The sequence below is a fragment of the Dactylosporangium sp. NPDC048998 genome, from assembly GCF_043197855.1.
GTDB lineage: Bacteria > Actinomycetota > Actinomycetes > Mycobacteriales > Micromonosporaceae > Dactylosporangium.
In genome coordinates this window covers 26,346-139,731 of record NZ_JBICTV010000018.1, presented here as the reverse complement: position 1 = coordinate 139,731, position 113,386 = coordinate 26,346, and the positions used below count along the sequence as shown (strand labels likewise).

The window sequence follows — 113,386 nt, the reverse complement described above, 5'->3', positions numbered from 1 at the left end:
GGGCGGGCTTCGCCCCAGCGGTCTTGGCCGCGGTGGTCTTCGGTTCTGCGGTCTTGGCCATTGTGGCTCCCTCGGCCGCACGGGCGGCGGTTGACGTGGTCGGCGCTTTCCTGGTGCTGATGGTGCTGTTGTTCGCGGTGGTACGGCCGGAAGTCCGCCCGGTCGCCGCCGCCCGCTTGGTGGCCTTTCTGGCCGATGTGGCGTTCGTGACGTTGCCGCTCTTGGTCCGGGACGACGTCCCGGTGGTGGTCCCGGCTTGCCGAGCGGCGGGTTTCTGTGCTCTTGTCACAGTGGTCACTCCCGTCACATCGGTGGCACTGCCCCGCCCGGCACCGCTCGCTGACCGGCCTTTCGGCACGGCATCAGCCCGCTCGGCCATGGCTCCCCCAGATGCAAAATGGGCGCGCGACGCGTGTCGCGCACTCCAGTGGCTGGCAAGAATACGGAATGTACACGCGTCCGACAAACGCGCCACACGCATTCCGGCCAATTGGATCAGTTATTGGCGCCGATCCTCGCCATGTTCGGCAAACCAACGAGCAAGTCTTCCACGCCTGCTCACGGCGCGCAGCCGTTGCTCCGCGGCGTCGCGCACCTGCTCGGTCGTGACGATCAGGAGGCTGTCGCGGGTCTTCAGGCGAGTCTCGGGCGCCGGCACGAACGCACCGCCGTCGCGCAGCACCAGCGTCACGACCGCACCGACAGGCAATCGTAACTCGTCCACGTGCACCCCGTTGAGCTTCGAGCCCGCAGGCACCTCGACCTGCAGCAGATCGGCTCGCATGCGCTCCAGCGGGGCCGCCTCGACCTGCAGGTCCGTCGGTTCGGCGGGCGCGGTGACGCCCAGCCGGCGCGCCACCGGGGGCAGCGTCACGCCTTGTGCCGCCGTGTAGATCACCACCAGCACGAACACCACGTTGAACAGGTTCTGCGCGCCGGGCAGGCCGGCCGAGAGCGGAATCGTGGCGAGCACGACCGGCACGGCCCCGCGCAGGCCGGCCCAGGACAGGAAGGCCTGGTCGCGCCAGCCGAGGCCGGAGCGGCTGAAGGCGAACGGGGCGGCGCTCAGCAGTACCGACAGGGGGCGGGCCAGCAGCACCAGCACCAGGCCGACGACGAGCGCGGTGATCACCGCGCCGCCCAGCTGGCGCGGTGAGGCGAGCAGGCCCAGCAGCACGAACAGCCCGATCTGGGCCAGCCAGGCCAGCCCGTCGGCGAAGCCGAGCATGGCCCGCCGGTGCGGCAGGCGGGCGTTGCCGAGCACGACGCCGGTGACGTACACGGCGAGGAACCCCGAGGCGTGCGCGACCGCCCCGGCGGCGTACGCGAGCACGGTCAGGCCGATCGCGGCCAGCGGGTACAGGCCCGCCGAGGGCAGCGCCGCGCGGCGCAGCGCCCAGGCGCCGCCGAACCCGGCCAGCAGCCCGATCGCGGCGCCGGCCACCAGCTCGTAGCCGACCAGGGCGAGCTCCTCGTACCAGGGCCCCTGGCTGCCCAGCGGCGCAGACAGCAGCACGACGAGGATGACCACCGGCGCGTCGTTGATCCCGGACTCCGCCTCCAGCAGCGCGGCCAGGCGCGGGCGCACCGGCACCCGGCGCAGCGTGGAGAACACCGCCGCGGCGTCGGTCGAGGAAAGCACCGCGCCGTAGAGCAGCGCCTGCTGCCAGCCCACGCCCAGCGCCGCGTGCACGACCGCGCCGACCACCGCGACGCTGACGACCACGCCGAGGGTGGAGAGCACCACCGCCGGCCCGAGCACCGGCCGCAGCGTCGACCAGCGGGCCGTCAGCCCGCCCTCGGCGATGATCACGACGAGCGCGCAGATGCCGAGCGTGCGGGTCAGCTCGGCGTCGGTGAACCGGATGCCGAAGCCGGCATCGCCGATCACGAGACCGAGCAGCAGGTACATCAGGAGGCTGGGCAGCCCCAGCCGGACCGACAGCCGCACCGCACCGACGCACACCAGCAGGACGGCCGCGCTGACGAGCAGCGCGATGTTGAGCTCGTGACTCAACGGCGTCCGGCCAGCAGCTCGGCGACCCGCTCCGGCAGGTCGTCGGGCGGATCTGCGAGCTCGACCAGCTTGTCACGGCTCGCGGCGCCGGCCTTGAGCCGCAGCGCGGACGGGCGCACCCCGATCGCGCCGGCCAGGGCCCGCAGCGCCGCCTCGGTCGCCTGCCCCTCCACGGGGCGGGCGCCCACCGCGACGATCACCGCCGGGCCGTAGGGCCCCGGGTGGCTACCGCCGACCGCGGTGCGCGACGCACCCGGCCTGACGCGGATCGCGATGGTGACCATGCCTCATTGTGAAGGTTCACTCGAACGAGGTCGACCCTCCGCCCGGCGGGAATACTCCGGCCGGACCGGTCAGCGGCGGGCGGCGAGCAGGACGTCGTTGGGGGCGCAGGTGCTGCACGGGGTGAAGCCCAGCTCGACCGCCTCGTGCGCCGGCAGCGGCTCGTGCTCGCGGCCCAGCAGGTGCGGGCAGGTCGACACGTGGTAGCGCGGGCGGCCGTCGATCACCAGGACCTCGGCGTCCAGCGTGGCGACCCGGGCCAGGTCCGCGGCCGAGGAGTGCTGGATCGACGGCTCGTCCGCCGGGTCCTCGTCGTCGAACTCGTCATCGTCGTCATCGTCGTCGTACGCGAGGGCCCCGTGGGCGCGCTCGTAGCCGGACGGGTACTCCTCGTAGCGGCCCTGCTCGCCGTCGCCCGGCGGCGCGACGGCGGGCTCCGGCTCGTCGCGCACCGGCGCCATCATCGCCGTCTCGTCCGCGGCGGCCGGCCGGCCGCCGACGGGGGCGCCGTAGGTGGTCCCCGTGCGCGCGCCCGCGCCGACCGCCTGCCGCTCGGCGCGCCGGGCGTACTCGCTGGAGCCCGACAGGTCGAGATCCTCGACGCCCAGGTGGGAGGCGAGCGGGTCGTAGCGCTCCACGGGCACCTGCCGCCCGGTGCGGGTGGTGCGGGCCGAGCGCGCCGCCGCGGCCTGGCGGCCGCCGACGATCAGCGCCACCGCGGCCAGCAGGCTCGCGCCGATCGATGCCACCAGCAGGGCGTCCGAGCCCTGCACCAGGCCGAGCACGAGCAGGCCGACGGCCACCACGATCAGCAGCAGGCTTCCGACGATCACGGCCCTGTCCCTCCGCAAAGGCGATCCCGGCGCGAGTGCAGAGCCTCCCCGGGCGAGTGTCTCTCAGCCGGTACAACGACCGAGCCTGCCGGAAGTCTCCCAAAGCTCCCTGCGCCCGGTCTGGCCCGCTAGAGCTTCACGAAGGCGGCGCCCCAGTCGAAATTCGACTGGGGCGCCGCGTGTCGCATTGACCGGCCGCGCGTGACATGCCTGCCGGCCGTCTGCTCTGTGCCGTTGAGTTCACTCGTGCGGGTGCCGTGTCGTGTCGTGTCGCCTCGGGACCTGGCTCGAGGCGGTCAGCGACCGGCGCCCTCGTAGCCGCCGGCAAGGCCGGCCGTGGCCAGGCCGCCGCCGACGGCCGGACGCGCCGCGCCCTCGTTGCGCGCGGCCATCTCGGCCTCGAGGCTCTGCTCGCGGCCGGTGAGGTCGCGCAGCTGGCTCTCCAGGTAGGCCTTGAGGCGGGTGCGGTACTCGCGCTCGAACTGCTTGAGCTCCTCGATGTGCTTCTGCAGCGCGGTGCGCTTCGCGTCGAGGCCGCCCATGGCCTCCTGGTGGCGCTGGCGGGCGTCGCGCTCGAGCGCGTCAGCCTTCGCCCGCGCGTCGCGGGTGACCTCCTCGGCCTTGGTGCGGGCGTCGGAGAGGAGCTTGTCGGCCTCGCGGCGGGCGTCGGACACGTGGTCGTCCGCGGTGCGCTGGGCCATCATGAGGACGCGCAGCGCCTGCTGCTCGCCGTCGGCGCCGCTGGCGCCGACGGCGCCACCCTGCGCACGGATCTGGTCGAGCTCCTGCTGCATGCCGCGGGCGGCCGCCTCGGCGGACGACTTCTCCCGCTGGACGCGCTCGAACTGCGTCTTGAGATCGGCGAGCTCCCCAGCGAGGCGGGGGTCGCCACCGCCGCCGGACGCGCCACGCGCCGGGCCGCCACCGCGCTCGAGCTGCGCGCGCAGCTCGTTGTTCTCTTCGATCAGCCGGGCGAGCTCACGCTCGACCTCGTCGAGGAAGGCGTCGACCTCCTCCTCGTCGTAGCCCCGTTTGCCGATCGGGGGCTTCTTGAAGGCGACGTTGTGAACGTCGGCCGGGGTCAGCGGCATCGAAACTCCTCGGGTCAGTTGCGGCCGCGTGGCCGCCGAGCGGTGCGTGTCACGAGAACGCCGCGATCAGCCGCCCTAACACGACGTACATCAGCACGAACAGGATAACCAGCAGCACAAGCGAAGACAGGTCCACGGCCACGGTACCAATACGCAGCGGACGAATCACCCGTCTCAACGCTTTGAGCGGCGGATCGGTGACGCTCCACACCACTTCCAGCGCCGCCGCGGCACCCCGGCCGGGCTGCCAGCGGCGTCCGAACTGCATGACGTAGCCCATCACGAAGCGTGCGAGGAGCACCACCAGGAAGAGGTAGAGCAGCAGATGCACGATCTGCAAGGTGATGGACACCACGGCGTTTGAAGTCCTCGCATCAGCTCTGGTTGAAGAACCCGCCCTCGGCGATCTTAGCTTTGTCCTCCGCAGTGACCTGGACATTTGCCGGAGAGAGCAGGAAGACTCGGTTGGTCACCCGCTCGAAGTTACCACGCAGCCCGAATACCAGCCCTGCCGCAAAGTCGACCAAACGTTTGGCGTCCGCCTCGTCCATCTCGGTGAGGTTCATGATCACCGGAACGCCGTCCCGGAAGTGCTCGCCGATCGTGCGTGCCTCGTTGTACGTCGTGGGGTGCAGCGTGGTGATCGCGTAACGGCGATCGTCGTTGTCTTCCTCCATCACGGGACGCTCCCGGAGCGAGCTGGACGGGGCGAGCACGAGATTGTCGCGGGTCGGGTAGCTGACCGACGCGCTCGGGCGCGTGATCGACCGCACGGTGCTCGTCCGGCTCGCGGCCTCGAGCCGCTCGGCCGCCGAGAGGCGCTCGGACGCGCTCAGCCGCTCGGAGGCCGACAGGCGCTCGGACGCGCTCAGGCGCTCGGAGGCCGACAGCCGCTCCGAGGCGGCGAGCCGCTCCGACGCCGTCCGGGCGCGCGGCGCCGGCACCTCGTCGACGTCATCGTCGTCGTCGAGGAGGTCGTCGCCGTATCGGTAGTGACGATCGTCGTAGCCACGATCGTCCTCGTCCTCGACCAGGCCGAGCCAGACGCCCGCCCTGCGCAGAGCACCCATACGCGCTCCTCCGTCCACCGCCATGCGGCACTTCCCCCCGTTGTCGGTGCCACCGACCACGTTGTGCGACACCGCCCCGCCGGCGCAGAACCACACCCGTGTAGTTTTTCCGTTACCGCGGCCAGGCTACCCCAGCGGAGTGCGTTTTCCGAGCAATGCGCTGCCGACACGAACATGTGTCGAGCCGTGCAGAATCGCCGATTCAAGGTCGTTGCTCATGCCCGCGGAAATCCAGTCCGGCACGCCGTCGGGCCCGGAAAGGCGCTGGCGAATCCGGGCGGAGATCGCGGCGAGGCGCGCGAATGCCTCGTCGGGCTCCCAGTCCAGCGGCGCCACCGCCATGACCCCGAGCAGTCGCAGCGCCGGGCTGGCCGCGATCGCCTCGGCCACCTTCTCCACCGCGCCGGTGACCGCGCCGCCACGCCGCTCGTCGTCGTCCAGGCTGACCTGCACCAGCGCGCCGAGCGGGGTCTCCCGCCCGGCCCGCACGGCGGCGTCGGCCAGCGCGTCGGCCAGGCGCAGGCTGTCGACGGAGTGCACGACGTCGGCGTATCCCACCACCGACCGCGCCTTGTTGCGCTGCAGCTGCCCGACGAAGTGCCAGCGCACCCCGGGCACGGCCGCCGCCTTCGGGGCGGCCTCCTGGTCGCGGTTCTCGCCCACGTCGAGCACGCCCAGGCCGGCCAGGCGCGCCACGTCCTCGGCGGGATAGGTCTTCGTGATCGCCACAAGCGTGACCGAGTCCGGCTCACGGCCGGCGGCCCGGCAGGCGGCCGCGATCCGCTCCCGCACCGCCGCGAGATTGGCCGCGATCTCCGACGTGCGCGCGTCCACGGGAAACCCTCCGAATATGCCGATTGGGTAGGCCGCCGGGGGGGGCGGCCTACCCAATTCAAGCAGAGATCACTCAGGCGCCGTTCTTGAGGAAGTCCGGCACGTCGACGTCGTCGAAGAGCACCCGCCGGGGCGGCGGCGGGGCCTGGCGCTCCGGCGCCGGAGGCTCCTTGGGCTGGCTGTGCTGGCCGCCGTGCGCCGTGCGCGGCGCGCGCACCTCGATCGGCCGGTACGCCGGGGCGCCCCCGTCGAACCCTGCCGCGATGACCGTGACGCGCACCTCGTCGCCGAGCGCGTCGTCGATCACCGCGCCGAAGATGATGTTCGCGTCCGGGTGCGCGGCGTCGGTGACCAGCTGCGCCGCGTCGTTGATCTCGAACAGGCCCAGGTCGGACCCGCCGGCGATGGACAGCAGCACGCCGCGCGCGCCGTCCATGCTCTGCTCCAGCAGCGGGCTGGAGATCGCCGACTCGGCGGCCTCGACCGCGCGGTTGTCCCCGCGGGCGCTGCCGATGCCCATGAGCGCGCTCCCGGCGCCGCTCATGACGCTCTTCACGTCGGCGAAGTCGAGGTTGATCAGGCCCGGCGTGGTGATCAGGTCGGTGATGCCCTGAACACCGGAGAGCAGGACCTGGTCGGCCTGGCGGAAGGCGTCCATCATGCTGATGCCGCGGTCCCCGAGCGCCAGGAGCCGGTCGTTGGGGATCACGATGAGCGTGTCGCACTGGTTGCGCAGCTCCTCGATGCCCGCCTCGGCCTGCACCTGCCGGCGCTTGCCCTCGAACGAGAACGGCCGGGTGACCACGCCGATCGTCAGCGCGCCGAGCTTCCGCGCGATGTTGGCCACGACGGGCGCGCCGCCGGTGCCCGTGCCGCCACCCTCGCCGCAGGTGACGAAGACCATGTCGGCGCCCTTGAGCACCTCTTCGATCTCGTCCCGGTGGTCTTCGGCCGCATTCTTGCCGACATCGGGATTGGCGCCCGCACCCAGCCCGCGGGTCAGTTCCCGGCCGACGTCGAGCTTGACGTCAGCGTCGCTCATCAGCAGGGCCTGGGCGTCGGTATTGATCGCGATGAACTCGACGCCCTTCAGGCCAACCTCGATCATGCGATTGACGGCGTTGACCCCGCCGCCGCCGATGCCGACGACCTTGATGACCGCGAGATAGTTGTGCGGATGTGTCATCGGACCACCTTTCCTTTCGAGGTTGGCGAGCGCCGATCCTGTCCGGAGTCGTCGAACTGGAAACCCGGTCCGGCCCCACGGTGGGACCTGTCCCGAGCCCGACCCCGCGACGGGCGGCGTCCGCCAAATGCGAACGCACCGGATGGGGGTCCCGCAAACCCTCACCCTTTACTAGAGGCTTATAGTTATGTCAACTAATGCCTTATCGCAAGGTAAGGGCCTGACTGTCGTGATCCAAGGACCGTGCCCCGGCGTGTCGGCTAATCGCCCACGACGCCTTCGACGATTTCCCTAACGGTGTCGAGGTGCCCGTTGTAACGGGCGGTCTCCTCGATCATGTGCAGAAGTACCCACCGGACCGACACGACGTGGCCGTGCCCGATGCCCCGAGCACGGGGCGTCGGGGCTCACTTCTCCAGCACCACGCCGGGCGCGCTCACGTCGAGGGTGCGGCCCGGCTCGATCTTCGTGAGCCCCAGCACGCGTACCTTCGCCGCGTTCTGCGTCGCGTCGCCCCACAGGACCAGCCGGTTGTCGGTCAGCTCCAGCCGGATCCGGGTCGGCGACTCGGCGACGAGCGCGACCATCTGCGCGCGCACCGCCGGCGGCAGCGCGGCGAGCACGGTCAGCGCGCCCGCCGTGGTGGCGTCGCCGGGCTCCGGCTGGGCGACGCGGATCACCGGCAGCCCGGGCGGCGCCGCGTCGAGCGGCAGGAACGCCACCCCCTCGGCGTCGAGCAGCGTATACCCGCCGACCTGGGGCACCACCGCCACCGCGGTGCGCTCCTGCACCACGATGGCGAGCGTGTTCGGGTAGCGGGCCGCGACGGTCGCCGTGCGCACCGGCTTGAGCTGCCGGACCCGCCGCACCACGGCGCCCAGGTCGAGCCGGACGAGCGGGGTCCCGCCGGGGACGGCCGCCGCCCGGCGTACGGCATCGGGGTCGAGGACGGACACGCCGGAGACCTCGATCCGCTCGACGCCGAGCGCCGGGGTGAGGTAGACGATCGCCGCCGCCCCGCCGAGCAGCGCGGCCACGCCCAGCGCCACCAGCCAGGGCAGCGCCGCGCGGATGCGGTGCTGCCTGGCCCGCTTGGCGAAGCGCCGCACGGACTGCGGGGCGTCGCGAGGGGCCAGGACGAGCCGCCATCCGCGAGTCTGGGTCACGGTATCAGTCCTCAGTCGTCGGCCCGGGAGTGCCGGCCCACGTACCCCTCGGGTTCGGCCTCACCCTTGAGCGCGGCGAGCAGCTCCTCGCCCATGAGCGAGATCGGCGGCGCGCCCATCGTGACGACCACGTCGCCCTCGCGGACCCGGGCGACGACCTCGCCGGGCACGTCCTCCCAGGAGGGCACGAAGACCTTGCGGTGCTCGGGCAGGTCGACGGCGGCGGTGAGCGCAACCCCGCCCTCCCCCGGCTCGCGGACCTCGCCGGGGCCGAAGACCTCCATGATCACGGCCTCGTCGGCGAGCGACAGGCCCGCGGCGATCTCGGCCTGGAAGTCGCGGGTGCGGTACACCCGGTAGGGCTGGAAGACCACGACGAGCCGCCCCTCGCCGGCCACCTCACGCAGCGTGCGCAGCGCCGCCGCGATCGGCACCGGGTGGTACGCGTACTCGTCGTAGACCCGCACCCCCGCCTCGGCGCCCTTGAACTCGAACCGGCGGCGCACGCCCGGGAAGGTCGCGAGCGTCTCGATCGCGGTCTCCGCGGGCACGCCCAGCCGCAGCGCGGTGAGGATCGCGCCGGCCGAGTTGAGCCCGAGGTGGGCGCCCGGCACCGGCAGGAACACCTCGCCGAGCGGCACGCCGTCGTAATGTGCCACGTAGCGCACGCCGTTGGCCGAGGAGCGGACCTCGCTGATGCGCAGGTCGGCGTCGGGCGCGGTGCCGTAGGTGATCACGTCCGCGCCGGCCGCCCGCGCACGCACCGCCATCCGCATCGCCCCGGCATCGTCGGCGCAGGTCACCACGAATCCGCCCGGCTCGACCCGGCCGCAGAACTCGACGAACGCATCCTCGAGGCCCTGCAGGTCGCCGTAGGTGTTGAGGTGGTCGGCGTCGATGTTCGTGACGACCGCGACGTGCGGGTCGTACAGCAGGAACGACCGGTCGCTCTCGTCGGCCTCGGCCACGAAGAGCTCGCCGCTGCCGTGGTGGGCGTTGGAGCCGACCTCGGAGATCTCCCCGCCGATGACGAACGACGGGTCCATCCCCGCGTGCTGGAGGATCAGCGTGATCATGGACGTGGTGGTGGTCTTGCCGTGCGTGCCGGCCACGGCGACGCTGCGCCGGCCGTTCATCGTCGCGGCGAGCGCCTCCGAGCGGTGCATCAGCCGCAGGCCCCGCTCCCGGGCGGTGACCAGCTCGATGTGGTCCTTGGGGATGGCCGTCGAATACACCACGGTGTCCACGCCGTCGAGGTTGGACGGCTCGTGGGTGCGGTAGATCGTGCCGCCGAGCGCTTTGAGGGCGGCCAACTGGGGCCACTCCTTGAGCTCGCTGCCCGACAGCGGGATGCCGCGGGTCAGCAGCAGCCGGGCCAGACCGCTCATGCCGACCCCGCCCACCCCCACAAGGTGAACCTTGCCCAGTTCCTCAGCAGTGAGCTTGCTCATGCCCCTCCGACCACCTTCAGCACGTACCGACGAAGGGCCTCGTCGCCGTCGCGGCGGCCGTAACCGGCGGCCGCGTGGCTCATCGCGGCGAGCCGGGCGCCGTCGCGCACCAGCGGCACCACGGTCTCCGAGATGAACTCGGGCGACAGGTCGCCGTCCTCGACGATCAGGCCGCCCCCGGCCTCGACCACCGGCAACGCATTACGCCGCTGCTCGCCGTTGCCCCACGGCAGCGGTACGTAAACCGCCGGCATGCCGATCGCCGCGGTCTCCGCGCAGGTCATCGCGCCACCCCGGCACAGCGCCAGGTCGCCGGCGGCGTAGCCGAGCTCCATCTCGGAGAGGAACTTGATCCGGACGTACGGCGCGGCGAGGCCGGCCGGCACCTCGAAGTCCTCGTTGCGCGCGCCGATGATGTGCAGCACCTGTACCCCGGCCGACGTGATCGCCTTCGCCGCGCCGGCCACCGCCTGGTTGATCGAGCGGGCGCCGGAGGAGGCGCCGAACACGAACAGCGTCGGCAGGTTGGGGTCGAGCCCGAAGCGGGCCCGGGCCTCGGCGCGCCGGGCGGCCCGGTCCAGCATGGTGATGCTCTGCCGCAGCGGCACGCCGACGACCTCCGCGTGCGCCACCGCCGGCATCTGCTGCCGCTGGTGCGGGAAGCCGAGCACGATGTGCTTGGTGAAGCGCATGCCCATCTTGTTGGCCACGCCGATGGGCACGTTGACCTCGTGGATCACGCTCGGCGTCTTGCGCCGCCAGGCCGCCAGGTAGGCCGGAACCGACACGTAACCGCCGAAGCCGACCACGACGTCGGCGTTGACCTCGTCGAGGATCGCGCGGGTGGCCCGCGCCGCCTTCCACATCCGGTCCGGGGTGCGGACCAGGTTCATGTTGACCGAGCGGGGCAGTTGGTACGCCGGAACGTGACGCAGGTCGTAGCCGCGCTGCGGGATGAGGTCGTTCTCCATCCCGCTGGGCGACCCGATGCAGGTGATGCGGACGCCGGGGTCGTGCCTGCGCAGGCAGTCGGCGAAGGCGAGCAGCGGGTAGATGTGCCCGCCTGTGCCTCCGCCGGCCAGCACCACCGAGCGCAGCGCTGCCATCAGGTGCTCCTTCCGCGGGGCGACCCGGTGAGCGAGTGGCTCGCCGAAGGCCGGCCCGTCGTGCGTGTCGAGGGGTCCACGCCGTCGCCGTCCTCGCGGGCGCGCGGAAGCGGCGGCAACGGCGCCCAGAGTAGTCGTACCCATTTCCGGGGTGGACGGGCGTGCATGGCTCGCGCGCAGTCCGGCTCGGCCCGGGCGGCGGAGGTGAGGATGCCGGCCGCGCCGAGCGCGACCACGAGGGCGCTGCCGCCGTAGGAGATGAACGGTAGCGGCAGGCCGGTGATCGGCATCAGCCCGACGATGCCGCCGATGTTGATGATCGCCTGGCCGACGAACCAGATCGTGATCGACGCGGCGACGAGCCGGCGGAACGGGTCGTCGACCCGCCGGGCGATGCGCAGCCCGGTGTACGTCAGCATGCCGAACAGCAGCAGCACGACCATGCAGCCGACCACGCCGAGCTCCTCGGCGACGATGGCGAAGATGTAGTCGTTGTGCGCGTTGGGCAGCCGGCCCCACTTGAGGTGCCCCTGGCCGAGCCCGACGCCGAACCAGCCGCCGTCGGCGACCGCCCACAGGCCGCGCAGGTACTGGTACCGTCCGTTCTGCGCCTTCGGGTCGATGCTCGGGTCGAAGAAGACCTTGATCCGGTCGAGCCGGTAGTCCTTGTTCGCCGGCAGCAGGATGAGGGCCACCACGCCGGCGGTGAAGAAGCCGCCGAGCCAGCCGAAGACCGGCAGCCTGGCGCCGGCCGCCCAGAGCAGGCCGGTGAAGAGCACGACCATGCAGATCATCGAGCCGAGGTCGTTGTAGCCGACGAGCAGCAGCAGGGCGACCGTGACCGGGAACAGCGGCATCAGCAGTTCGCGCCAGGACAGGATGGTGCGGCCCTTGCGCACCAGCAGGTCGGCGCCCCAGACCACCAGCGCGATCTTGGCCAGCTCGACCGGCTGCAACTGCAGGCTGCCGACGCCCAGCCAGAGGTCGTCGACCCAGATCGGCCCGAGATGGATCGCCGACACGCTGGCGGCGTCCGGCGCACGCCGCGCGGCGAGCCACCCCATCAGGTCCACGAAGGACATGAGCACGAACGACGCGAGCATCAGCGGGATCGCCAGGGCGCGGAAGGTGCGCACCGGCAGCCGCTGGCAGACCCAGAACGCGAGCAGCCCGACCACCGCGGAGAGTGCCTGCGTGGCGATCGACGTGAACGGGCTGCCCGTCTTCGCGTAGTTGCCGACGCTGGTCACCGAGAAGACCATGACCAGGCCGATGAACACGAGCAGCCCGACGCTGGACAGCAGCAGGTAGTACGACGCCAGCGGGCGGTCGAGCAGGCCGCGCAGCGTGCCGACGAAGTTGCCGGCCCACCCGCTGTTCGGAACTTCCTCCCCGTCGCTCCTCATGACGCCCATCATTCCGCCCGCGGCACGCCCGGGCGTGGTACGACGCGCTGTTTCCGGCCCGGCTGTCGCTTTCCGGGCCTTACGATGCTCCGCTCATGACCCTCAGGAAGTCCGCGGCGAAGAGGCCCAGGGCGGCCGCCACGCCGAGGCCGGCGATGATCCAGAACCGGACGACGATGTTGACCTCGCTCCAGCCGGCCAGCTCGAAGTGGTGTTGCAGCGGGACCATCCGGAAGATGCGCTTGCCCGTCGTGCGGTACGAGCCGATCTGCATCACCCAGGTCACCACGATGATGACGAAGAGCAGGCCGAGCAGGGGCAGCAGCAGGATCGTCTTGGTCGCGACGGCCAGGCCGGCGATGAGCGAGCCGAGCGCCATGGAGCCCGTGTCGCCCATGAAGATCCGGGCCGGGGAGGTGTTCCACCACAGGAAGCCGACCAGCGCGCCGACGGCGGCGCCGGCGATCAGCGCCATCTCCAGCGGGTCGCGCACGTCGTAGCAGTAGTCGGCCTTGTACGACGGGTCGGCGCACCAGTGGCGGTACTGCCAGAACGCGATCGCCATGTAGCTGATGATCACCAGGATCGAGGTGCCCGTCGCCAGGCCGTCGAGGCCGTCGGTCAGGTTGACCGCGTTGGACATCGACATGACGACGAAGACGAAGAAGATGACCGCGGCGATCTTGCCGATGTTCAGCCAGTCGACGTCGTGCACCCACGACAGTTTTGGGCTGGCCACCGTCGTGATGACCTGGCGGCCGGTCTCGGTGGCCGGCACGTAGAGCGCGATCGCGCCGAAGATGGCGCCGATGAGCGCCTGGCCGATGAGCTTGCCGCGCTTGTTGAGCCCGTCGCTGTTGCGCTTGGCGACCTTGAGGTAGTCGTCGAGGAAGCCCAGCAGGCCGGTGAAGACGAACAGGCCGAGCAGCACCACGGCGGTGGCGGTCGGGCCGGTCGGGCGCAGCTGCTTGTCGGGCAGCGTGGTGAGCGCGACGTGACCGCCCGTGTAGGCGACCAGCGTGGCGAAGATGAACACCACGCCGCCCATCGTGGGCGTGCCCTTCTTGCCGAGGTGCGTCTTCGGGCCCTCGGTGCGGATGGGCTGGTCGGCCTTCAGCCGGGTGAAGTACTTGATCGCGATCGGCGTGCCGAACAGCGAGATGAGAAATGCCACGAAGGCCGCGACGAAGACGGCCCTCACTTCCGGACGCCTTCCGAACGGAGGGCGTCGGCGACGTCCCAGGTCCGGTACCGCGATCCCTTGACCAGGACCACGTCGCGAGGAAGCAGCTCGGCGCGCAGCAGCGCCACGGCGGCCTCCTGATCGGTCACGAGCACCGAGTCTCCTCCCCAACTCGCCACGGCGGCCGCCCCGTCCAGGATCGGCGCGGCCTGCTCGCTGACGGCCACGAGACGGTCCACGCCGAGCTCCGCGGCGAGGCGCCCGACCTCCTCGTGGCCGGCTCGCTCGTACTCGCCGAGCTCCGCCATGAAGCCGAGCACCGCGATCTTGCGCCGCCCGTCGGCCACCGCGACGAGCACGCGCAGCGCGGCCGCCATGGACGCCGGATTGGCGTTGAACGAGTCGTCGATGACCGTGACACCGTCGGCACGGTCGAAGACATCCATCCTTCGGGTCGACAAACCCTCGAGATCGCCGAGTCCCGCGGCGATCGCGGCCGGCTCGAGGCCGGCGTGCGAGGCGACCGCGGCGGCGAGCAGCGCGTTGCCGACGGAGTGGCGCCCCGCCACGTCGAGGCGCACCGGCACCGCCTCGGCGCCGGGTATGTGCAGGGTGAAACCGAACCGGCCGCGGTCCAGCGCGACGACCTCGGTGGCCCGCACCTCCGCGTCGCTCCCTTCGCCGGTCAGCACGACGCGGGCGCTCGTGCGGGCGGCCATTGCCCGCACCCGCTCGTCGTCGGCGTTGAGCACGGCCACGCCGTCCGGCCCGAGGGCCTCGACCAGCTCGCCCTTGGCCTGCGCGATGCCCTCGACGGAGCCGAACTCGGCGATGTGGGCGACGCCGACGTTGAGCACGACGGCGACGTCCGGAGGGGCGATCTCGCAGAGGTACCGCAGATGCCCGGCCCCCCGCGCGCCCATCTCGAGCACCAGGAAGCGGGTCCGGGCGTCGGCCTTGAGCACCGTGTACGGCGTGCCGAGCTCGTTGTTCTCCGACCCGAACGTGGCCACCGTCGGCCCGTGCACCGCGAGCAGCCGGGCGACGAGGTCCTTCGTGCTGGTCTTGCCCGACGAGCCGGTGAGCGCGATGACGGTCAGCCCGGGCAGCCGGTCGATGACCTCGCGGGCCAGCAGCCCCATCGCGTGCCGCGGGTCCTCGACCACGATCGTGGGCACGCCCGGGACGGGGCGGCTGCCGAGCACCCCGGTGGCGCCGTCGGCCATCGCCTTGGCCGCGAACTCGTGCGCGTCGACCTTGGCACCCGCGAAGGCGACGAAGAGGCCGCCGGGCCCGACCTTGCGCGAGTCGTACTCCACCGGGCCGTCGACGAGCGCGTCCGCGTCGCCGTCGTGCAGCTCGCCGCCGACGATCCGGGCGATCTCCCCCAGAGACATCGAGATCATGCCGCCGCCTCCCGCAGTGCCGCAGCCAGTTCGACCCGGTCGTCGAACGGCAGCACCTCGCCGTTGATCTCCTGGCCGCGCTCGTGGCCCTTGCCCAGCAGCGCGATCACGTCGCCGGGCTTGGCGTGCTCCACCGCGTAGCCGATCGCCGCCCGGCGCCCGTCGACCTCGACCACGCTCGCCGGCCCGCCCGCGGTGCCGGCGAGGACCTCGGCGCGGATCGCGGCCGGGTCCTCGGTGCGCGGATTGTCGTCGGTGACGATCACCAGGTCGGCGCCCTGCGCGGCGGCCCGGCCCATGAGCGGGCGCTTGCCGCGGTCGCGGTCGCCGCCGGCCCCGACCAGGCAGATCACCCGGCCGCCGCGGGAGGCCGCGAGCACCCGCAGCGCCTTGAGCACCTCGACCATGGCGTCGGGCTTGTGCGCGTAGTCCACGACCCCGACCACGTCGCCGGGAGCGTCGACGCGCTCCATGCGCCCGGGCGAGCCGGGCGCGGCGGCCACAGCCTCGGCCGCGACGTCGAGGTCGACGCCGACCGCGACCAGGGAAGCGATGGCCAGCAGGGCGTTGGCGACGTTGTGCCGCCCGGGCAGCTGTACGCCGGAGCGGACGGTCCGGCCGCGCCAGTGCACGTCGAACGCCTGCCCGTAGCCGGCGACGGTCACGTTCGACACGCCGAAGTCGGCGGGGGCGTCCGAGGATTCACCGGTTACGGAATAGGTCCACGAGCCCGGCTTGCGCAGTCGCATTACCGACACGTCGTCGAGATTGAGGATCTCGATCGCGGCGCGGCCGTCGAACAGGCGGGCCTTGGCCGCGAAGTACGCCTCTACCGACGGGTGAAAGTCCAGGTGGTCCATGCCGAAGTTGGTGTAGCCGGCCGCGGCGAAGCGCACCCCGCCCACCCGGCCGACCTCCAGCGCGTGGCTGGACACCTCCATCGCCACCGACTGCACCCCGCGCTCGAGCGCCGCGGCGAACAGGGCGTGCAGGTCGGTCGCCTCGGGCGTGGTGCGGATGCTCTGCACGGTCAGGTCGCCCAGCCGGGTCTCGACGGTGCCGATCAGCCCGGTGACCTGGCCGGCGGCGCGCAGGCCGGCCTCGATGAGGTACGTCGTGGAGGTCTTGCCGGCGGTGCCGGTGATCCCGATCGTGGTCAGCCTGCGGGTGGGCTCGCCGTACACCTTGGAGGCGACGTCGCCGAGCACGTCCCGCGGCCGCTCCACCACGATGAACGGCACGCCGGCGTCCACGCGCACCCCGGCGTCGAACCCGGCACTGTCGGTGAGCACGGCGACCGCGCCGCGCCGCAGCGCCTCGGGGATGAAATCGGCCCCGTGCACCCGGGATCCGGGCAGCGCCGCATAGAGATCACCCGGAAGCACCGATGAACTACTGTGCGTCACCCCGGTGACGGCAACGTCTCCAGCGCCGCCCAGCTCAGCGATGAGCACGGGTCGGACATTCCGCGGACGGGGATAGCCGGGCACGGGGTCAGACCCTACCCGCACGGCCACGGGGCCCCGGAGCCGGTGTCACGGGTAGATCGTGAGCTTCGGCGGTTCGGTGCCGGTCGGCAGGACACCGAAACTGGACAGCGTCAGCGCCATCATCTCCTTGAACGCCGGCGCCGCCACCGAGCCGCCCGCCCCGCCGGGCACGTGCGCGATCACGGCGACCACGTAGCGGGGCGCCTCGGCCGGCGCCATGCCGATGAACGACACCACGTCGCCGTCAGCGTACCCGCCGTTCTGCGGCAGCTTCGACGTTCCGGTCTTTCCCGCGATCCGGTACCCCGGGATCGCCGCCTGGTGCCCGGTGGCGTCGTCCAGCGTGGTCACGCCCTCGAGCATGGTCCGCAGCTCCTGGGCCACCTGCGGGTCGAGCACCCGCCGGGTCTGCTGGGCCGGCGGCTTCGACACGGTGCCGTCCGGCGCGATGATCTTGCGGACCAGCGTCGGCTGCACCCACAGGCCGTCGTTGGCGATGGCGCCGTACACCGCCGCCATCTGCATCGCCGTGGTCGCCACGCCGTTGCCGATCGGGATCGAGCCCGGGCTGGAGCCGGTCCACTTGTCCGGCGGCAGCAGCTGCCCGGGCGACTCGTTGGGCAGCCCGACGCCGGTGCGCTCGCCCAGGCCGAACTTCTTCTGGTACTCGTACAGCTTGTCCTTGCCCAGCCGGTCGGCGACCGCGATGGTGCCGACGTTGGACGACAGCGCCAGGATGCCCGGGATGGTCATCTGGGTGCCGTCCTTCTGCGGCGGGTGGTCGGTGTAGGTGGTGTCGCCCTTCTTCACCTTCGAGTTCACCGTGATCGTGCTGCTCGGGGTGATGATGCCCTCCTGCAGCGCGGCACCCATGACGATCGCCTTGTGGATCGAGCCGGGGTCGAACACGGTCGCCGTGCACTGGTCCTTCCACTGCTCCTGGGGCGTGCGGCCGAGGTCGGCGGGGGCGAACGAGGGGTAGCTCGCCATCGCCATGACCTCCATCGTGTGCGCGTCGAGCACGATGGCGCTGGCGAAGTAGGCGTTGAGCGCCCCCATCCGCTCGCCGAGGGTGCTCTGCACGGAGTACTGCAGGTCGGCGTTGATGGTCAGCTCGACGGAGCTGCCCGGGCGGGCCGGCTTGAGCTCCTCGTAGCCGTCCGGCAGCGGCTTGTCGAGGTCGCCCTCGCCGTGCTCGTAGACGTGCAGCCCGTCGACGCCGCGCAGCACCGAGTCGTACTGCTTCTCGATGCCGAGCTGCCCGGACAGATCCGTGCGGGAGGTGAACCCGATGATGTTGGACGCCAGGTCGTAGCCGGGGATCTCGCGGCGCTCGTCGCGGGCCACCTTGAGCGCGCCGACGCGCAGCGCCGCGATGCGCTGGCCGTCGGCCACGTCGATCTGGTGCGCGAGATACTCGAAGCGCACGTCGGTCTTGCCGTTGGCGGTCTTGTGCGGCGTCAGCTTGCGGACCAGGTCGGAGCGCGGCACGCCGTACTTGTCCAGGATCGCGAACAGCTTGTCGGCCAGGGCCTCGGGGTCCTTCACGGCCATCGGGTCCGCGGCGACGTACCGGGTCTCGACCGAGTGCACGAGGATCTTGCCGTTGCGGTCGAGGATAGCGCCGCGGGAGGCGGGCAGCACGGCCCGCACCAGGCGGTCCTTGAGCCCCTCGGCGGCATACGCGCTGGCGTCGGTGAGCTGCAGCTGCACCAGCCGGACCCCGATGGCGGCGAACATGACCAGCGCCAGGACCGTGGCCAGCCGCAGCCGGCGGCGGGGCTCGGCGAGCTTGGGCGTGCGCGGGCGGTGCGCGAGCCGCGGCACCCTGACCCGGCTCTGCCGCCGCGGCTTGCGGACGGGCGTCGCGGCTCTCGCGCCCGCGCCTCGCACCCCCGCGCCGCGCGCGCCACCCTTCGGCGGAAGCCCGGCCCGGCTCCTGCCGCCTGTCCGGATCGGAACCGTTCGTTCGGCACCACCCGCGCGGCCGCCGGTGCCACGGACCGTAGCGCTCCGTTGCGTATCGCTACCACGATCGACACCGGCTGGGGCGTCGTCCGCGCGGAGTGGAGCGGTCCGTTGCGTACCGTTGCCGCGAGCGCCGCCGGAGCGCTTGGGATCGGTGCGGCGCGGCTGCTCGCTACGGCCGCCCTGGATCACCTCCAGGGCCGGGCGGAACGGGTCCTTGCGCCCGCCCGCCTCGACCGAGGCGTCGCGGACCGAGCGCCCGCGCGGGGTGTACCGCCTGGCCTCGGACATGGTGCCGCGCAGCACCGGCTCCGCGGTACCGTTGCCGCGCTCTTCGGCTTTTCCGCCCCCCGTGCGGGAACGGGCGGAGGCACCGGCACCCCCCGCGCCGGCGCGACCGCCCGTCCGCTGCCGGCCGGCGTCACCCCCGCGACCGGCGGCATCCCTGCGCTCGGCGCCCCCGCGCCGCTCGGCTCCGCCCCGCCGATCAGAAGTGTCGCCAGCCATCGTCCCGACTTCCGTTCGTCCGTCCACTATGGACTTGGGTGGTTCCCTGCGTTACTTCCTCGGGCCGGGCATCTCCAGCCTGGTGCCGTCGGGCAGCACCAGGAAGGCCGGCGTGCTCGACGGCACGAGGCCCAGCTGCTTCGCCCGCGACGCGAGCGTCACCGGCGACTCCTTGTTGGCCAGGTCGCTGCGCAGCCGCTCCTCGTCGTGGTCGAGGTTGTTCTGCTTGGTCTTCAACGCGTCGAGCTTGAAGGCGTTCTCGGCGATCCGCGTGTTGAGCACGAGGATGCCGACGACGCCGGCGAGCACCAGCACGAGTACGAGTGCCACGAAGGGCGCCCGCGGCGCACTGACCGGTGCCGGCGGTGCCACCCGCAGCCGCGGGGACGTCTGCTTCGTCTCGGGCGCGTGCCGTTGCGGTACGGCGCCCGGCCTCGTGGTCTCGTGCTCCGGCTGCAGTGCCGTCGCACCGTCGATCGGGTTGTCCCGTCGCTGCTGCTCGATCTCCTCAGCGGCGCGCGCCGTGGTCCGGCCCCCCGACCGCGGTGCACCCTGCTGAGCCCTGCCCTGCCGGTTGACCGGCAGTGTCGTCACGTTCATCACACCTCCCCCAATGTGTTTGTCCGGTCTCCTGTTGGATTCGGACGTTTCTTGCGTTCCACCGCGCGGAGTCGCACGGACGCCGCGCGCGGGTTGGCCGCTGTTTCGGCCGCGCCGGAGAGCTCGGCCCCCCGGGTGAGCGCCCGCAGCTCCGGTTCGCTGCCGGGCGGCTCGAACGGCAGCTCGACCGGCGCGGTCGAGCGGGTCCGCTCCGCGATCGCCTGCTTGACCAGGCGATCCTCGAGCGATTGGTACGACAGCACGACCAGCCGGCCCCCGGGCCGCAGCGCGTCGAGCGCCGCGGGGATCGCCCGCTCGAGGACCGCGAGCTCGCGGTTGACCTCGATGCGCAGCGCCTGGAAGGTCCGCTTGGCCGGGTGCCCGCCGGTGCGCCGGGCCGGTGCCGGGATCGCCTCGCGGACCAGTTCGGCAAGGCGGGCCGAACTGTTCAGCGGCGACTTCTCCCGCTCCCGGACGATCGACGCGGCGATGCGGGAGGCGAACTTCTCCTCCCCGTACACGCGCAGGATCCGGGCGAGCTCGCCGTGGCTGTAGGTGTTGAGCACCTCGGCCGCGGTCATGCCGCGCGTCTGGTCCATGCGCATGTCCAGCGGTGCGTCCTGGGCGTAGGCGAACCCGCGCTCCACGTCGTCGAGCTGCATCGACGACACGCCCAGGTCGAACAGTCCGGCGTCGATCCGCTCGCCGGCGAGCACCTCGGGCAGCTCGTCGTAGACGGCGTGCACGAGGCGGATCCGGTCGGCGAACGGCGCCAGCCGCCGGCCCGCCAGGTCCAGGGCCTGCGGGTCGCGGTCCAGGCCCAGCAGCCGGGCCTGCGGGTGGGCGCGCAGCACCGCCTCGGCGTGCCCGCCGAGGCCGAGCGTGGCGTCCACGTACAGCGCTCCGGGGCGGGCCAAGGCGGGGGCGAGCAGCTCGAGGCAGCGCTCGAGCAGCACGGGCACGTGAACGTCCCGCTCCCCCATCGTCGACCCCCTGCCGGCGGCGGGTTCGCGGCCCGCCGTGGTGCTGAACCTGCCCAGTGCGCAAGCGCCGTACCGCCAGCTCCCCATCCGCTCCTCCGCCCTGGCGCCGGGGAAGTGACGTCAGGACTTCGAGAAACTCTGAGCGGCTGGAGAGCTGCCGGTACGGCGGCCTCAAAGTCGGTTACTGCAGTTGGACCTCACAGCCCTCCCGGCAGCACTCCCTCCTCGATGCCCGCGAAGTCCTCCTCGCTCTCGGCGAGGTAGCTGTCCCAGGCCTGGCGATCCCAGATCTCCACCCGGGTGCTCGCCCCGATCACGACGAGTTCGCGGTCCAGCCCGGCATACTCGCGAAGATGCTGCGGGATGGTGACCCGGCCCTGCCGGTCAGGAACCTCGTCGTGTGCGCTGGCGAAGAACACCCGGCTGTAGGCGCGGGCCGCCTTGTTCGTCATCGGCGTGGCGCGAAGCTGTTCGGCGATCCGGGCGAATTCGGCGCCGGGAAACACGTAGAGACAGCGCTCCTGTCCCTTGGTGATCACGACACCTCCCGCCAGTTCGTCCCGAAACTTGGCCGGCAGGATCAACCGGCCCTTTTCGTCCAGGCGAGGAGTGTGGGTGCCCAAAAACATGCGGCATCCACCCCTTCCCACCGCGAACGGTTCCCCCCGGGGCCGGCCGAGCCCCCCGGCTCCGCCATCGCGCTCCACTGTACTCCACTTCCCTCCACCGTCAACGGAAAACCGCCCGATCCGGCGCGGGCGCTGGTGAAGAATTCCCACGTCAGAAGGGGTGAGGACGGGTGGAGGACCCCGGGCGTGCCCGATCGGTGGAGGGTGTTCCCGAGGGCCCGAAATTCGGGCGAAAGGCTCAGCGAGGCAGTCTTCTCCGCGCGGGGCGGCGTTTCCGGGGCCGCGGTGGAGGGAAGTGGGGGGTCACGGAGAGCCCGTAGTCCCGTTGGGAGCGTCGCGCCGTCCGGGTAGGGTCAGCGCATCGCCGAACACCGTGGAAGCGAGATGACGGACAACAAGCTGCCGATGCGGGCGAAGCTCGCCACCTCACTGTCGCGCGGTGCCGCCGCGCTGTCACGCGCCACCGGCCGTGGCGACGGCTCGGTCATCGGCGGCCGGATCGGCCTGATGATCGACCCGAACCTGCTCGCGGAGCTCGCCGCGGGCCGGCAGATCGCCCTGGTATCCGGCACCAACGGCAAGACGACCACCACCCGGCTGACCGCGGCGGCGATGGGCGTGCTCGGCCCGGTCGCCACCAACAGCCTCGGCGCCAACATGCCGACCGGGCACACCTCGGCCCTGGCGAAGGCCGGCACCACGCCGTATGCGGTGCTCGAGGTCGACGAGCACTACCTCAAGCAGGTGCTCGACCAGACCCGGCCGAAGGTCGTCGCGCTGCTCAACCTGAGCCGCGACCAGCTCGACCGGGCCAAGGAGGTCGCCATGATGGCGGCCATGTGGCGCGACGCGCTGCCCGGCCGCGGCCTGCACCTCGTCGCCAACGCCGACGACCCGATGGTGGTCTGGGCGGCGGGCAAGGCGATCGCCGACGGCACCGGGGTCACCTGGGTCGCCGCCGGCCAGCGCTTCCACGACGACTCCTGGGTGTGCCCGGAGTGCGGCGGCTCGATCGAGCGCAACGGCGAGCGGTGGGCGTGCGCGGAGGGCGACCTGAGCCGCCCGGTGCCGCACTGGACGATCAGCGGCGACGGCGTGGTCGACGACACCGGCACGTACCACCACATCGTCCTGCAGCTGCCCGGCCGGGTGAACCGCGCGAACGCGGCGACCGCGCTCGCCGTGGCGGCGCAGTTCGGCGTACCGCCGGCGAAGGCGGTGCCGGAGCTGGCGAAGGTCGCCTCGGTCGCCGGCCGCTATGCGGTCGTGGCCCGCGACGGGCGCAGCATCCGGCTGCTGCTGGCCAAGAACCCGGCCGGCTGGCTGGAGTCCTTCGACATGGCCGAGGACGTGCCGACGCTGCTGTCCATCAACGCCCGGGACCCCGACGGCCTCGACACGTCGTGGCTCTACGACGTCGACTTCTCCCCGCTGCGCGGCCGCCGCGTGCTGATCACCGGCGACCGGGCCATGGACCTGGCCGTGCGCCTCGAGGTCAACGAGGTGCGCTTCGAGCACGTGCGCTCGTTCGGCCAGGCCCTTTCCCTGGTACCGCCGGGCCGGCTCGAGGTCATCGCCAACTACACCGCATTCCAGGACATCCGAGCGGAGCTGGACCGTGTCAACTGAGTCCCATCTGCGCCTGATCTGGCTGTACCCGGACCTGCTCTCCACATATGGCGACCGCGGCAACCTGCTCATCCTGGCCCGCCGCGCCGACCTGCGCGGCCTGCCGGTCGAGTGCGCCGAGGTGCGCGCCGACCAGCCGGTCCCGACCGACGGCGACGTGTACCTGCTCGGCGGCGGTGAGGACGGCCCGCAGGCCCTGGCGGCGCAGCGCCTGGCCAACGACGGCGGCCTGCACCGGGCGGTCGAGCGCGGCGCGACGGTCTTCGCCGTGTGCGCGGGCTACCAGCTGCTCGGCCACTCGTTCTTCGCGAAGGGCGCGAAGTACCCGGGCCTGGGCCTGCTCGACATCGACTCGGACCGCGGCGAGACCCGGGCGGTCGGCGAGCTGGCCGGCGAGATGCACCCGGCGCTGGGCCTGCCGATGCTGACGGGCTTCGAGAACCACGGCGGCCGCACCCACCTCGGCCAGGGCGTGAAGCCCCTGGCGCGGGTGACGACGGGCATCGGCAACGACGGCCAGTCGGAGGGCGCCTGGAACGGCCGGATCCTGGGCACGTATTCGCACGGCCCGGCGCTGGCCCGCAACCCCGCGATCGCCGACCTGCTGCTGCGCTGGTCGACCGGCCAGACGATGGAGCCGATCGACGACCGCTGGCCCACGGCGCTGCGCAACGAGCGCCTGTCCGCGGTCTCGAAGTAGCCCCCGAGCCCGAAGAAAAGGCCGGTCCGAAGCGATACGGACCGGCCTTCTCGCCAGGCGTGTCAGACCACGACCGAGACCATGCGGCCCGCGACCACGATGACCTTCTTCGGGGTCTTGCCGGCCAACTGCTCCGCGACCGCGTCCAGCGCCGCCGCGCGGACCGCGTCCTCGTCCGCGTCGGCGGCGATCTCGATCTTGCCGCGGACCTTGCCGTTGACCTGGACCGGGTACGTCACGGACTCGGCGACCAGGTAGGCGGGGTCGGCGACCGGGAAGCCGGCGTAGGCGATCGAGGACTCGTTGCCCAGCCGCTGCCACAGCTCCTCACCCAGGTGCGGCGCGAACGGCGCGATCATGCGGACCAGCGGGTCGGCCACCTCGCGCGGCGTGCCGGCCGCGGAGACCTGCGTGACCCGGTTGGTCAGCTCGATCATCTTGGCGATGGCGGTGTTGAAGCGCATCTCCTCGATGTCGACCCGCACGCCGTCGACGACGCGGTGCAGCAGGCGGCGGGTCTCGTCGTCCAGCGCGTCGTCGGTCACCCGCAGCGCGTCGGTCTGCTCGTCGACGATCAGCCGCCAGACCCGCTGTAGGAACCGCTGCGCGCCGACGACCGCGCGGGTCTCCCACGGGCGGGAGACGTCCAGCGGGCCCATCGACATCTCGTAGACGCGGAAGGTGTCCGCACCGTACCGCTCGCACATCTCGTCGGGCGTCACAACGTTCTTCAGCGACTTGCCCATCTTGCCGTACTCGCGCTGGACGGGGGCGTTGCCGAAGTAGTACTTGCCGGCCTCGCGCTCCTCCACCTTCTCGGCCTCGACGTACACGCCGCGGGCGTCCTTGTACGCGTACGCCTGGATGTAGCCCTGGTTGAACAGCTTGCGGAACGGCTCCTCCGACGAGACGAAGCCGCGGTCGAACAGCACCTTGTGCCAGAAGCGCGCGTACAGCAGGTGCAGCACCGCGTGCTCGACGCCGCCCACGTACAGGTCCACGCCGCCGACGTCGCCGGGGCGCTGCGGGCCCATCCAGTAGCGCTCGTTGGCCGGGTCGACCAGCTTCGAGCCGTTGGACGGGTCCAGGTAGCGCAGCTCGTACCACGACGAGCCGGCCCACTGCGGCATCACGTTCGTCTCGCGGGTGTACGTCTTCGGCCCGTCGCCCAGGTCCAGCGTGACCTCGACCCACTCCTTGGCGCGCGACAGCGGCGTCTCCGGCATGCTGTCGGCGTCGTCGACGTCGAACGTGCGCGGCGAGAAGTCGTCCACCTCGGGCAGCACGACCGGCAGCATCGACTCGGGCAGCGCGATCGGCAGGCCGGTCTGGTCGTAGACGATCGGGAACGGCTCGCCCCAGTACCGCTGCCGGCTGAACAGCCAGTCCCGCAGCCGGTAGGTGATGGCCCCGACGCCGTGACCGTTCGCCTCCAGCCACTCGATGATCTTCGCCTTGGCCTCGGCGACGCCCAGCCCGTCCAAGAAGCCCGAGTTGATCGCCGGCCCGTCGCCCAGGTAGGCCTTGCCGTCGAAGCCCGCGCTCGGCTGCACCGTGCGGATGATCGGCAGGTGGTAGACCTCGGCGAACTCCCAGTCGCGCTCGTCCTGGCCGGGCACCGCCATGATCGCGCCGGTGCCGTAGCCGGCCAGCACGTAGTCGGCGATGAAGACCGGGATCTTGCGGCCGTCGACCGGGTTGGTCGCATACGCACCGGTGAAGACGCCGGTCTTCTCCTTGGCGTCGGCCTGCCGCTCGACGTCGGTCTTGCTCGCGGCGAAGGCGCGGTAGGCCGCGACCGCCTCGGCGGGGGTGGCGTGCCCGCCCGTCCACTTCTCCGCGTCGGTACCGGCGGGCCAGGCCGCCGGCACGATCTCGTCGACCAGCTCGTGCTCCGGGGCCAGCACCATGTAGGTCGCGCCGAACACGGTGTCGGGGCGGGTGGTGAAGACCCGGATCGGCGTGCCGGACTCGGTCGGGAAGTCGATGTGCGCGCCGCGGGACCGCCCGATCCAGTTGCGCTGCATCGACTTGACCTTCTCCGGCCAGTCCAGCCGGTCCAGGTCGTCCAGCAGCCGGTCGCCGTACGCGGTGATCCGCATCATCCACTGGCGCAGGTTGCGCTTGAAGACCGGGAAGTTGCCCCGCTCGCTTCGCCCGTCCGGGGTGACCTCCTCGTTGGCCAGCACCGTGCCCAGGCCCGGGCACCAGTTCACCGGCGCCTCGGAGATATACGCCAGCCGGTGGTCGTCGACCAGCCGGCGGCGCTCGACCGCGGACAGCTCCTCCCACGCGCGGCCGTCCGGCGTCGGGCGCTCGCCGCTGTTGAACTCCTCGATCAGCTCCTCGATCGGGCGCGCCTGCTGCTGCCCGGCGTCGAACCAGGAGTTGAAGATCTGCAGGAAGATCCACTGGGTCCAGTGGTAGAAGTCGGTGTCCGTCGTGGCGACGCTGCGCCGGTCGTCGTAGGCCAGGCCCAGGCGGCGCAGCTGCGTGCGGTACCGCTCGACGTTGGCCTCGGTCGTGGTGCGCGGGTGGGTGCCGGTCTGCACCGCGTACTGCTCCGCTGGCAGGCCGAACGCGTCGAAGCCCATCGGGTGCAGCACGTTGTACCCGGCCATGCGGAAGTACCGGGTGTAGCAGTCCGTGCCGATGTACCCCAGCGGGTGCCCGACGTGCAGGCCGGCGCCCGACGGGTAGGGGAACATGTCCATCACGTACAGCTTGGGCGCGCCCGCGCGGGGGTGGCCGGGGTCGCTGAGCGGGCCGGTCGGGTTGGGCGCGTGGAAGGTGCCGTTCTCGGACCAGTAGTCCTGCCAGCACGCCTCGATCTCCGCCGCCATCGCCGCGGTGTACCGGTACGGCGGGATGTCGACCGCCCCGTCGGTCACTGCCTCGCTCATGACTGTCCCCACCTCAGGTCTCGGGTTTCCTAGAATTGTCCGGGCATGAAAAAACCCCTCGCGCAGGAGGGGTCGCCGTGCCGTCGCAGCTGGTGCGTCAGCACGGCTCGCTAAGAAGCCGGACTACCCGGGTCATATGCGCAGTGTACCGCAGGCAGCGAGGCGTTTTCCCGCCCGTCTATCCCGCCGGTCACACAGCGCTACGCCACCATGACGATCGGCGCCCCTCCCGAGCAGGCCACCACGTAGCGCAGCCGCTGCCCGCTCCGGTTGAACTCGACGCGCGCCTTGGTGTGCCGCCCGAGGTCGGCCGAGACGAGCGCGGTGCCTTCGGCCGGCACGACCTGCTGCACGCTGACCTTGCCCCCGCTCCCGCCGCACGCCGCGACGATCAACCCGCCCTCGGTCGGCAGGTTCGCGCCCGGCGCCGGGTTGCCCTGGTGGTTCTGGTCGCCCTGGTCGTTCCGGCCGGCCTGGTCGTCCGGCCGGCCGCCGCCCTGCCCTCCCGCGCCCGGCGTCGCGGTCGTCGCGACGCCGGTGGGCGACACGGCCGGTGACGGCCCGGTCTCGTCGCCGGAGGCCGGTGCGGGGCCCGCCGCCTGCGGTTCGGTGGGCGCGCCACCGGCCTCCAGCCGCGGTTCGTCGCCCGAGCGGCTCAGCGTGAACGCCACCAGCAATGCCGCGACCGCGACCAGCGCGCCGACGCCGACCAGCACCCGCCGGCGCTCCCTCCGGGGCCCGTCCGGCTCGGCGCCCGGGTCGGGGCCGACCGGCTCGGCGTCGCCGGCGGACGTCCCCATCGGCGCGGACACCGGCGGGAGCGACGCCCCGGATGACGGCGCCAGCAGCTCGGTCGAGTGGTCGAGCGGGACGGGGGTGCCGGGCGCCGGCTCCTGCAGTACCACCGAGAAACGCGGAACGATGCCCGCGGCCTGGGCCAGGCGGGCGGCGACCACGACGGCGGCCGGGCGGTCCGCCGGGTCCTTGGCGAGGCAGCTCATGCACAGCTCGCGCACCTCGGGCGCCACCCCGGGCAGGTCGGGCAGCGGCTCGGGCGGGACCGACAGGTGGGCCGACACCATCTGCGTGTTGGACTCCGCGTCCCAGGGCAGCCGGCCGGTGAGGCAGCGGTAGAGCAGGAGCCCGAACGCATAGACGTCGCTGGCGGGCATGACCTCGTCCGAGACCAGGCGCTCGGGCGCCAGGTAGGCGGCGGTGCCGAAGACCCGCACCGAGTCGCTCGGCGGGTCGGGAATCCCGACGAACCCGACGATCCCGAAATCGAGGACCTTCGCCGCGTCCGGAGTGAGTACGACATTGGCGGGCTTCACGTCGCGGTGTACGAGATCCTCGGCGTGCGCGGCGGCCAGGCCGGCGGCGACCTCGGCGCAGATGCGCACCGCGGCGGAGGGCGGCAGCGGGCCGCCGCGGAGGCGCTCGGCGAGCGTCGGGCCACGCAGCAGCTCCATGACGACGAACGGGATGTCGTCCGCCGTCTCGCCGTAGTCGTAGACGTTGGTGATGTTCGGATGCGAAAGACGCGCGGCCGCGCGAGCCTCCAGCCGGATGCGCCGCCGCCAGTCCGCGTCGGCGGCGAGCCGGGAGGCGAGCACCTTGACCGCGACCTCGCGGCCCAGCACCCGGTCGTGCGCGCGCCACACCACCGACATGCCGCCCTCGCCCAGCCGTTCGGCGAGCAGGTATCGGCCGTTGAGCAATTGCCCGGCTTCCACGCGCCCAGTCTGCCCCAATCGACGCCGGCCGACATCCCCCATGGACCGTTTAGCAGTGATTTGGTCGGGTACGACCTGGCGTTCGTAAAAGTCGCCACGACAAGCCGGGCGGGATGTCCGCAATGACGGAATCCCGTCCGGCGCCGTGTCAATTCCCCCGCTAGCCTGAGGGGAAACGACGGCCCGGTTGCCATCCGATGACAACGTTTTCGCGCAACCGAGCGGTTCACCTGTGGGTCTTACACCTAACGGTGGCCACGGCACGACCATGAGGAGGCCAGTTGACCAGGCACCGCACGTTCGAGGAACTCGGGGCCCCGCTCCCCGCTCCCGAGTTCCGCGTCGCGACCGATGCGATCGTCGCCAACATCGAACAGGTCATCGAGGGCAAGACCGCCACGGTGCGGCTGGCCCTGGCCGTCCTGCTCGCCGAGGGGCACCTCCTCATCGAAGACGTTCCCGGCGTGGGCAAGACCAAACTCGCCAAGGCCCTGGCGCGGTCGATCGACTGTTCGGTGCGGCGCATCCAGTTCACGCCCGACCTGCTGCCCAGCGACGTCACCGGCGTCAGCGTCTACAACCAGGAGACGCGCGACTTCGAGTTCAAGCCGGGCGCGGTGTTCGCCAACATCGTCGTCGGCGACGAGATCAACCGGGCCTCGCCGAAGACCCAGTCGGCGCTGCTGGAGAGCATGGAGGAGCGGCAGGTCACCGTCGACGGTGCGACCTACCCGCTCCAGGTGCCGTTCATGGTCATCGCGACGCAGAACCCGATCGAGATGGAGGGCACCTACCCGCTGCCCGAGGCGCAGCGCGACCGGTTCACCGCCCGGATCGCGATGGGCTACCCGGACATGGGTGCGGAGCTCGCGATGCTCGACGTGCACGGCCGTCACGACGCCCTGGACGACCTCGCCCCGGTCTCCGACGCGATCACGATCCGCCGGATGATCGCCACGGTCCGCGACGTGCACGTCGCCGACGCGGTGAAGCAGTATGCGGTCAACATCGTCACCGCCACGCGCGAGTCCGGCGAGCTGCGCCTCGGCGCCTCGCCCCGCGCCACACTGCAGCTGCTTCGCACCGCCCGCGCCGTCGCCGCCATCGAGGGCCGCGAGTTCGTGCTCCCCGACGACCTGCAGGCGCTCGCCGTGCCGGTACTCGCGCACCGGGTCATCCCCACGGCCGAGGCGCAGCTGTCCCGCCGGACCACCGACGCGATCATCGCCGAGCTCGTGCACCGCCTGCCGCTGCCGTCCGACCGCCAGCAGCGCTCGCCCTACGACACTCGGCCGCAGCGGCCGCAGCAGTACGGGGGCCGCTGAACATGCGAGAGGCGCTGCGGGGGCTCACCACCCGGGGTCGTAGCTTCCTGGCCGCCGCCGCAGCGGCCCTCATCGCCGCCCTGATCCTCGGCGAGCGTGACCTGCTCCGCGTGGCGATCCTGCTCGCCGCGCTGCCGTTGCTGTCCGCGGCGTACGTCGGGCGGACCCGCTACCGCCTGTCGTGCAGCCGCACCCTCGACCCGCACCGCGTCCAGGTCGGCGCGAGCGCGCGGGTCATCCTGCGCCTGCAGAACCTGTCCCGGCTGCCCACCGGCACGATGCTGCTGGAGGACCGGCTGCCCTACGCGCTGGGCAGCCGGCCCCGCCTGGTGCTGGAGAAGCTGGGCGCCCACCAGGCCAGCTCGGTCGCCTACACGGTGCGCGCCGACGTGCGCGGCCGCTACGAGGTCGGCCCGCTGGTCGTGCGGCTGACCGACCCGTTCGGCCTGTGCGAGCTGACCCGGGCTTTCCCGTCGGTCGACCGGCTCACCGTGATCCCGCAGGTCGTGCCGCTGCCGTCGGTGCGCCTGGCCGGCGAGTTCGCCGGGTCGGGCGAGAGCCGCGCCCGGTCGGTGGCCGTGCACGGCGAGGACGACGCCGCCACCCGGGAGTACCGCTACGGCGACGACCTGCGCCGGGTGCACTGGCGCTCCACCGCCCGCACCGGCGAGCTGATGGTCCGCCGCGAGGAGCAGCCCTGGGAGAGCAAGGCCACGGTCGTGCTCGACACCCGCGCCGCCGCCCACCGCGGCGAGGGCCCCACGGCGAGCTTCGAGTGGGCCGTCTCCGCGGCCGCGAGCATCGCGGTGCACCTGCGCCACGCCGGGTACAAGATGCGCCTGGTGACCGACGGCGGCGTGGACGTCGACGCGACCGAGATCGACGGCGACGGCCCGCTGCTCGACCAGCTCGCCGACGTGCGGCTGGCCCAGCGCGGCGACATCGGCACGCTCATCGAGCGGGTCCGCCGGCGCAGCGACGGCGGCCTGATCATCGGCATCTTCGGCCTGCTGTCCTCGGCCGAGGCGGAGCTGCTCGCCTCGTTCCGCTCCAACAACGCGACCTGCGTCGCGCTGTTCATCGACTCCTCGACCTGGCTCAACCTGCCGACGACCGCGCGCGAGGAGGCCGACCGGGCACACGGCGTCGCCTCGCTCGCGCTGCTGCGCAGCGGGTGGCGGGTCGTGGAGGTGCCGCACGGGGCCAAGCTGTCCGCGCTGTGGCCGCAGACCGGGCGGGGTTCGCAGGGCTTCGCCTGGCGGGCCGCGTCCGCGGAGAGCGTCGCTGGAGGAGTCCGGTGAACCAACGCAAGCACCTGACGCTGATCGCGGCCGGTTCGGCATTCCTGGCGTCGCTGCCGCTGATCAACGTCTTCGAGCACTACACGTGGGCGATCCGGGCGTTCCTCATCGTCGCCGTCATGTCCGGCGTCGGGCTGCTGGTGCGCAGCCTCCGGGCGCCGGCGTGGGCGCCGACCGCGGCGATGGCCGCGTCCGGGCTGCTCGCCCTGACCTGGTTGTACCGCAGCCACGAGGAGTATCTCGGCATCCTGCCCTCGCCGGGCACGCTGGCGCACTTCGGGCAGCTGCTGCGCACGGCGTCGGAGGAGATGAGCGAGTACGCCACCCCGGTCGGCGACCGGGAAGGCTTCCTCTTCCTGGCCACGCTCGGCGTCGGCGCGGTCGCCCTGGTGGTCGACCTGTTCGCCGTCGTCGTGCGCCGGCCCGCGCTGGCCGGCCTGCCGATGCTGGCCATCTACTCGGTGCCGGTGACCGTCGACACCGAAAGCACGAGCTGGCTGCCGTTCGCGCTCGGCGCCATCGGCTTCCTGTGGCTGCTCGTCACCGACAACGTCGACCGGGTGCGTCGCTTCGGCCGCCGCTTCACCGGCGACGGGCGCGACGTCGACCTGTGGGAGCCGTCCCCGCTCGCCGCGGCCGGCCAGCGGCTCGGCGCGCTGAGCGTCCTCGCCGCGGTGCTCGTGCCGCTGGTGCCGTTCGCGATGCCGAGCGGGATCCTCGACAGCCTCGGCGCGGGCGCGGGCGCCGGCGGGGGCGCCGGGATCGGCAACGGCCGCAACGGCAAGTCGGTGAGCATGTTCGCGCTGCTGTCCGGGCAGCTCAACCGCACCAAGGCCTTCGAGATGGTCAAGGTCACCAACATCGACGACGACCACCCGTTCTACCTGCGCTTCAACGTGCTCGAGGAGCTCTCCGCCAAGGGCTTCAGCGCCAAGCCGATCGCCGGCGGGGCGCCCGTGGGCAACGGCTTCGGCCGGCCCGAGTGGGGCCCGTCGCTGAAGGCCTCCACGCACCAGGCCCGCATCGAGGTCAGCAACGAGCTCGCGATCAACTTCCTGCCGATCTACACCTGGCCCGCGAAGGTCGACAAGGTCAGCAACAGCTGGGCGTTCGACCCCAGGACCGCCGTCGTGTACTCCAACAAGGAGACGACGGCCAAGAAGTCCTACAACGTCACCTACCTCCGGCCCGACATCACCCCCGACCAGCTGCGCGCCGCCGACCCGATCAACGCCAACGACCCACAGCTCAAGGACCTCGCCACCGCGCCGCCCAACGCCGTGGTCAAGTCGAAGGTCGAGGAGCTCATCAAGGGCAAGACGAACGAGTACGACCGGGTCAAGGCGATCTACGACTTCTTCTCGCCGGACAACGGGTTCACCTACGACACGACCACCGGCGCCGACACCAGCGGCACGAAGATCGCCGACTTCCTGCAGAACAAGAAGGGGTACTGCGCGCAGTACGCCGCCGCCTTCGGCTGGCTGCTGCGGGAGGCGAAGATCCCGGCGCGGGTCGCGTTCGGTTTCGCCCGGGGCGGCACCACGTCGGGCAAGACGATGACGTTGACCAACTTCAACCTGCACGCGTGGACCGAGGTGTACTTCCCCGGCTTCGGCTGGCTGCCGTTCGACGCGACCCCGTCGACGGCGATCGGCGGCTCGGTACAGACGTCGTACCTGCCGACGGCGGACACCGTGACCGGCAACGATGACCCCAACCGGCCCGGCAACAACCCGCACGCGCCCTCGTCGGAGTCGGCGGCCCCGACGGCCCCCGACACGCACAACAACCCGGGCGACACCAGCGGACAGCCCCTGGGCGGGGACCTCACCCTCGTGGCGCGCGCGCTCAACGCCGTGACCAGCACCGTGGGCGTCACTCTGCTCAGCATCGCCCTGCTGGCCCTGGTCCTGGCCACGCCGGCCCTCGCCCGCGCGCGCACTCGCCGGCGCCGGTTGACATCCGCCACGGACGGCACGGTCGTCGGCACGCCCGTGCCGGGCGACGGCCCAACGATGGTCGTCGTGCCGAACGACGACCGCTCGATCGTCGCCGCCCGCGCGGACGCCCACCGCGCCTGGGACGAGCTCATCGACACGATGATCGACTACCGCGTCCCGATCGACGACGCCGAGACCCCGCGCGCCACGGTCGACCGCCTCGTCAAGAAGCAGCGCCTGCGCGACCAGGCCGAGGCCGGCGCGCGACTGCTCAGCACCGTCGAGGAGCACGCCCGGTACGCCCGCGCGCCGCTCACGGGCCGCGAGCTGCGCTCGGCGCTCTCCGCGGTCGAGTCGTCGTTCGCCGCGGGCGCGACCCGCAAGATCCAGCTGATGGCCAGGCTCCTGCCGCCGTCGGTACTGCGCCGCTGGCGCACGACTTTCAGCGCGCGCTCGAACGCCCTGACACTGGCCCTGGGCCACGGCTGGGACTCGCTGATGCGCACCGTGAGCGTGCGCCGCCTCGTGGCCCGCCGCGCCGGCCGCTGATCCGCTCCGCCAACGCAGAGGGGACGCTCCTGACGGAGCGTCCCCTCTTTTTTTACCACCACCCAGCGCCCGCGGTGCACGCGGTTCTCCACGATCACGGAGCGAACGTGCTGCTCCTTGTACGTTTCCACTCCGTGATCATGACGAACACGACGGCCTGTCGGCGCAGATCGCAGCCGAAGCCGGACGGGATTGCCGACCACCGATGATCACGGCCAGCCGCGAAAGATTCACGGCCGGCCGCGCCATATGGCGCCCGAGACCCACTGCGGCCGCCCGGACCTCGATCGCTCCGGATCAACGTGCCTCGGGTCGAGCGTGCTCTGGGCGATGCGCCGCATGCCAGGCGCGCTCCACATCGGCCGCGTTCTGAATCCGGCTCCGTCGGTCGGCCATGCGGCAGGACCAGGCCCGTGGTCGGATCAGGGACGCCGCAGGTGGACAGGCACGGCAGACCCAGCGACGCGGCAATACGAGACATGCGGCAGAGCGAGGCACATGGCCGAGCACGGACGCCACAAGACGAGGGCGTGGCAGGACCAGCGACGCGGCCGGGGCGAGGCCGCAGCGGGGCCAGCGACGCGGCCGGACCAGCGACGCGGCCGGACCAGCGACGCGGCCGGGGCGAGGCCGCAGCGGGGCCAGCGACGCGGCCGAGGCGAGGCCGCTGCGGGGCCAGGGGCGGCGCGGCGCGCTGTGCGCTGCGGGGTGGGCGTCGCGGTCAGGGTTGAACGGTGCGGTGCGGTGCGGGGCGGGGTCCGGGGGTTCGCGGGCAGGGTGCAGCGACTGGCCGGCCACCCTGCGCCGGGTGGCCGACCGGGTCGGGGCGCTAGAGGTCGCCCTCCGGGCGGCGGCGCCAGCGTTCCTCGAGGCGGTCCACCAGACCGCCACGGCGCTGGCGGGTGCGGCGCGAGGCCGTGCCGCCGACAGCGTGCAGGTCGGTGGTCTGGCCGCGGCGGTATGCCTGGACGCCGAACGCCAAGGCGCACAGCATGACCAGGAAGCCGCCCACGCCCAGGAGTGGGATGCGAATTGCCACGCCGTAGACGAGCAGCGCCATGCCGGCCAGCAGCAGGATCCCTGCGGCGATCATCCGGCGCTTGGCATGGAACCGCGGGTCGGTGGCGCGCACCGCCGAAGCGAACTTGGGATCCTCGGCTAGCGACCGCTCGATTTGCTCGAACAGCCGCTGCTCGTGCTCCGAGAGCGGCACGGCACTCCTCCCCGGTCGCGAAGGCCGGCCCTGGAGGGACCGGCGGTCCGGCACAGCCGGACGGCTGCGTACTGGCAAGTTTACGAGGGGGTCAACCAGTCGGAAAGCGGGACGTTGGTCCGGCCGTGCCGATTTTCCGACGAGTATCACTCCCATGCCCTTCCATTGTGTCGCTTCGGAGACTCTCCTGCCCCCTCCCCCACCGGCGCGGCTCCGTTTCCGTCGGTGCGCATTCCGTCACCGCGGAGCAGGCTGGCGGGCTTGACGAGGCCGGTGCCGAACCTCGCGGCGACGGCGTCGGCGGCCCGCTCGGCGTCGCGCCAGCCATGATCACGCTCACCCAGCGTCATCTGCCGGGGCGTGCCGTCGGCATGGATGAGGCCCTCGACGCGCACGCCGATCAGCCGGATGCGCTCGCCGGGGCGCGCCGCCTGGAACAGCGCCCAGCTGATCTCGAAGATCTCGCGACTGACGTCGGTGGGCACGCTCACGGTGCGTGACCGGCTGAGCGTCTGGAAGTCGGCCAGTCTGATCTTCACCGAGACGGTGCGCCCGGCCTGGCCGGCCCCGCGGAGGCGCCGGGCGACCTTGCCCGACAGGGCAAGCATCGTCCGTCGGATGGTGGACAGGTCGCTGACGTCGACGTCGAACGTCGTCTCGGCGCCGATCGACTTCTCGACCTGGTCGGGAATCACCCGTCTGGGGTCGCGCGCCCAGGACAACTCGTGCAGATGATGGGCGGCTGCGTCGCCCACCGCGGCGCGCAGCATGCCCACCGGCGCGGCCGACAGGTCGCCGATAGTCCTGAGCCCGAGCCGCTGGAGGGTCTCGGCGGTGCGCTCGCCGACGCCCCACAGCGCCTCGACGGGCAGCGGGTGCAGATATTCCAGCTCGCGCTCGCGCGGGATCACCACCATCCCGTCGGGCTTGGCCCGGGTCGAGCCGAGCTTCGCCAGGAACTTCGTCGCGGCCACCCCGACCGAGCAGGTGAGCCGCTGCTCCTGGGCGACCCGCCGGCGGATCAGCGCGGCGATCCCGGACGGCCGCCCGAGCAGCCGGCGCGCGCCGGCCACGTCGAGGAACGCCTCGTCGAGCGAGAGCGGCTCGACCAGCGGCGTCACGTCCCGGAAGATCGACATCACGGCGCGGGACGCCTCCGTATAGGCGGCGAAGTCCGGCGGCAGGAACACCGCGTGCGGGCACAGCCGCTGCGCCCGCGTGCCCGGCATCGCACTGCGCACGCCATACTTACGCGCCTCGTAGCTGGCCGCCGACACCACGCCGCGCGGGCCGGCCCCGCCGACGATGACCGGCTTGCCGCGCAGCTCGGGCCGGCGCCGGATCTCGACCGACGCGTAGAACGCGTCCATGTCGACGTGCAGCACGGTGCAGCCGGTGTCGTCGGCGTCGGGCCCGAACTCCCCGGCGCCTCCGCGCGGTACAACCTGACTTCGCCCCACACCGCGAACCTTAGCGGCCCCCTCTGACAATATTGACGAAAACTTAGGTTTGCCTTACCTTTCGGACATGGCCAATGTCGCGATGACCTCGCCCCTGGCGCCGGTCGTCGCGGCCGTCGAGGGCCTGCGCCGCCGTCACCCGGCCCTGACCTGCCGCGTCGTCCCCGGCGTGGTGATCACCTCGACGGATGGATGGTCAAAAGCCATGAACCCCGAGGCCGCGGCGGTACTCCTGGTCGCCGGCTGGACCCGGGCGCGCCGCGTCCCGCTGCTGATCCCGGGCGAGACGTTCATGGATCGCGCGGGGCGGCTGGGCGTGCGGCTCGCCCGGGTGGCGGTGCTGGCCGACGACCCGGCGGCCGGCGCCGCGGGCGTCCTGGTCGCGAACGATCGCGCCGAGCTGCTCGACCTGGTGGCGGAGCACGCCGGGGCGGAGATGCCGGCGTGGGAGCTCGCCCGCCACGTGCGCCGCCTCACCACCCTCCTGGCCGCCGCTCCCCTCCCCGCGACGCCGCGCCGCCTCCGGCCGCTCGCGGTCGCGCCACGCTGACCCGCGCGCGTCACCACGAGCCGGCCGGTCGCCGCAGATCGCGGGCCCGGCCTCAGCGGCGGACGACGAGCAGGGGGATCTCCATCTCCGCGGCGGTGGCCGAACCGTGGAACGCGATCATGTCGTTCAGGCGGGGCGGCTCATGCGCGCTCGCCAGCACCACCCACCGCTCCCGGCACGCCACGACCACGTCGCCGATGCGGGAGAGGTGGGACTCCGGGACCGGGCCGAACCAGCCCGTGGCCACCGCCTCGTCGCGGGTCGCCACCCACGCGCCGTCGCCCAGGATCGCGCGCCACGTCGACAGGACGTCCTGCTGCGCGCCGGGGACGGTGTGCAGGTAGCGCACGCGCGGCTCGCCGGCGACGATCGCCACGCCGTCGGTGAGGCGCGGGTCGCGGTCCAGGTCGATGCGGCGGTCGGCGGGGATGTCCAGCTGGCCGTGGTCGGCGGTGACGATGAGGGCCGCGTCCGGCGGCAGGCCGTCGATCAGGCGGGCCAGCAGGCGGTCCGCGTCGGCGGCGGCCGCGTGCCATTCCGCGGTACCGATGCCGAAATCGTGGCCGGCGCGGTCCACGTCCGGCAGATAGCCGTAGACCAGGCGCGAGTCCGGCAGGGCGGCCAGCATCTCCCCGGCGACGGCGTCGGCGGCCACGCCGGGGCCGAACCGCGCGCCGCGGTAGGCGGAGCGGGTCAGGCCGCTGCCGTTGAAGGCCGGGTTGGTGACCACGATCGGGGCGAGGCCCGCCTCCTGGGCACGGGTGAACGCGGTCGGCAGCGGCTGCCAGTCGGCCGGGTCGGGCTCGTCGGTCCAGTAGAGGTGGTTGACGACCTGGTCGGTGCCGGGCCGGTTGAGCGTGAAGCCGACGATCCCGTGACGACCCGGAGCGGCGCCGGTACCGAGGGTGACCAGGCTGACCGGGGTGGTCGACGGGAAGCCGGCGGTGATCGCCCGGGCGGTGCCGAGGTGGCCGCCGGCGATGTCGGCGATCGTCGGGGCGTGCGGCGCGGCCGTGGCCAGCTGGTGCCAGCCCAGGCCGTCGAGCAGGACGACGGCGACCCGGCGCACGCCGTCGAGGAGCGGGGCAAGGCCGAGCGGGTCGGGCTCGCCGGGCGCGCCGAGCGCGTGCAGCGCGCTGGGCATGACGTCGGCGAGGCTCCCGCGGCCGTACCGCGGCTCGACGGTCGACAGCGGGTCCATCAGCGGCGGCCCGTCACGAGCGGCGGGCGAGCAGGTGCAGCTGGGTGGCGATGTCGCGATAGGGCGGCGTGCTCGCCAGGACCAGCTCGAACGCGGCCAGTGCCTCCGGCTCGCTCTCGGCCACGGTGCCGGGGACCAGGTCGGCGACGACGCGCACGCCGTGGATCTGCTCGACCGCCAGCCCGCACTCGTCGAGCAGCGCGGTGGCGGTCTCGGCGCTGTACCGCCGGCGCAGCCGGTCACGGGCGTCGCCCCGGCCGTCGGGGCTGTCCACCAGCAGCGCGGCGGCCGCGATGTGGCCGTTGATCGCCCGGGCGAGCACGGCCGCGGCCCGGCTGGCCACGACCACGCTCGCCGCGCCGCCGGGGCGCAGGGTCCCGGCGAGCGCGGCGACGACCTTGTGCGGGTCGTCCACGACCTCGAGCAGGCTGTGGCAGAGCACCAGGTCGACGCTCTCCGGCGCAACCAGGTCGGCCAGCCCGTCGGCGTCGCCCTGCACGGCCCGCACCCGCTCGCCCACGCCGGCCTCGGCGGCCCGCCGGATCAGCGCGGCGAGCGCGTCGGGGCTCGCGTCCACGACCGTCACGGTGTGGCCGGCCTGCGCCAGCGGCACGGCGAACCCGCCCGTGCCGCCGCCGACGTCGAGGATGTTCAACGGCCGGTCGGCCCGGGCAAGCTCGCGGCGCAGCACCTGCCAGATCACCGCGGTGCGGGGCGCAGAAGACTCCACGAACTAGACCTTAGACTCCGCCCGGGACTCCGCCGACTCGGCCGTCGCGGCCAGCGGCAGGTACACCTGGCCACCCGCCGCCGTGAACTCCTCCGACTTGTGGCGCATGCCCAGCTCCGCGTAGTCGCGCAGGTCCTGGCTGATCCGCATGGAGCAGAACTTGGGGCCGCACATCGAGCAGAAGTGCGCGGTCTTGGCCGGGGCGGCCGGCAGCGTCTCGTCGTGGTAGGCCCGCGCCGTGTCGGGGTCCATGGCGAGGTTGAACTGGTCCTCCCAGCGGAACTCGAAGCGGGCCTTGGACAGCGCGTCGTCCCACGCCTGCGCGCCCGGGTGGCCCTTGGCGAGGTCGGCCGCGTGCGCCGCGATCTTGTACGCGATGACGCCGGCCTTCACGTCGTCGCGGTCGGGCAGGCCGAGGTGCTCCTTCGGGGTGACGTAGCACAGCATCGCGGTGCCGTGCATGGCGATCATCGCCGCGCCGATCGCGGACGTGATGTGGTCGTAGGCGGGCGCGACGTCGGTGGTCAGCGGGCCGAGCGTGTAGAAGGGTGCCTCGTGGCACCACTCCTTCTGCAGGTCCACGTTCTCCTTGATCTTGTGCATGGGCACGTGGCCGGGGCCCTCGATCATGACCTGGACGTCATGCTCCCAGGCGATCTTCGTCAGCTCGCCGAGGGTGCGCAGCTCGGCCAGCTGGGCTTCGTCGTTGGCATCGGCGATGGAGCCGGGGCGCAGGCCGTCGCCGAGGGAGAAGGCCACGTCGTAGCGGGCGAGGATCTCGCAGAGCTCGGCGAAGTTGGTGTACAGGAAGTTCTCCTCGTGGTGCGCTAGGCACCAGGCGGCCATGATCGATCCGCCGCGCGACACGATGCCGGTGACCCGCCTGACGGTCATCGGCACATACCGCAGCAGCACGCCGGCGTGCACCGTCATGTAGTCGACGCCCTGCTCGGCCTGCTCGACGATCGTGTCGCGGTAGGCCTCCCAGGTCAGCCGCACCGGGTCGCCGCCGACCTTCTCCAGCGCCTGGTAGATCGGCACGGTGCCGATCGGGACCGGGGAGTTGCGGATGATCGCCTCGCGGGTGGCGTGGATGTGCTTGCCGGTCGAGAGGTCCATGACGGTGTCGGCGCCCCAGCGGGTCGCCCAGGTGAGCTTGGCGACCTCCTCCGCCACGCTGGAGGACACGGCGCTGGTACCGATGTTGGCGTTGACCTTCACCAGGAACCGCGACCCGATGATCATCGGCTCGGTCTCCGGGTGGTTGACGTTGTTGGGCAGGATGGCCCGGCCGGCCGCGATCTCGTCGCGCACCAGCTCCGGCTCGACGCCCTCGCGGATCGCCACGAACTCCATCTCCGGGGTGACGACGCCCCGGCGGGCGTAGTACAGCTGGGTCCGCTCGGTGGGCCCGCGCTCGGCGATCCACGGCGCGCGCAGCGCCGGCAGCCCGACCGGCGGGTCGTTGAGCGGGCCCGACGTGTCGTAGAGGCGGACCGGCGGGTTGTCGCCGGTCAGCTCGACCTCGGCGAACGGCACGCGCAGGTCGGGGCGGGAGCCGGCGACGTAGACCTTGCGTTTCATGGGCGCTCCTCCTGAAAAAGGGCACGGCGGGGCGGACCCCTGGGACACAGGGGCTCGAAATGTTCGGAATTTAGGAAAATTGGCCCCACGCGAGCGGGCCGTGACCCGCCCCGAGGGACCAGCCCGCGGAGCGGACCAGCGCGTCGTGGACGTAGGACTTGGCGCCGGCGAGCGCGTCGGCGAGCGAGTCGCCGCGGGCGAGCCGGGCGGCGGTGGCGGCGGCGAAGGTGCAGCCGGTGCCGTGGTTGTTCGCGGTGGAGATCCAGGGCGCGGTCAGCAGCGACGCCTGGCCGTCGAGCCACACCGCGTCGACGGCCTCCGCACTGCCGCGCAGGTGGCCGCCCTTGACCACGACACAGCGCGGCCCGTAGGCGGCAAGGTCGGCGGCCGCCTTGACGGCGTCGTCGGCGTCGAGCACGTCCCGGCCGAGCAGTACCGACGCCTCGCGCAGATTGGGCGTGACGACGGCGGCGTGCGGGAAGAGCAGCTCGAGGTACGCGCGCTCGGCGTCGGCGGTGAACAGCCGGTCGCCCGAGGACGCGACCAGGACCGGGTCGACGACCAGGGCGGGCAGGCGCGGGGCGTACCGCGCGACGAGGGCGACCGTCTCCGGCGTGGCGAGCATGCCGGTCTTGACCGCCGCCACGGGCAGGTCGTCGAGCACGGCCTCCAGCTGCGCGGCGACGAAGCCGGGCTCCACCGCGGAGATGCCCCGCACGCCGGCGGTGTTCTGCGCGGTCAGCGCGGTGATCACGCTGGTGCCGAACACCCCGTGCGCGGCGAACGTCTTGAGGTCGGCCTGGATGCCGGCCCCGCCGCCCGAGTCCGAGCCGGCGATGGTCAAGGCCACGGGCGGGTTCATGCGTTCAAGAGCTCCTTCACGAGCCGGGCCGGGTCCTCGGCGCGCATGACCGCGCCCATCACCGCGACGCCCGCCGCGCCCTCGTCGAGGCAGTCGCGCACTCGCGCCGGGGTGTCCACGCCGCCCAGCGCGTACACCGGGACGTTCACGACGAGGGCCATGCGCGCGAGGGCGGCCAGGCCCAGCGGCGGGCCGTACCCGGGCTTGGAGCGGGTCGGGAAGATCGGCGAGAGCGTCGCGTAGGCGACGGCGTCGTCCGCGGCGGCGGCGCAGAGCGAGTCGAGGTCGTGGCACTTGCGCAGGGCCGGGTCCTCCTCCAGCAGCAGCCGGCCGCCGACCGCGTCGAGCGCGACGCGCAGCTCGGCGGCAAGCTTGAGGCGCCGCCGCGGCGGGAGGTCGTGCTCGCGCAGGACCACCACCCGCGCCCCGCCGTCGATGGCCAGCGCGACCACCTCCGGCAGCGGGCGCCCGGCCTGCCGGCGGTCGGTGAAGACGATGAGGCCGTGCTCTATGGGCGCTACCACGGCATACCTCCGGTCGGGCTGGATGCGGTCGCGTGCAGGCGGCGGGGGATCCGGCCGGCGAGGTGCGCCAGCCGCCCGGCCCGCACCGCCAGGCGCATCGCCTCGGCCATGCGCGCCGGGTGCTCGGCCCGGGTGACCGCGGAGGCGAGCAGCACGCCGTCGCAGCCGAGCTCCATCGCCAGCGCGGCGTCGGAGGCGGTACCGATGCCGGCGTCGAGGATGACCGGGACGGTGACCTTCTGCCGGATCAGCGCGATGTTGTGCGGGTTGCGGATGCCCATCCCGGAGCCGATCGGCGCGCCGAGGGGCATGACCGCGGCGCACCCGGCGTCGGCCAGGCGCTGGGCCAGGATCGGGTCGTCCGAGGTGTACGGCAGGACGACGAACCCGTCGCCGACCAGCTGCGCGGCCGCGGCGAGCAGCTCGACCCCGTCCGGCAGCAGGGTGTCCTCGTCGCCGATCACCTCGAGCTTCACCCACGCGGTGCCGAACGCCTCCCGCGCCAGGTGGGCGAGCTTCACCGCCTCGGTCGCCGTGTAGCACCCGGCGGTGTTGGGCAGCACCCGCACGCCGCAGCGCTCGATGACGCCGAGCAGCGACGGCGCGGCCGGGTCGAGCCGGCGCAGGGCGACGGTGACCAGCGCGGTGCCGCTGGCGCGGATCGCGGCCTCGAGCGCGGCGTGGCTGGTCGCTCCCCCGGTGCCGAGGATCAGCCGCGAGGGCAGCTCGACGCCGTCGAAGACCAGGAGGTCGAGGTCGTCAGCCACCCTGCACCGCCGTCAGCACCTCGACGTGGTCGCCGTCGGCGGGGCGGGTGTCCGCCCAGCGCGACCTCGGCACCACGTCACCGTTGAGGGCGACGGCGATCCCGCGCGGATCGTCTCCGGCGAGCGTGCGCACGACGTCGGCGACGGTGGTGTCGTCGTCGACGGTCGATGCGACGGCATTGACAACGAGGTGCATAAGGCTCACTCCTGCCTCCCTGCGCCGGCATGATCCGGATCAGGTTCGACGGTCGGGGGCTCACAGCCCCCCTCTCAGCCCGGTCACACCGGACTCCCGTGGGGTACGCCTCGACCATAACGCCGCCGCCGGGCTCAGGTAAAGCGCCGCGCCCCGAACGCGTCGATATCAACGCTGGTAGCGCCGTCGACGACCAGGTCGGCGATCACCGCGGCGGTGACCGGGGCCAGGAGCACGCCGTGGCGGTAGTGCCCGGTGGCCACCAGGGTCCGCGCGCCGGGCGGGCCGCCGGGGAGCGGGCCGAGCACCGGGGCGTTGTCCGGCGTGCCGGGGCGCAGGCCGGCCAGGGTCTCGGCCAGGGCCAGCTCGGCCACGCCGGGCAGCAGGTCGGCGGCCGGGCGGAGCAGGTCGAGCACGCCGCCGGCGGTGACCGTGGTGTCCGCGCCGCGCTCCTCCTCGGTCGCACCGACGACCAGTTCGCCGTCGGCGCGCGGCACGAGGTACACGTGCCGGCCCGCCGCCACGCCGCGGATCACGTGCCGGACCAGGGGCTCCGCGCCGCGCAGCCGCAGCAGCTGGCCCTTCACCGGGCGCACGGGCAGGCCGGTCAGCGGCGCCGACCCGACGCCGTTCGCGACGATGATCACATCATCCCGCAGTGTGGAAAGCTCATCGACCTTCTGCGATGTGAACCGCAGCGGCAGGCCCCGCAGGGCGCTCAGCAGCAGCCGCGGGTCGGCCTGGTGGTCGCCGGGGGCGAACGCGCCGCCGCGCACCCGTGGGGACAGCAGCGGCTCCCGCTCGCGCAGCTGGCGGCCGGTGAGCGGCTCGATCGGCGTCCCGGCGCGCCGGTAGTAGCCGACGAGCCGGTCGATCTCGGCCTGGTCGTCGGCGGTGAGCGCGACCAGCAGCGTGCCCTCGGTGCGGTAGCCGATCGGCCGTCCGGTGCGCTCCCGCAGGCGGGCGGCGAAGCCGGGCCAGCGGCGCATCGACTCGAGCATCAGCGCCTGCAGGGCCTCCTCACCGAAGACCGCCTCGGCGGTGGGGGCGAGCATGCCGGCCGCGACCAGCCCGGCGCCGCGCGTGGGGTCGGGGTCGTAGACGGTGACGTCGCGCTCGCCCCGCTCGAGCAGCTCGAACGCGACGGCGAGCCCGATCACCCCGCCCCCGACGATGCCGACGGTCATGCCGTCACCTCCGCCCAGCCCGGCTCATGCCGCGAACTCCGCGGCGGCGGCGTACGGGTCCGCCGCGCCGCTGACCGCGCCCACCACGGCGACCGCGTGCGCGCCCGCCGCGAACAGCTCGGCGGCCCGCGCCGCGGTGACCCCGCCGATCGCGACGACCGGCACGTCGACCGCCTCGGCGACCGCGCGCACCCCGGCCGGGCCGATCGCCGCCGGCAGCCCGGACTTCGTCGTGGTCGCGAACGCCGGCCCGACGCCGAGGTAAGAGGCCCCGTCGGCGACCGCGCGCCGGGCCGTCTGCGGGTCGCGGGCGGTCGCGCCGAGGATCGCGGCCGGGCCGAGGATCCGCCGGGCCGCGGCCACGGGCAGGTCGTCGGCGCCGACGTGCCCGCCGTCGGCGCCCGCGGCGAGCGCGATGTGCAGCCGGTCGTTGACCAGGCAGGTGCGGCCCAGCTCGCGGCACATGGCCAGCACGCGCACGGTCAGCTCGTAGGCCTCCCGGTCGGTGACGGCGTCCTCGGGGCGCACCTGCACGACGTCGAAGCCCGCCCGCAGCGCCGCGGCGACCACGTCCAGGGTGTCGCGGCCGGGCCGGGTGTCGGTGACGAGATGCAGTCGTCCAAGGCTGTGCACCGCGATAGTTTTTCAGAATGCAGCAGGTACGACTCGGCCGGTCCGGCCTCCAGGTCTCCGAAATCTGTCTCGGCATGATGAGCTACGGCTCGTCCGCCTGGCGCGACTGGGTGCTCGACGAGGACGCGGCCGACCCGTTCGTGCGGCGCGCGGTCGAGGCCGGGATCACGTTCTTCGACACCGCCGACGTGTACTCGCTCGGCGAGAGCGAGCGGGTCACCGGGCGGCTGCTGGCGCGGTACTTCGCCCGCCGCGACGACTACGTGCTGGCCACGAAGGTGCACGGCCGGATGAGCGCCGCGCCCAACGACGGCGGCCTGTCCCGCAAGCACATCCTCGCCGGCATCGACGAGTCGCTGCGCCGGCTGGGCACCGACCACGTGGACCTCTACCAGATCCACCGCTGGGACCCGCACACCCCGATCGAGGAGACGATGGAGGCCCTGCACGACGTCGTCCGGGCGGGCAAGGCCCGGTACATCGGGGCGTCGAGCATGTACGCCTGGCAGTTCTCGAAGGCGCAATACGTGGCCCGCGAGCACGGCTGGACCACGTTCTCGTCGATGCAGAACCACTACAACCTGGTCTACCGCGAGGAGGAGCGCGAGATGCTCCCGCTGTGCGAGGACCAGGGCGTCGGCGTCATCCCGTGGAGCCCCCTGGCCCGCGGCCTGCTGGCCGGTAACCGCGGCCGCGGCGGCGAGCGGCGCACCACCCGCGCCAGCAACGACCCGTTCAGCGACATGTACACCGACGACGACTTCGCGGTCGTGGACGTCAACGCCGAGGTGGCCGCCGAGCGCGGCGTCTCCCCGGCCCAGGTCGCGCTGGCCTGGCTGCTGTCCCGCCCGGCGGTGACCGCCCCGATCATCGGCGCGACGAAGCTCCCCCACCTGGAGGACGCGATCGCCGCCACGGAGCTCACCCTGGACGAGAAGGAGATCGAGCGCCTCGAGGCCCCGTACGTCCCCCACCGCGTCCTGGGCCACTGACACCCCGCGGGCATGCGAAAGGGCCCGGCCAATTGGCCGGGCCCTCTGTGCTTCGCGCGGGGTGTCAGTTGGAGGCGACGCCGAGGTGGCCCTCGCCGCCGTGGAACTGGGTGCCCTCGGCGAAGGCGGCGTCGAAGCGGTGCTGCAGGGCGTCGAGCTCGCCGAAGTCGGCCTGGTGGGCGTGCTCGCTGCCCTCGGCGGCGAAGACGTGGTCGTCGACCTCGGCGTTGTGGCTGTAGTTGGTGAAGTCGTCCGACTCGTAGTGCACGGCGGCCGGCGCGTCGTACTCGACGTGGTGACCCTGCGAGAAGGCCGTGGACTCGGCGGCGTGGTGGTCCTGCTCGTACTGCCCGAACTGGCTGCCGTAGTCGGCCTCGTGACCGTGGGCCTGGTGCAGCTGGTCGAGGGCGTCGTGCTCCTGACCCGCCTCGTAGTGGCCGTAGTCGACGTCGTGGCCGCTGTCGCCGGCGTCGAAGTCGCTCATGTCTTCCCCTTGGTCGTCGTTGCGTTGCGATGAACGGTAAGGCCACCGTCGCGCGGAAGAATCCCGGAATCGTGCCAGTGGCAGGTAGCCGACAGAAAGTGAACCACGCTCACGGCGGCGGCCGCGTCACCTGGGTAGCCACGACGAACGGCCCGGGCCGGCCGGATACGCTGTCGGCCGTGATCGGGCCGCTGGCAGTCGCCATCCACGTGCTGTCGCTCGCGCTCGCCGCCTGGGCGTTCGCCGAGTTCTTCCGGCGGCGGGAGCCGACCCGGCCGCTCTTCGCCGGCCTCGGCGTGGTCGAACTGCTCGTGCTCGTCCAGGTCGTCGTCCTCGTGGTCCGCCTCGCCGGCGGCCAGGGCCCGTCGGCCGGTGGCGACCAGGTCACGCTGGTCGGGTACCTGCTCACCGCGGCCCTGCTCCCGCCGGCCGGCGCGGTGCTCGCCCGCATGGAGCCCACGCGGTGGGGCTCGCTGCTCATCGGCGCGGCCGCGGTCATCGTGCCGGTGCTCATCCTGCGACTCGGACAGATCTGGAATGGCTGAATCGACCCCGAAAGACCGGGAAGACCCGAAAGACCGGGAAACCTCGGAGGCACGGCCCCTCAACAAGGGCCCCGGGCGCCTCCTGGTGGCCGTCTACGGGGTCTTCGCCCTCTCCGCCGGCGCCCGCGCGAGCGTGCAGATCGCCACGAAGTTCCACGAGGCGCCACTGGCGTACACCCTGTCCGCCCTGGCCGCGGTCGTGTACATCGTGGCGACCGTCGCGCTGGCCAGCTCCAGCGCGCGCTCCCGGCGCATCGCCGTGGCGGCGGTCGGGTTCGAGCTCGTCGGCGTGCTCGCCGTGGGCACGGCCAGCCTGCTGGACAAGCAGGCGTTCCCGGACGCCACCGTCTGGTCGGGCTTCGGCCAGGGCTACGGGTACGTGCCGCTGGTCCTGCCCTTCGTCGGGCTGTTCTGGCTTTGGCGAACCTCCCGACGCGAACCCGTCGCCGAGGCGACTGCGCCGAGGGATTGACCTGCCCCACCATTCGCGGCATGACCACTTCCCGCGGCCCGGCCATCGTGATGTTCCTCGTGGCCGCCGTCGAGTTCATGCTCGGCGCCGGCTTCCTCATCGCGGGGACCGCCGGCCTCGTACCCGAGGCGAGCACGACGTTCGTCTCCGTGGGTGCGGCGCTGATGCTCGGCAGCTTCCTGCTGTTCTGGCTCGGCATGAAGTTCAACTTCCGGGCCGCGCAGGCCCGTGCCCTGCGCGACCGCGGCGTGGTCGGCACCGCGCAGGTGCTCGGCGCCCGGCAGACCGGCGTGACCCTCAACGACCAGCCGCAGGTGGCGCTGGACCTGCGGGTCACCGCGCCCGGCCACGGCACGTACGACGCGAGTGTCAAGGACTTCGTGCCGTTCATCGCCCTGGGCATGCTGGGCAGCGGCCGGCCCCTGACGGTGCGGGTCGACCCGCACGACCGGCAGCGGATCCTGGTCGACTGGGAGTTCACGCCGTCGGCTGGCGCGGCCGAGATCCAGCGGGCGGTCGCCGTGCCGGTCCCGGTGGACCCCGCCGAGGCGGCGCGGATCAAGGCGCACATCCTGGCCACGGGCGTGCCGGGCACGGTCCGGGTGCTGTCCGCCGAGTTCGCCGGCAGCCTCGACGAGCAGGGCCGCCCGGTGTACTCCGCGCAGCTGCACATCCAGGTGGAGGGGCGCGAGCCGGTCGCCGGCCCGGCCGTGTTCGCGGTGCCGCTGGAACGCGTCTCGGTCATGCAGCCCGGCGGCGTGATCCCGATCAAGGCCGACCCGTACGACCCACGGAAGTTCGCCGCCGACTGGGACCGGCTGCCGACCTCGTAACGGCGGCGTCTAACGGAAGTCCCGGGAGGGGGAGCGGATCGGCAGGGTCAGCGCCGCCAGGTGGTCGGCCCGCAGGTTGAGCACCCCCTCCGCCTTCTCCAGCACCCCGCGCACGATCATGGCGTTCGCCGTCCGGGCGACCCGGCGGTACCGCTGCCAGAGCCCCGGCGTGCAGGTCACGTTGAGCATGCCGGTCTCGTCCTCCAGGTTGATGAACGTCACCCCGCCGGCCGTCGCCGGGCGCTGCCGGTGGGTCACGATCCCGCCGACCGACACCCGCCGGCCGTGCCCGGCCCCGTGCAGGGCCTCGATCGACAGGGCGCCGATCGTGTCCAGGTAGGGCCGGGCGAACTGCACCGGGTGCGCGTCCGGCGCCAGGCCGGTCGCCCACACGTCGGCGACCATGCGCTCGACGGCGTCCATCCCGGGCAGCATCGGCGCCTGGGTGCCGCCGGTCGTGCCGGGCAGCCGCCCCGCCGTCTCCTGCGCCGCCGCGCCGGCCGCCCACAGCGCCTCGCGGCGGGCCAGCCCGAGGCAGGCGAACGCGTCGGCGGTCGCGAGCGCCTCCAGGTGCGTCGCGGTCAGCCCGGCGCGACGGGCGAGGTCGCTCATCGAGGTGTACGGTCCGCCCTCGCGCCGGACCTCCTCGATGCGCTTGGCGACGGCCTCGCCGAGCGAGCGCACCGATCGCAGCCCGAGCCGGACCGCCGGACCGCCGCGCCCCCAGTCGCTCGGCCTGTCCGACGTACCGGATATTGCTGATGCTTCGGGTTCCTCCAGCGTCGCCGCGGCGGCGCTCGCGTTGACGTCCGGGCGGCGGACCGTCACCCCGTGCCGGCGGGCGTCGTCGACCAGGGTCTGCGGCGAGTAGAAGCCCATCGGCTGCGCGTTGAGCAGCGCGGCGCAGAACGCGGCCGGGTGGTAGCGCTTGAGCCAGGCGCTGGCGTAGACGAGGTAGGCGAAGCTCATCGCGTGGCTCTCCGGGAAGCCGTAGTTGGCGAACGCGGCCAGCTTGTCGAACAGCTCCTCGGCCAGCGCCCCGGTGATGCCGTTGCGCGCCATGCCGGCGAAGAGCCGGTTGCGGATCGCGGCCATCCGCTCCATCGAGCGCTTCGAGCCCATGGCCCGGCGCAGCTCGTCGGACTCGGCCGGGGTGAACCCGGCGACGTCGATGGCCATCTGCATGAGCTGCTCCTGGAACAGCGGCACGCCCAGGGTCTTCTCCAGCGACGGCTTCAGCAGCGGATGCGGGTAGGTGACCTCCTCCAGCCCGTTCTTGCGCCGGATGTACGGGTGGACCGAGCCGCCCTGGATCGGGCCCGGCCGGATCAGCGCCACCTCCACCACGAGGTCGTAGAACTCGCGCGGCTTGAGCCGCGGCAGGGTGGCCATCTGGGCCCGGCTCTCCACCTGGAACACCCCGACCGAGTCGGCGCGGCACAGCATGTCGTACACCTCGGGGTCGTCCAGCGGCATGTGCGCGATGTCCAGCTCGGAGTCGATCATCTCGAACGCGTACCGCAGCGCCGAGAGCATGCCGAGTCCGAGCAGGTCGAACTTCACCAGCCCGACCGAGGCGCAGTCGTCCTTGTCCCACTGCAGCACGGTGCGGTTCTCCATCCGGGCGTGCTCGACCGGGCACACCTCGATCACCGGCCGGTCGCAGATGACCATGCCGCCGGAGTGGATGCCCAGGTGCCGCGGGAACGTGAGCAGCTCGTTGGCGAAGTCGATCACCAGCGCCGGGATCTCGTCGAGCTCCGCGGTCGCCATGGCCCCCCAGCGCTCGACCTGCTTGCTCCACGCGTCCTGCTGCCCCGGCGAGTGCCCGAACGCCTTGGCCATGTCGCGGACCGCGGACTTCGGGCGGTACGAGATGACGTTGGCCACCTGGGCGGTGAACGTGCGCCCGTACTTGCCGTAGACGTGCTGGATGACCTCCTCGCGCCGGTCCGACTCGATGTCGATGTCGATGTCCGGCGGCCCGTCGCGCTCCGGGGACAGGAACCGCTCGAACAGCAGCCCCCAGCGCACCGCGTCGACATTGGTGATCTTCAGCGCGTAGCACACCGCGGAGTTGGCCGCCGAGCCGCGCCCCTGGCAGTAGATACCGTTGCGCTCACAGAACGTGACGATGTCGTGCACCACCAGGAAGTACCCCGGAAAATCCAGCTCCTCGATCAGCGCCAGCTCGTGTTCGAGCTGCTCATGGGCCTTCTGGTTGCCGCGGTACCGCTCGGCGGCGCCTCGCATCGTCAGGTGCCGCAGCCACTGCATCTCCGACACGCCCGCGACGGGCACCGGGTACGCCGGCAGGTTCGGCGCCACCAGCTTGAGGTCGAAGGACAGCTCCTCGCCGAGGGCGGCGGCCCGGGGTACCGCATCCGGGAAGGCCGCGAACCGGGCGGCCATCTCCGCGCCGCTGCGCAGGTGCGCGGTGCCGGCCGCGGGCAGCCAGCCGTCGATCTCGTCGAGGCTGCGCCGGGCCCGCACGGCGGCGAGCGCGGTGGCCAGCCGGCGGCGCCCCGGCGCGGCGTAGTGCACGTTGTTCGTCGCGACGACCGGCAGCCGCCGCTGCAGCGCGAGGTCGGCGAGCGCGTCGTTGCGCTCGTCGTCGAGCGGGTCGCCGTGCGAGGTCAGCTCGACGGCCACCGAGTCCGGCCCGAACAGCGCGACCAGCCGGTCCAGCTCCGTGCGCGCCGCGTCCGGGCCGGCCGACAGCAGCGCCGCCGGCACGTGCCCCTTGCGGCACCCGGTCAGCAGCATGACGTGGTCGCGCAGCGCCGCCGCGGCCTCCTCCAGGTCGTACACCGGGCGGCCCTTCTCCCCGCCGCGCAGGTGCGCCTCGCTGATCGTGCGGGACAGCCGGGCGTACCCCTCGGGCCCCCGGGCGAGCAGCAGCAGGTGCCGCCCGAGCGGGTCCGGCTCGCCGTTTTGCGGCCCCGGCAGCCCGAGCGACAGCTCCGCGCCGAACACGGTGCGCATCTCCAGGGCCCGCGCCGCCTCGGCGAAGCGCACCACGCCGTAGAAGCCGTCGTGGTCGGTGATCGCGATCGCGGACAGCCCCGTCCGGGCCGCCGCCTCGGCCAGCTCCTCGGGGTGGCTCGCCCCGTCGAGGAAGCTGAAGTTGCTGTGGCAGTGCAGCTCCGCGTACGGGACCGCGGCGGCGGGCCGGGCGAGCGGCGGCGCCTCGTACTCGGCGCGCTTGCGCGTCCAGGCCGGCGAGTCACCGCCGTCGCCGTGGTCGGCGGAGAGGACGTCGGGGTGGTACCCGGGCCCGGGCGGCTCCCAGCTCTTGGCGTCCTTTTTTCTTCCGGACAGCCGCCGTTCCAGCTCCGACCACGGCACGTCGGGGTTGTTGAATCCCATCAGTCGTACAGCGCTTCCATGAACCAGGCTCCGTTCTGCAGTACCGCGAGAAACGCCCGGTCGTCGGCCAGCCGCAGCTGGAACCGCGCCGCGCGCCGCGACTCGCCCTCCGCCCACCAGCGCTCGTCCACGGGCCAGGGCCCGGCCCACCCGACGATCCCGACGGCGTGCTCCTCCGCGCCGATACGGGCCTGCGCCGGTACCCCGCTGAGCTCCAGCCGCCCGCCGACGCGCACCGGCCGCCCGTCCGCGTCGAGCACCTCGGCGGGGATCGGCTCGACGTACACGGTGGCGGGGCTCGGCCCCGGCAGCCGCCCGGGCCAGGGCGCCTCGGCCCCCTGCGCGATCCGCTCGTCCCCCCAGGCCACAAGCCGGATGCGGCTGCGGTCGGCCCGCCCGCCGTCGAGCACCGCGGTCAGCACGGCGTCGGGCCCGAGCAGCCCCTGGACGCGGGTCAGCGCGCGGTGCGCCCGGTCGCGCTCCTCGCCGGCCTCGCCCCACAGCCCCGGCTGCAGCCCGAGGTGCTCGACCACACCCTCGGGGATCAGCCGCAGCCGCACGATCCCCTTCGCGCGGTCGCCTTGACCGCGGAGCCAGCCGTCCAGCTGCCATCGCAGGCGGTCGGCGATGGCGTTCACGCTCAGCAGGCCGTCGTGGCGCCAGGTGCGCACCAATTCCTGGCCGCTCTCGGTGACCGCCTCGATCGCCAGGCGGGTGCAGGCCAGGCCGTGCGACCCGAGCCGGTCGTGCAGCCGCTCGGCCAGCGCCCGGGCCGCGAACGCCGCCGCGTCGACGCGGTCGACCGGCTCGTCGAACGTCTCGGCAACGTCGAGGTCGGCCGGCGGCCGGCGCGGCGCCAGCGGCCGCTCGTCGCGCCCCCCGGCGAGCCGGTGCGCGAGCGCCGCGTCGAACCCGAACCGGTCGAGCACGTCGGCCCCCGGCAGCGCCGCGAACTCCCCGAGCGTGTGGATCCCGAGCCGCCGCAGCAGGTCGACCAGCCCCGGCCGCCCGAGCGCCGCGATGCTCAGCCCGGACAGGAACTCCGCGGTCTCCCCGTCCGGCACGATGACCCCGGCCCGCGCCGCCAGCCCCGCCGCGAACGTCCCCTCGGCGATGCCGGCCTGTGCCTCGACGTCGCACTGCTGGGCGATCTGCTCGACGATGCGCTCGGCCGCCGCCGCCTCGCCGCCGTGGTACCGGGCCGGGCCGCGCGCTGCCAGCGCACAGGCCCCCGGCCGCAGCGTCTCCACCCCGGCCGCGATCGCCTCGACGGCCGCGAGCACCGGCTCGAACGCCCGCATGTCCCGCCCCGGGTCGTGCTCCAGCACGATGAGCTGCGGGCACCGCCCCTGCGCCTCCCGCTTGCGCAACCCCCGCCGCACCCCCTCCGCCCGCGCCGCCGGCGACGCGACCAGCACCCGGTTGGCGTGCATGACCGCCACCGCCTCGTGCGCCGGGTACCCGTCGACGATCTCGGCCGCGATCACCGGCCAGTCCGGGCACCACACCACGATCATCCGCACCGCCGCCTCACCCCACCCTGCGCAGCCGACCGGCCGTTTGTTCATTGACATCCGGCACCGCTCGGATCGCGGGCCGCGAATCGGGGGCGGCGGCCGGCAGAGCGCGAGTGACCGGCGGGAGGACGCCCTCCAGGGCGGGCAGCCACAGCGTCACCTCGCGCGGCGCGGCGGCCGCCCCTCGGCCGCGGGCCTGGATGGTCATCTCCCGGCAGCGCAGCCGCCCCCGCCCGGCGCCGAGGCCACCCCAGGCCCCGCGCACCGGCGCGACGGTCAGGTCGGCCCCCGTCCAGGCCCCCGCCGGCATGAGCACGCTCCCCCGTTGCCGCGCCCGGGCCGCCAGCCGCCCGGCCACCACCGGCGCGACCGGCCCGGGCGGCGCAGCCACGACGATGTCGACCCCGTCGAGCAGCGCGGCCACGATGGTGGTCCACTCGGTGCCCGGATTCGGTACCAGCGCCAGCCGCTCCAGCGCGATCCCCATCTCGGCCGCGGCGATCGGGCTGAGCGCCGGCAGCCCCACGACCGCACACCACGACCCGGCCCGCGACGCCGCCGCCAGCAGCGCGAGCAGGACCGACGAGGTGTGTACCGCGATCGTCGCCCCGCGCCGCAGCCCACCCCCCGGCAGCAGCGCCCGCAGCCCCGAGAGCACCGGCAGCGTCCGGGCGCTCCCCGTCTCCCCGGCACCGTGCCCGCTGGCCGTCCGCACCACACCGCTCAGCCCTGCGGCCCGCACCACCTGCAGCCCCGCGCCCCCACCCGCCGAGGAGCGCGCCGACCCGACCGCCGCACCGGCCCCCAGACCGCGCAGCGACCCGGCCTCCGCACGGACCCCCGACCCGCGCAGCGAGCCGAGCGCCGGACCGAGCGACGGGCCGAGCGGAGAGGGACGCGGCGGTTCGGTTCCGGGGCGACCGGGCAGGTCGCCGGAGGGGTGGGCGCCCGCGCCCCCCGGATCGGCTTCCGTCAGCCGCTCAAGCCGTCGAGGCGCGGCCCGCCCTCCGACGACGGCGACCGACGCCCAGTCGTCGTCCTCGGGACGCACATCGTCGTACGTCTCGTCGTAGAACTCGGCGGCCGCCGAAGCCGACATGCCAGCCACGCACCTGCTCCCCCACTGTCGTGCTCCTCGTTCTCCCGGCCCAACTCCCCGAGAGATAAATCCAGATAAACATGGGCAAATCACCCAAATGCAGAACGCCTGCTGTCACTCTTCGCCGCCAGCGGCCGCTTCCCACCCCAACCTCAGCGGCGGCGCCGCCACCCAGAGGCCAGGTCACCCACGAGCCGAGCCGGGACCAGCACAGCGATCAACCCGGACCGCCCGGCGACCCGGCGGTGTTCGGGGGTTTCCATGATCGCGGAGTGAAAGTGCTGCTCCTTGTACATGTCCACTCCGTGATCACGGCGAACCCCGCACGCCGGTCGGCGCAGATCGCAGGCGCGGCCAGTGCATGCCGCCCGAACTTGGCTTCTCGGGATGCCAACGGCCAATTGGCGGTCGCCCCAAGCAGGCTGCGACCGGAAGCTCGGTGGACGGCATATGGCCAGCTGCCTGGCGAGCCGACTGGTTGGCTGGCTGGCCGGCCGACTGGGTGGCTGGCCGGCCGACTGGCTGGCTGGCCGGCGAGCCGACTGGCCGGCGAGCCGACTGCCCGGTGGGCCGGCGGCCCAGCGGCAGCGCATGCCCGGACGGTGGGCGGCTCGGGCCCACGGCGGCCAGCTCGGCCCCAGCGGCGGCGCGTGCTCGGACAATGAACGGCTCGTGGCCCGCGCCGAACCGGCTCGGACCCACGGCGGGCAGCTCGGGCCTGGCGGGTGGTTGGCACCGGTGCGCAGGGGGACGCGGCGTCAGCTGGCCAGGCCCTCGAGCCTCGGCTGGTACGAGTAGCCGAGGGCGACCTCGACGACGGCGATGAACTGCTCGGCGGCGCGCATCAGGTCGTCGGCCTCGCGGGCGCTGACCACGCGGGGGATGCCGGCCTCGGCGGCCGAGCGCTTGCTGGCGCCCGCCGCGAAGAACGACGCCCACTCGGACAGCTCCGGGGCGACGAGCACGAGCAGCGACCAGACGCTGGTCACGCGGCTGCGCCGGCCGGGTCCGGCGGGCACCGCGCGGGCGGCGAGCACCGCGGCGGCCGCGCGCAGGGCCGCCAGGTGGGCGGTGGCGTAGCGCATGCCGTCGGTGCGGATCTCCGCCGCCTCGTCAAGACCGTGGCGGGCCAGGGTCAGCAGCTCCCGCGGGGTGCGATGGGGAAGCGCGTGTGCGGGAACCGGAAGCTGTTGCCGGGACGCACCGCCACCCGGCACGGCGGCCGGGAATCGACTAACGTTGGACGAGCTGGTCGAACGGTTCGTCGGCATCGGTGCTCTCCCTCAGTGGTGCGTCGGCAGGTCTTTGCCTGTGGTGCGCATGGACGCGCGTGCCGTGCCGCCGTGGGGGGAGTCACAGCGCCACGCGGATCGAACGGGTGCCGTTGCCCGCGATGGGCGACGGCGCGCCGGCCGGGCGTGGAGCTTCCCCACACCACACCCGGCCGGCTGGGTCGCCGCCCGCCGCCCGGGGGTCGTGGGCGGCGAGCGGCGGCCCCGCCTGAGGCCAGACCCGCGAAAATCCGGCCTCCGCGGTGTCGCGGACCGCGCTCGGGATCGGCGCCGCGAATCGCCTTCCCCGAAGCAGTTCGAACACTCGTTCGATGGCTTAAGACTACACCGGGGAGGGCGGTGGGTGGCAATGGTTGGGGGAGAATTTTCGAACACCCGTTCGCATGATTCACTCCCAGGCCGTCGTCAGGGGCTCGCCGAGGAAGCGGGCCACGTCCGCCGCCTCGGCCTCCAGCGCGTCGCGGGTCGCGGCGGGCAGCGCGCCCGGGCCGTCGAAGGGCTGCAGCGTCAGCCTCCGCCCGGTGCGCCGCCAGAGGCCGACCACCTCCCCGCCCACCAGCAGCGTCGCCGCGACCATGCCGCCGCCCGCGTTGACGCGCTTGGCATGCTCGGCCCGCAGCACGAAATCCCGGTCGCGATGGCCGAGCAGCACCGTGTCGAACTGCCCGAGCAGCCGCGGCGGCAGCGACATCGACGCCCCCGACTCCGAGGCGACATCGGGAAGTTCCGGGTCGGAGCCGAGCAGCGCCAGCGCCCGCCGGGCGGTGGCCGCGGGCAGGCCGGACCAGGCCGCGAGGTCGGCCGCGTCCGCCGGGCCGTAGCCCAGTAAATAGCGCCGGGCGAGCTCGCGCAGGGCCGCGTCGCCCTCGAAGTCGCCCTCGAAGTCGCCCCGGCGGGGGCCGCCGGCCGCCGCAGCGGCGACGCGGACCTCCTCGGCGAGGATCACCGACGGGCGGCCGCCGGCCAGGTCGGGGCCGCGGCAGAGCACCCCGGCGGCCGCCGCGTAGGCCACCAGGTGCGCCGGGGCCTGGCCGGTCGGCTCGATGCGCACGCCGCGGCCGGCCAGCCGGGCGACCAGCTCGGCGCGGTCCATCGGGCCCGCGCCGGCGAGGATGCCGGGGATCTCGGCCAGGGCGCGCTCGGCGGTGTCGTCGTCGACCCCGAGCTCCTCGCGCCGGCGGCGCCCGGCGGCACGGTTGAGCGGGCCGAACAGCCCGGTCAGCCAGCCGAGGTCGGCGGCGGAGACCAGGTGCAGGGTGCCGCGCATCAGCCACGTGCGGGCCAGCTCGCCGCTCGCCAGCGCCCGGTCGACGTCGGCGGCGCGCAGCCCACGGGTGCGCGCCCGCACCGCCAGCCGGGCCGCGGGCCAGGACTGCGCCTGCACCCCGACGACCCGCTCGACGGCGTCCAGCACGCCGCGGGCGGGCGGGCCGGCCAGCAGCTGGGCCCGCATCCGCCGCGCCCCGAGCGAGGCTGTCGTCATACCGGCACCCTAGCCAGTGGGTATGACAAAAAACCGCGGCCGTAAGGAGCGGAAAACCCAGTACACCTGACCGCTACGCTCATCGGGTGAATCACCAGCCCCGCCCCGCCGTCGGCGTCGCGATGGTGCTCGCCGGCAGCGTCCTGTTCGCCGTCAACGGGACCGTCTCGAAGCTGGCCTCCGCCACCGGCATCGACGCGCCGCAGCTGACCACCCTGCGCGCCAGCGGGGCCGCGCTCGGGCTGTTCGCGCTGGCGCTGGCGATACGCCCGAGCCGGCTGCGGGTCACCCGGCGCGAGCTGCCGATGCTCGTCGCGTACGGCCTGGCGGGCTTCTTCGCAGTCCCGATGCTCTACTTCGTCGCGATCAACCGCATGCCCGTCGGCATCGGCCTGCTGTTCGAGTTCACCGCGCCGGTCCTGGTCGCGCTCTGGGCCCGGTTCGTGCAGGGCCACGCCGTGCGGCCGCGCCTCTGGGTGGGCCTGGCCGCCTGCCTGGCCGGCCTCGCCTGCGTCGCCGAGATCTGGGGCCGGCTGCGCCTGGACGCGCTCGGCCTGCTCGCCGCGCTGTCCTCCGCCGTGCTGCTCGCCGCCTACTACCTGCTCAGCGCCCGCGGCGTGGTGAGCCGGGACACGCTGTCGCTGACCGCGTACGCGTTCGGGGTCTCCGCGCTGGCCGGCGCCGCGGTCCGCCCGTGGTGGCGCTTCGACCCGTCCGCGCTCACCGCCACCAGCCAGACCGGGCACCTGCCGGTATGGCTGCTGCTGACGTACATCGTGATCGCCGGCTCCATCGCCCCCTACCTGCTGGTCGCCGGGGCCATGCGGCACCTGCCCCCGACCAGCGTCGGCATCATCGGCATGGCGGAGCCGGTGGTCGCCACCGCGGTCGCCTGGCTGGTGCTGCACGAGCACCTCGACCCGGCGCAGATCGCCGGCGGCACACTGATCCTCGCCGGCGTCGCGCTGGCCGAGACCGCCCGGGTCAAGGCCGAGCCGTCGGACCCGAGCCACGTCCCGCCGAACTGACCCTCCGAGCGAAAGGCAAGATGGACACATGCAGCCCCATCCCAATGTCCAGGCCATCCAGGACGCGCTGGACGCCGCCGGCGCGCGCGACGCGTCCGGCGGGCCGTGCCGGGTCAAGGTGCTCACCGAGGCCGTGCACACCGCCGCCGCGGCCGCCGCGGCGATCGGCATCGAGGTCGGCCAGATCGCCAATTCACTGATCTTCAACGCCGACGGGGAGCCACTGCTCGTGCTCACCTCGGGCGCGCACCGGGTCGACACGGCCAAGGTCGCCGCGCTGCTCGGCCTGGCGAAGGTCAAGCGCGCCGACGCCGACTTCGTGCGCGAGCACACCGGGCAGGTCATCGGCGGCGTCTCCCCGCTCGGGCACCCCAAGCCGGTGCGGACCCTGGTCGACGTGGACCTCGCGCGGTTCGACGAGGTGTGGGCGGCCGGCGGGATCCCGCAGGCGGTCTTCCCGATCACGTACGCCGAGCTGGTGCGCATCACCAGCGGTACCGCCGCCGAAGTGGCGTGATCGCGCGCCTTCACGTCTGGCGGGTGCCGTCGCGCGCGGTGCCCGCGATGTTCTGGTCCATGGCGGTAGACAGGCGAAAAATCCGGAAAAAGTCGTACTTCGCCAAGCTCCTCGGCACCGCCCGGGGCAGCGAGTTCGGGGTGGGCGCCGCCGACCTGACGCGGTGGGCGGCGCTCGTCGTCTCGGACGAGGACGCCCGCCCGCCGATGCGGGGCGCGCTGAGCAGCTGCACCGTCACGCTGGAGCCGATCGCCAGCCGCGGCACCTGGTCGGGCCGGTCGCCCTTCACGCCGGAGGCGGCGGCGCAGCGTGACGGGCCGATCGCGGTCCTGACGCGGGCGCGGCTGCGGCCGTTGCGGGCGGCGGCGTTCTGGCGGGCCATCGATCCTGTCGCGCGCAGCCTGCGCACGGCCGAGGGGCTGCACTGCGCCTTCGGCATCGGCGAGGCCCCCGTAGGATTCCAGGGCACGGTGAGCCTCTGGCGCTCCGCGGCGGACGTCGTGCGGTTCGCGTACCGTCGGCCCGAGCACGCCGCGGTCGTGGAGCGCACGGCTCGCCAGGGCTGGTATGCGGAGGAGTTGTTCGCCCGGTTCCGCGTGCTCGGCATCGACGGCGACCGAGAGGTGATCGGGTGGAGGGACGGCCAGTGAGGCTGGTGCGGTGGCGCGGTGAGGACCTGCTCGAACGCCTCGACGACGTCATCGCCGTGTACGGCGAGGCCATGGGCTACTCCGTGCAGCTGCTGCAGACCCGCCGCGGCTATGTCGCCGGGCACACCCGCCGCGAGTCGTTCCAGGCGGTCGCCACCCTCGACGACGACGAAAACCTGCTCGGGTTCGGGTACGGCTACCGCGGTACCTCCGGCCAATGGTGGCACGACCAGGTCCGCAGCGCGCTCAAGCGCGACGCTCGCAAGTACTGGCTGACCGACTGCTTCGAGCTGGTCGAGCTGCACGTCCGCCCGCTCGCGCAGGGGCACGGCATCGGCGCGCGCCAGCTGCACGAGCTGCTCACCAACGCCGCGCACCAGACGGTGCTGCTGTCCACGCCCGAGGCGCCCGAGGCGACGTCGAGGGCCTGGCGGCTGTACCGCCGGTTCGGCTTCGTCGATGTCCTGCGCCACTTCAACTTCCCGGGCGACGACCGCCCGTTCGCCGTGCTGGGCCGGGCCCTCCCCCTGTGAGGCCCTGGTTCGGCCTCGGCGCGCTGGTGCTCGCCGAGATCGGGTACCCGCTCACCGACGGCCGCGCCCGCGCGGTCCTGGTCGTCGCGACCGTCTGCCTCGGCTACGCGCTGTCGGTCTGGCACGCGTACTCCACCCGGGGCGCGCGGGCGGCCGGCGCGCTGGTGCTGGTCACGACCGCCGGCGGCCTCCTGGTCGAGGCGGTCGGGCGCTCGACCGGCCACCCGTTCGGCGCCTACGACTACACCGGCGCGCTCGGCCCGCGGCTGCTCGGCGTGCCGGTGGTGATCCCGCTCGCCTGGACCTGGATGGCCTGGCCGGCGTGGGTGGCGGCGGGGCGCCTGACCGCGCGGCCGCTCGCCCGCGTCGGGGTGGCCGGGCTCGGGCTCGCCGCGTGGGACCTGTTCCTCGATCCGCAGATGGTTTCGCAGCAGTACTGGCTGTGGCACACGACCACCCCCGCGCTCCCCGGCGTGCCGGGCATCCCGCTGACCAACTATCTGGGCTGGCTCGGGGTGGCCATCGCGCTGATGGCCCTGCTGCGCCTCGCGCTCGGGGACGACCCGGCGCGACCGGGGGCCGATGCGCCGATGCATGCGATGTACCTCTGGACGTACACCTCGAGCATCGTGGCCCACGGGCTCTTCCTGGGCCTGCCCGCCTCAGCCGCCTGGGGTGCGGTGGGCATGGGCCTCGTCGCGGTCCCGCTGGCGGTGCGGCTATGGCGCTCCTGATCGGCTGCGCGGCGCTGCTCGCGCTGCTGGTGCACACGCTGGCCAACGCGCGCCTGCTGCGCCGCCCGCCGATCATCGGGTCGGCGGGCGGGGTCGCGTCCGCGCCGCCCCGACAGGTCGCGGTCCTGCTGCCGCTGCGCGACGAGGCCACCCGCGTCGAGCCGTGCCTGCGCGCGCTGCTGGAACTGCCGCCCGCGGTACGCGTGCTGGTGCTCGACGACGGATCCACCGACGGCACCGCGGAGCTGGTGCGGCGCGTCGCCGGCGACCGGGTCACGCTGCTGACCGGCCGGCCGCTGCCCGCGGGCTGGCTGGGCAAGCCGCACGCCTGCCAGCAGCTCGCCGACGCGGCCGGCGACGCCGAGGTGCTCGTGTTCCTCGACGCGGACGTGGTGCTCGCCCCGGATGCGGTCGAGCGCGCCACCGTCCTGCTGCGACGGTCCGGAGTGGACCTGCTCAGCCCATACCCCCGGATCGAGGCGGTGGGCCCCGGCGAGCGGCTCGTCCAGCCCCTGCTGCAGTGGTCGTGGCTGACGTTCCTGCCGCTGCGGGCGATGGAGCGCTCGGCGCGCCCGTCGCTGGCGGCGGCGGGCGGGCAGTTCCTGGTCGTGCGCCGGGACGCGTACGAGCGAGCCGGCGGGCACGCGGCGGTGCGGGACCGGGTGCTCGAGGACATCGAGCTGGCCCGGGCGGTGAAGCGCTCGGGCGGGCGGATCGGGCTCGCGGACGGCTCGGCGCTGGCACGCTGCCGGATGTACGCCTCGTGGCGCGAGCTCTCCGACGGGTACGCCAAGTCGCTGTGGGCGTCCTTCGGCTCGCCGCTGGGCGCCGTGGCCGTGCTCGCCATGCTGCTGGCGCTCTACGTCGTACTCCCCGCCGCCGTCCTGTTCGGACAGTGGGCGGGGCTGCTCGCCTACGCCCTCGGGGTCGCCGGCCGGGCCGTCTCCGCCCGCGCGACCGGCGGCCGGGCCTTCCCCGACGCGCTGGCGCACCCGGTCTCCGTGCTGCTGTTCGCCTGGCTGGTCGCCCGCTCGTACGCCCGGCGCGGCCGCACCACCTGGAAGGGGCGCCCGACATGGCGACCGTGACCGTCGTCGGCGCTGGCGTGGGCGGGCTGGCGGCCGCCGCCCGGCTCGCCGCGGCCGGGCACCGGGTGACCGTGTTCGAGCAGGCGGCCACCGTCGGCGGCAAGCTCGGCCGGCACGAGCGGGAGACCGCGGCCGGCACGTTCCGGTTCGACACCGGCCCGAGCCTGTTCACGCTGCCGCAGGTCGCCGCGGAGCTGTTCGCGTCCACCGGCGGAGGCGGGCTGGACCTCGTGCCGCTCGACCCGATCGTGCGCCACCGCTTCCCCGACGGCTCCACCCTGGACTCGACCGGCGGCGACGCGTTCGCCGAGCGGATCGCGGCGACCTTCGGCGCGGACGCGGCCGCGGACTGGCGCCGGCTGTGGCGGCGGGCCGGGCGGGTCTGGGCGGCATCCTGGCGGCACGTGCTGACGTCGCCGGTGGACGGCCCGCTGCGAATGGCCGGGCTCGCGTGGCGGCTGGGCGACCTGGCCGCCATCGCGCCGGGGCGAACGCTGCGCGGCCTGGGCCGCACGCACCTGCGCGACCCGCGGCTGCGCATGCTGCTGGAGCGCTACGCCACCTACACCGGCGCCGACCCGCGCCGCGCGCCGGCCGCACTGCTGGCGATCCCGTACGCGGAGCTGGCCTTCGGCGGCTGGTACCTGCGCGGGGGCCTCGGCACGCTCGCCGACGCGCTGCTGGCGCGCTGCGAGTCGCTGGGCGTGCGCGTGCACACCGGCACCGCGGTGCGCTCGATCGCCGTGGCCGGCTCGCGCGCCGCCGGCGTGGTGCTCGACGACGGCGCCGAGGTCGCCGCCGACGTCGTGGTGGCCAACGCCGACGCCCTGCACGTGTACCGCGACCTGCTGCCGTCCCCGCGAGTGGCCCGCCGGCTCGCGGCGCGCAGCCTGGGCGGGTTTGTGCTGCTGCTCGGCGTGCGCGGGCGCACTGCGGGGCTCGCGCACCACACGGTCTTCTTCCCGCGCGACTACGACGCCGAGTTCGATGCCGTCTTCGGTACGGCGTCCGGTACCGGGCCCTCGCCCGTCGCCGACCCCGCCGTGTTCGTCACCGTCGCCGACGATCCGCTGGTCCGCCCGGACGGGTACGAGGCCTGGTTCGTCCTGGTGAACGCGGCCCCGCAGGGCCCCGTCGACTGGCGCTCTGCCGGCCCCGGCCACGCCGACCGGGTGCTGGAGGTGCTCGCCGAGCGGGGCTTCGACGTCCGCGACCGCCTGCTCTTCCGCGAGGTGCTGACCCCGGCCGACCTGGAAGCCGCGACCCGCTCCCCCGGCGGCGCCATCTACGGCACCGCCGGCCACGGCCTCGCCGGCATGCTCCGCCCGCCCAACCGCGCCCCGGTGCCCGGCCTGTTCCTGGTCGGCGGCTCCGTGCACCCCGGCGGCGGCCTGCCCCTCGTAATGCTCTCCGCGAAGATCGTCGCGGATCTCATCGGAGCTGGTTGAGCAGCGGTCGAACCCCGCGCGTTACCGCAGGGCCTTACGCACCGCCGTGGACAGCTGCGCGAAGCCGACGACCGACACCGCCAGCGCGATCGCGAGGGTCGCGGTCGCGGCGCGCGGATCGAACAGCGCCGCCAACAGGCCGAAGATCGTGATCAGGATCCGGGTCGGGCGCTCCGCGATCGTGACAGTACCGATGTCGCTCATGCCGGCCACTGCGGCGCGGGCCCGGACGTACTCGTGCAGCCACATCACCGCGCCGCACGTGGCGGCCAGCCACGCGGGGGCGCCCAGCAGCGCGAACGCGATCAGCCAGGCGGCCTCGGCGAGGCGATCGGCGACCGCGTCGTACACCTGGCCCAGGCACGTGGCGCCGGCCGCGACCACGGCGAGGACGCCGTCGACGGTGTCCGCGAACGCCGAGAGCAGGACCAGGATCGCGGCCACCAGCGGGCCGGCGGGGACGGTGACGGCGGCCAAGGGTACCGCCGCGGAGGAGAGCAGCCCGATCGACGTGATCGCGTTCGGGCTGCGCACGCCGAGGCGGACCAGGCCGGCGCCCAGCCGGTGGCAGAGGCGCAGCCAGCCCCGGACCGGGGCCGGGGCCTCCCGCGGGTCGTAGCCGCCGTGGGTTTCGGACCAGCGCTCGCAGTATCCGTCCCAGCCCAGCGGCTCAGGTCCGCGCACCGACGCCGAGCTGCTGCCACACCTCGCGGGTCGCGGTGGACCGGTTGAAGGTGATGAAGTGGATGCCGGGCACGCCCTCGCCGAGCAGGCGCTGGCACATCTCGGTGGCGTGGTCGATGCCGAGGCGCCGCACCGCCTGCGGGTCGTCCGCGATCCGCTCGAAGCGCGCGGCCAGCTCCGACGGGAACGGGGCACCGGACAGCTGCTGCGAGCGGGCGATGGTGCCGATGGCGGTGACCGGCATGATGCCCGCGACGATCGGCGTGTCGCAGCCGGCCTCGACGACCCGGTCGCGCAGCCGCAGGTAGTCATCGACGTCGAAGAACATCTGCGTGATCGCGAAGTCGGCGCCGGCCCGGCATTTGCGGACGAAGTTGGCGGTGTCGGACTCCACGTCGGGCGAGCGCGGGTGCTTGTACGGAAACGCCGCGACCCCGATGCTGAAGTCACCGGCCTCGTGGACAAGGCGGACGAGATCCTCCGCGTAGAGCACGCCGTCGGGGTGGGGGACCCAGTCCCCGGTCGGGTCGCCCGGCGGGTCGCCGCGCACGAGCAGGAAGTTGCGGATGCCGGCCCCGGCGAGCTGCCCGATCACGTTGCGCAGCTCCGCGGTCGAGTGGTTGACGGCGGTCAGGTGCGCCATCGGCAGCAGCGTGGTTTCCGTCGCGACCCGCTCGGTCACCGCCACGGTCGTGTCGCGGGTGCTGCCGCCGGCACCGTACGTGATCGACACGAACGACGGCTGTAACGACTCGAGCTCCCGGATCGCCTGCCACAGCTGCCGCTCCGCCTCGGGCGTCTTCGGCGGGGAGAACTCGAACGAGAACGTGGGCCCGTGGTGCGCGATCAGGTCGCCGATCGACGCCGGTCCACCGGCCATGACAGAGGGAAGTCCGAGAGCCACGCCCTGCACTTTAGTGCCGAACGACCGCTGATAGGCACTCCAGAACGGCGCGGGATCCTGTCGTACCTCTGGGGTAGAAAGGGGGTGGACATTGCTTCGGCTGGGGCCGCCCGCGACGGCCGCAGGTCGGGGCCTGTGTCCCTGGTGCCGCGAGCGAACGGGGGTCGCTGGTTCCAGGAGGTGAGGAATGTCTGGCAGACCGGGCGAGATCGCGGCCACCGCCGAAACGTTCGGCGCCCTGCTCACACGCCTGCGCCTGGCACGGGGCCGGTCGCAGCTGCGCTTGGCCGAGATGCTGTGCGCGGCCGCCGACGTGCCCTCGATCACACGGCACGAGGTGTCGCGGTGGGAGCGCGGCGAGCGGATTCCGGGCGCGCCGTGGCTGGCGTGGCTGGCGTTCGTACTGCAGGCGCCGCTGGACGACCTCGAACGCGCGGCCGCGTGCTCGCGCCGCCTCCGCGCCCCGGACGGGCCGCGCCGCGCGACGGCCGGGGCACCGCGCGACGGGACGGACGTGCCGCCCGCGCCGCCAGCCACGGCGCCGCCGGTTTCGCCGGCCCTGTCGCCGGCCCAGTCGACGGTTCTGTCATCGGCCACTTCGCCAGCCGCGGCGCCGGCCGGGGCACCTCCCGTTGCGCCGGCCATTTCACCGCCCGCCTCCCCAGCCGCGGCGCAAGCCACTTCGCCGCCCGCTTCGCGGGCCGCGGCGCAGGCCGGGGCACGGCCTGTTGCGCCGGCCGTTTCGCCAGCCGTAGCCGTGGCGCCGGCCGGGTCGCCGGTCGAGGCCGGGCCGGGGCGCACCGGGGCCGCAACGCCGCGGGCTCCGGCCAGGGCGGCGCGGGCCATCGCACCGGCGACGCCGGCCGCGACACGGACGGCACCGGCCGCCGCGCACACGGGCGTAGGGACGGGTCGCGCGGCGGAAACGGACGGAGGGCTCGCCATGGACGCCGAACGACGGGTCGCTGAGCTGCGGCGGATGGACGACCTCGTCTCCGGGCCGGAGCTGGTGCGCCGCGTCCGCGACGAGTTCGCGGCAGCGGTGCGGGGCGGCGGGGATCGGGCCGGCGCGGCGGCGCTGGGGCAGATCGCGCAGCTGGCGCAGCTCGCGGTCTGGGCGGGCGTGGACGCCGGCGCGCCGGTCGGCGGGCGCACGGTCGCCGGGCTCGCTCGGCGCGGGGTGCGGGCCGCGATCGACGGCGGGCACCGGGCGCTCGCCGGGCACCTGCTCGGCTGCCTCGCGCAACTGCGTGCGGAGGACGGCGACGGGGCGGCGGCGCTGCGACTGGCGCGTGCGGCCCGGCGGGTGGCGGCGCCCGCCGACGCCGGCACGCTCGCGCTGCTCTGGCTGCGGGAGGCGGCCGCCGCGGCGGCGTGCGGCGAGCGGAGCTACTGCGACGCGGCGCTGGCCGCGGCGGAGCGGGCGCACCGGCTGCGGACCGAGGAGCACGATCCGCCCTGGCTGTACTGGCTCGACGACGCCCATCTCGCCGCCGTGGCCGGGCGTTGCCAGGCGGGCCTGGGGCGGCACCGGCTCGCGCTGCCGCTGCTGGCCGCCGCCCTGGCCCCGGCGCCGGCCGCGACCGCCGGACCGGCACGGCGCACGTCCATGAACACCACCGAGCCGCACCGGCGCGCCACGTCCACGAACGCCTCCGGGCCATCCGGGGCCGGGACGAGCGCGAACAGCGCCGGGCCACCCCGAGCCCCCCGAGCCGGCACCACCGAGCCGCACCGGCGCGCAACGTCCACGAACGCCTCCGGGCCGCCCCGGGCGAGGACGAGCGCGAACAGCGCCGGGCCACCCCGAGCCGGCGCGGCCGCTGACGCCACCGGGCCGCGCCGGGCCGGCGGGGCCGCGAGCGGCCACGCGCCGAGCGGATCGACGGGGCGGCGGGGCATGCCGGGCGGGTCGGACGGTCCGCGAACGGCGGAAGCGCCGCCCCGGCTTGCGGGCGTGCGGTTTCGCGCGGCCGGGCTTGTGCAGGTCGCCCGGGCTCGGGCGCTCGTCGCGGCCGGGGAGCTGGACGAGGCCTGTGTCGCGGCCTCCGCGGCGTTGGTGGTGTGCGTCTCCAGTGGCTCGGTCCGGGTGCTCCGGGAGCTCGAACGGGTCCGGCCCGGGTTGCGACGCGGCGCGTCTTATCGCGATTTTTCCGAAATGTACGAATCGGCATGGCGGCTGCTACCCGGTGTGACGAGCACCGCCGAGCCGGCGGGTCGGGCTTCGAGCTAGCGTCTCTGCCGTGACGCACCCCTTCCTCGACCGGTCCGAGCTTCGCGTACGGGTCCGGCGGGCCCTCGACGGGTTCCTGCGCCTGCGGCGCGACCGGCTCGTCGAGATCGAGCCCGAGGCGCTACAGCCCGTGGCCGACGCCATCGACGCGCTGGTGCTGGGGGGCGGCAAGCGGCTGCGGCCGGCGTTCGCGTACTGGGGGTATCGCGGGGCCGGGGGCGCCGACGCCGACGAGATCGTCGCGGCCGTGGCGGCGCTGGAGCTGGTGCAGGCCAGCGCGCTCATCCACGACGACGTGATGGACGGGTCGGAGACGCGGCGCGGGGAGCCGGCGGTGCACCGGCGGTTCGCGAACCTGCACCGGGCGAGCGGCTGGCGCGGGGACGGCGACGGGTTCGGCACGGCGGCGGCGATCCTGCTCGGGGACCTGTGCCTGGTCTGGTCGGACGAGATGCTGCACGCCAGCGGGGTCGACCCGGTGACCCTCGCCCGGGCACGGCCGGTGTTCGACGACATGCGCAGCGAGGTGACGATCGGGCAGTACCTCGACGTGCAGACGCAGGCCACGGGCGACACGTCGACGGCGCGGGCGAGCCTGGTGGCGCGGTTCAAGTCGGCGAAGTACACGATCGAGCAGCCGCTGGTGTTCGGCGCGGCGCTGGCCGGGGACGCGCCGCAGCTGGCCCGGGCGTATTCGGCGTTCGGGCTGCCGCTCGGCGAGGCGTTCCAGCTGCGCGACGACGTGCTCGGCGTGTTCGGCGACCCGGCGGTGACCGGCAAGCCGGCCGGGGACGACCTGCGCGAGGGCAAGCGCACCTACCTGATCGCGGCCGCCATCGAGAGCGCCGGGCACGGCGTGTTCGACGACCGCCTGGGCGACCCGGACCTGGACGAGCAGGGGGTGGCGCTGCTGCGCAGGACGATCGTGGACAGCGGGGCGCTGCACCGCACCGAGGAGCGGATCGCACAGCTGACCGAGGCGGCGCTGCGGGCGCTGAACGCCGCGGAGATCACGGACGAGGCCCGGGAGGTCCTGACGGGTCTGGCCCAGGCGGCGACCCAGCGCGCGGTCTGAGGTACGTCCACAGCGACAGCGTGCTGAGCACCAGGGCGAACCCGAAGGCGAGGTCCTCGACCGGGGCGTGCGCCAGGCGCACCCCGAGGATGGCCGACGGGCTGTAGAGCACGACGCCGCGGCCGGTGAGGATCCCGTTGGACAGCAGCTGAAAGGCGAACACGATCGGGTACGCGAGCCAGAACACGCGGCCGAGCACCAGGCGCGTGCGCAGCAGCGCCACATCGAGTACCACCGCCGAAACGACCCCGATGGCGGCGGCCGCCGTGTAGGTCATCGGCGGGACCAGCGCTGCAGCGTCTGCCGGGTCGCCTCGAAGCCCAGGATCGCGCACACCGGCACGACCAGGAAGAACAGCAGCTCCTCCAGAGGCAGGCCGCCGGGCAGGACGATCCCGGCGATCTGCCGCGGGTCGAAGGTCCAGTGCCCGGCGCGGATCGCCAGCAGGTCCCAGGCCACGAACACGGCCGCGACCGGCGCGACGGTCAGCACGAGCCGCCGCGCCTGCCGCAGTACACCCACCTTGAGCAGCGGCTCGAGCCAGAGCGCGCCGGCCAGGCAGCCGGCGAGCACCAGCAGGTAGGTCCAGCGCACCGTCAGAAGCCCAGCGCCTGGGCGCGCCGCTTGACCTCGGTGGCCCGGTTGCCGCGCAGCGCCTCGGCGGGGGTGCCGGGCAGCGACTCGTCGGCGGTGTAGAGCCACCGGAGGGCCTCGTCGTCGTTGTACCCAGCGTCGTACAACAACCTCAGCACGCCCGGAAGGTGCTTGAGCACGCTCGCTTCGGTGATGAAGTCCGCGGGGACGCGCAGCACGCCGCTCTCCCGGACGGCGATCAGGGAACGGTCGCGGACCAGCTGGTGCACCCGGTTGACCGGGATGCCCAGGCGCTCCGCCACATCGGGCATGGTCAGCCACTCGGCCGGGCCGACAGGTTGTTCGTTCACACCTGCAGATTAGTGCGCGGTACGTCATGAGGAAGGAACGGGCAGTGGGGCTCTGGCTCAGGGTCAACCGCGAGGTCTCCGGTGCCTGGCGCTCCCCGCGCGCTACGACATCTGCCGGCACGCGAACCGGCGGCGGGCCGCAGGTGCGCCGGTCCACTCCCCCGCATCCCCCGCAGCTCGTAGCGCTGCCGGAGGTGCCGGCGCCGCTGGAGCTGCCGGCGCAGCAGGCGACGGATCCGGAGAGCACCCCGACCCCGTCGCCGAGCGCGAGCCCCAGCGAGACCGCCAGCCCGTCACCCTCCGTGTCGAGCCCATCGCCATCGCCGTCGTGGGCAAAGCACCCGAAACGGGGACAAAACACCGATGACAACGCCGCGTCGGGGCAATCCGGCGACGGGCGCTGAGCTTTTGGTCGCACCAGCCGTACACTCGCAGCCAATGGATACCACGGTCGCCGATCCACTGCTCGGTGCGCTTGTCGACGGGCGCTACCGCGTTCGCTCGCGTGTCGCCAAGGGCGGCATGGCGACGGTCTACACCGCGCTCGACGAGCGGCTTGAGCGCACCGTCGCGCTGAAGATCATTCATCCGGCGCAGTCGCGTGACCCACAGTTCGTGGACCGGTTCACCGACGAGGCCAAGACCATCGCCCGGCTGACCCACCCCAACGTCGTCGCCGTGTACGACCAGGGCACATACCACGGCCTGCCGTATCTGGTGATGGAGTACGTGCGCGGCCGGACCCTGCGCGAGGTGCTCGCCGAGCGGCGCCGCCTGCAGCCGCAGGAGGCCCTCGCGATCATGGAGCAGATGCTCGCCGCGATCGCCGCCGCGCACCGGGCGGGCCTCGTGCACCGCGACGTCAAGCCGGAAAACGTGCTGGTCGCCGAGTCGCCGGGCGAGACGCACAACATCATCGACGGCGTCGTCAAGGTCGCCGACTTCGGCTTGGCCCGCGCAGTCGAGGCGAGCGCCGACGAGACCGGCTCGCAATTGATGGCCACCGTCGCCTACGTGGCCCCCGAGCTGGTCACCGACGGGCACGCGGACCCGCGCACCGACGTCTATTCGGCCGGCATCGTGCTGTTCGAGATGCTCACCGGCCGGGTGCCCTACGAGGCCGACCGCCCCGTCGAGGTGGCCTGGCAGCACGTGGACCGCGACGTGCCGTTCCCGTCGCGATACGTGCCCGGCCTGCCGCCGCAGGTCGACGACCTGGTGGCCCGCGCGACCCGCCGCGACCCGGGCGGCCGCCCGACCGACGCGGGCGCGATGCTCGCCGAGGTGCAGTCGGTCCGCGAGGACATCGGCACGGCGCTGGCCACCCGGGCCCGCCCGGTCGCGCCGCCGACCGTGGTGGTGCCACGGGTCGAGTCGGTGCCGCAGAGGTCGGTGCCGCAGACGTATCAGGCCACCCGGCGCCCCTCGTGGGCCCGGCTGCCCGCCTCCGCTCCCGCGCCGGCGGTCAACCGCCGGCACCGCACCGAACCGGGCCCCGGCGGCGGCCTGCAGGGGCTGCTCGAGCAGGTCAACGCCAACCCGCGCACCCGGCTGGCCGTGATCGCGGCGATGCTGACGTTCGGCCTGCTCGTCGCGGTCGGCGGCTACTGGTTCGGCGTGGGGCGGTACACCGAAGCCCCAGACCTGACCACGAAGACCAAGGAGCAGGCTGCCCATCTGGCCACCGTCGCCGGCTTCAAGGTGAAGTTCGCCGACCCGCAGTACGACACGAAGATCCCCAGGGATCAGGTCCTCTCCCAGGATCCGCCGCCCCGCGGGCGCATCCTCGACGGCGGCATGATCACGCTGACGCTGTCGCTGGGCCCCGAGGTATACAAGGTGCCCGACATCGCCGGCAAGGAGTGGGACCTCGCGCAGGTCGACCTGCAGGCGATGAAGCTGGTCGGCAACCGCGCGGAGCGGTTCGACGACGCCGTGCCGGTCGGCTACGTCGTCGACACCGACCCGAAGATCGGGACCCAGGTCCAGCCCGGGCAGACGATCACGGTGTACGTCAGCAAGGGCCCCAACCCGGTCAAGGTGCCCCTCGTGGTGGGCAAGCAGCTGGAGCAGGCCAAGTCGGACCTCGCCAAGGTGAAGATCACCCTCGGCAAGGTCGAGGAGGTCGACAGCGACAAGCCCAAGGGCGAGGTCGTCTCGCAGAGCATCGGCGACGGCAACAGCGTCGCCGACGGCATGGTCATGGACCTGCAGGTCTCCAAGGGCCCCGCGCAGATCCCGATGCCCGAGGTGCGCAACATGCCGCTCGACCAGGCGCGCGCCCAGCTCGAGGGCCTCGGCCTGGTCGTCGACTCGCAGGGCTTCGGCACCGTCCGCCAGCAAAACCCGCAGCCCAATACGCCGGTCGTCCCCGGCCAGCACGTATCGCTGTTCGCGTTCTTCTGATGCCTGACACCAGCATCGCCCCGGTCGGCGGGCACGCGCCCGCCGCCGGGGGCCTGGCCAAGGCCGCGCTGCGCTACGTCGGGCAGACGGAGGCGACGGCGGTCCAGGTGTACGTCTCCAATCCTCGCGGCTGGGCGCTGACCCCGGGCGACGCGAAGCAGGACGACGCGTTCCTCAAGGGCTGCGCGGACCACGGCGTGACGGCGTACATCCACGCGGCGCTGCTGGTCAACCTGGGCTCGCCGACCGAGGCGACCGTGGAGCGCTCGCTGGCCACGCTCGAACACGCGCTGCGCCGGGGCCGTGACATCGGGGCCCGGGGCGTGGTGTTCCACGCCGGCTCCGCGGTGGACGCCGAGCATGCCGAAAAAGCCTTCGCGACGGTACGCCGGGTGCTGCGCCCGCTCCTCGACCGCGCCGAACGGGAGGGCTGGCCGCCGCTGCTGGTCGAGCCAAGCGCGGGCGGCGGACGGTCGCTGGCCTCGCGGGTGGAGCACCTCGCCGAGTACCTGGCGGCCGTCGACCACCACCCCCTCCTCGGCGTCTGCTTCGACACCTGCCACGCCTGGGCCGCGGGCCACGACCTGGCCACGCCGGGCGGCATGACCGAAACGCTCGACGCCCTGGTCACCGCCGTCGGCCCGGACCGGCTGCGACTCATCCACGCCAACGACTCGAAGGACGCGTGCGGCTCGACCCGCGACCGCCACGAGTCGCTGGACAAGGGCACGATCGGCGCGGCCGCGTTCGCGGAGCTGCTCAGGCACCCGGCGGTCCGGGGCGTGCCGCTGATCGTGGAGACCCCGAGCGGCACGGACGCCGCGGACCATGCGGCGGACATCGCGCTACTCCGCGCCGCGGCGCAACAGGACTGACAACCCAGACCGCGCGAGCGCCTCAGGCGGCAGCGGATACATCAAGACGCTCCGCGTCCTGATGTATCCGATATTTCGTCATTCATCCCTATCCCGCTTGACATCGGCGTCCGTGACCAGAAGTCTTGCGCCGTGAATCTGCGCCGGCGCCCACCCACGCCGGGTGCGGCTCTCGTCCCCATTGCCCCCGAGGTGTCCGTGTGATGCGCCGCGACCTCGCGATCCTCGGCGCCGGCCTCGCGGTGTCGACCGCCGGTGACGCGGCCGCGCTCGTCGCGCTGCTGCTGCGGCTGGAGCCGCACGGCAGCGGCTGGGTGGCCGGGCTGCTGGCGGCGGAGCTGGTGCCGTACATCGTGCTGGCCCCGATCACCGGACGGATCGTGGACCGGTTCGAGACCCGGTCGGTGCTGCTCGTCGCGCTGGCCGGGCAGGCGCTGCTGTGCGTGCCGCTCGCGTTCGCCACGCAGCTGTGGGCGATCATCGCGCTGTTCGCCGGCGTCACCGCACTGTCCGCCTTCGTGCGCCCGGCCACGTCTGCGCTGGTGCCGGCCATCACGGGCGAGGAGGGGGCCGCCCGCGGGTACTCCATCCTGGCCACCGGCACCGGGCTGGGCTGGATCGCCGGGCCGGCCGCCGGCGGCCTGCTCTCGGGGGCGTTCGGCCCGACGGCCGCCGTACTGGTGGACGCCGCCACCTTCGCCGTGCTCACGCTGGCGTGCTCCACCCTCGCCGCCCGCCGCCGCCCGGCCGGCGCGACCGCTGCGAGCGCCTCGACGGTCGAGACGCCCGCACCGGTCGACGCGGACGTCGCGGACGCGCCGGGCAACTCGGGCAACTCGGACACCACAAGCGCGCCGCGGGCAGCGCCGGTGGCCGAGGGTGGGCTTCGGCTCATCTTCGCCGACCGGATCCTCCGCACGGCGCTGGTCGGCAGCGCGATCGCCATCGGCAGCGGGGTGATCGACAACGTGGCCGCGCCGTTCCGGTTCGTGGGGCAGTTGGGGACGAGCGACTCGGGCTACGGCCTATACCTCACGCTGTGGGGCGTCGGCGCGCTCCTCGGGGCCCAGATCCTGCCCCGCATCCGGATGAGCGACCACGCTGGCCTCGCGCTGGGCAACCTGCTGACCGGGGCCGGGATCGCGGGCATCGGGCTGGCCCCGAACCTGACGCTCGCGTTCGTCGCGTCCACGCTCGGCGGGCTGGGCAACGGCCTGGCGAACGTCTCGCAGAGCGCGCTGATCAGCGGGCGTACCCCGGCGGCCCAGCACGGGCGGGCCTTCGCGGCGGCCGGGGCCGTGATCCAGACCGCGATCGGCGTCGGTACCGCGGCGGCATCGCCCCTCGTCGCCCTCCTGCACGCCGACGGCGCGATGATCGCCGCGGGCGTGCTGACCTGCGCCACCTCCGCCATAGCGCTGACCATTTCCGGCACTATCACGAAAAATCCGGGCACGTCGTGACATCGAAGAAGTCGTGACATGCCCGGAAACAGCCGCCGAAATCGGAAACCCGGCCGCAGGGGCCGGGCTCCGGAGGACGGCCGGGCTCAGCGGGACAGCAGCGTCGGCAGGACCTTCACCGCGTGGTCGATGGCGTCCTCGGTCTGGTCCAGGTGCGTGACCAGGCGGACCAGGCGCCGGCCCAGCACCGACACCAGGATGCCGTGCTCGCGCGCCGCCGTGGCGAACGCCGGGCCGTCCATCGAGGCGCCGGTCAGGTCGAGCGGGACGATGTTGGTGCGGATGCGGGCCGGGTCGACGACGCCGGCCGGGGCCAGGGCCTCGGCGAGGCGGCGGGCGCGGTCGTGGTCCTCGGCCAGCCGCGCGATGTTGTTGCGCAGCGCGTAGAGCCCCGCCGCGGCCAGGATGCCCGCCTGGCGCATGCCGCCGCCCATCCGCTTGCGCAGCTTGCGCGCGGCGGCGATGCGCTCGGCCGAGCCGACGATCAGCGAGCCGACCGGCGCGCCCAGGCCCTTGGAGAGACAGACGGAGAGCGAGTCGAAGAGGCGGCCGTAGGTGGCCAGGGGCACGCCGTCGGCCACGTGGGCGTGCCAGATGCGGGCGCCGTCGCAGTGCAGGTGTACGCCCGTGTCGTCGGCGATCGCGCGGAGAGCCTGGAGGGTCGCCAGCGGCAGCACGGCGCCGCCCTGGCGGTTGTGGGTCTGCTCGACGGCGATCGCGCGGGTCGGGACGGCGACGAAGCCGTCGGGGCGGATCATGTCGGCAACGACGGCCGGGTCGAGGTCGGCGCCGGCGGACGGCCAGGTGCGCGTCGACACGCCGCCAATCGCCGCGGCCGCGCCGATCTCGTCGGTGACCACGTGCGCGGCCGCGTCGCAGAGCAGCTCCTCGCCGCGCGGCACGGCGAGCTGCAGCGCGATCTGGTTGGCCATCGTGCCGCTGGGCGCGAACAGGGCGGCCTCGTGGCCGAAGAGCCCGGCGACGTACTCCTGCAGCTCGTGCAGCGTCGGGTCCTCGTCGAACACGTCGTCGCCGACCTCGGCCGCGGCCATCGCCTCGCGCATGGCGGGCGACGGCCGGGTGAGGGTGTCGGACCTGAAGTCGATGACGACGTCAGCCACGCAGCATCTCCGCGACGAGGAACGCGAGCTCCAGCGACTGCTGGGTGTTGAGGCGCGGGTCGCAGGCGGTCTCGTAGCGGTCCGGCAGGTCCTCGTCGACGATGGCCTGCGCGCCGCCGAGGCACTCGGTGACATCCTCGCCGGTCAGCTCCACGTGCAGGCCGCCCGGGTGGGTCTCCAGCTCGCGGTGGACCTCGAAGTAGCCGAGGACCTCATCGACGATGCGGTCGAAGTGGCGGGTCTTGTACCCGTTGGACGACTCGTGCGTGTTGCCGTGCATCGGGTCGCACTGCCAGACGACCCGGCAGCCGGCGGCGGTGACCTTCTCCACGATGGGCGGCAGCGCGTCGCGGACCTTGGTGCTGCCCATCCGGGACACGAACGTGAGGCGGCCGGGGACGTTTTGCGGGTTGAGCCGCTCGAACAATTCCAGCGCCTGCTCCGGCGAGGTGGTCGGGCCGAGCTTGACGCCGATCGGGTTGGCGATGCGCGACATGAAGTCGACGTGCGCGCCGTCGAGCTGCCGGGTGCGCTCGCCGATCCACAGGAAGTGCCCGGAGAGCCCGTACGGCCGGCCGCCCGCGATGCGCACCAGCGGCCGCTCGTACTCCAGCGCGAGGGCCTCGTGCGAGCAGTACAGCGTGACGGTGCGCAGCGCCTCGTCGTCGGTGACGCCGCAGGCCTGCATGAAACGCAGCGCCCGGTCGATCTCGCGGGCGATCGCCTCGTAGCGCTGCCCGGCCGGCGAGGTCACCACGAACCCCTTGTTCCAGTCGTGCACGGCGTGCAGGTCGGCCATGCCGCCGCCGAGGTAGGCGCGCAGCATGTTCATCGCGCTGGAGGAGTTGGCGTAGGCCCGGACCATGCGCTGCGGATCGGCGACGCGCGCCTCCGGGTCCTGGTCGAGCGAGTTGATCATGTCGCCGCGGTAGGCGGGCAGGCCCAGCGAGTCGAGCGCGGACGAGCGCGGCTTGGTGAACTGGCCGGCGACCCGCCCGATCTTCACGACCGGCAGCGAGGCGCCATAGGTCAGCACGATCGCCATCTGCAGCAGCGTGCGGGCGTTGCCCAGGACGTGGGCCTCGGTGTTGTCGGCGAAGGTCTCGGCGCAGTCGCCACCCTGCAGCATGAACGCCTTGCCGTCGGCGACGAGGGCGAGGCGCTCGCGCAGCTGGTCGACCTCGTAGGGGGCGACGATCGGCGGTACGGAGGTCAGCAGCTGCCCGACCTCGTCGACGGCGGCCTGGTCGGGCCACGGCGGGGTCTGGGCCCGGGGCAGCGTGCGCCACCGGTCGAGGCCGAACTCGTCGTCATCCTGGTTGCCCGGGACGGCGACGCGGGAGATCTCCGGACCGGGGTAAGTGAAGTGGTGCCACTCCTGCCGCATGAGGCAAAGCGTACCGATCGGGATCGGCGGGCGGGCGATCGCCGTCCCGCCGATCCCGCGTGCTGGACTACATGTTGATCATGTGTCCGGCCAGCCCGTGGACGGCCTCCTTGACCGCCTCGCCCAGGGTCGGGTGGGCGTGAACGTTTCGCGCCACCTCGTGGACGGTGAGATCCCATTGCTGCGCCAGCGTGAGTTCGGGCAGCAGCTCGGTGACCTCGGGCCCGATGAGGTGGCCGCCCAGCAGCTCGCCGTACTTCGCGTCGCTGATCAGCTTCACGAACCCGGTCGGGTCGCCGAGGCCGTGCGCCTTGCCGTTGGCGGTGAACGGGAACTTCGCGACCTTGACGTCGAAGCCCTTCGCGCGGGCCTGCTCCTCGGTCCAGCCGAAGCTCGCGATCTGCGGCTGGCAGTACGTCGCCCGGGGGATCATGACGTAGTCGAGCTCCATCGTCTCGGCCCCGGCGATCGTCTCGGCGGCGACGATCCCCATCGACTCCGCCGCGTGCGCGAGCATGAGCTTGGCGGTGACGTCGCCGATCGCGTAGATGTGCGGGACGTTGGTGCGCAGCCGCCCGTCGACGTCGATCGCGCCGCGGTCGGTCAGCTTGACGCCGGTCTTCTCGAGGCCGTAGCCGTCCACCCGCGGCGCGAAGCCGATGGCCTGCAGGAGCTTGTCCGCCTCGAGCGTCTGCGACTGGCCATTCGAGGACACCGTCACGCGCACGCCCTGCCCGGTCTCCTCGACCGACTCGACGCGGGTCGAGGTCAAGACCGAAATGCCCAGCCTCTTGTACCGCTTGAGCAGCTCCGCCGACACCTCGGCGTCCTCCAGCGGCACCATCCGGTCCAGGAACTCGACGACGGTGACCTTGACCCCGTAGTTGTGCAGCACGTAGGCGAACTCCACGCCGATGGCGCCCGCCCCGGCGATGATGATCGAGGACGGCAGCTCCTCGGTGAGGATCTGCTCCTCGTACGTCACGACGCGCTCCGACAGCGTGGTGCCGGGCAGCAGCCGGGTCGTCGCCCCGGTGGCGATGATGCAGTTGGCGAAGGTGATGGTCTCGTCGCCGACCTGCAGCGTGTGGTCGTCGAGGAACGTGCCCTTGGTGTGGTACTGCCGGATCTCGTTCTTCTTCATCAGGTAGTGCACGCCCTTGACCCGCCCGTCGGCGACCTTCCGGCTGCGCTGGAAGGCGGCGGAGTAGTCGAACGTGACCTCGCCCTGGATGCCGAACGTCTTGGCCTCGGCGGTGAAGATGTGCGCCAGTTCGGCGTTGCGCAGCAGCGCCTTCGAGGGGATGCAGCCGACGTTGAGGCAGACGCCACCCCAGTACTTGTCCTCGACGATGGCGGTACGCAGGCCGAGCTGCGCCGATCGCACGGCGGCGGTGTAGCCACCCGGGCCGGCGCCCAGGACGACGACGTCGAAGTGTTCAGTCATAGCCAATCCTTGCGTTTGAAGGTGACGTACAGCCCCACTGACAGAAGCACGATGAGCACCGCCGAGACCAGGAACCCCCACTGCTTCTCATAACCCGGAAACGGCAGATTCTGCCCGTAGTAACCGGTAACAGCCGTCGGTACCGCGATGATGGCGGCCCAGCTGGTGACCTTCTTCATGATGCTGTTCTGCCGGTTGCCCTGCACCGCCAGGTTGGACTCCAGGATCGTGGCGGTGAAGTCGCGCAGGGACTCGGTGAACTCCGCCACACGCAGGACGTGGTCGTAGAGGTCGTGGTAGTACGGCAGCATCTCGTCGTCCACGAGGTGCTCGCGGGAGCGCATGAGGCCGTTGACCAGCTCGCGCATCGGCAGGACCACCTTGCGCAGCCGGTTGAGGCTCTTGCGCAGCCGGAAGCTGCGCCGCTGCACCTGCCGGATCGCCCGCGGCGTCTCCTCGAACAGGTGCTCCTCCAGCGCCTCCAGGGCCTCGTCGAGCTGCCGCACCGCGTCGAACTGCCCGTCGACGACGACGTCGAGCAGCCCGTGCGCCAGGTAGCCGACCCCGTGCCCGGCCAGGTCCTCGGTGGCGTCCCAGCGCTCGACCACGGCGTCCATGTCGAAGTCGGCGGCGTGCACGGTGATCAGGGCCCGCTCGGTGACGAACGCCGACACCTCGTGGACGTCCAGGTCGCCGCCCGACCGGTCGAAGCCGATGGCGTAGGCGTTGAAGAACACGTGCGCCGCGTAGTGGCTGAGCTTGGGCCGCTCGTGCGGCGAGGACGCGTCCTCGATCGCCAGGCGGTGCAGCCCGAACTCCTCCTGGACCCGCTCGTAGTCTTTCCGGTCCGGGTCCGTCAGGTCCAGCCACACCACCGTGTCCGGGTCCTTGAGGTGCTCCGATATGTCGTCGAGCGGAAAGTCCTCGGCTTCCAGCCGCCCGTCCCGGTAGAGCCGCGTTCGCGCCATACCGCCCATCAAAGCAGAACCAGGCCCCGCCGGCCGGTTTCGCGCAGCCGGATCCACAGTGGACCGTCGGCGGCGGCTCCTCGCACCCCGAGCGACCGCGTCGCGCCTGAGGGAAATGGCGGGCCGCCGGGGTAAGACTGGCCACATGGAACCGCTCATCATCGTCGACGGCGCGAACGTGGTCGGCTCGGTGCCGGACGGCTGGTGGCGCGACCGCGCGGGGGCGGCGGCCCGGCTGCGCGACGCCCTGGCCGACCGCGACCGATCCGCCCTCCCCGGAGACGTCACCCTGGTGGTGGAGGGCGCCGCCCGCGGGGTGCCGCCGGTCGACGGCGTGCCCGTCGAGGCGGCGCCGCAATCCGGCGACGATCACATTGTCGCGCTCGTGCGCGACAATGTGGGTCACCGGCCCGTCATCGTGGTGACATCCGACCGACTCCTGCGGCAGCGGGTGACGCAGCTGGGGGCGAGTATTGTCAGCCCGGGAGAGCTTCGCGCCGCCATCCCATATGGTGGGAGACGCGACTCTATCTAGCAGATAGGATTTACGGGCGATGTCTGCGCTGCATGCGCGGGTAGTGATGTAACAACATGAGGCGATCTTCCACAATGTGGGAAGCGATTGACCGCAACGACAAGCTCACCGAAAGTTATCTGGGGACCGGTCCCGTGAATTGCCGGTGAATACCACCCCAAAACGTCTGACCAATTAGTGTCGATCTATTCTGTGCGGCACGTAACACGACTTCGCTTCATGTGACATTCCTGGTAAGGTCGATGCCATGTGCCCTGAGGTGCTGCTAGATCCAATGTGGATATCCCGCCGAGAGCACCATTTCGACGGCCTTTGTCGAGTGACCCCCGGTTGAAATCGGCGTTCATTCAGAAGGTTTTCGAGAGGATTAGAAATGGCCGTTTCGGTCGCCGGCGCGCCAGACGTCGCAAGCTCCGTGGTCACCATCACCGTCCAAATCACGCTCAACGGCGAGGAGCTCCCACCGGAGGCATCCCGCCTGCTCAGCGACCTTGAGGCCCTCGCCGCCAGCCAGGCCACCCAGCAGATCCAGCGCAACGCACCGCTTCCGCGCACCGGCTCCGCACCGGCGACCCAAGTCCGCGCCCTGCGCCTCGTGGAGGCCGCGCCGGGCACCTCCGCAGCCGCGGAGACGACGCCCGAGGCGCCCGCCCCGGCCGACGCGAAGGCCAGGCGCATCGGCCGCGCCGCGCCCGACGCGCCCTCGCTCTACCTGTGCACCGGGTCCCGCCTGGTCCTGCAGGACGGCGCGCCGGTGCAGCTGACCCGCCGGGAGTACGACCTCTTCCTCTTCCTGTGCGAGCACCCGCGCCGCGTGTTCAGCCGGGCGCAGCTGCTGCGCCAGGTGTGGGGCTACGACATGGTCGGCACCGAGCGCACGGTCGACGTCCACGTCCGCCGCCTGCGGGTGAAGCTGGGCGACGCCGCACGCATCATCGCCACCGTGCGCGGCGTCGGCTACCGTCTCGACGACGACGCCGCCGTCCAGGTCGTGGTCCGCGAGGACTGACCTCGCGAGCACGATCTCGACCGGGGCCGGCATCCTGCTGCTGGTCGATCTCCTGGGGTCTGGCTCCCGTCGATCATCACCATCTTCGAGCACGGCGGCCAGCCGCAGCTGTACACCGCGCCCCCGAAAAGGAAGCGGGGCGCTGCTGCGTCACAGGGCGGCGAGGTGCGCGAGCATCGCCTGGTTGGCCTCCCAGCCGTCGGGGAAGCGCACCGGCACGTTGAGATGGACCGGCTCGGCGGACGGGTGCGTGTCCAGCAGCTCCGCGATCCCGGCCCGGGCCACGACCACGCACGCGTGGCGGTGCCGCGACGCGAGCACGCACAGGCGGCCGGCCTCCAGGTGGAACGCGCTCGCGTCGCGGCGGCCGGAGAGCGGGTGCAGGATCACCGTCACGTCGTACTCGCGGCCCTGCAGGCGGTTCGCGGTGTCGACGGTGACGTCGGCGGCGACGGTGTCGGCCAGGGCCTGGCGGATCGCGGCGACCTGGTCACGGTGCGCCGCGCCCACCGCGACCCGGTCGGCGGTCACCGGGCGGCCGTCGGGGGCGTGCTCGGAGTACGCGATCGGGCCGCGCCGCAGCAGGCTCACCACGATCTCGGCGATCGCGGCCACGGCCTCCCGGTCGGTGCGCACGGTGTGCCGGGCCGGCAGCTCGTGCAGGGCCCAGCCGGTGCGCCGGGCGGTCTCCAGCGTGGCCGCGACGTGCGGGTCGCCGCCGATGGCGCGCACGGAGTACTCGAGGCTGCGGTCGGCCGGCCGGGTCCCGGCCTCGAACGGGGTGAACGGGTAGAAGGCGGCGGAGACCACGGACGCGGCCGAGGGCGGCAGCCGCCAGGACACCGGCAGGCGGTGCACGGGCAGGTCGGGGTTGTGCCGCAGCAGTACCGCCACGGCGCTCTGCATCGGGTCCCAGGACAGGCCGGCCCAGCGCTCGACGGCGACGACGGAGAACGGGTCGAGCTGCCCGGGGTCGCCGACGAACAGGCCGCGGGAGAAGCGGCCGGCCACGCGCAGGAGCATGTCGGAGCGCATCTGGTACGCCTCGTCGACGATCGCCCGCTCCCACGTGCCGTCGGTGACGGTCGCCCACTTCGCGGCGGTGCCGATGACGACGGCGCTGTTCTGCACGTCCGAGACGGCGCCGCTGACGGTGACCGAGCCGTGCTTGATGACGCGCTGCGCCGGCACGTACGTCGAGGCCGACAGGCGCCCGATCTCCAGGCCGGGCGCGGCGCCGGCGAGGCGGTCGATGAGGTCGTCCACCTGCTCGTTGGTCTGCGCGACCACCATGAGCCGCTCGCCGGCCTCGGCCATGGTGCGGGCGGCGCGCACCACGAGGGTCGACTTGCCGGCGCCGGGCGGCGAGTCGACCACCACCCCGCGGCCGGCGGAGGACCCGAAGTCGTCGAGGATCTCCTCAATCACGGTCATGCCGGAACCTCCGCTTCGCTCCGGCTGCGGCACGACTTGGACCTGAGCCCATGATGACCGGCCCCTACGCTTCGCTCCGGACCGGTCATGACCAGTCCTCCGCGGCGTCGGAGTCGGTCGGCTGGTAGTCCGGCGGCGGGCCGCCGTGGGTCCAGGGCGTGTCCTCGCGGCTCGGGAACCGGCCCGGCGGCTGGTAGGCGTCGCTGACCGGGCCGTACGTCACCAGCTCCCCCACCTCCGGCACCGAGCCCGGCGCCGGCTGCTTCGTCGAGCGGCCCATACCCTTGCTGAGCTCGAGGACGACGTCGACGGACGAGACCGAGACCACCATCGCCTGCTGGGCCAGCCGGGCCGGCGAGACGAGCAGCGCGCCCGGCTCCAGGCGCACCGGGTCGTCGGTCTGCACGGTGATGTGCGGGCGCAGCGCGGCCTTCTTGCCCGACGTGTCGACCCGGTTCGGCGAGGCCGCCACGACGGTACCGGTGAATGCCTCCCCGGAGAGCCGGAACTCGGCCATGATCAGCGGGTCGTCGAGGGCTCGCTGCGCCTCGTAGCGGGCCTGCTCGCGCTCGAGCCGGTCGAGGCGCCCGGCCGCGGCGACGGCGCTGTCGCGCCGCGGCTGGGGCAGCGCGGTGCCTTCGGCCAGCGACATGTGGTACACCGTGAACACATCGCGATCGACCGCCCACCGCCCCTCGACGGAGGCGCCCGGCGGGCGGGCCCGCAGCAGGTCCACGGCCCGCCACATGAGTCGCCACGTCGGCTCCACCTGCTCCTGCAGGGCGGCGGTGAGCGCGGACAGGGCGCGACTCTGCGCCTGCGGGTCGGCGGCGCGCGCGCAGGCGGCCAGGGCCGGGGCCAGCACCTCGTTGTCGAACGTCGGGTCGGTGCTCGGCCCGGCCGGCGGCCAGCGCAGCGGGTCCTCGGCCAGCGCCGCAGCGGCCGCGCCGTCGAGGCCGGCGGGCGGGTCGATCCAGCCGAGCAGCGCGGCGAGGTTGGCGTCCTCCAGGCCGCTCTGCCCGGTCGCCCAGTGCTCGCCGAGCACCTCGGTCACCGCCAGCAGCATGGCCGAGCCGGGGTGGTCGGCGCGCTCGCGCAGGAACGTGAGCCACTGGCCGAGCAGCGGGACGGTGCGGTGCACCGGGTGCGGGCCGTACGGGCGGCGGAAGCGCGTCGAGCGGCCGAGCAGCCGGACGAAGTCGATCCCGCCGCGGTTGGGCACCAGCACCTGCGGGGCGTCGGCGTAGCGGACCTTCGAGGTGTGGCCGGCGTCCAGCGAGCGGGAGAAGCCGTCGAGGTACGTCAGGACGACCCGCGCCAGCTGCGCCACGAACTCGAAGCGCTGGGTGCGGTCGCGCGGGTTGGCCACCACGAGCACGCGGCCGGCATCGGGGCCGGTGCCGACCATGGCGGCCAGCGGCGCGGCGGCCTCGCCGGCCAGCGCCAGGGGTACCAGCACCAGGGGCGTCTGCGCGATGTGCGTGTGCCGCACCGTGGTCAGCGGCTGCGCGCGCCCCGACTCGACGGCCTCCGCCCGCGCCAGCGCGGTGAGGATGCTCACGCAGAACGCCCGGTCTGGCTCGGTGTGAGCTCCGCGGAAAGGCACTCGGTGCGCAGCCGGTGCGCCAAGCGCAGCAGGCCGGCGATCTCCTCCTGGCCCGCGCCGGGGGTGAGCGTGCCGCGGGCCAGGCCGAGCACGGTGGAGACACCCTCGACGCCGCCGAGGTCGTCGCGGATGGAGCGGCCCAGCGCCGAGGTGGAGCCGGCCGCCTCGCCGCGGCAGAAGAACGCCATCTCGCAGGAGCCGAGGCAATCCGGGGTGTACCGCGCGTCGATGGCGCTGACGGCCTTGTGCAGCTCGTCCGGCGGGCGGGTGGCCACATGTTCGGCGTCGTAGGCAAGGTCGAAGGAGAGCCCGGTGGGCAGCGCGTCGAGGATCTTGTCGAGCCGGGTGAGCCGGGACAGCTGGCGCTGCAGCACGGTCAGCTGCTTGCGCACGTCGACCAGGGTGGCGGTGGGCCGGTTGGCGAAGTTCTCCGGGCAGACGAGCACCACGTTGTGCGACACGCTTTCCGGCGGGTACCCGAGCTCGCCGAGCAGCTCGCGCATCGCCAGCACGTAGACGGCCGACTGCTTGGCCGCCGCGGCCGCCTTGCCCGGGTCGGCCTGCTCGTCGATCACGGCGAACGACTTGATCTCGACCACGTGGAAGCGGCCGCCGACCCGGAACGCGATGAGGTCGGGCTCCAGGTACGCGTAGTAGCCGGCGATGTCCAGCCGCAGCATCGGGTGGTCGAACAGCGTGCCGGCGTCGTCGCGCTCCGCGGCGGCGCGCGCGAGCAGGCTGCGGGTGCGGGCGTAGCGCACCTCGCGGCTGGCGTTGCCGCCGACGTTGGACAGGTCGTCGTACGCCACCTCGGGGATCGCCAGGCCGAGCCGCTCGCGCAGCAGCTGCAGCAGCTCCGCCGCGCCGTCGGCCTTGACCTGCGCCTCGAACGCGTTGCCGCGCGCGATCGCGAACCGGGACTGGCCGAAGGCGGCGGGGAAGCCCAGCTGCCCCGCGACGGCGCCCTTGTTCACCCCGGCCGCGTCCATCAGCCCCCGCCGGCCGCAGCCGGGGTTGTTGGTGAGCGCGGCGATGGTACGGGCGTTGTGGTTGCGCGGCGCCACGGTGCCGCGGATGCGGTCCAGCCGGTCTACCAGTGCGTCCATAGGGTTCGCCATCTCTGGGAAATCATTTCGGGGAAGTGGTGGTTCTAGCTCGCGGTTCTGCGCAGTCGCTGCAGCCGGGCGCCGAACAGCGCCTCGGCGCCGTCGAGCCGTTCGTGCGCGCGGGAGGCCGCCGCGGCGCGGTCCGCGGCATCGGCCTCGAGGTGCACGTCGAGCTCGGCCCGGGCCCGGCCGGCCACGGTCTCGGGGTCGGCCCCGGCGCCGCCGGCCGACGCGCCCGGGATGCCGGCGGCGAACCGCCACAGCAGCCGGCGGGCATCGTGCGCGTCGCCGGGCAGCTGCGCCACCCGCTCGGCCACCTTGATCGCGCCGACGAGGAAGTCGACCCGGGCGCTGAGCGGCCCCACCACGCGGGTCTCCAGTGGCCAGGTGGAGATCGCCAGGAGCCCGCGCGCCGGGGCGAGCAGGTCGGCGGTGAGCGCCGGGCACAGGTAGTACGGCCGGCCGTACGGGGCGACCTTGAAGGAGCGCTCCTCGTCGCGGCGCAGGCTGGTCAGCCGGGCGGCGACGAGCTCGCCCGGGAAGAAGGCGTCGTGTACGGCGATGATGAGCTTCGGCGCCGCCGGCACGGTCAGCAGCGTCAGCGCGTGGTGCACCTGCTCGCGGATGGAGAGCATCGGCGGCGCGGGATTCTGCCGCGGCACCACCGGCGCCCGCTCCTCCAGCTCGGCGAGCGCGGCGTCCCACGCGTGCTCGGCCCGGCGCAGCTCCGCGCGCAGCGTCCTGGCCTGTGCCCGATCCCCCGTGGTGGCCGCGCGGCGCAGGTCGCCGCGCAGCCGGTCGATCCGCCGCTCGAGCAGCTCGATCTGCTCGTTAGGGGCCGAGATCGATTCGGACACGAACGGCACGGTAGCCGGTTCCAGCAAGTTCCAGCAAAGACCAGTGTCGGCGTGTCGCGCTTGCTTTTTCCGACCTTTCGACGGTCATGCGGGCACGGGCTCGGGCTGCTCCTCCAGCCGCGACGGCGCCGGGGCCCGCGCGGGCACGGGTACCAGCTGTGGCCTGCGCCGCGCCGCGAGGTCCTCGACCCAGCCGAGGCCGAGCACCACCAGCGCGACCAGGGCGGCGACCAGGGCGAGCTGGACGAAGTCGTGATACCCGCCGACGAGGGTGATGCCGAACCAGACGCCGACCATGCGCACGAACGTGATGGCCGCCTCGTGCCAGAGGTAGATCGTCAGCGCCCGCCGGTTGACCGCCTCGACCAAGGGCTGGGCCGCGCCGAGCGACATCGCCGCGGGCGCCAAGTTCAGCATGATCAGCAGGAAGGCGGTCGACCACAGCGTGTCGGCGACCGGGGCGTCGTTCATGTCGTACCCGCGCGGCCCGGGCTCGTGGAGCAGCATGGCGAGCCCGATGCCGCCCATCACCAGGCACAGTGGCCAGAGGACCTTCTTGGAGATGCGCTGCAGGGTGCCGTCGTGGTGGGCGAAGCCGAGCATCCAGGCGGGGACGTACATGAAGAAGTCCCGGACGGTACCGCCGGTGCCGTGACCGGTCTCCCAGAGCACGACGAGCACGGTGAACGGCACCAGCAGGCTGGGGATCGGCCAGCGGCGGAACAGCCACAGCAGGGCCGGCGAGGCGATGATGAACCACAGGTACGACCGGATGTACCAGATCTGGCTGAACCAGAACCCGCCGCGCTCGGAGGTCGGCGGGTCGTCGAGCGGGAGGAACCACAGCAGTGTCCGCCAGCCATGTTGCATACCGCCCCACAGCGACATGAGCACCACGGCAAAGGCCCCGAGGACCCAGAACGGTATGACGATGCGGCGCATCCGCCGGCCTATCGCCTTGACGCCCGAGCGGTCGAGCGAGGCGGCCATCAGAGAGCCGCCGAGCGCGAACATCAGCCCCATGGCAGGGAAGGCAATGGTCAGCCACGCGAATCCGAGGGTGTGGTAAGTGACCACGCGGATGATCGCGACGGCTCGCAGGAGGTCTACGTACCGGTTCCGCATCCCCTACAGATTGCCCTGTAACCCTTAGGGGGAACCTTCGTTCACCTCAAAATTCGCTGTGTTTATTCTCAAAGATCATAGGGTGGCAGGCCCGTCACCGAGTGGGAAATCGAAATGGTTCACCTATTTCTCACCCTCTGTCAGCGCCTCGTAGCGCAACAGCCAGGGCCTCGAAGCCGAACCCTCCCTCGTGCGGGACCCCGTTGATGAAGAACGCCGGGGTGCCCGCGACCCCGCTGGCCCGCCCGCTGTCCATATCGCGCTCCACCCGCTCGTGGTGCGCGCGGGTCCCGCCCGCGCCGGGCAGGCCGAACTGTTCGGCGTACCGCGCCAGATCGACGTCCTCGAGGCTGTCCTGGTGGGTAAGCAGCAGCGCGTGCATGCCCCAGAACGCTCCGGCGTCGGCGGCGGCCTCGGCCAGCAGCGCGGCCGACATCGCCCGGGGGTAGACGTCCACCAGCGGGAAGTGCCGGAACGCGAAGCGCAAGGTGTCGCCGAAGTGCAGCTGGATGCGCTCCACCACGCCGAACGCCCGGCCGGTGTCCGGGCAGGCGTAGTCGCCGTACTCCACGAGGGTGAGCGGCGCGCCGGACGGCCCTTGGACATGGTCGTCGCCGGTGAGCTGTCGGCTGAGATGCGCGCTCATGCCGTCACCTCCGCTTCGCTCCGGCAGCGGCATGAGCTACACCTGCGTCCCCGGTGAGCGGCCACTCCGCTCCGCTCCGTACCGCCCACGCCGTCACCTCCGCTCCGCTCCGGCAGCGGCATGAGCTACACCTGCGCCCCTGGTGAGCGGCCACTCCGCTCCGCTCCGTACCGCTCATGCGGGCATGGTGCCCATTCCGCACCGGATGACGCATGCGGCCCATGTGACCCCTCGGGCCCGGATGGCGCATGCGGCCCTCAGGGTTTCCCCTAAGGGCCGCACGGCTTTCCGACAGGTCAGTCCAGCAGCTCCGTCACCGTGCCGGCGCCGACGGTACGGCCGCCCTCACGGATCGCGAAGCCGAGCCCGACGTCCATCGCGATCGGCTTGCCGAGCTCGACGGTCAGGTCGACCGTGTCGCCGGGCATCACCATCGTGACGTCGCCGAGGTCCACCGACCCCATCACGTCCGTGGTACGGAAGTAGAACTGCGGCCGGTAGTTGGCGAAGAACGGCGTGTGCCGGCCGCCCTCCTTCGTCGTCAGCGCGTACACGTGGGCCTTGAACCGCCGGTGCGGTGCGACCGAGCCGGGCAGCGCGACCACCTGACCCCGCTGCACCTCGCCCCGGCGGATGCCGCGCAGCAGCAGGGCCGCGTTGTCGCCCGCCTGGGCGGTGTCGAGCTGCTTGCCGAACATCTCCATCCCGGTGACCACGCTGGACTGGGTGGGACCCAGCCCGATCACCTCGACGGGTGTGTTGAGCACGAGCGTGCCGCGCTCGACCGACCCGGTGACGACGGTCCCGCGCCCGGTGATCGTGAGCACGCTCTCGATCGGCATCAGGAACGGCTCGCCGGTCACCCGCTCGGGCAGCGGCACATACTCGTCGACGGCGTCGAGCAGGTCGGCGATCGACTGCACCCAGGCCGGCTCGCCGGCGAGGGCCTTGAGCGCGGAGACCCGCACGACGGGAATCTCGTCACCGGGGAACCCGTACTCGCTCAGCAGCTCCCGCACCTCGAGCTCGACCAGGTCCAGCAGCTCGGCGTCGTCGACCGCGTCGGCCTTGTTCATGGCCACGACGAGGTACGGGACCCCGATCCGCCGCGCCAGCAGCACGTGCTCGCGCGTCTGCGGCATGACCCCGTCCACGGCGCTGACGACGAGGATCGCCCCGTCCACCTGCGCCGCCCCGGTGATCATGTTCTTGACGTAGTCCGCGTGCCCGGGCATGTCGACGTGCGCGTAGTGCCGCGCCGCCGTCTCGTACTCGACATGCGCGATGTTGATGGTGATGCCCCGGGTGATCTCCTCCGGCGCCCGGTCGATCCCCTCGAACGAGGTGTACCGGTTGACCGTCGGGTACCGCTCCGCGAGCACCTTGGTGATGGCGGCGGTCAGGGTCGTCTTGCCGTGGTCGACGTGACCCATCGTGCCGATGTTGAGATGAGGCTTGTTCCTCGTGAACGCCTGCTTGGACATCTGACACTCCACAGTGGATTTGTGGCTGGATGCGCAGAACCCTCTGGCGAGCCGGGCCCCGGTCGTGGTGTGCACGGGCGGGCGTCCGGCTCGGCCGGCTCACCCTCCTCCGTCGGTTCCGCAGGATGCTGCGGGAGGAGGGTCAGCGTCGCAGGCCGGCCTCTAGCGCCGCGTCTAGCGCTGAAGGCGCCCAGGCGACCGCCGAGCCGGCCAGGTGGCCGTGCTCCAGAAGGGCGGTCGTCGCGATCACGATCGGAAAGGTAGCGCGCCCCCGGAGTCACCCGCAACGCATTTATGAGTGACGTTGCTAACATACCCCCCCGGGGTATACAGTGCGGGCGTTTTACCCGGATAATTACGGCGCTGGCGCGCTGCATTTATCCGACATTTCGTATTTGTCCGGGTCCTGCGCTGCACTGGTCGTTCGACATGATCACGGAGTGAACATGTCCACGGAGCAGCACTTCCACTCCGCGATCACGGAAAAAGACGGCGATCAGCGAGGCGGCGGAAGGCGCAGCGCGATCGTGGGGGCGTCGGCCATCACCGAGTTCGGGGCGCCGCCCGTGGGGGCGTCCGAGGGCGGCCGGTCGGCGCGGCCCACCGTGATCTCCGGGTAGATCTCGACCTCGTCCCACTCGCCCATCGCCTTGGGCTCGCCGCGGTTGAGCTCGATCTCCCGTGGCGCGACCGTCGGGCCGGTGCGGGCCAGCACCGCGGCGCCGTTCGTGCTCACGTCGGTGACCAGCAGCATGCCGTCGCGCAGTTCGAAGCGGAGATGGTTGCGGCTCACCCGGCGGCTCGACTCGTCGTCCAGCCAGTTGCCGATCGTCACGCCGTTGGGGTCCTCGGGGGCGCGGCCCAGCACGACCGGGCGCACGCCGGTCACCGGGAACCGGGTACGCACCGTGCCGTTGATGCGCACCACGAGCATCGTGGCCGGCGGGCGCGGGCCGGTGTCGAGCAGGCGGTCGCCGTGCCGCGGGCAGATCGGGGCGCCGCTGGGCAGCGCGGGCGGGGCCTGGCCGGCGCCGGCGGCCGGTGGGCGGCCGAGCACCGGGCAGTCGGCCGCGGGGCAGCGCCAGTACCGCGAGAGCACCGGATGCGGCCGCGGCGTCGCGCCGGTCGCGGGGGCCAGCACGAGCTCCATGCCGCCCGGGGCGCCGGTCGTGAGGTACACCGGGCCGGGGTGCCCAGGCAGCGGCGAGCGGGTGACCACCGGGACGCCGGTGAGATGCGCGACCTCGCGGACCCGGGCGTTGACGCGGGCGCCCGGGGGCAGCATCTCGATCAGCCCGTCGTCGGACCAGCGGCGCAGGACCATGCGCTCGTTGGACGTGAAGTCGGTGTCGGACATCGCGCCACGCTCGGCGATCGCGTAGAGGCCCACGTTGCCGTCGCCGAGCCGGCGGCTCAGCGCGTCGATGAACTGCCCGAGGCGCAGCAGCGCGGCCGGGCGGCCGCCGTCGAGGTCGACGCTGCGCGCCGCCTCCACCAGGTCGATGACGCCGCCCACGGCGAGCGGGTCGACGGTCAGTCGCCGTTCGATCGCGTCCAGTGCTCGGCTCGTTTCGAATCGCACCGGAACATTCTGCATCAGTTCCGGCCGTGTGCCGCAAAGCCGCCGCCGACCACCTCTACGGTCGGCGGCGGGCCTTACGCCGCGGCCCCGGCGAACCTCGGGGGGAGGCTGGGGAAGCCACCGGGTGCGGTACACACGACGGGGGGCACGGGGGGTTGCCGAATGCGTCGTGCGTATCCATCAGCTGACTGTTGGTAATGAATGTAGATCACTGCCCGGAGAGCTCAACAGCGATGAATGCCTGAATGAACACGGCTTCACCCGCCGCACAGCTTGGCGACCTCCGCGAGGCGATGCGCGTCAATGCCGTCGCGCTGTTCGACGGCGAGGGGGTGGTCGGTCGGCTCCAGCTCGACAAGTGGCCGACGGCCCGGTTCCCGAGTATGCACCCGGGTCTTGAGCTGGAGCGTGTCGGGGTACCCGGGGATGTTGTTGGACAGCCAGCCGAAGTAGGGCTTCTCCTCCACGCGCGCCGGGTCGTCCCACAACTGGACCGCGCGCTCGAAGTTCGCCGGGCTCAGGCTGACCCAGATGTTGTACGTCAGATACTCGTCGCTACCGCGCACCGGGATGTCGACGAGTCCCCTGATGAAGAAGTGCAGCTCCTCCAGCTCCGGAGCGTCGATGCAGCACAGCTCCTCTTCGAGGAACGATTCGCCGCCCGACTCCGGCGCACCCCAGTAGTCGGGTGCGGAGAACGCCCACACCGTCGGCACGTCGCCGAGCTCCGCGCCGCAGCACGCACAGAGAACAGTCACCGCGGCATGGTAGACCCGCCGAACGCCACAGTCGCCCCCCAGGCGTCCGCGAGCGGTACGCGAAGCGCCAGCAGGCGCCCGCGAGGGGGACGCAGGGCGCACAGCGCAACCAAAAGTGCCCGCGAAGCGGGCATGGGGGGCTCCGGGGTGGGAACCCCCCGGCAGCGCCCGAGCGAAGCGGGCGCCAGGCCAGAAACAGCCCCCTCAGCTCTGCGCGGCCAGCTCCCGTGCTCGGTCGCGGGCGGCCTCCAGGGCGGCCAGCAGCGCGGCGCGCACGCCGTGGTTCTCCAGCTCGCGGATGGCGTTGATGGTGGTGCCGGCCGGCGACGTCACCGCCTCGCGCAGCTTGACCGGGTGTTCGCCGGACTCGCGCAGCATCACCGCCGAGCCGATCGCGGTCTGCACGATGAGGTCGTGCGCGACCTGGCGGGGCAGGCCGAGCAGGATGCCGGCGTCGGTCATCGCCTCGACCAGGAAGTAGAAGTATGCCGGGCCGGAGCCCGACAGCGCGGTCACCGCGTCCTGCTGCGACTCGGGCACGCGGATCGTGCGGCCCAATGGCCGGAACATCTCCTCGGCCAGCCCCAGGTGCTCGGCCGTGGCGTGCGAGCCGGCCGAGATCGCCGTCATCGCCTCGTCGACGAGCGCCGGCGTATTGGTCATGACCCGCACGACCGGGGTGCCCTCGGGCAGGTGCTTGGCGAAGAACGAGGTCGGCAGGCCGGCGCACATCGACAGGACGAGCTTGCCCTTGGGCATCTTGGGGCCGATGTCGGCGAGCAGGGTGCCGGCGTCCTGCGGCTTCACCGCGATCGTGACCACGTCGGCCTCCAGCAGCGCGGTCTCGTTGTCGACGACCCGGATGCCGTAGCGCTGGGTCAGCTCCTCGGCCCGCTCCGGCCGCCGGGCGGTGGCGATGAGCCGGTCGGCGGACCAGCCGGCCCGCAGCAGGCCGGACAGCAGGACCTCGCCGAGCTTGCCGGCGCCGAAGACCGCGATGGTGCGCAACGGGACTCCCCAGGAGCGGCCTGGGGCCACCGGAGGCGGCCCCAGGCGTACGAGATATGGAATGGATCAGGAGCCGAAGAAGACCTCGGCCTCGGTGTAACGCTCGACCGGGACGGTCTTGAGCTCGCGGGTGGCGTCGGCGAGCGGGACGCGCACGATGTCGGTCGACTTGAGCGCGACCATCTTGCCGAAGTCGCCCTCGTGCACGGCGTCGATCGCGTGCAGGCCGAAGCGGGTGGCGAGGACCCGGTCGAAGGCGGTCGGCGTGCCGCCGCGCTGGATGTGGCCGAGCACGACGGTGCGGGCCTCCTTGCCGGTCTTGGCCTCCAGCTGCTCGGCAAGCCACTGGCCGATGCCGCCGAGGCGGACGTGGCCGAACGCGTCGAGCTCCTGGTTGTGCAGCACCATCTGGCCGTCGAGCGGCTGGGCGCCCTCGGCGACGACGACGATCGGGCTGTACTGCGTCTGGAACCGCTTCTCGACGTAGCCGGCGACCTGGTCGACGTCGAACTGCCGCTCGGGCAGGAGGATCACGTTGGCGCCACCGGCGAGGCCGGCGTGCAGGGCGATCCAGCCCGCGTGGCGGCCCATGACCTCGACCACGAGGGTGCGGTGGTGCGACTCGGCGGTCGTGTGCAGCCGGTCGATCGCCTCCATGGCGATGTTGACGGCGGTGTCGAAGCCGAACGTGTAGTCGGTCGCCCCGAGGTCGTTGTCGATCGTCTTCGGCACGCCGACGACGTTGACGCCCAGGTCGGTCAGCTTGCTGGCGACGCCGAGGGTGTCCTCGCCGCCGATCGCGACGAGCGCGTCGACGCCCAGGTCGGCCAGGTTCGACTTGATCTTCTCGACGCCACCGTCGATCTTGAACGGGTTGGTGCGGGACGACCCGAGGATCGTGCCTCCGCGCGGCAGGATGCCGCGGACCTGGGCGATGCCCAGCTCGCGCGTGATGCCCTCGAGGGGGCCGCGCCAACCGTCACGGAAGCCCACGAACTCGTGGCCGTAGGTGGAGATCCCCTTGCGGACCACGGCACGGATGACCGCGTTGAGGCCGGGGCAGTCGCCGCCCCCGGTCAGTACGCCGATACGCATGCTTGATCTTGCCTTCCTGGTTGCGTGCTCGACCGGCCGTACGGGCACGGTCGAGCCCGAGGTACCCGCTGGCGACGCTGCCGATTCACAGCGCACTGTAGTCGCTCCGGCTGAACGCTCAGCAGTCGTCCCCGCGAATCCCGAACTTCTTCGCCGACTCATGTTCCTGCGCGAGGCGCCGCAGCGCGGCCAGCAGCGAGTCGCCCAGGATCGAGCCGACCACCGCCGCATACAACATCCCCTCGGCGCCCCGGGCTCGCCCGACGAAGTCGAGATCGTGGCCGGCGATGGTCTCCGCGACGTCCGCGTACTGCTCCAGAAGCGCCCCGACGTCGCCCCCGACCTGCTCGAACGCGGCGAGCACCTCGGCCGCGGCCTGCCGGGCGGGGGCACTGCGGCCGACCAGCCAGCCACGCTCGCCGACGAGCTTGTCGATGCGCACCCGGGCAGCCTGCACGGCCTCGGGATCGATGGAGTCCTTGCCGCCGGCCGCCGAGGGCAGCGCCTGGCCGAGCACCTCATGTACGTCCGGGTCGGGCTGGTCGAGGGCGGCCAGCAGCTGACGGATCGTAGCGATCGGCAGCCGGCCGACGTCCAGCAGGACCCGCACCAACCGCAGCCGCTGGACGTGGCGATCGTCATACCTGGCCTGGTTCGGGCTGGTCAGCTCGCCGGCCGGGAGCAGTCCCTCACGCAGGTAGTACTTGATCGTCGGCACGGGAACGCCGGTCCGCCGGCTCAGTTCCGCAATGCGCATGAGGCTCCTTCCAACCCTGATATGGATAGTGTACCTTGCCAATAGCAGACAGCACCGCTATCCATTCAGACCCGGGAGCACCCGATGCACGTCGCTCGACTTCACCGCCCCCTCATCGTGGTCGCCGGCCTGATGGCGGCCCTGGCCACGTTCGCCGCGATCGGCATCTTCGTGGACGACCGCACGCTCGTCGGCGTGCCGATCTGGCTCAAGCCGTTCAAGTTCTCGGTGTCGATCGCGATCTACGGCACGACGATCGCGTGGATGCTGAGCCTGCTCGCGGAGCGGCGCCGGCGCTTCGGCTGGTGGCTCGGCACGGTCATCGCCGCCGCCATGCTCATCGAGATCGCGATCATCGTGGGCCAGGCGGCCCGCGGCCACCAGAGCCACTTCAACCACCAGACCCCGCTCGACGGCGCGCTGTTCAACATCATGGGCGCCACCATCGCGGTGGCCTGGGTCGCCACGCTGATCCTCGCCATCCTGCTGCTCATGCAGCGCATGCCGGACCGCGCCAACGCCCTGGCCGTGCGCCTGGGCATCATCGTCGCGCTGGGCGGCATGGCGGTCGGCTTCCTCATGACCATCCCCACCGCCGCCGAGCTCGCCCAGGACAACCCGACGATCCTCGGCGCGCACAGCGTCGGCGTGCCCGACGGCGGCCCCAGCCTGCCGCTGGTCAACTGGAGCACCACCGGCGGCGACCTGCGCGCCGGGCACTTCATCGGCATGCACGCGCTGCAGGCGCTGCCGCTGTTCGCGCTCGCCCTGACGCTGGCCGCGCGCCGCGTCGCCCGCCTGCGCGCCGACCGGGTGCGCGCCCGCCTGATCGCGGTCGCCGGCTTCTTCTACGCCGGCCTGACCGTCCTCGTCACCTGGCAGGCGCTGCGCGGCCAGTCGCTGATCCACCCGGACGCGCTGACCCTCACCGTCGCGGGCGCCCTGATCCTGGCGAGCGCCGTGGGCGCGCTCTGGGCCTGGGTGGCCGCCGGCGCCGACCGCTCCCCCGCCACGCCCCGGCCGGCCGGGGCGTTCTGATGGCCGCGACGCTGTTCCGGCTGGCATTTTTGGCGGCGGTACCGTTCTGGGCCCTCATGATCCTGGCGCCCACCTGGCGCTGGACCCACCGGATCGCCTCCTCGCCACTCATCGTGCTCCCGGCGCTGGTGGTGTGGGCGTTCGCGATCGCCCCCGGGTTCGGCGACTTCGCGCGCGAGATGCTCGACCCCGACCTGGCCGGCGTCAAGGCACTGCTGGCGAACGACGACGTGGTCGCCGCGGTGTGGGCCCAGGTGATCGCATGGGACCTGTTCATCGGCCGCTGGATCTACCTGGACAGCCGCGAGCGGGGCCTGCACCCGCTGCTCATGGCCCCGGTGCTGGTCCTGACGATCCTGCTGTCCCCGATCGGCATGCCGCTGTACCTGGCGCTGCGCCTGCTGAAGCCCGCCCCGCGCAAGCCCTGAACCGCCCCTGCGCGCGGCGGTCAGCCGTGCATCACGCGCCAGCGGGCCAGGTTGTGACGCGCGTCCACCAGGGCGTCGTGGCGCCCCTCGGCCACCGGCAGCGACGGGCGGCCGGCGTCGTCCCACAGCTGGCGCAGGTCCTTCGTGAACCGCGGGATCTCGCGCGGCAGCGCCGGCATCGAGCCCCACAGCTGGGCCAGGGCGACGTGGTCGTACGCGGCGTACCACGCCCACAGCTCCAGCTCGTCCGCCTCTCCGCTGCGCAGCGGCTCGGTGAGGAAGTCCAGCAGCTCCTCGCGGATCCGCTCGCGCGAGCGCCACGCCTTGTCCGCCGGGGACGGGAGCTTGTCGAGGACGTTGCGGCGCACCCAGGAGACGGCCCGGGAGTCGTCGAACTCGGTCGATACCGCGTAGTACTCGCGCCCATGCTCGTCGACCACGCCGATCGAGACCAGGTCGATCAGCCTGCCGTCCTCGATGAACTCGCAGTCGTAGAAGTACCGATACGCCGCCACCGCACCCATCCTGCACCATGGCGCGAACGCTGATCACAGCGAGGCGCGAATTGGCCGCCGTTGATCTCGATCCGCCACGCGCCGCGGCCTGCCCCGTCACGCTCCGCGGCGCCGGACGAATCGACGAAATCGCGACCGGGCCCTGGGTGCTCGCACCACCCGGGGCCCGGTCGCGCCCTTGCCATGCCCCCCGCCCCCCAGCGGTTTGCGTGGTGGCACTAGCCTGCCTGCGGACTCATGAACGGCGCTGTCGGTGAGCCGATGCGGGGGATGTACAGAGTCCGACACGCACGTCATGATCTGGTAGAAGTTCCGTACTGTCTTCGTGATCACCTAACGTGATCATCAGTCCGATCAACGCTGAACCGGGAGGAGCTTGACCGTGGAGGGTCGACTGCCAGATCCCGGCGACGCACTGACCGGTGTGGAAATGTTCAGTGGTCTGGAGCCCGATGTCCGTCAACGGGTCATCCAGGCGGCGGTGCCACGGACATACCGCAAAGGCCAGCTGCTGTTCGTCGAAAACGATCCGGGCGAGTCGCTCATCGTGCTCAAGCGCGGTGCTGTGATGGTGTTCCGGACCGCACCGACTGGCGAGCGCGCGGTGCTTTCGGTGGTCCGGCCGCCCGACGCGCTCGGCGAGGTGTCGCTGCTCGACGGCTCCGGCCGCTCGGCGTCGGCCGAGGCGATCGAGGACTGCCAGGCGCTCGCGCTCTCTCGGCCCGCGTTCATCGAGCTGGTCCACGCCAACCCGCGGATCCTCGACGCCGTCATGCGGTCGCTGGGCGGGCTCATCCGGCGGCTCACCGAGCAGAACGCCGACCACGTCTTCCTCGACCTGCCGGGACGCGTCGCCAAGACGCTGGTCCGCCTGGCCGGCGAGACCACCGCGCCGATGGTCACCATCGAGCTCAACCAGAGCCAGCTCGCCGAGATGGCCGGCGGCTCGCGGCAGAGCGTCAACCAGGCGATCGGGTCGTTCGCCAGCCGCGGCTGGCTGCGCACCGAGGGCCGCCGGATCGTGGTGACCGACCTGAGCGCGCTGCGCCGCCGGGCCGGGATGACCGAACGCTGAGCCCCGCCGCCCTTTCAGGCAGGTAAACCGGAAAACAGGCGGAAAAATAGGACTGGACGGCCGGGGTGCCGGGTGCCATTTCGGACACCTGGCCGCCCCGGCCGCCGACGTGTGAGGATGGGTTCTCACAGGGCAAGGGAGTGTCGGCGATTTCCAGTCAGTGCGCACGCTGCGGCCGCCCGGCGAGCGAGGGCGACCGTTTCTGCGGTGGTTGCGGCGCCGAGCTGAGCCCGCCGTGCCCGACCTGTGGGCGCACGCTGGCGCCCGATGCCGTGTTCTGCACCGGCTGCGGCACGCCGCGGGCCGACACGAGCGTGGCGCGCAACCTGATCCGCGCCGAGCGCACCGCCGGCCGGGCCTCGGTGCCGGCGATCCCGGCGGCACGCAGCGAGGACCGGCGGCGCATCAGCGTGCTGTTCGTGGACCTGATCGACTTCACGCCGTACGTCGAGCGCGCCGACCCCGAGCTCGTCCGCGAGCTGCAGAAGAGCTTCTTCTCCACCGCCCGCGAGGTCATCGGGCAATACGGCGGGGTCGTCGAGAAGTACATCGGCGACGCGGTCATGGCGCTGTTCGGCGCGCCCGTGGCCACCGAGACCGACGCGGTGCGCTGCGTGCGGGCTGGGCTCGAGCTGCAGCGGGTGCTCGCGCGGTACGCCAGCACCGGCGAGGGCGAACGCGAGCTGCGCTTCCGCGTCGGCGTCGCGACCGGCGAGGCCCTCGTGGACGTGGCCGCGGCCCGCGACGGCGGCCAGGCCATCGTCGCCGGCGACGTGGTCAACACCGCGTCCCGGCTGCAGTCGCTGGCCCCGCCCGGCGGGGTCCTGGTGTGCGGCAGCACCTACGCGCTGACCAAGTCCTCGATCCGCTACGAGGCGCAGCCGCCGGCGACGCTGCGCGGGCGCTCCACGCCGACCGAGGTGTGGCTGGCGCTGGCCCCGCTGCGGCGCAACCACCCCGACCGCGAGGCTGGCTCGACCCCGCTGGTCAACCGCACCCACGAGCTGAGCCTGCTCGTCAACGCGCTGCACCGGGGCCTGCGCGAGCGCACCCCGCAACTGGTCACCGTGCTCGGCCACGCCGGCATCGGCAAGAGCCGGCTGGTGCACGAGCTGTTCCTGCACGCCGAGCGGCTCTTCGACGCGCCGGTGGCGTGGCGGACCGGGCGCTGCCCGCCGTTCGGGGAGAACGTCACGTATGCCGCGCTCGCCGACATCGTCAAGGCGCAGTCCGGCATCCTGGACACCGACACCGCCGAGACCACGCGTGAGCGGCTCGACACGGCGCTCGCGGCGATCGTCGGGCCCTCGGAGGCCGAGCGGCTCGCCGAGGCGCTCAGCCCGCTCGTCGGCCTGCCCGGGCCGAAGCTCGCCCCGGACGAGACCGAGTCGGCGTGGCGGCGCTTCGTGGTGGCGCTCGCCGCCCACCGCCCTACCGTCCTGGTCTTCGAGGACCTGCACTGGGCCGACGAGTCGATGGTCCGGTTCGTGGAGCGGCTCGGCGCCTCGGTGCGCGACGTGCCGCTGCTGCTGCTGTGCACCGCGCGCCCGGAGCTGCTGGAGCGCAACCCGAGCTGGGCCGGCGCGGTCGCGGGCGCGGTGTCGATCACGCTGCCCCCGCTGCGCGACACGGAGATCGCGACGATGTACGCCCACCTGCTGGGCGCGGCGACCTTCCCGTCGCAGTCGCTGAGCTCCCTGGTCGAGCTGGCCGACGGCAACCCGCTCTACGCGCTCGAGTACACCCGGATGCTCGCCGAGCAGGGCAACCTACCCACCACCGACGCCTTCGGGCGCAAGCTGCCGATGCCGGACAGCGTGCACGCGGTCATCGCCAACCGGGTCGACCTGCTCGACGCCGCCGACCGGGCGGTGCTGCAGGCCGCCGCGGTCGTCGGCATGAACTTCTGGCCGGGTGCGGTCGGGGCCGCCATGAGCCGGCCCGCCGACGGCATCGAGCGCTCCCTGCGCCGGCTCGAGCAGCGCGACCTCATCCACGAGCAGGCCGCCTCCACGATGGAGGGCCAGACGGAGTACCGCTTCGGCCACGTCCTGGTCCGCGACGTGTGCTACCAGCGCCTGCCGCGCACCGAGCGGGTCGCGCGCCACGAACTGACCGCCGAGTGGCTGGACAACGTCGCCGCCGACCGGGACACCGACCTGGCCGAGGTTGTCGCCAACCACCGGTTCACGGCGTACGAGATCGCCCGCTCCCTCGGCCTGGACGCCGCGCGCTACAGCGTCCCGGCGCGCGACGCGATGCACCGCGCGGCCCGCCGCGCCTACGCGCTGCACGCCCTGGAGGCGGCCGCCGCGCACGCGGGCAAGGCGCTGGCCCTGTGCGACGAGGACACCGACGCGCTGGAGCGGCTGCGGATCGAGCAGCTCAGCACGGAGATCGCGTTCTACGCCAACCCGGAGTCGTTCCTGGGCACCGGCGGCGCCGACCGGCTGGTCGGGCTGGCCGAGCGCCTCTACGCGGCCGGCGACCAGGCCGGCGCGGCGCGCGCGTGGACGGTCCGGGGCCAGGCCGCCTGGCTGCGCGCCGACCGGCTCGACGCGCTGTCCTGCCTCGACCGCGCGGTGGAGCTCTTCGACGAGCTGCCGGACGGGCCGCAGAAGGCCGACGCGTACGCCGAGCTCGGCCGCCTGCACATGCTGAACTTCGAGGTCGAGCCGGCCGTCGCGGCGGCCAGCGCGGCCGCGGAGATCGCCGACCGGCTGGGCCTGATCGAGGTGGCCACCGGCGCGCGGATCACGATCGGCACCGCGCTGTTCCAGGCCGGCGACCGCTCGGGCCTGGTAGAGCTGCAGTCCGCACTGGAGGTCAGCCGCGAGCGGCGGCTGCTGTCGGAGCACCGGGCGCTGCGCAACGTCTCGTGGGCGCTGCTGGAGGACGGCGACTGGACCGCGTCGGCGGCCCTGCTGGGCGACAGCCGCAACGCGGTGCCCGGCAGCCACACGCTCGCGACCGGTTACTCCGACGTCGCCCAGTCGGCCTACTTCACCGGGGACTGGCCGGCGTACGTCGTCGCGGCCGAGGCGGCCATGGCCGAGCCCGGCGCCGAGTGGGACCTGCAGGTCCGCGGGGTGCGCGCCTGGATCCGCACGCTGCGCGGCCAAGCCCTCGACGACGGCGGGAACGACGTGGAGGACCTCGTCGCCGCCGGCCGGCGCAGCGGCTTCTACCGCCTGCAGTGGGTCGCGCTCGGCCACGGCGCCCTGTGCCGGGCCCTGCAGGGGCGCGACCGCGACGCCGAGGCGCTCATCGTGGAGCTGGCCAAGACGTGGCGGGAGGTCCGCGCGATCGCCAGCGGCGAGTGGATCGACGCGACCGCGCACGCGGCCGTGCTCTCCGGCCGGGTGGCGATGATGGCGGTCCGGGACATGCTCGCCGACGTGCCGCACCGCACCCCGTGGGTGGAGGCGGCGCTGCGCACGATCACCGGGGCGATCGCGTTCGTCGACGGCGACGTCGCGCGGGCGGCGGACATGCATCTGGCCGCGGCCGAGATCTACGGCGAGATCCCGAACAACTCGGCGCGCATCCTGTCGGTCGCCTGGGCCGTGCAGGCGCTGGGCCGCGGCGGCGACGACCGGATCGAGCCGTGGCGGGCCGAGCTGGTCGCCTTCGCCGAGCAGGCGGGCACGCCCCGCCTGCTCGAGCTGGCATTCGAGCCGGCATTCGAGCCGGCAGAGGTCAGGCCGCCACAGGCTGCGACGGGGTCGCAGGCTGCTGGGCGTTCTTGACCTTCTGGGCGTACATGTCGATGTACTCGCGCCCGGAGAGCGTCATGAGCTCGTACATGATCTCGTCGGTGACCGCGCGCTCGATGAACCGGTCCCCCGCCATCCCGGCATACCGGGAGAAGTTGAGCGCGGGGCCAAACCTGATGTGCACCCGCTTGAGGTTCGGCAGCCTCTGCCCGATCGGCTGGATCTTGTCCATGTTCATCATGGCGACGGGGACGACGGGCGCCCCGGACTCCAGCGCGAGGCGGGCGACGCCGGTCTTGCCGCGGTACAGCCGCCCGTCGGGCGACCGGGTGCCCTCCGGGTAGATGCCGAAGATGCCGCCCTCCCGCAGGATCTTGAGGCCCACCTCGAGCGCCGCCCGGGCCGCCTTGCCCCCGGAGCGGTCGATGGGGACCTGGCCGGTGCCGGCGAAGAACAGCTTGGTGAGCCAGCCCTTGATCCCCTTTCCGGTGAAATACTCGGCTTTGGCCGGGAAGGTGACGCGACGCTTGACGCTCAGCGGCATGAAGATCGAGTCGGCGAACGAGAGGTGGTTGCTGGCGATGATCACCGGGCCCTGGGCCGGGACGTACTCAACCCCCTCCACCTTCGGGCGGAACACCAGCTTCAGCCAAGGTCCGAGGACGATGTACTTGAGGAGCCAGTAGAGCACCGGCCGTCCTTTCGCCAGTCGCGCGACAATCGGTGATGACCGTCGCAATGAGCCTACGAAGCAGTACGGCACACCACAACGCACTCCCGGAACGACGGCCGGGCATGTCAGGATTTCGGTCAGCGGTTTTTTCGCGGCGCACCCGGACGCCGCGATGGCGGCCGCGGGGAGGGGCAAGCTGTGCCAGGGGGTGGGGCGCGGCGCGGCCGGCGGGACAACGGCCTGGTGGCGCAGGAGTACGCGGTGGTGGGCGACGTCGATCCGCGGGTCGGCGAGCATCTGCTCGACATGCTGGCTGAGGGCGGCATAGCGGCATATCTGCAGCCCGCCTCCGACCTGCATCCGCTGACCCGCACCACGACGCTGCCCGCTCGGCCGACCGATCGGCTCTACGCCGACCGGGAGCACCTGGCCACCGCGCGGGACTACCTCGCCCAGCTCACGTCCGTGGCCGAGCAGCACACCCCGGCCGCCGAGACGCCGCAGCCGGCCCCGGTGGAGAGCAAGGCCCCGGCCGCCGAGTCCGACGAGGACGCCTTCGCCGCGATCGTGGCCGGCTTCCACAACACCGTCGACCCGGCCGCCGCGGTGCCGTGGCCCGCCGCCGAGAACCTGGAGTCCTCCAGCACCGCCGCGCCGGACATGGACACCGAGCCGGCGCCGCGCGCGCCGCTGCGCCGGCCCTCCGACGCGGTCGACCGGTCGCTGCTGGACAGCCTCGACACCTTCGGCGCCGACCTGCCCGACGACGAGGAGGACGAGGAGGGGTACACCCCGCCTCCCCCGCCGCCGCTGCCGCGGATCGCGCCGGTCACGATCGCCGGGGTCCTGGCCCTGGCCGCCGGGATGATCCTGCTGTTCTGGCCGGACATCCTGCCACTGGGCTCGCAGACCACGCTGTTCCTGGGCTTCGCGGGCGTGCTCGGCGGCTTCGTGACCCTCGTGCTGCGGCTGCGCCCCGGCGACGAGGACGACGACGACCCCGACAACGGCGCCCGCGTCTGACCCGGCCCTGACCCGGTCCTGGCCTAGCGAACCGGCCTAGCGAACCTTCTCGAGCCAGTCGGCGATGGCGTCGATCGGCTCCTGCCAGCGGGCGTCGAGCATCAGGTCGTGCCCCATGCCGGGGAACAGCAGCGGCGAGCCGCCGTAGCGCCGCGCCACCCACTCCAGCGCCGAGCCGGACACCACCCGGTCGTGCGGGCTGCCCACCACGAGCACCGGCGGCGAGCCGACCGGCGCCTCCGGCTGGCGGCGGCGGATCAGCTGCCGCTGGGCGCCGCCCGGGATCCGCTGGAGGCGCTGGGCGTACGCCTGGGCCTGGTTGCCCGCCAGCGCCCGGCTGAACAGCTGCTCCCGGCGCAGCGACACCCGGCCGCCGAACAGCCCCGGCAGGGTGCCCACCGGGTTGCGCCCCAGCAGGCCGAACGCGGTGCCGACGCCGCCGAAGACGGGGGCGAGCAGCACGCCGGCGCGCACCGGGTAGCGGGCCATCGCCATGGCCACCACCAGCGCGCCCGCGCCGTGCCCGACGAGCACCGCCTGCCGGGGCAGGGACGCCGCCACCTGGGTGACGTCGTGGACGTAGTCGCGCAGCCGGGCCTGCGGCGCCGGGCCGCTGCCGCCGTGGCCGCGCAGGCTCATCGCATACGCCGGGAAGCCCCGCTCCGCCGTGTGCTCCAGCCAGTGCTGGGCGAAGGCCCACGCGCCGTGGCCGTATCCGGGCACGAACAGCACCGGGGCCGCGGTGCCCCCGCCCGATGGCTGTGCGTCGAGCACCTCGCGGTGCACCGGCTTCGGCGGATCGGCCCACTCGTCGGAACGCATCACCCGCGTGGTCAACGGACCGCCTCCAGCTCGTGCAGGGTCTTCTCCAGCTCCTGCAGGTACACGAAGTGGCTCACCTCGAACCAGTGGCGGGTCGAGTCGGTGACCTTCCGCTGGGTATAGCGGCGGTCGCCGTCGGCCCGCAGCCGCGCCCAGATCGCCTGCGCCTTGTCCGGCGCCGCGTCGAGCACCCGCAGCCACTGCGCGATGAGCACGGTCTGCCAGTGCGACAGCGTGAACAGCGCCGAGTCGGGCTGCAGCAGCCCCGCCACCGCGAGCGTCGGGTGCGTGCGGGACAGCATCTGCAGGGCCAGCCGCGGCCGCCCCGCCGAGTCGGTGGACAGCAACTCCGGGGCGAGGAACTCGAACTTCGGCTGGTATCCGGTGGCCAGCACCACGAGGTCGGGGTCGATCACCCGGCCGTCGGCCAGCACCACCTCGTGCCCCTCGAAGTGCTTCACGTCCGGTACCGCGGTGATGGCGCCGTGCCCGAGGTAGTACGGCAGTTGGCTGTTCACCAGCGGGTGCATCTCCAGAATGCCGTGCTCCGGCTTCGGCAGCCCGAACCGGGTCAGGTCCCCCACCGTCATGTTGATCGTGCGGTGCAACAGCCACTGGCGCACCCGCACCGGCAGCCGCATCGCCAGAATCTTGTCGTTGACCTGGTCGGCCGGGCGGCCGAGGGCGAACTTCGGCGCGTACCAGTACCCGCGGCGGGTCGAGTGCCAGCACTTGGCCGCCTGCTGGGCCGCCTCGACCGCGATGTCGCAGCCGGAGTTGCCGGCGCCGATGACGAGCACCCGGTGCCCGCGCAGCTGGGCGGCGTCCTTGTACTGGCTGGCGTGGATGACCTTGCCGCGGTACTCCGCCAGGCCTTCGTACTCGGGCATCTTCGGCGACCAGTTGTGCCCGTTGGCGGCGACCACGGCCGAGTAGCGCATGGTGCGCGGCGCCCCGCCCCGCGACCCCTTGACCGTCACGTCCCACCGCGGCGGGCCGCCGGCGGCGTCCTCGGCCGGCTCGACCCGGGCCACCTCGGTGCCGAACCAGATGTGCTCCCGCAGCCCGAAGTGGTCCGCGTAGCGTTCGAAGTACGCCAGCAGCTGCGTGTGGTGCGGGTAGTCCGGCCAGTCGTCGGGCATCGGGAAGTCGGGGAACTGGGTGAAGGGCTTCGACGAGATCAGGTGCGTGCTCGCGTACACGGGGCTGCGATCATGCCGCCAGTTCCACCCCCCGCCGACGCCGGTCTCCCGCTCGTAGCAGTCCACGCCGAACCCGGCCTCGCGCAAGTTCTTGATCGCCGTGAGCCCGGTCCCGCCGGCGCCGATCACGCAGACCGTGTCGCCGCGGTCGTATACCGGCTCGCCGTCCCGCCAGTGCGTCGCATTCCCGGCAAGGTCGCCGAATCGGCCCTCAGCACTCACCGCGTCGTCTCCCCACTCCCCGGTGTACCCGGCGCAGATCCTCTCCGCGAAGGCCGCTTTTGTCCAGTCGGCCCCTTGCCGCAGAGTGGCCATGTGGCCATTATTGGAGCGTGAGCCTCTCGTTCGAACAGCGCGTCCCCTGGACGGTCCCCGACACCCTGGAGGAGCTGACCGGCCCCACTCACGGCGTCGTCCACCTGCCCAAACACCTGGACTGGTCGGAGCAGCGGGTCTACGACCTCGACGACCCGAAGGACCTGGGCGTCATGTACGAGCGAGTGATCCGCGAGTCGGCCACCCCGGGCGACCTCCGCACATACCTCGACGCGGCAACGCTGCGGCGCATCTGGCGCCGGATGTGGCTGCCACGGACCGTCCGCGCCCTGTGGGAGGCCAGGTTCCCCGACCTCCGCGCCGCGGTGTAGCCGGTGCTGCCGCTGCACTCCCGGATGACCCGGGTGGCACTGCGCGCGATCGACAGCTACGGCTTCTGCCTGGCCGGCGGCTACGCCGTCCAGGCGCACGGCTTCACCGACCGGCAATCCGACGACGTCGACCTGTTCACGACCATGGCCCAGGCGAGGCACTTCCCGAAGGCGGTCCGCGCGGTCACCAAGGCGCTGGCCGACGAGGGGCTGACCAGCGAAATCACGCGGCGATTCGAGATGTACGCCAGATTTCAGGTGACCGACCCGGCCACCGGCGAGACCACGCACCTGGATCTCGGCACCGACTGGCGGGCGCGGGATCCCGTGGCGCTGGTCATCGGCCCGGTGCTGCACCCGGACGACGCGGTGGCGAACAAGGTCTCCGCGCTGTACGGACGGGCCGAATTCCGGGACTTCATCGACGTCCACGGCGCGCTGACCGACGGCCGCTACAGCGGCGACGACCTGCTCCGGCTCGGCGCCGAGCACGAGCAGGGCTTCGACCCGGCGATGTTCGTCTCGGCCCTGCGGTCCGTCGACCGCTTCGGCGAGCTCGCCTACCGGGTCTACAACCTGACCAACGAGCAGGGTGCCGCGATCGCCGGGCGGATGCTCGCCTGGGCGGACGAGATCGAGGCGCGGTACCGGGACCGGGCGGGTTAGGTTTCGAGCTCCAGGTCGGCGACGATCGGGAAGTGGTCGCTCGCGGCGCGGGTCTGCGGGGTGTCGATCACGTCGTACTGCAGGACGGTGAAGCGCCGGTCGACGAAGATCGCGTCCAGGCGCTCGCGGGCCGCCGTCGCGGGGTAGGTCGGGCGCTCGTCGGGGCCCGCCGCGTCGGTGAGGCCGTCGGCGATCATGCGCCAGGCGGCGCCGCCGGAGTTCTCGTTCAGGTCGCCGGCGAAGAGCAGGGGCTCCGGTACCTCGTCCATGTGCTGCTTGAGCAGGGCCGCCTGGGTCGGGCGCTCGGCCGCGTCGGTGGACAGGTGCGAGCCCGCCGCCACGAACGTGGCCCGGCCGACGCGGCACCGCACGAAGACGGCGCCGCGCATGTGCCGGCCGGGGGTGAGCGGGTAGCGCACGTTCCACTCGGTGAGCGCGCGCACCCGCAGGTTGGTGAGGATCAGGTTGCCCAGCGCCGGCAGCCCGCCGCCGCCGATGACGAGCTCGAAGCCGCGGGCGAGGTCCGCGGACTTCTGCCGCCACCGGAAGCGCCGGGGCGCCTCCTGCAGGATCGCCAGGTCGGGCGCGGCCTCCCGGACGGCCGACGCGAGCGCGCGCCGGTCGTCCTTGAGCCCGTGCAGGTTGTACGAGAGCACCCTGATCTTCGTCATGCGCCAACCCTCATGTGCGTGCCCTCACGTCCTTGCCAGGTCCGCCGCTCCCACGACGCCCGCCAGGTTGCCCATCAGCGCCGGGCGTACCTCGGCCACGGGCAGCCGGCCGCGCTGGGCGAGCTGCTCCTCGTAGCTGGCCCGGGCCGGCTTGAGCAGCAGGTCGCCGGCGTCGATCACGCCACCGCCGACCACGATGACCTGCGGGTCGAGCGTCTGCACGAGGTCCGCGAACGCGACGCCGAGCCAGTGCCCGACCTGCTCGAAGGCGCCGGTCGCGACCGGGTCGCCGAGCCGGGCCGCCTCGGTGACCGCCGGGCCCTTGATCGCGTCCGGGTCGCCGCCGGCCATCTGCAGGAGGCGCTCGGCGGCCTCGGGCCGGGCGCGGGCGTCGGCGCGGGCGAAGCGGACCAGCGCGTTGCCGCTGGTGTACTGCTCCAGGCAGCCGTGTCGGCCGCAGCCGCACGGGTGGCCGTCCGGCACCATCATCGCGTGGCCGAGCTCCCCGGCGACGCCGTGGGCGCCGCGGATGAGCCGGCCGCCGATGATGATCCCGCCGCCGATGCCGGTGCCCACGGTGTACAGCACCATCGAGTCGTTGGCGTCGTGCGCCGCGCCGAAGCGGAACTCGGCCCAGGCCGCCACGTTGCCGTCGTTCTCCACGACGGTCGGCAGCCCGACGGCCTGCTGGATCTTGTCGCGCAGCGGCTCGTTACGCCAGGCCAGGTTGGGCGCGAACTGCACGATCGAGCGGGTCTCGTCGACCCATCCGGCCGCGCCGATGCCGACGGCCTCCACCTCGTACGCGGTCGCCAGCTCCTTGATCACCTCGATGATGCGGTCGGCGGTCTCGCCCGGGTCCTGCGCCGGTGTGTCCCGTCGCGTCTGGACGAGCACGTCGCCCGCGGAGTCGACGACACCGCCGAGCACCTTGGTACCGCCGATGTCGACGCCGATGGTCAGCCCCACTGCGGCAAGCTCCTCTCGTACCGGCTCAGGCCAGCGCCGGGGTTGAAGGTTCGAGGGGTCAATCCTGTGCGACGTCGCTGTCGGTGGTTGACGGTTCCTGGGTGGCCGAGTGCCACACGTCCGGCTCCTCGTCGGGGCCGGGGCCTTCGGGGCCTCCACCCGGGGCTTTGAAATGCGGGGCCGCACGCTCCCCGAACGCCCGCAACACCGAGGCGAGACCGGCGGCAAGGTCCCCGGCGCCGGTGGCCAGCCGCTCGGCGAAGTCCGGATCGGGCTCGCGGGCGGCGGCGATCGCCTTGCACAGCGGGCACACGCAGCACTCGGCCGACCCGGTGGCGAAGCCGGCGGTGCTGCGCGCGGCCATCGACACGGCGGCGAGCGCCGTAGCGACCAGGCGCTCCGCCTCCTCGCGGGGGTCTTTCATGACCCGGCCTCGACCCGGCGCTTGAGCTCCTTGAGCGCGGTGTCCATAATCATCTTCTCGGCCTTGCGTTTGAACATGCCAAGCATGCCGATCGCCAGCTCCACGGCGAGCGAATAGGTCACCGTGGAAGTCCCGTCGGAGTTGGCGGTAATGTCGTAGCTGCCGTCCTGCTGCTTCTGCATCTTCGACGGTGCCACGAGGCTCCACTCGATGCGACCCAGGTCTTCGGCGTATTCGTACTGCAACGTGTATTCGTCGGACACCGGGCCCGAATCGAGGACGAAGCGGACCTGGCTGGCGTATCCGTCCTCGTATTCCTCGACCACCTCGACCGACTTCACCGCCGCCACCCACTCCGGGTAACGGGGGAAGTCGGAGATGACCGCGGCGACCCGCTCCGGGGGCGCGTCAATGACGATCGACTGCGTCGAAGTGTCGGCCATGCGTGGCAGGCTACCTCTGTCACCGAGGCCGTGGGGCGTCGGCTCGCCTCCTGGCGGGCGCTCGCCGGACCAGCTATGCCTACGGGTAGGTTCCCGATACGGAAACAGAGCCGAAATAAGGAGTCGGACGTGCGCGAGTTCTCCGTCCCCGCCGCGGTCATCATCGCCGAGACGGCCACGCTGACCGACCCCGTCTGGGACAATGCGACCGTTGCCCCCGACACGGTGCAGTTCCAGCGCCTGGCGGACGGCGTGTGGCAGGACGTCACCTGCGCGCAGTTCCTCGACCAGGTCGTGGCGCTGGCCCGCGGCCTGCTGGCGGCCGGCATCGAGCCGGGCGAGCGGGTGGCGCTGATGAGCAAGACCCGCTACGAGTGGACCCTCATCGACTACGCGATCTGGACCTGCGGCGCGGTCACCGTGCCGATCTACGAGACGTCCAGCCCCGAGCAGGTGGCGTGGATCCTGCAGGACTCCGGCGCGGTGGCCTGCTTCGTGGAGAGCGACGCGCACCGCGACGCCGTGGCGCAGGTGCGCGACCGCACCCCGGCGCTCGCGCACGTGTGGCAGATCGACGGCGCCCGCGGCGCGGTCGAGGAGCTCGTCGCCGACGGCGCCGGGGTGCCCCGGGAGGACGTGGACCGGCGGCGCACCGCGACGAAGGCGGACGACCTCGCCACGATCATCTACACCAGCGGTACCACGGGACGCCCCAAAGGCTGCATGATCACGCACCGCAACATGCTCTCGGACATCGTCAACGCCGTCCCGGAGCTGCGCTCGCTGTTCAACGAGGGCGCCCGCACCCTGCTCTTCCTGCCGCTGGCGCACTCCTTCGCCCGGCTCATCCAGATCGGCGTGGTCCAGGCGCGGGCCACGCTGGGGCACACGGCCGACACGAAGAACCTGGCCGACGTGCTGAAGAGCTTCCGGCCGACGTTCGTACTCTCCGTGCCACGCGTGTTCGAGAAGGTCTACAACACCGCCAAGCAGCGCGCGCAGGCCGACGGCAAGGGCGCGATCTTCGAGCGGGCCGAGCGCGTGGCGATCGACTACAGCGCGTCGCCGTCGCCCGGCCTGGTACTCAAGGCGCAGCACGCGCTGTTCGACCGGCTGGTGTACGGCAAGCTCCGCGCCGCGCTCGGCGGGCAGTGCACCCGCGCGATCTCCGGCGGCGCCCCGCTCGGCGAGCGCCTGGCGCACTTCTACCGCGGCATCGGCGTGACCGTCTACGAGGGGTACGGGCTGACCGAGACGTCCCCGGCCACCAACGCCAACCGCGACACCGGCGTGAAGATCGGCACCGTCGGCCGGCCGCTGCCCGGCGTCACGATCCGCATCGACGACGACGGCGAGATCCTGGTGCAGGGCGACATCGTGTTCCAGGGGTACTGGAACAACCCCGAGGCCACCGCCGAGGCGATCGATCCCGACGGCTGGTTCCACACCGGCGACCTCGGCGAGCTCGACGACGACGGCTTCCTGCGCATCACCGGCCGCAAGAAGGAGATCATCGTCACCGCCGGCGGCAAGAACGTGGCCCCGGCCGTGCTGGAGGACCGGGTCCGGGCGCACGCGCTGGTCAGCCAGTGCATGGTCATCGGCGACCGGGAGCCGTTCATCGCCGCGCTGATCACCATCGACCCCGACGCCCTGCCGGCCTGGAAGCGCGACAACGGCAAGCCCGAGGACGCCGGCGTCGAGGACCTCGTCGACGACGAGCAGCTGCGCGCGGAGATCCAGAAGGCGATCGACGAGGCCAACGACGCGGTGTCGAAGGCCGAGGCGATCAAGGTCTTCCGCATCCTGCCGCGCGACTTCACCGAAGCGACCGGGGAGCTGACCCCGTCGTTGAAGGTGAAGCGCAACGTCGTGATGAAGGAGTACGCGGGCGATATCGCCGCGATCTACGAGCGCTGACGAAGTGAAGGGATCGCTGTTGACGGACCTGCCGGACACGCCCGCTCGCCCCGCGGGCCCCGACGACCGTTCTCCGACCGCCCCGACCCCGGGCACGTTTCCGCAGCAGGCCGTGGTCGCCGTGCGCGGGCTCATGCTCGCCCTCGCCGCGCTGCTGCTGCTCAGCGACGGCGTGCGCGGCGCCGAGCTGGCCTGGCTCGCGCTGCTGGTCGCCGCCGCGGTCATTGCGACGGCCGCCCCCCGGGGGCACGATGTGGCCCGGCTGGGCCGCACCGCGGAGGTGCTGATCACGGCCTTCGCCGCCTCGACGCTCAACGGGGACGCCAGGGCCCTTCTGGTGTACCTCCCGGTGCCGATCGTCGCCGCCGCGCTCTCCGAGGGGCGCCGGATCGCGGGCGCGTACCTGGTCGCCTCGGCGGCGCTGCTCATCGCCGGCGGGGCGGTCGAGGGCCGGCTCGACGAGCGGGAGTACCTGACCGCGGGCGTCGAGTGGCTGGTGATCGCCGGCGTCGCCGCGTTCCAGGCCACGATGCTGCAGCGGTTCCTGCTGGCCCGCCGCCCCGACGACGCACCGCAGCCCTACGCCGAAGCGACCCGGCTGCTCACCCAGCTGCGCAGCGTGGCCCGGCAGCTGCCGGGCGCGACCCTCGACCCGGGCGGGCTCGCCGAGCACCTGCTCGACGAGGTCCGCGCGATGGTCCCCGCCGTCCGAGGCGCCGTGCTGTCCGGCAGCGGCGGCGGCCGGCTCGTGGTGCTGGCCCAGGCCGGCGTCGAGCGGCTGGACTGGGAGACCGCGCTGGACACCGAGAGCGCCGTCGCCGACGCCTGGGCGACGCAGCAGCCGGTCGTCTCCGGCCGCTCCCAGGCCCGCTCGGTGACCGGCGGGCAGAGCATCTCCTCCATGGTGGTGCCGCTGATCGCCGGCGTGCGCACCGTCGGGCTGATCGTGCTGGAGAGCGACGGCGCCGGGGCATACCCGCCGTCGCTGGTCGCCAAGGTCCAGTCGGTCACCGGCGCGGCCGCGCTGCGCCTGGAGGCCGCGCTGCTCTTCGACGAGGTGCGGTCCCTGGCCACCACCGAGGAGCGGCAGCGGCTGGCCCGCGAGATCCACGACGGCGTCGCCCAGGAGCTCGTCATGGTCGGCTACGGCATCGACAACGCCGTCGCGGCGCTGCCCAACGCCGAGGCCGCCGAGGAGGAGCTGCGCGTTCTGCGGGCCGAGGTCACCCGGGTCATCACCGAGCTGCGGCTGTCGCTGTTCGAGCTGCGCAGCGAGGTCGACCGGTACGGCGGGCTGATCGCCGCGATCGCCGACTACGCCCGCACCGTCGGCGCCTCCGCGGGCCTTCGCGTCCACCTGTCGCTCGACGAGACCACCGCCCGGCTGCCCGCCGCCGTCGAGGCGGAATTGCTGCGCATCGCCCAGGAAGCCATCACCAACGCGCGGAAGCATGCCGGCGCGGAGAATCTTTGGGTAACGTGCGCGGTCGATCCACCGTTCGCACAAGTAGAAATCTCCGACGATGGCAGCGGCATCGGTGAGAACCGCCCGGACGGGCGCTATGGTCTTGCGATCATGGCCGAGAGGGCGGAACGTATCCGGGGCCGGTTGGAGATCATGCCACGCGTGCCCAATGGGACCACAGTGGCGGTTGTGCTCGGAACCGCACCGCGTGCGCGGTAGCGTGAAGGCACCCAGAGGGAGAGAGCACCGGGAATGTCGACTACCGCGACCCCGACGACTCGCACGAAAGTGCTGCTCGTCGACGACCACGACCTCATTCGCCGAGGACTGCGGCACGCGTTCGAGCGCGACCGCCAGTTCGAGGTGGTGGGCGAGGCCGCCACGGCCGCCGAGGCGATCCGCCAGGCCGGCGCACTGCAGCCCGACGTCGTGATCATGGACCTCCGCCTGCCCGACGGCAGCGGCCTGGAGGCCACCCGCGCCCTGCGCAAGACCAGCAACAGCATGGGCATCGTCGTCCTGACCATGTACGCCGGCGACGACCAGCTCTTCGGCGCCCTCGAGGCCGGCGCCTCGGCCTTCGTGCCGAAGACCGCGCCCGCCGACGAGGTCGTGGCCGCGGCCCGGCACGCCGCCTCGGCCCCCAGCGCCTTCACCGCGGCCGACCTGGCCGAGGCGATGAAGCGCCGCCTGGCCCCGAGCGGCCCGCAGCTGTCTCCCCGCGAGGGCCAGGTCCTGCGCCTGCTCGCCGACGGCATGAGCGTGGCCGGCATCGCCAAGCAGCTGTTCGTCTCGGAGTCCACGGCGAAGACCCACATCTCGAAGCTCTACGAGAAGCTCGGCGCCGCCAACCGCGCCCAGGCCCTCATGACGGCGCTGCGCCTGGGCCTGCTCGAGGCGCCCGACGCCCCGAGCTTCTGACCTCGCGTTTCTGATCCCCCGGAATCCCCGGACGGCGCCTGGTCTGGTTCGGCCTTTGCGACGCCCGCCGAACCAGACCGGCCGCGCCATTCCCGGAATGGCGTCGCCCGTTTATCGCATTGTCGTCCGCGGATCGGCTATTCCTGTGCAAGTAGCGCGTGCAGCCGGGCGGCCTGCGTTTCCCAGCGCCACTCGGATTCGACCCACGCGCGCCCGGCCGCTCCCATTCGGACGGCCAGGTCGCGGTCGCGCAGCAGGGCGATCAGCCGGTCGGCGACGGCGTCGACGTCCCGCCCCGGCACCACGAAACCGGTCTCGCCCTCCCGGACCGCGTCCGGGGCGCCCCCGGAGTCCCCGGCGAGAACGGGCAGGCCGGTGGCGGAGGCTTCGAGGTACACGATGCCCAGCCCCTCGACGTCCAGCCCGCGCCGACGGGTGCGGCACGGCATGGCGAACACGTCCCCGGCCGCGTAGTGCGCGGGCAACTCGGCCCAGGACACCGACCCGGTGAATACGACGTCGCCGGCGACCCCCTGCTCGCGGGCCAGCCGCTCCAGCGCCGGCCGGTAGGGCCCGCCGCTCACGATCAGCAGGGCCGCGTCCGGCACCGCCCGCCGTACCTTCGGCAGCGCGCGGATGAGCACGTCCTGCCCCTTGCGCGGCACCAGCCGGGACACGCAGACCACCACCGGCCGCCCCGCCAGCCCGTGGCGGGCGCGCACCCCGGAGCCGTCCACCCGCGGCGTGTACGCGTCCACGTCGACGCCGGGCGCGAGCCGCTCCAGCGCGGTCAGCCCGCCGATCGCCCGGGCCAGCCGGGCCCGGGTGTACTCCCCCAGGTACGTCACGACGTCGGCCCCCCGCGCGATGCGCCGCAGCAGCGCCCGCGCGCCGGGCAGCGCGGCCCAGCCGACCTCGTGCCCGTGCGTGAGCGCGACGACCCGCTCCACCCCAGCCCGGCGGCGCAGCCCGTCGGCGAGCAGCCCGAGCGGCGCCGCCGCCCCGAACCAGACCCGATCACACCCGCGCCCCCGCGCGATCTCGACCGCCCGGCGCGCAACCGCCGGCGTGGGCAGCAGCATGCCGGTGGACTCCCGCACCACCTCGAACGGCTGCTCGGCGTCGAACTTGTCCGAGCCCTCCCACGTCGAGGCGTACACGACCACCTCGTCGCGCGGCTGGCGGACGGCCAGGTTGTGCACGAACTGCTGGATGCCCCCCGGCCGCGGCGGAAAATCATTGGTGATCAGCAGCGACGCGCCCATCCGAGGAACGCTACACAGTCACCAGCTGACGCGCGCCTCCGGCGCGGACGCGGTGGGGGGTTCCCACCCCACACCCCCCATGGCCGCTTCGCGGCCACCGGCCCGCGCTTCGCTGGCCGGTTCACCGGCTCCCTCGGCAGCATCACCGCGCTCTGCGCCCTGGGCTGGACGGGCCACCACGCCGACCTCCGGCGGCCAGCCCACTGGCGCAAGCATGACCCGCATGATCACGGAGTGAAAACGTACAAGGAGCAGCACGTTCACTCCGTGATCATCGAAATCCACGCACCGCGGCCGCCGAGCGCCGGAGCGGCGAGGTCAGCGTTAGGCGGCCAGTCCCGGGCCGACGCCGACGCACGGACGGAGCCGGGCGTGGACGGAGCCAGGCTGGGGCGGGCCGGCGCGTACACAGGCCCGCGATCTCCGCCGGCACAGCGCGAGCGGCGCGGTAGGGGCGACGCACGCCACGGGCAGCGCAGCGCGGCACGAGCGGCGCGGCACGGCGCGGGCGGCGCGGCACGGCACGGCGCGGGCGGCGCAGCGCGGGCGGCGCAGCGAGCACGGCGCAGCGCGGGCGGCGCAGCGAGCACGGCGCAGCGCGGGCGGCGCAGCGAGCACGGCGCAGCGAGCACGGCGCAGCGAGCACGGCGCAGCGAGCACGGCGCAGCGAGCACGGCGCAGCGAGCACGGCGCAGCGAGCACGGCGCAGCGA

The 113,386-nt window shown here is 72.9% G+C and carries 105 protein-coding genes, 1 pseudogene and 1 riboswitch (1 of these 107 running past the window's edge); of the genes and pseudogenes, 34 read left to right on the top strand and 72 right to left on the bottom strand.

The features are described from left to right. From ACGFI8_RS31725 to mraZ, 21 genes and pseudogenes are all read right to left on the bottom strand, one after another. Positions 1–61, bottom strand: the 5' end (the start) of a protein-coding gene (locus ACGFI8_RS31725; RefSeq protein ID WP_392810465.1) for a TraR/DksA family transcriptional regulator. The gene continues 371 nt to the left of window position 1, outside the view; the window shows 61 of its 432 coding nt (coding positions 1–61); the start codon lies at positions 59–61; its stop codon lies off the left edge, out of view. Between the two features lie 438 nt (positions 62–499). After that, positions 500–2,017, bottom strand: a complete 1,518-nt coding sequence (locus ACGFI8_RS31720; RefSeq protein ID WP_392810464.1) for a potassium/proton antiporter — start codon at positions 2,015–2,017, stop codon at positions 500–502. Further along, positions 2,014–2,301 (bottom strand): DUF167 domain-containing protein, encoded by a 288-nt coding sequence (locus tag ACGFI8_RS31715; RefSeq protein ID WP_392810463.1) that lies wholly within the window; start codon positions 2,299–2,301, stop codon positions 2,014–2,016. Before ACGFI8_RS31715 ends, ACGFI8_RS31720 begins: the two co-directional genes overlap by 4 nt. A 69-nt stretch (positions 2,302–2,370) precedes the next feature. Then, positions 2,371–3,132, bottom strand: coding sequence for a hypothetical protein (locus ACGFI8_RS31710; protein ID WP_392810462.1), 762 nt, complete (start codon positions 3,130–3,132; stop codon positions 2,371–2,373). Between the two features lie 296 nt (positions 3,133–3,428). Continuing rightward, complete coding sequence (locus ACGFI8_RS31705) at positions 3,429–4,223, bottom strand: DivIVA domain-containing protein (protein WP_392810461.1); 795 nt, start codon at positions 4,221–4,223, stop codon at positions 3,429–3,431. A gap of 49 nt (positions 4,224–4,272) precedes the next feature. After that, the gene (locus ACGFI8_RS31700) at positions 4,273–4,578 is read right to left on the bottom strand and encodes a YggT family protein (protein ID WP_392810460.1); all 306 of its coding nucleotides are present in this window, start codon (positions 4,576–4,578) and stop codon (positions 4,273–4,275) included. Between the two features lie 19 nt (positions 4,579–4,597). Next, positions 4,598–5,293 (bottom strand): cell division protein SepF, encoded by a 696-nt coding sequence (locus tag ACGFI8_RS31695; protein WP_392810459.1) that lies wholly within the window; start codon positions 5,291–5,293, stop codon positions 4,598–4,600. A gap of 126 nt (positions 5,294–5,419) precedes the next feature. Next, on the bottom strand, positions 5,420–6,127 hold the full coding sequence (locus ACGFI8_RS31690; protein WP_392810458.1) for a YggS family pyridoxal phosphate-dependent enzyme: 708 nt from the start codon (positions 6,125–6,127) through the stop codon (positions 5,420–5,422). Positions 6,128–6,200: 73 nt separating this feature from the next. Continuing rightward, positions 6,201–7,313 (bottom strand): cell division protein FtsZ, encoded by a 1,113-nt coding sequence (ftsZ, locus tag ACGFI8_RS31685; RefSeq protein ID WP_392810457.1) that lies wholly within the window; start codon positions 7,311–7,313, stop codon positions 6,201–6,203. A gap of 260 nt (positions 7,314–7,573) precedes the next feature. Continuing rightward, on the bottom strand, positions 7,574–7,678 hold the full coding sequence (locus ACGFI8_RS31680; protein WP_392810456.1) for a DUF664 domain-containing protein: 105 nt from the start codon (positions 7,676–7,678) through the stop codon (positions 7,574–7,576). A 42-nt stretch (positions 7,679–7,720) separates the two neighbouring features. After that, complete coding sequence (locus tag ACGFI8_RS31675) at positions 7,721–8,479, bottom strand: cell division protein FtsQ/DivIB (RefSeq protein ID WP_392810455.1); 759 nt, start codon at positions 8,477–8,479, stop codon at positions 7,721–7,723. An 11-nt stretch (positions 8,480–8,490) separates the two neighbouring features. Next, positions 8,491–9,930: a UDP-N-acetylmuramate--L-alanine ligase gene (gene murC, locus ACGFI8_RS31670; RefSeq protein ID WP_392810454.1), complete on the bottom strand. Its 1,440-nt coding sequence runs from the start codon at positions 9,928–9,930 to the stop codon at positions 8,491–8,493. Beyond that, complete coding sequence (murG, locus tag ACGFI8_RS31665) at positions 9,927–11,036, bottom strand: undecaprenyldiphospho-muramoylpentapeptide beta-N-acetylglucosaminyltransferase (RefSeq protein ID WP_392810453.1); 1,110 nt, start codon at positions 11,034–11,036, stop codon at positions 9,927–9,929. Before murG ends, murC begins: the two co-directional genes overlap by 4 nt. After that, on the bottom strand, positions 11,036–12,442 hold the full coding sequence (locus ACGFI8_RS31660) for an FtsW/RodA/SpoVE family cell cycle protein (RefSeq protein WP_392810452.1): 1,407 nt from the start codon (positions 12,440–12,442) through the stop codon (positions 11,036–11,038). Before ACGFI8_RS31660 ends, murG begins: the two co-directional genes overlap by 1 nt. Before the next feature lie 79 nt (positions 12,443–12,521). Beyond that, positions 12,522–13,643, bottom strand: a complete 1,122-nt coding sequence (mraY, locus tag ACGFI8_RS31655) for a phospho-N-acetylmuramoyl-pentapeptide-transferase (RefSeq protein ID WP_392810451.1) — start codon at positions 13,641–13,643, stop codon at positions 12,522–12,524. Next, positions 13,640–15,031 (bottom strand): UDP-N-acetylmuramoyl-tripeptide--D-alanyl-D-alanine ligase, encoded by a 1,392-nt coding sequence (murF, locus tag ACGFI8_RS31650; protein WP_392810450.1) that lies wholly within the window; start codon positions 15,029–15,031, stop codon positions 13,640–13,642. The genes mraY and murF overlap by 4 nt, the downstream gene beginning before the upstream one ends. Then, positions 15,028–16,521, bottom strand: a complete 1,494-nt coding sequence (locus ACGFI8_RS31645) for a UDP-N-acetylmuramoyl-L-alanyl-D-glutamate--2,6-diaminopimelate ligase (RefSeq protein ID WP_392810449.1) — start codon at positions 16,519–16,521, stop codon at positions 15,028–15,030. The genes murF and ACGFI8_RS31645 overlap by 4 nt, the downstream gene beginning before the upstream one ends. A 45-nt stretch (positions 16,522–16,566) precedes the next feature. Next, entirely contained in the window at positions 16,567–18,348 is a 1,782-nt protein-coding gene (locus ACGFI8_RS31640; protein ID WP_392810448.1) for a peptidoglycan D,D-transpeptidase FtsI family protein, read from the bottom strand. 699 nt (positions 18,349–19,047) lie between these two features. Continuing rightward, positions 19,048–19,596, bottom strand: a complete 549-nt coding sequence (locus tag ACGFI8_RS31635) for a hypothetical protein (RefSeq protein ID WP_392810447.1) — start codon at positions 19,594–19,596, stop codon at positions 19,048–19,050. A 53-nt stretch (positions 19,597–19,649) separates the two neighbouring features. Then, positions 19,650–20,579, bottom strand: a pseudogene (gene rsmH / locus ACGFI8_RS31630) (16S rRNA (cytosine(1402)-N(4))-methyltransferase RsmH); the annotation flags it as partial. Between the two features lie 197 nt (positions 20,580–20,776). After that, entirely contained in the window at positions 20,777–21,208 is a 432-nt protein-coding gene (gene mraZ / locus ACGFI8_RS31625) for a division/cell wall cluster transcriptional repressor MraZ (protein WP_392810446.1), read from the bottom strand. 384 nt (positions 21,209–21,592) lie between these two features. Here mraZ and ACGFI8_RS31620 point away from each other — a divergent pair, with 384 nt between their 5' ends. Further along, positions 21,593–22,837: a MurT ligase domain-containing protein gene (locus ACGFI8_RS31620; RefSeq protein WP_392810445.1), complete on the top strand. Its 1,245-nt coding sequence runs from the start codon at positions 21,593–21,595 to the stop codon at positions 22,835–22,837. Further along, positions 22,827–23,537, top strand: a complete 711-nt coding sequence (locus tag ACGFI8_RS31615) for a type 1 glutamine amidotransferase (RefSeq protein WP_392810444.1) — start codon at positions 22,827–22,829, stop codon at positions 23,535–23,537. The genes ACGFI8_RS31620 and ACGFI8_RS31615 overlap by 11 nt, the downstream gene beginning before the upstream one ends. Before the next feature lie 62 nt (positions 23,538–23,599). Here ACGFI8_RS31615 and leuS read toward each other — a convergent pair whose 3' ends face one another. Both leuS and ACGFI8_RS31605 read right to left on the bottom strand, forming a co-directional pair. Beyond that, complete coding sequence (gene leuS / locus ACGFI8_RS31610; RefSeq protein ID WP_392810443.1) at positions 23,600–26,440, bottom strand: leucine--tRNA ligase; 2,841 nt, start codon at positions 26,438–26,440, stop codon at positions 23,600–23,602. A 200-nt stretch (positions 26,441–26,640) separates the two neighbouring features. Further along, a complete protein-coding gene (locus ACGFI8_RS31605; protein ID WP_392810442.1) occupies positions 26,641–28,173 on the bottom strand; it encodes a protein kinase in 1,533 nt (510 codons plus the stop codon). Positions 28,174–28,454: 281 nt separating this feature from the next. On the opposite strand from ACGFI8_RS31605, the gene ACGFI8_RS31600 reads away from it, so the two are divergent. The 3 genes from ACGFI8_RS31600 to ACGFI8_RS31590 are packed head-to-tail and all read left to right on the top strand — an operon-like array spanning position 28,455 to position 33,291. Next, complete coding sequence (locus tag ACGFI8_RS31600; protein ID WP_392810441.1) at positions 28,455–29,498, top strand: AAA family ATPase; 1,044 nt, start codon at positions 28,455–28,457, stop codon at positions 29,496–29,498. Positions 29,499–29,500: 2 nt separating this feature from the next. Then, the gene (locus tag ACGFI8_RS31595) at positions 29,501–30,799 is read left to right on the top strand and encodes a DUF58 domain-containing protein (RefSeq protein ID WP_392810440.1); all 1,299 of its coding nucleotides are present in this window, start codon (positions 29,501–29,503) and stop codon (positions 30,797–30,799) included. Continuing rightward, positions 30,796–33,291 carry a transglutaminaseTgpA domain-containing protein gene (locus ACGFI8_RS31590; RefSeq protein WP_392810439.1) on the top strand — a complete coding sequence of 832 codons (2,496 nt, stop codon included), beginning with the start codon at positions 30,796–30,798 and terminating at the stop codon, positions 33,289–33,291. Before ACGFI8_RS31595 ends, ACGFI8_RS31590 begins: the two co-directional genes overlap by 4 nt. Positions 33,292–34,120: 829 nt before the next feature. Here ACGFI8_RS31590 and ACGFI8_RS31585 read toward each other — a convergent pair. Further along, entirely contained in the window at positions 34,121–34,504 is a 384-nt protein-coding gene (locus ACGFI8_RS31585) for a DUF3040 domain-containing protein (protein WP_392810438.1), read from the bottom strand. Between the two features lie 146 nt (positions 34,505–34,650). Continuing rightward, positions 34,651–35,964, bottom strand: a complete 1,314-nt coding sequence (locus tag ACGFI8_RS31580) for a DNA polymerase IV (protein WP_392810437.1) — start codon at positions 35,962–35,964, stop codon at positions 34,651–34,653. A 67-nt stretch (positions 35,965–36,031) separates the two neighbouring features. Between ACGFI8_RS31580 and ACGFI8_RS31575 the strand changes: the two genes are divergently transcribed. After that, a complete protein-coding gene (locus tag ACGFI8_RS31575; protein WP_392810436.1) occupies positions 36,032–36,514 on the top strand; it encodes a hypothetical protein in 483 nt (160 codons plus the stop codon). A 52-nt stretch (positions 36,515–36,566) separates the two neighbouring features. Here ACGFI8_RS31575 and ACGFI8_RS31570 read toward each other — a convergent pair whose 3' ends face one another. The 9 genes from ACGFI8_RS31570 to thiE form a co-directional block, all read right to left on the bottom strand. Continuing rightward, positions 36,567–37,715, bottom strand: a complete 1,149-nt coding sequence (locus tag ACGFI8_RS31570) for an alkaline phosphatase family protein (RefSeq protein WP_392810435.1) — start codon at positions 37,713–37,715, stop codon at positions 36,567–36,569. Positions 37,716–37,728: 13 nt separating this feature from the next. Beyond that, positions 37,729–38,445 (bottom strand): methyltransferase domain-containing protein, encoded by a 717-nt coding sequence (locus ACGFI8_RS31565; RefSeq protein WP_392810434.1) that lies wholly within the window; start codon positions 38,443–38,445, stop codon positions 37,729–37,731. Positions 38,446–38,448: 3 nt separating this feature from the next. Continuing rightward, positions 38,449–40,029 carry a phosphomethylpyrimidine synthase ThiC gene (thiC, locus tag ACGFI8_RS31560; protein ID WP_392810433.1) on the bottom strand — a complete coding sequence of 527 codons (1,581 nt, stop codon included), beginning with the start codon at positions 40,027–40,029 and terminating at the stop codon, positions 38,449–38,451. Positions 40,030–40,099: 70 nt separating this feature from the next. After that, positions 40,100–40,891 (bottom strand): bifunctional hydroxymethylpyrimidine kinase/phosphomethylpyrimidine kinase, encoded by a 792-nt coding sequence (thiD, locus tag ACGFI8_RS31555; RefSeq protein WP_392810432.1) that lies wholly within the window; start codon positions 40,889–40,891, stop codon positions 40,100–40,102. Then, entirely contained in the window at positions 40,888–41,415 is a 528-nt protein-coding gene (locus ACGFI8_RS31550; protein WP_392810431.1) for a thiamine phosphate synthase, read from the bottom strand. Before ACGFI8_RS31550 ends, thiD begins: the two co-directional genes overlap by 4 nt. Further along, positions 41,409–42,161 (bottom strand): thiazole synthase, encoded by a 753-nt coding sequence (locus ACGFI8_RS31545; protein ID WP_392810493.1) that lies wholly within the window; start codon positions 42,159–42,161, stop codon positions 41,409–41,411. The genes ACGFI8_RS31550 and ACGFI8_RS31545 overlap by 7 nt, the downstream gene beginning before the upstream one ends. A gap of 13 nt (positions 42,162–42,174) precedes the next feature. Further along, the gene (thiS, locus tag ACGFI8_RS31540) at positions 42,175–42,378 is read right to left on the bottom strand and encodes a sulfur carrier protein ThiS (protein ID WP_392810492.1); all 204 of its coding nucleotides are present in this window, start codon (positions 42,376–42,378) and stop codon (positions 42,175–42,177) included. Beyond that, positions 42,377–42,487: riboswitch (TPP riboswitch) on the bottom strand. Its footprint overlaps the gene before it by 2 nt. A 25-nt stretch (positions 42,488–42,512) precedes the next feature. Beyond that, complete coding sequence (gene thiO / locus ACGFI8_RS31535; RefSeq protein WP_392810430.1) at positions 42,513–43,565, bottom strand: glycine oxidase ThiO; 1,053 nt, start codon at positions 43,563–43,565, stop codon at positions 42,513–42,515. A 24-nt stretch (positions 43,566–43,589) separates the two neighbouring features. Then, complete coding sequence (gene thiE, locus ACGFI8_RS31530; protein ID WP_392810429.1) at positions 43,590–44,198, bottom strand: thiamine phosphate synthase; 609 nt, start codon at positions 44,196–44,198, stop codon at positions 43,590–43,592. A gap of 17 nt (positions 44,199–44,215) precedes the next feature. Here thiE and ACGFI8_RS31525 point away from each other — a divergent pair, with 17 nt between their 5' ends. After that, positions 44,216–45,190: an aldo/keto reductase gene (locus ACGFI8_RS31525; protein ID WP_392810428.1), complete on the top strand. Its 975-nt coding sequence runs from the start codon at positions 44,216–44,218 to the stop codon at positions 45,188–45,190. 64 nt (positions 45,191–45,254) lie between these two features. Here ACGFI8_RS31525 and ACGFI8_RS31520 read toward each other — a convergent pair whose 3' ends face one another. Beyond that, complete coding sequence (locus ACGFI8_RS31520) at positions 45,255–45,674, bottom strand: hypothetical protein (RefSeq protein ID WP_392810427.1); 420 nt, start codon at positions 45,672–45,674, stop codon at positions 45,255–45,257. A gap of 179 nt (positions 45,675–45,853) precedes the next feature. Between ACGFI8_RS31520 and ACGFI8_RS31515 the strand changes: the two genes are divergently transcribed. The 3 genes from ACGFI8_RS31515 to ACGFI8_RS31505 are packed head-to-tail and all read left to right on the top strand — an operon-like array spanning position 45,854 to position 47,524. After that, positions 45,854–46,219: a hypothetical protein gene (locus ACGFI8_RS31515; RefSeq protein WP_392810426.1), complete on the top strand. Its 366-nt coding sequence runs from the start codon at positions 45,854–45,856 to the stop codon at positions 46,217–46,219. After that, entirely contained in the window at positions 46,212–46,691 is a 480-nt protein-coding gene (locus tag ACGFI8_RS31510; RefSeq protein ID WP_392810425.1) for a hypothetical protein, read from the top strand. Before ACGFI8_RS31515 ends, ACGFI8_RS31510 begins: the two co-directional genes overlap by 8 nt. Positions 46,692–46,711: 20 nt before the next feature. After that, positions 46,712–47,524 (top strand): hypothetical protein, encoded by an 813-nt coding sequence (locus tag ACGFI8_RS31505; protein ID WP_392810424.1) that lies wholly within the window; start codon positions 46,712–46,714, stop codon positions 47,522–47,524. Between the two features lie 9 nt (positions 47,525–47,533). Here ACGFI8_RS31505 and ACGFI8_RS31500 read toward each other — a convergent pair whose 3' ends face one another. The 5 genes from ACGFI8_RS31500 to ACGFI8_RS31480 form a co-directional block, all read right to left on the bottom strand. Beyond that, on the bottom strand, positions 47,534–50,893 hold the full coding sequence (locus tag ACGFI8_RS31500; RefSeq protein ID WP_392810423.1) for an error-prone DNA polymerase: 3,360 nt from the start codon (positions 50,891–50,893) through the stop codon (positions 47,534–47,536). Further along, positions 50,893–52,461: a DNA polymerase Y family protein gene (locus tag ACGFI8_RS31495; RefSeq protein ID WP_392810421.1), complete on the bottom strand. Its 1,569-nt coding sequence runs from the start codon at positions 52,459–52,461 to the stop codon at positions 50,893–50,895. Before ACGFI8_RS31495 ends, ACGFI8_RS31500 begins: the two co-directional genes overlap by 1 nt. After that, positions 52,424–53,161, bottom strand: coding sequence for a hypothetical protein (locus ACGFI8_RS31490; RefSeq protein ID WP_392810491.1), 738 nt, complete (start codon positions 53,159–53,161; stop codon positions 52,424–52,426). The genes ACGFI8_RS31495 and ACGFI8_RS31490 overlap by 38 nt, the downstream gene beginning before the upstream one ends. Before the next feature lie 1,106 nt (positions 53,162–54,267). Further along, on the bottom strand, positions 54,268–54,780 hold the full coding sequence (locus ACGFI8_RS31485) for an SAV_6107 family HEPN domain-containing protein (RefSeq protein WP_392810420.1): 513 nt from the start codon (positions 54,778–54,780) through the stop codon (positions 54,268–54,270). 409 nt (positions 54,781–55,189) lie between these two features. Continuing rightward, positions 55,190–56,284, bottom strand: a complete 1,095-nt coding sequence (locus ACGFI8_RS31480) for a winged helix DNA-binding domain-containing protein (protein WP_392810418.1) — start codon at positions 56,282–56,284, stop codon at positions 55,190–55,192. Positions 56,285–56,370: 86 nt separating this feature from the next. Here ACGFI8_RS31480 and ACGFI8_RS31475 point away from each other — a divergent pair, with 86 nt between their 5' ends. From ACGFI8_RS31475 to ACGFI8_RS31445, 7 genes are read left to right on the top strand one after another with little or no spacing between them, the layout of a single operon-like run. Beyond that, entirely contained in the window at positions 56,371–57,312 is a 942-nt protein-coding gene (locus tag ACGFI8_RS31475; protein WP_392810417.1) for a DMT family transporter, read from the top strand. Between the two features lie 28 nt (positions 57,313–57,340). Continuing rightward, positions 57,341–57,829, top strand: coding sequence for a YbaK/EbsC family protein (locus ACGFI8_RS31470; RefSeq protein ID WP_392810416.1), 489 nt, complete (start codon positions 57,341–57,343; stop codon positions 57,827–57,829). A gap of 59 nt (positions 57,830–57,888) precedes the next feature. After that, on the top strand, positions 57,889–58,479 hold the full coding sequence (locus ACGFI8_RS31465; RefSeq protein ID WP_392810415.1) for a monooxygenase: 591 nt from the start codon (positions 57,889–57,891) through the stop codon (positions 58,477–58,479). Then, entirely contained in the window at positions 58,476–59,012 is a 537-nt protein-coding gene (locus tag ACGFI8_RS31460; protein ID WP_392810414.1) for a GNAT family N-acetyltransferase, read from the top strand. The genes ACGFI8_RS31465 and ACGFI8_RS31460 overlap by 4 nt, the downstream gene beginning before the upstream one ends. Next, the gene (locus ACGFI8_RS31455; protein ID WP_392810413.1) at positions 59,009–59,746 is read left to right on the top strand and encodes a carotenoid biosynthesis protein; all 738 of its coding nucleotides are present in this window, start codon (positions 59,009–59,011) and stop codon (positions 59,744–59,746) included. Before ACGFI8_RS31460 ends, ACGFI8_RS31455 begins: the two co-directional genes overlap by 4 nt. Further along, positions 59,734–60,834, top strand: coding sequence for a glycosyltransferase (locus tag ACGFI8_RS31450; RefSeq protein WP_392810412.1), 1,101 nt, complete (start codon positions 59,734–59,736; stop codon positions 60,832–60,834). Before ACGFI8_RS31455 ends, ACGFI8_RS31450 begins: the two co-directional genes overlap by 13 nt. Further along, complete coding sequence (locus ACGFI8_RS31445; RefSeq protein ID WP_392810411.1) at positions 60,822–62,282, top strand: phytoene desaturase family protein; 1,461 nt, start codon at positions 60,822–60,824, stop codon at positions 62,280–62,282. Before ACGFI8_RS31450 ends, ACGFI8_RS31445 begins: the two co-directional genes overlap by 13 nt. Positions 62,283–62,303: 21 nt before the next feature. On the opposite strand, the gene ACGFI8_RS31440 is transcribed toward ACGFI8_RS31445, so the two are convergent. Then, the gene (locus tag ACGFI8_RS31440; protein WP_392810410.1) at positions 62,304–62,966 is read right to left on the bottom strand and encodes a CDP-alcohol phosphatidyltransferase family protein; all 663 of its coding nucleotides are present in this window, start codon (positions 62,964–62,966) and stop codon (positions 62,304–62,306) included. Beyond that, complete coding sequence (metF, locus tag ACGFI8_RS31435; protein ID WP_392810409.1) at positions 62,953–63,870, bottom strand: methylenetetrahydrofolate reductase [NAD(P)H]; 918 nt, start codon at positions 63,868–63,870, stop codon at positions 62,953–62,955. Before metF ends, ACGFI8_RS31440 begins: the two co-directional genes overlap by 14 nt. Positions 63,871–64,057: 187 nt before the next feature. Between metF and ACGFI8_RS31430 the strand changes: the two genes are divergently transcribed. Continuing rightward, entirely contained in the window at positions 64,058–66,103 is a 2,046-nt protein-coding gene (locus ACGFI8_RS31430; RefSeq protein ID WP_392810408.1) for a helix-turn-helix transcriptional regulator, read from the top strand. A gap of 10 nt (positions 66,104–66,113) precedes the next feature. Beyond that, positions 66,114–67,178, top strand: coding sequence for a polyprenyl synthetase family protein (locus ACGFI8_RS31425; RefSeq protein ID WP_392810407.1), 1,065 nt, complete (start codon positions 66,114–66,116; stop codon positions 67,176–67,178). On the opposite strand, the gene ACGFI8_RS31420 is transcribed toward ACGFI8_RS31425, so the two are convergent. Genes ACGFI8_RS31420 through ACGFI8_RS31410 form a run of 3 tightly spaced genes read right to left on the bottom strand, consistent with a single transcriptional unit; the run spans position 67,114 to position 68,083 of the window. Continuing rightward, positions 67,114–67,455 (bottom strand): lycopene cyclase domain-containing protein, encoded by a 342-nt coding sequence (locus ACGFI8_RS31420; protein ID WP_392810406.1) that lies wholly within the window; start codon positions 67,453–67,455, stop codon positions 67,114–67,116. The two genes, ACGFI8_RS31425 and ACGFI8_RS31420, sit on opposite strands and share 65 nt — an antisense overlap. Beyond that, positions 67,452–67,772 (bottom strand): lycopene cyclase domain-containing protein, encoded by a 321-nt coding sequence (locus ACGFI8_RS31415; RefSeq protein WP_392810405.1) that lies wholly within the window; start codon positions 67,770–67,772, stop codon positions 67,452–67,454. Before ACGFI8_RS31415 ends, ACGFI8_RS31420 begins: the two co-directional genes overlap by 4 nt. A 2-nt stretch (positions 67,773–67,774) precedes the next feature. After that, positions 67,775–68,083: an Rv2175c family DNA-binding protein gene (locus ACGFI8_RS31410; RefSeq protein ID WP_392810490.1), complete on the bottom strand. Its 309-nt coding sequence runs from the start codon at positions 68,081–68,083 to the stop codon at positions 67,775–67,777. Positions 68,084–68,560: 477 nt separating this feature from the next. Here ACGFI8_RS31410 and ACGFI8_RS31405 point away from each other — a divergent pair, with 477 nt between their 5' ends. The 3 genes from ACGFI8_RS31405 (at position 68,561) to ACGFI8_RS31395 (ending at position 72,866) form a co-directional block, all read left to right on the top strand. Further along, complete coding sequence (locus ACGFI8_RS31405; RefSeq protein WP_392810404.1) at positions 68,561–70,528, top strand: PASTA domain-containing protein; 1,968 nt, start codon at positions 68,561–68,563, stop codon at positions 70,526–70,528. Further along, complete coding sequence (locus ACGFI8_RS31400) at positions 70,528–71,403, top strand: deoxyribonuclease IV (protein WP_392810403.1); 876 nt, start codon at positions 70,528–70,530, stop codon at positions 71,401–71,403. The genes ACGFI8_RS31405 and ACGFI8_RS31400 overlap by 1 nt, the downstream gene beginning before the upstream one ends. Positions 71,404–71,606: 203 nt before the next feature. Beyond that, positions 71,607–72,866, top strand: coding sequence for an MFS transporter (locus ACGFI8_RS31395; protein ID WP_392810402.1), 1,260 nt, complete (start codon positions 71,607–71,609; stop codon positions 72,864–72,866). Positions 72,867–72,952: 86 nt separating this feature from the next. Here the strand turns inward: ACGFI8_RS31395 and ACGFI8_RS31390 are convergent, their stop codons facing one another. The 4 genes from ACGFI8_RS31390 to ACGFI8_RS31375 all read right to left on the bottom strand — a co-directional run bounded on the left by ACGFI8_RS31390 (position 72,953) and on the right by ACGFI8_RS31375 (position 77,789). Further along, positions 72,953–73,987 (bottom strand): threonine aldolase family protein, encoded by a 1,035-nt coding sequence (locus ACGFI8_RS31390; protein ID WP_392810401.1) that lies wholly within the window; start codon positions 73,985–73,987, stop codon positions 72,953–72,955. Then, the gene (locus ACGFI8_RS31385; RefSeq protein WP_392810399.1) at positions 73,980–75,374 is read right to left on the bottom strand and encodes a class II 3-deoxy-7-phosphoheptulonate synthase; all 1,395 of its coding nucleotides are present in this window, start codon (positions 75,372–75,374) and stop codon (positions 73,980–73,982) included. Before ACGFI8_RS31385 ends, ACGFI8_RS31390 begins: the two co-directional genes overlap by 8 nt. A gap of 67 nt (positions 75,375–75,441) precedes the next feature. Continuing rightward, entirely contained in the window at positions 75,442–76,821 is a 1,380-nt protein-coding gene (lpdA, locus tag ACGFI8_RS31380) for a dihydrolipoyl dehydrogenase (RefSeq protein ID WP_392810398.1), read from the bottom strand. Next, a complete protein-coding gene (locus ACGFI8_RS31375) occupies positions 76,818–77,789 on the bottom strand; it encodes a magnesium transporter CorA family protein (RefSeq protein WP_392810397.1) in 972 nt (323 codons plus the stop codon). Before ACGFI8_RS31375 ends, lpdA begins: the two co-directional genes overlap by 4 nt. Positions 77,790–77,934: 145 nt before the next feature. On the opposite strand from ACGFI8_RS31375, the gene ACGFI8_RS31370 reads away from it, so the two are divergent. Both ACGFI8_RS31370 and ACGFI8_RS31365 read left to right on the top strand, forming a co-directional pair. Continuing rightward, positions 77,935–78,324: an NYN domain-containing protein gene (locus tag ACGFI8_RS31370; RefSeq protein ID WP_392810396.1), complete on the top strand. Its 390-nt coding sequence runs from the start codon at positions 77,935–77,937 to the stop codon at positions 78,322–78,324. Positions 78,325–78,697: 373 nt separating this feature from the next. Further along, positions 78,698–79,333 carry a winged helix-turn-helix domain-containing protein gene (locus ACGFI8_RS31365; RefSeq protein WP_392810395.1) on the top strand — a complete coding sequence of 212 codons (636 nt, stop codon included), beginning with the start codon at positions 78,698–78,700 and terminating at the stop codon, positions 79,331–79,333. A 150-nt stretch (positions 79,334–79,483) separates the two neighbouring features. Here ACGFI8_RS31365 and ACGFI8_RS31360 read toward each other — a convergent pair whose 3' ends face one another. The 12 genes from ACGFI8_RS31360 to ACGFI8_RS31305 all read right to left on the bottom strand — a co-directional run bounded on the left by ACGFI8_RS31360 (position 79,484) and on the right by ACGFI8_RS31305 (position 92,791). Then, positions 79,484–80,767, bottom strand: coding sequence for an AAA domain-containing protein (locus ACGFI8_RS31360; protein WP_392810394.1), 1,284 nt, complete (start codon positions 80,765–80,767; stop codon positions 79,484–79,486). Between the two features lie 85 nt (positions 80,768–80,852). Further along, complete coding sequence (locus ACGFI8_RS31355) at positions 80,853–82,328, bottom strand: hypothetical protein (RefSeq protein WP_392810393.1); 1,476 nt, start codon at positions 82,326–82,328, stop codon at positions 80,853–80,855. Further along, a complete protein-coding gene (locus ACGFI8_RS31350; RefSeq protein WP_392810392.1) occupies positions 82,325–83,479 on the bottom strand; it encodes a hypothetical protein in 1,155 nt (384 codons plus the stop codon). Before ACGFI8_RS31350 ends, ACGFI8_RS31355 begins: the two co-directional genes overlap by 4 nt. 44 nt (positions 83,480–83,523) lie before the next feature. Then, positions 83,524–84,336 carry a hypothetical protein gene (locus ACGFI8_RS31345; RefSeq protein WP_392810391.1) on the bottom strand — a complete coding sequence of 271 codons (813 nt, stop codon included), beginning with the start codon at positions 84,334–84,336 and terminating at the stop codon, positions 83,524–83,526. A gap of 84 nt (positions 84,337–84,420) precedes the next feature. Continuing rightward, on the bottom strand, positions 84,421–85,461 hold the full coding sequence (locus tag ACGFI8_RS31340; RefSeq protein WP_392810390.1) for an acyltransferase: 1,041 nt from the start codon (positions 85,459–85,461) through the stop codon (positions 84,421–84,423). Between the two features lie 130 nt (positions 85,462–85,591). After that, on the bottom strand, positions 85,592–86,107 hold the full coding sequence (locus ACGFI8_RS31335) for a DsbA family protein (RefSeq protein ID WP_392810389.1): 516 nt from the start codon (positions 86,105–86,107) through the stop codon (positions 85,592–85,594). A gap of 296 nt (positions 86,108–86,403) precedes the next feature. Beyond that, positions 86,404–87,591 carry an elongation factor Tu gene (tuf, locus tag ACGFI8_RS31330; protein ID WP_392810388.1) on the bottom strand — a complete coding sequence of 396 codons (1,188 nt, stop codon included), beginning with the start codon at positions 87,589–87,591 and terminating at the stop codon, positions 86,404–86,406. A gap of 496 nt (positions 87,592–88,087) precedes the next feature. Beyond that, positions 88,088–89,173: an FHA domain-containing protein gene (locus ACGFI8_RS31325; RefSeq protein ID WP_392810387.1), complete on the bottom strand. Its 1,086-nt coding sequence runs from the start codon at positions 89,171–89,173 to the stop codon at positions 88,088–88,090. 257 nt (positions 89,174–89,430) lie between these two features. After that, positions 89,431–89,931: a DUF2199 domain-containing protein gene (locus ACGFI8_RS31320; protein WP_392810385.1), complete on the bottom strand. Its 501-nt coding sequence runs from the start codon at positions 89,929–89,931 to the stop codon at positions 89,431–89,433. 204 nt (positions 89,932–90,135) lie between these two features. Continuing rightward, a complete protein-coding gene (proC, locus tag ACGFI8_RS31315) occupies positions 90,136–90,939 on the bottom strand; it encodes a pyrroline-5-carboxylate reductase (protein WP_392810384.1) in 804 nt (267 codons plus the stop codon). A 66-nt stretch (positions 90,940–91,005) separates the two neighbouring features. Continuing rightward, positions 91,006–92,034, bottom strand: a complete 1,029-nt coding sequence (locus ACGFI8_RS31310; RefSeq protein WP_392810383.1) for a 6-phosphofructokinase — start codon at positions 92,032–92,034, stop codon at positions 91,006–91,008. A 118-nt stretch (positions 92,035–92,152) separates the two neighbouring features. Next, positions 92,153–92,791 carry a MerR family transcriptional regulator gene (locus ACGFI8_RS31305; protein WP_392810382.1) on the bottom strand — a complete coding sequence of 213 codons (639 nt, stop codon included), beginning with the start codon at positions 92,789–92,791 and terminating at the stop codon, positions 92,153–92,155. Between the two features lie 84 nt (positions 92,792–92,875). Here ACGFI8_RS31305 and ACGFI8_RS31300 point away from each other — a divergent pair, with 84 nt between their 5' ends. Further along, positions 92,876–93,829: a hypothetical protein gene (locus tag ACGFI8_RS31300; RefSeq protein WP_392810381.1), complete on the top strand. Its 954-nt coding sequence runs from the start codon at positions 92,876–92,878 to the stop codon at positions 93,827–93,829. Next, positions 93,829–94,257: an ABA4-like family protein gene (locus ACGFI8_RS31295; protein ID WP_392810380.1), complete on the top strand. Its 429-nt coding sequence runs from the start codon at positions 93,829–93,831 to the stop codon at positions 94,255–94,257. Before ACGFI8_RS31300 ends, ACGFI8_RS31295 begins: the two co-directional genes overlap by 1 nt. Positions 94,258–94,277: 20 nt before the next feature. Here the strand turns inward: ACGFI8_RS31295 and ACGFI8_RS31290 are convergent, their stop codons facing one another. Continuing rightward, positions 94,278–94,772, bottom strand: coding sequence for a polyadenylate-specific 3'-exoribonuclease AS (locus ACGFI8_RS31290; protein WP_392810379.1), 495 nt, complete (start codon positions 94,770–94,772; stop codon positions 94,278–94,280). A 382-nt stretch (positions 94,773–95,154) separates the two neighbouring features. Between ACGFI8_RS31290 and ACGFI8_RS31285 the strand changes: the two genes are divergently transcribed. Both ACGFI8_RS31285 and ACGFI8_RS31280 read left to right on the top strand, forming a co-directional pair. Further along, positions 95,155–95,847 carry a Crp/Fnr family transcriptional regulator gene (locus ACGFI8_RS31285; protein WP_392810378.1) on the top strand — a complete coding sequence of 231 codons (693 nt, stop codon included), beginning with the start codon at positions 95,155–95,157 and terminating at the stop codon, positions 95,845–95,847. Positions 95,848–95,987: 140 nt separating this feature from the next. Further along, complete coding sequence (locus ACGFI8_RS31280; RefSeq protein ID WP_392810377.1) at positions 95,988–99,596, top strand: adenylate/guanylate cyclase domain-containing protein; 3,609 nt, start codon at positions 95,988–95,990, stop codon at positions 99,594–99,596. Here the strand turns inward: ACGFI8_RS31280 and ACGFI8_RS31275 are convergent. Continuing rightward, a complete protein-coding gene (locus tag ACGFI8_RS31275) occupies positions 99,547–100,254 on the bottom strand; it encodes a lysophospholipid acyltransferase family protein (RefSeq protein WP_392810375.1) in 708 nt (235 codons plus the stop codon). The two genes, ACGFI8_RS31280 and ACGFI8_RS31275, sit on opposite strands and share 50 nt — an antisense overlap. A gap of 180 nt (positions 100,255–100,434) precedes the next feature. Here ACGFI8_RS31275 and ACGFI8_RS31270 point away from each other — a divergent pair, with 180 nt between their 5' ends. Continuing rightward, complete coding sequence (locus tag ACGFI8_RS31270; protein ID WP_392810374.1) at positions 100,435–101,259, top strand: DUF308 domain-containing protein; 825 nt, start codon at positions 100,435–100,437, stop codon at positions 101,257–101,259. A gap of 36 nt (positions 101,260–101,295) precedes the next feature. Here ACGFI8_RS31270 and ACGFI8_RS31265 read toward each other — a convergent pair whose 3' ends face one another. Beyond that, positions 101,296–102,081, bottom strand: coding sequence for an alpha/beta hydrolase (locus ACGFI8_RS31265; protein WP_392810488.1), 786 nt, complete (start codon positions 102,079–102,081; stop codon positions 101,296–101,298). An 11-nt stretch (positions 102,082–102,092) separates the two neighbouring features. Next, complete coding sequence (locus ACGFI8_RS31260) at positions 102,093–103,598, bottom strand: flavin-containing monooxygenase (protein ID WP_392810373.1); 1,506 nt, start codon at positions 103,596–103,598, stop codon at positions 102,093–102,095. Between the two features lie 17 nt (positions 103,599–103,615). Here ACGFI8_RS31260 and ACGFI8_RS31255 point away from each other — a divergent pair, with 17 nt between their 5' ends. After that, positions 103,616–103,930: a hypothetical protein gene (locus ACGFI8_RS31255; RefSeq protein ID WP_392810372.1), complete on the top strand. Its 315-nt coding sequence runs from the start codon at positions 103,616–103,618 to the stop codon at positions 103,928–103,930. 3 nt (positions 103,931–103,933) lie between these two features. Further along, on the top strand, positions 103,934–104,596 hold the full coding sequence (locus ACGFI8_RS31250; RefSeq protein WP_392810371.1) for a nucleotidyl transferase AbiEii/AbiGii toxin family protein: 663 nt from the start codon (positions 103,934–103,936) through the stop codon (positions 104,594–104,596). Here ACGFI8_RS31250 and ACGFI8_RS31245 read toward each other — a convergent pair. Genes ACGFI8_RS31245 through ACGFI8_RS31230 form a run of 4 tightly spaced genes read right to left on the bottom strand, consistent with a single transcriptional unit; the run spans position 104,593 to position 107,103 of the window. Continuing rightward, positions 104,593–105,267 (bottom strand): endonuclease/exonuclease/phosphatase family protein, encoded by a 675-nt coding sequence (locus ACGFI8_RS31245; RefSeq protein ID WP_392810370.1) that lies wholly within the window; start codon positions 105,265–105,267, stop codon positions 104,593–104,595. The genes ACGFI8_RS31250 and ACGFI8_RS31245 overlap by 4 nt on opposite strands. A 24-nt stretch (positions 105,268–105,291) precedes the next feature. Then, positions 105,292–106,236, bottom strand: a complete 945-nt coding sequence (locus tag ACGFI8_RS31240; RefSeq protein WP_392810369.1) for an ROK family glucokinase — start codon at positions 106,234–106,236, stop codon at positions 105,292–105,294. 58 nt (positions 106,237–106,294) lie between these two features. After that, entirely contained in the window at positions 106,295–106,660 is a 366-nt protein-coding gene (locus ACGFI8_RS31235) for a hypothetical protein (protein WP_392810368.1), read from the bottom strand. Continuing rightward, entirely contained in the window at positions 106,657–107,103 is a 447-nt protein-coding gene (locus ACGFI8_RS31230) for an SRPBCC family protein (protein ID WP_392810367.1), read from the bottom strand. Before ACGFI8_RS31230 ends, ACGFI8_RS31235 begins: the two co-directional genes overlap by 4 nt. Before the next feature lie 129 nt (positions 107,104–107,232). Between ACGFI8_RS31230 and ACGFI8_RS31225 the strand changes: the two genes are divergently transcribed. From ACGFI8_RS31225 to ACGFI8_RS31215, 3 genes are all read left to right on the top strand, one after another. Next, positions 107,233–109,023 carry an AMP-dependent synthetase/ligase gene (locus ACGFI8_RS31225; protein ID WP_392810366.1) on the top strand — a complete coding sequence of 597 codons (1,791 nt, stop codon included), beginning with the start codon at positions 107,233–107,235 and terminating at the stop codon, positions 109,021–109,023. A 133-nt stretch (positions 109,024–109,156) separates the two neighbouring features. Further along, positions 109,157–110,707 carry a GAF domain-containing sensor histidine kinase gene (locus ACGFI8_RS31220; protein WP_392810486.1) on the top strand — a complete coding sequence of 517 codons (1,551 nt, stop codon included), beginning with the start codon at positions 109,157–109,159 and terminating at the stop codon, positions 110,705–110,707. A 33-nt stretch (positions 110,708–110,740) separates the two neighbouring features. Continuing rightward, positions 110,741–111,409 (top strand): response regulator transcription factor, encoded by a 669-nt coding sequence (locus ACGFI8_RS31215; RefSeq protein ID WP_344610478.1) that lies wholly within the window; start codon positions 110,741–110,743, stop codon positions 111,407–111,409. Between the two features lie 137 nt (positions 111,410–111,546). Here ACGFI8_RS31215 and ACGFI8_RS31210 read toward each other — a convergent pair whose 3' ends face one another. From ACGFI8_RS31210 to ACGFI8_RS31200, 3 genes are all read right to left on the bottom strand, one after another. Continuing rightward, positions 111,547–112,674 carry a glycosyltransferase family 4 protein gene (locus ACGFI8_RS31210; protein WP_392810365.1) on the bottom strand — a complete coding sequence of 376 codons (1,128 nt, stop codon included), beginning with the start codon at positions 112,672–112,674 and terminating at the stop codon, positions 111,547–111,549. Between the two features lie 18 nt (positions 112,675–112,692). Next, on the bottom strand, positions 112,693–112,938 hold the full coding sequence (locus ACGFI8_RS31205) for a hypothetical protein (protein ID WP_392810364.1): 246 nt from the start codon (positions 112,936–112,938) through the stop codon (positions 112,693–112,695). Positions 112,939–112,998: 60 nt separating this feature from the next. Further along, the coding region (locus tag ACGFI8_RS31200; protein WP_392810363.1) for a hypothetical protein at positions 112,999–113,386 on the bottom strand (388 nt) is incomplete at its 5' end.

Excerpts from the sequence above, each read along its gene's own strand:
- ACGFI8_RS31715 (WP_392810463.1), bottom strand. The coding sequence starts at position 2,301 with ATGGTCACCATCGCGATCCGCGTCAGGCCGGGTGCGTCGCGCACCGCG.
- ACGFI8_RS31705 (WP_392810461.1), bottom strand. The coding sequence starts at position 4,223 with ATGCCGCTGACCCCGGCCGACGTTCACAACGTCGCCTTCAAGAAGCCC.
- ACGFI8_RS31695 (WP_392810459.1), bottom strand. The coding sequence starts at position 5,293 with ATGGGTGCTCTGCGCAGGGCGGGCGTCTGGCTCGGCCTGGTCGAGGAC.
- ftsZ (WP_392810457.1), bottom strand. The coding sequence starts at position 7,313 with ATGACACATCCGCACAACTATCTCGCGGTCATCAAGGTCGTCGGCATC.
- murC (WP_392810454.1), bottom strand. The coding sequence starts at position 9,930 with ATGAGCAAGCTCACTGCTGAGGAACTGGGCAAGGTTCACCTTGTGGGG.
- murG (WP_392810453.1), bottom strand. The coding sequence starts at position 11,036 with ATGGCAGCGCTGCGCTCGGTGGTGCTGGCCGGCGGAGGCACAGGCGGG.
- ACGFI8_RS31660 (WP_392810452.1), bottom strand. The coding sequence starts at position 12,442 with ATGAGGAGCGACGGGGAGGAAGTTCCGAACAGCGGGTGGGCCGGCAAC.
- murF (WP_392810450.1), bottom strand. The coding sequence starts at position 15,031 with ATGATCTCGATGTCTCTGGGGGAGATCGCCCGGATCGTCGGCGGCGAG.
- ACGFI8_RS31635 (WP_392810447.1), bottom strand. The coding sequence starts at position 19,596 with ATGAACGTGACGACACTGCCGGTCAACCGGCAGGGCAGGGCTCAGCAG.
- mraZ (WP_392810446.1), bottom strand. The coding sequence starts at position 21,208 with ATGTTTTTGGGCACCCACACTCCTCGCCTGGACGAAAAGGGCCGGTTG.
- ACGFI8_RS31620 (WP_392810445.1), top strand. The coding sequence starts at position 21,593 with ATGACGGACAACAAGCTGCCGATGCGGGCGAAGCTCGCCACCTCACTG.
- leuS (WP_392810443.1), bottom strand. The coding sequence starts at position 26,440 with ATGAGCGAGGCAGTGACCGACGGGGCGGTCGACATCCCGCCGTACCGG.
- ACGFI8_RS31595 (WP_392810440.1), top strand. The coding sequence starts at position 29,501 with ATGCGAGAGGCGCTGCGGGGGCTCACCACCCGGGGTCGTAGCTTCCTG.
- ACGFI8_RS31575 (WP_392810436.1), top strand. The coding sequence starts at position 36,032 with ATGGCCAATGTCGCGATGACCTCGCCCCTGGCGCCGGTCGTCGCGGCC.
- ACGFI8_RS31570 (WP_392810435.1), bottom strand. The coding sequence starts at position 37,715 with ATGGACCCGCTGTCGACCGTCGAGCCGCGGTACGGCCGCGGGAGCCTC.
- thiC (WP_392810433.1), bottom strand. The coding sequence starts at position 40,029 with ATGAAACGCAAGGTCTACGTCGCCGGCTCCCGCCCCGACCTGCGCGTG.
- thiD (WP_392810432.1), bottom strand. The coding sequence starts at position 40,891 with ATGAACCCGCCCGTGGCCTTGACCATCGCCGGCTCGGACTCGGGCGGC.
- thiS (WP_392810492.1), bottom strand. The coding sequence starts at position 42,378 with ATGCACCTCGTTGTCAATGCCGTCGCATCGACCGTCGACGACGACACC.
- thiO (WP_392810430.1), bottom strand. The coding sequence starts at position 43,565 with ATGACCGTCGGCATCGTCGGGGGCGGGGTGATCGGGCTCGCCGTCGCG.
- ACGFI8_RS31525 (WP_392810428.1), top strand. The coding sequence starts at position 44,216 with ATGCAGCAGGTACGACTCGGCCGGTCCGGCCTCCAGGTCTCCGAAATC.
- ACGFI8_RS31520 (WP_392810427.1), bottom strand. The coding sequence starts at position 45,674 with ATGAGCGACTTCGACGCCGGCGACAGCGGCCACGACGTCGACTACGGC.
- ACGFI8_RS31510 (WP_392810425.1), top strand. The coding sequence starts at position 46,212 with ATGGCTGAATCGACCCCGAAAGACCGGGAAGACCCGAAAGACCGGGAA.
- ACGFI8_RS31505 (WP_392810424.1), top strand. The coding sequence starts at position 46,712 with ATGACCACTTCCCGCGGCCCGGCCATCGTGATGTTCCTCGTGGCCGCC.
- ACGFI8_RS31500 (WP_392810423.1), bottom strand. The coding sequence starts at position 50,893 with ATGGGATTCAACAACCCCGACGTGCCGTGGTCGGAGCTGGAACGGCGG.
- ACGFI8_RS31495 (WP_392810421.1), bottom strand. The coding sequence starts at position 52,461 with ATGAACAAACGGCCGGTCGGCTGCGCAGGGTGGGGTGAGGCGGCGGTG.
- ACGFI8_RS31485 (WP_392810420.1), bottom strand. The coding sequence starts at position 54,780 with ATGCCGACGAACCGTTCGACCAGCTCGTCCAACGTTAGTCGATTCCCG.
- ACGFI8_RS31480 (WP_392810418.1), bottom strand. The coding sequence starts at position 56,284 with ATGACGACAGCCTCGCTCGGGGCGCGGCGGATGCGGGCCCAGCTGCTG.
- ACGFI8_RS31470 (WP_392810416.1), top strand. The coding sequence starts at position 57,341 with ATGCAGCCCCATCCCAATGTCCAGGCCATCCAGGACGCGCTGGACGCC.
- ACGFI8_RS31465 (WP_392810415.1), top strand. The coding sequence starts at position 57,889 with ATGGCGGTAGACAGGCGAAAAATCCGGAAAAAGTCGTACTTCGCCAAG.
- ACGFI8_RS31450 (WP_392810412.1), top strand. The coding sequence starts at position 59,734 with ATGGCGCTCCTGATCGGCTGCGCGGCGCTGCTCGCGCTGCTGGTGCAC.
- ACGFI8_RS31445 (WP_392810411.1), top strand. The coding sequence starts at position 60,822 with ATGGCGACCGTGACCGTCGTCGGCGCTGGCGTGGGCGGGCTGGCGGCC.
- ACGFI8_RS31430 (WP_392810408.1), top strand. The coding sequence starts at position 64,058 with ATGTCTGGCAGACCGGGCGAGATCGCGGCCACCGCCGAAACGTTCGGC.
- ACGFI8_RS31420 (WP_392810406.1), bottom strand. The coding sequence starts at position 67,455 with ATGACCTACACGGCGGCCGCCGCCATCGGGGTCGTTTCGGCGGTGGTA.
- ACGFI8_RS31410 (WP_392810490.1), bottom strand. The coding sequence starts at position 68,083 with ATGCCCGATGTGGCGGAGCGCCTGGGCATCCCGGTCAACCGGGTGCAC.
- ACGFI8_RS31405 (WP_392810404.1), top strand. The coding sequence starts at position 68,561 with ATGGATACCACGGTCGCCGATCCACTGCTCGGTGCGCTTGTCGACGGG.
- ACGFI8_RS31400 (WP_392810403.1), top strand. The coding sequence starts at position 70,528 with ATGCCTGACACCAGCATCGCCCCGGTCGGCGGGCACGCGCCCGCCGCC.
- ACGFI8_RS31395 (WP_392810402.1), top strand. The coding sequence starts at position 71,607 with ATGCGCCGCGACCTCGCGATCCTCGGCGCCGGCCTCGCGGTGTCGACC.
- ACGFI8_RS31385 (WP_392810399.1), bottom strand. The coding sequence starts at position 75,374 with ATGCGGCAGGAGTGGCACCACTTCACTTACCCCGGTCCGGAGATCTCC.
- lpdA (WP_392810398.1), bottom strand. The coding sequence starts at position 76,821 with ATGACTGAACACTTCGACGTCGTCGTCCTGGGCGCCGGCCCGGGTGGC.
- ACGFI8_RS31375 (WP_392810397.1), bottom strand. The coding sequence starts at position 77,789 with ATGGCGCGAACGCGGCTCTACCGGGACGGGCGGCTGGAAGCCGAGGAC.
- ACGFI8_RS31370 (WP_392810396.1), top strand. The coding sequence starts at position 77,935 with ATGGAACCGCTCATCATCGTCGACGGCGCGAACGTGGTCGGCTCGGTG.
- ACGFI8_RS31365 (WP_392810395.1), top strand. The coding sequence starts at position 78,698 with ATGGCCGTTTCGGTCGCCGGCGCGCCAGACGTCGCAAGCTCCGTGGTC.
- ACGFI8_RS31360 (WP_392810394.1), bottom strand. The coding sequence starts at position 80,767 with ATGACCGTGATTGAGGAGATCCTCGACGACTTCGGGTCCTCCGCCGGC.
- ACGFI8_RS31350 (WP_392810392.1), bottom strand. The coding sequence starts at position 83,479 with ATGGACGCACTGGTAGACCGGCTGGACCGCATCCGCGGCACCGTGGCG.
- ACGFI8_RS31340 (WP_392810390.1), bottom strand. The coding sequence starts at position 85,461 with ATGCGGAACCGGTACGTAGACCTCCTGCGAGCCGTCGCGATCATCCGC.
- ACGFI8_RS31335 (WP_392810389.1), bottom strand. The coding sequence starts at position 86,107 with ATGAGCGCGCATCTCAGCCGACAGCTCACCGGCGACGACCATGTCCAA.
- tuf (WP_392810388.1), bottom strand. The coding sequence starts at position 87,591 with ATGTCCAAGCAGGCGTTCACGAGGAACAAGCCTCATCTCAACATCGGC.
- ACGFI8_RS31310 (WP_392810383.1), bottom strand. The coding sequence starts at position 92,034 with ATGCGTATCGGCGTACTGACCGGGGGCGGCGACTGCCCCGGCCTCAAC.
- ACGFI8_RS31305 (WP_392810382.1), bottom strand. The coding sequence starts at position 92,791 with ATGCGCATTGCGGAACTGAGCCGGCGGACCGGCGTTCCCGTGCCGACG.
- ACGFI8_RS31300 (WP_392810381.1), top strand. The coding sequence starts at position 92,876 with ATGCACGTCGCTCGACTTCACCGCCCCCTCATCGTGGTCGCCGGCCTG.
- ACGFI8_RS31295 (WP_392810380.1), top strand. The coding sequence starts at position 93,829 with ATGGCCGCGACGCTGTTCCGGCTGGCATTTTTGGCGGCGGTACCGTTC.
- ACGFI8_RS31265 (WP_392810488.1), bottom strand. The coding sequence starts at position 102,081 with ATGCGTTCCGACGAGTGGGCCGATCCGCCGAAGCCGGTGCACCGCGAG.
- ACGFI8_RS31260 (WP_392810373.1), bottom strand. The coding sequence starts at position 103,598 with ATGGCCACTCTGCGGCAAGGGGCCGACTGGACAAAAGCGGCCTTCGCG.
- ACGFI8_RS31245 (WP_392810370.1), bottom strand. The coding sequence starts at position 105,267 with ATGACGAAGATCAGGGTGCTCTCGTACAACCTGCACGGGCTCAAGGAC.
- ACGFI8_RS31235 (WP_392810368.1), bottom strand. The coding sequence starts at position 106,660 with ATGAAAGACCCCCGCGAGGAGGCGGAGCGCCTGGTCGCTACGGCGCTC.
- ACGFI8_RS31230 (WP_392810367.1), bottom strand. The coding sequence starts at position 107,103 with ATGGCCGACACTTCGACGCAGTCGATCGTCATTGACGCGCCCCCGGAG.
- ACGFI8_RS31220 (WP_392810486.1), top strand. The coding sequence starts at position 109,157 with ATGCTCGCCCTCGCCGCGCTGCTGCTGCTCAGCGACGGCGTGCGCGGC.
- ACGFI8_RS31215 (WP_344610478.1), top strand. The coding sequence starts at position 110,741 with ATGTCGACTACCGCGACCCCGACGACTCGCACGAAAGTGCTGCTCGTC.
- ACGFI8_RS31210 (WP_392810365.1), bottom strand. The coding sequence starts at position 112,674 with ATGGGCGCGTCGCTGCTGATCACCAATGATTTTCCGCCGCGGCCGGGG.